This is a genomic window from Plantactinospora sp. CNZ320, from assembly GCF_002846275.1.
The window spans coordinates 5,468,015-5,583,357 of the sequence record NZ_PJMP01000001.1 but is presented as its reverse complement, the minus strand read 5'-3'; the positions used below and the strand labels follow the sequence as shown (position 1 = coordinate 5,583,357).

101 protein-coding genes and 2 pseudogenes (2 of these 103 running past the window's edge) are annotated in these 115,343 nt (G+C 71.8%); 42 read left to right on the top strand and 61 right to left on the bottom strand.

Annotation, left to right across the window (positions count from 1 at the left end):
• On the top strand, positions 1-328 hold the end of the coding sequence (locus tag CLT71_RS24900; protein ID WP_101369242.1) for a sn-glycerol-3-phosphate ABC transporter ATP-binding protein UgpC. The gene continues 764 nt to the left of window position 1, outside the view; 328 of the gene's 1,092 nt are visible here — the last part of the coding sequence; its start codon lies off the left edge, out of view; it ends in the stop codon at positions 326-328.
• A gap of 209 nt (positions 329-537) precedes the next feature.
• Entirely contained in the window at positions 538-1,884 is a 1,347-nt protein-coding gene (locus CLT71_RS24895; protein ID WP_101369241.1) for a family 16 glycosylhydrolase, read from the top strand.
• A 74-nt stretch (positions 1,885-1,958) separates the two neighbouring features.
• Here CLT71_RS24895 and CLT71_RS38195 read toward each other — a convergent pair whose 3' ends face one another.
• The 7 genes from CLT71_RS38195 to CLT71_RS24860 form a co-directional block, all read right to left on the bottom strand.
• Positions 1,959-3,536 (bottom strand): pectate lyase family protein, encoded by a 1,578-nt coding sequence (locus tag CLT71_RS38195; RefSeq protein WP_486483434.1) that lies wholly within the window; start codon positions 3,534-3,536, stop codon positions 1,959-1,961.
• 131 nt (positions 3,537-3,667) lie between these two features.
• On the bottom strand, positions 3,668-4,987 hold the full coding sequence (locus CLT71_RS24885) for a pectate lyase family protein (RefSeq protein WP_486483433.1): 1,320 nt from the start codon (positions 4,985-4,987) through the stop codon (positions 3,668-3,670).
• 349 nt (positions 4,988-5,336) lie between these two features.
• The gene (locus tag CLT71_RS24880; protein ID WP_101369239.1) at positions 5,337-6,569 is read right to left on the bottom strand and encodes a Gfo/Idh/MocA family protein; all 1,233 of its coding nucleotides are present in this window, start codon (positions 6,567-6,569) and stop codon (positions 5,337-5,339) included.
• Positions 6,566-8,071 carry a mannitol dehydrogenase family protein gene (locus tag CLT71_RS24875; protein WP_101369238.1) on the bottom strand — a complete coding sequence of 502 codons (1,506 nt, stop codon included), beginning with the start codon at positions 8,069-8,071 and terminating at the stop codon, positions 6,566-6,568. Before CLT71_RS24875 ends, CLT71_RS24880 begins: the two co-directional genes overlap by 4 nt.
• Positions 8,062-9,372: an enolase C-terminal domain-like protein gene (locus CLT71_RS24870; protein WP_101369237.1), complete on the bottom strand. Its 1,311-nt coding sequence runs from the start codon at positions 9,370-9,372 to the stop codon at positions 8,062-8,064. The genes CLT71_RS24875 and CLT71_RS24870 overlap by 10 nt, the downstream gene beginning before the upstream one ends.
• Positions 9,373-9,433: 61 nt before the next feature.
• Positions 9,434-10,870, bottom strand: a complete 1,437-nt coding sequence (gene uxaC / locus CLT71_RS24865) for a glucuronate isomerase (protein ID WP_101369236.1) — start codon at positions 10,868-10,870, stop codon at positions 9,434-9,436.
• A gap of 87 nt (positions 10,871-10,957) precedes the next feature.
• Positions 10,958-12,286 carry a Gfo/Idh/MocA family protein gene (locus tag CLT71_RS24860; protein WP_101369235.1) on the bottom strand — a complete coding sequence of 443 codons (1,329 nt, stop codon included), beginning with the start codon at positions 12,284-12,286 and terminating at the stop codon, positions 10,958-10,960.
• A gap of 241 nt (positions 12,287-12,527) precedes the next feature.
• Here CLT71_RS24860 and CLT71_RS24855 point away from each other — a divergent pair, with 241 nt between their 5' ends.
• Genes CLT71_RS24855 through CLT71_RS24835 form a run of 5 tightly spaced genes read left to right on the top strand, consistent with a single transcriptional unit; the run spans position 12,528 to position 17,699 of the window.
• Positions 12,528-13,691 (top strand): LacI family DNA-binding transcriptional regulator, encoded by a 1,164-nt coding sequence (locus CLT71_RS24855; RefSeq protein ID WP_101369234.1) that lies wholly within the window; start codon positions 12,528-12,530, stop codon positions 13,689-13,691.
• An 18-nt stretch (positions 13,692-13,709) separates the two neighbouring features.
• Positions 13,710-15,056, top strand: a complete 1,347-nt coding sequence (locus CLT71_RS24850; RefSeq protein ID WP_101369233.1) for an extracellular solute-binding protein — start codon at positions 13,710-13,712, stop codon at positions 15,054-15,056.
• 31 nt (positions 15,057-15,087) lie between these two features.
• Positions 15,088-16,074, top strand: coding sequence for a carbohydrate ABC transporter permease (locus tag CLT71_RS24845; protein WP_101369232.1), 987 nt, complete (start codon positions 15,088-15,090; stop codon positions 16,072-16,074).
• Complete coding sequence (locus CLT71_RS24840; RefSeq protein WP_101369231.1) at positions 16,074-16,976, top strand: carbohydrate ABC transporter permease; 903 nt, start codon at positions 16,074-16,076, stop codon at positions 16,974-16,976. The genes CLT71_RS24845 and CLT71_RS24840 overlap by 1 nt, the downstream gene beginning before the upstream one ends.
• Positions 16,977-17,033: 57 nt before the next feature.
• The gene (locus tag CLT71_RS24835) at positions 17,034-17,699 is read left to right on the top strand and encodes a hypothetical protein (RefSeq protein WP_486483432.1); all 666 of its coding nucleotides are present in this window, start codon (positions 17,034-17,036) and stop codon (positions 17,697-17,699) included.
• Between the two features lie 54 nt (positions 17,700-17,753).
• Here CLT71_RS24835 and CLT71_RS24830 read toward each other — a convergent pair whose 3' ends face one another.
• The 9 genes from CLT71_RS24830 to cysS form a co-directional block, all read right to left on the bottom strand.
• On the bottom strand, positions 17,754-18,977 hold the full coding sequence (locus tag CLT71_RS24830) for a cytochrome P450 family protein (RefSeq protein WP_101369230.1): 1,224 nt from the start codon (positions 18,975-18,977) through the stop codon (positions 17,754-17,756).
• A 53-nt stretch (positions 18,978-19,030) separates the two neighbouring features.
• Entirely contained in the window at positions 19,031-19,669 is a 639-nt protein-coding gene (locus CLT71_RS24825; RefSeq protein ID WP_101369229.1) for an ATP/GTP-binding protein, read from the bottom strand.
• Positions 19,650-20,021 carry a DUF742 domain-containing protein gene (locus CLT71_RS24820; protein ID WP_101369228.1) on the bottom strand — a complete coding sequence of 124 codons (372 nt, stop codon included), beginning with the start codon at positions 20,019-20,021 and terminating at the stop codon, positions 19,650-19,652. Before CLT71_RS24820 ends, CLT71_RS24825 begins: the two co-directional genes overlap by 20 nt.
• A gap of 22 nt (positions 20,022-20,043) precedes the next feature.
• Positions 20,044-20,475: a roadblock/LC7 domain-containing protein gene (locus tag CLT71_RS24815; RefSeq protein ID WP_101369227.1), complete on the bottom strand. Its 432-nt coding sequence runs from the start codon at positions 20,473-20,475 to the stop codon at positions 20,044-20,046.
• Positions 20,476-20,504: 29 nt separating this feature from the next.
• Positions 20,505-22,001: an ATP-binding protein gene (locus CLT71_RS37145; RefSeq protein WP_158242302.1), complete on the bottom strand. Its 1,497-nt coding sequence runs from the start codon at positions 21,999-22,001 to the stop codon at positions 20,505-20,507.
• Positions 22,002-22,188: 187 nt separating this feature from the next.
• Positions 22,189-23,280, bottom strand: a complete 1,092-nt coding sequence (locus CLT71_RS24805) for a pentapeptide repeat-containing protein (RefSeq protein ID WP_101369225.1) — start codon at positions 23,278-23,280, stop codon at positions 22,189-22,191.
• A gap of 61 nt (positions 23,281-23,341) precedes the next feature.
• Positions 23,342-26,152 (bottom strand): Hsp70 family protein, encoded by a 2,811-nt coding sequence (locus CLT71_RS24800; RefSeq protein ID WP_101369224.1) that lies wholly within the window; start codon positions 26,150-26,152, stop codon positions 23,342-23,344.
• A gap of 141 nt (positions 26,153-26,293) precedes the next feature.
• Positions 26,294-27,448: a 23S rRNA (guanosine(2251)-2'-O)-methyltransferase RlmB gene (gene rlmB, locus CLT71_RS24795; protein ID WP_101369223.1), complete on the bottom strand. Its 1,155-nt coding sequence runs from the start codon at positions 27,446-27,448 to the stop codon at positions 26,294-26,296.
• Complete coding sequence (gene cysS / locus CLT71_RS24790; RefSeq protein ID WP_101369222.1) at positions 27,448-28,869, bottom strand: cysteine--tRNA ligase; 1,422 nt, start codon at positions 28,867-28,869, stop codon at positions 27,448-27,450. Before cysS ends, rlmB begins: the two co-directional genes overlap by 1 nt.
• Positions 28,870-29,001: 132 nt before the next feature.
• On the opposite strand from cysS, the gene CLT71_RS24785 reads away from it, so the two are divergent.
• Positions 29,002-29,679, top strand: a complete 678-nt coding sequence (locus CLT71_RS24785; protein WP_101369221.1) for a helix-turn-helix domain-containing protein — start codon at positions 29,002-29,004, stop codon at positions 29,677-29,679.
• A gap of 65 nt (positions 29,680-29,744) precedes the next feature.
• On the opposite strand, the gene CLT71_RS24780 is transcribed toward CLT71_RS24785, so the two are convergent.
• Together CLT71_RS24780 and CLT71_RS24775 are read right to left on the bottom strand one after the other, a co-directional pair.
• Positions 29,745-31,145, bottom strand: a complete 1,401-nt coding sequence (locus CLT71_RS24780) for a class II fumarate hydratase (RefSeq protein ID WP_101371751.1) — start codon at positions 31,143-31,145, stop codon at positions 29,745-29,747.
• 127 nt (positions 31,146-31,272) lie between these two features.
• Positions 31,273-34,269 (bottom strand): BTAD domain-containing putative transcriptional regulator, encoded by a 2,997-nt coding sequence (locus CLT71_RS24775; RefSeq protein ID WP_101369220.1) that lies wholly within the window; start codon positions 34,267-34,269, stop codon positions 31,273-31,275.
• A gap of 247 nt (positions 34,270-34,516) precedes the next feature.
• Here CLT71_RS24775 and CLT71_RS24770 point away from each other — a divergent pair, with 247 nt between their 5' ends.
• Entirely contained in the window at positions 34,517-34,771 is a 255-nt protein-coding gene (locus CLT71_RS24770; protein ID WP_101369219.1) for a hypothetical protein, read from the top strand.
• 223 nt (positions 34,772-34,994) lie between these two features.
• On the opposite strand, the gene CLT71_RS24765 is transcribed toward CLT71_RS24770, so the two are convergent.
• The 5 genes from CLT71_RS24765 to CLT71_RS24745 all read right to left on the bottom strand — a co-directional run bounded on the left by CLT71_RS24765 (position 34,995) and on the right by CLT71_RS24745 (position 41,735).
• A complete protein-coding gene (locus CLT71_RS24765; protein ID WP_158242301.1) occupies positions 34,995-36,152 on the bottom strand; it encodes a right-handed parallel beta-helix repeat-containing protein in 1,158 nt (385 codons plus the stop codon).
• Between the two features lie 252 nt (positions 36,153-36,404).
• Entirely contained in the window at positions 36,405-36,968 is a 564-nt protein-coding gene (locus tag CLT71_RS24760; RefSeq protein WP_101369217.1) for a GNAT family N-acetyltransferase, read from the bottom strand.
• A 38-nt stretch (positions 36,969-37,006) separates the two neighbouring features.
• Positions 37,007-38,686, bottom strand: coding sequence for a fumarate hydratase (locus tag CLT71_RS24755; protein ID WP_101369216.1), 1,680 nt, complete (start codon positions 38,684-38,686; stop codon positions 37,007-37,009).
• Between the two features lie 160 nt (positions 38,687-38,846).
• The gene (locus CLT71_RS24750; RefSeq protein ID WP_101369215.1) at positions 38,847-40,277 is read right to left on the bottom strand and encodes an outer membrane protein assembly factor BamB family protein; all 1,431 of its coding nucleotides are present in this window, start codon (positions 40,275-40,277) and stop codon (positions 38,847-38,849) included.
• A gap of 207 nt (positions 40,278-40,484) precedes the next feature.
• Positions 40,485-41,735 carry an MFS transporter gene (locus CLT71_RS24745; RefSeq protein WP_143743595.1) on the bottom strand — a complete coding sequence of 417 codons (1,251 nt, stop codon included), beginning with the start codon at positions 41,733-41,735 and terminating at the stop codon, positions 40,485-40,487.
• A 206-nt stretch (positions 41,736-41,941) separates the two neighbouring features.
• Between CLT71_RS24745 and CLT71_RS24740 the strand changes: the two genes are divergently transcribed.
• A complete protein-coding gene (locus CLT71_RS24740) occupies positions 41,942-42,982 on the top strand; it encodes a helix-turn-helix domain-containing protein (RefSeq protein WP_101371749.1) in 1,041 nt (346 codons plus the stop codon).
• On the opposite strand, the gene CLT71_RS24735 is transcribed toward CLT71_RS24740, so the two are convergent.
• Complete coding sequence (locus tag CLT71_RS24735) at positions 42,886-43,428, bottom strand: Lrp/AsnC family transcriptional regulator (RefSeq protein ID WP_101369214.1); 543 nt, start codon at positions 43,426-43,428, stop codon at positions 42,886-42,888. The two genes, CLT71_RS24740 and CLT71_RS24735, sit on opposite strands and share 97 nt — an antisense overlap.
• Before the next feature lie 137 nt (positions 43,429-43,565).
• Here CLT71_RS24735 and hppD point away from each other — a divergent pair, with 137 nt between their 5' ends.
• The 6 genes from hppD to CLT71_RS24705 all read left to right on the top strand — a co-directional run bounded on the left by hppD (position 43,566) and on the right by CLT71_RS24705 (position 49,623).
• The gene (gene hppD / locus CLT71_RS24730; protein ID WP_101371748.1) at positions 43,566-44,786 is read left to right on the top strand and encodes a 4-hydroxyphenylpyruvate dioxygenase; all 1,221 of its coding nucleotides are present in this window, start codon (positions 43,566-43,568) and stop codon (positions 44,784-44,786) included.
• A gap of 11 nt (positions 44,787-44,797) precedes the next feature.
• Positions 44,798-45,580 (top strand): RDD family protein, encoded by a 783-nt coding sequence (locus tag CLT71_RS24725; RefSeq protein ID WP_486483431.1) that lies wholly within the window; start codon positions 44,798-44,800, stop codon positions 45,578-45,580.
• Between the two features lie 28 nt (positions 45,581-45,608).
• The gene (locus tag CLT71_RS24720; RefSeq protein ID WP_101369212.1) at positions 45,609-46,715 is read left to right on the top strand and encodes an RDD family protein; all 1,107 of its coding nucleotides are present in this window, start codon (positions 45,609-45,611) and stop codon (positions 46,713-46,715) included.
• Entirely contained in the window at positions 46,712-47,863 is a 1,152-nt protein-coding gene (hisC, locus tag CLT71_RS24715) for a histidinol-phosphate transaminase (protein WP_101369211.1), read from the top strand. Before CLT71_RS24720 ends, hisC begins: the two co-directional genes overlap by 4 nt.
• A gap of 130 nt (positions 47,864-47,993) precedes the next feature.
• The gene (locus CLT71_RS24710; protein WP_101369210.1) at positions 47,994-48,545 is read left to right on the top strand and encodes a hypothetical protein; all 552 of its coding nucleotides are present in this window, start codon (positions 47,994-47,996) and stop codon (positions 48,543-48,545) included.
• A 34-nt stretch (positions 48,546-48,579) separates the two neighbouring features.
• The gene (locus CLT71_RS24705; protein ID WP_101369209.1) at positions 48,580-49,623 is read left to right on the top strand and encodes a hypothetical protein; all 1,044 of its coding nucleotides are present in this window, start codon (positions 48,580-48,582) and stop codon (positions 49,621-49,623) included.
• Between the two features lie 18 nt (positions 49,624-49,641).
• On the opposite strand, the gene CLT71_RS24700 is transcribed toward CLT71_RS24705, so the two are convergent.
• A complete protein-coding gene (locus CLT71_RS24700) occupies positions 49,642-50,949 on the bottom strand; it encodes an outer membrane protein assembly factor BamB family protein (protein ID WP_101369208.1) in 1,308 nt (435 codons plus the stop codon).
• A gap of 565 nt (positions 50,950-51,514) precedes the next feature.
• Here CLT71_RS24700 and CLT71_RS24695 point away from each other — a divergent pair.
• Positions 51,515-52,012, top strand: a complete 498-nt coding sequence (locus CLT71_RS24695) for a hypothetical protein (protein ID WP_143743593.1) — start codon at positions 51,515-51,517, stop codon at positions 52,010-52,012.
• 187 nt (positions 52,013-52,199) lie between these two features.
• Here the strand turns inward: CLT71_RS24695 and CLT71_RS24690 are convergent, their stop codons facing one another.
• From CLT71_RS24690 to CLT71_RS24680, 3 genes are all read right to left on the bottom strand, one after another.
• Positions 52,200-52,397: a DUF397 domain-containing protein gene (locus CLT71_RS24690; protein WP_101369206.1), complete on the bottom strand. Its 198-nt coding sequence runs from the start codon at positions 52,395-52,397 to the stop codon at positions 52,200-52,202.
• 215 nt (positions 52,398-52,612) lie between these two features.
• Positions 52,613-53,830, bottom strand: a complete 1,218-nt coding sequence (gene fahA, locus CLT71_RS24685; protein WP_101369205.1) for a fumarylacetoacetase — start codon at positions 53,828-53,830, stop codon at positions 52,613-52,615.
• A 16-nt stretch (positions 53,831-53,846) separates the two neighbouring features.
• On the bottom strand, positions 53,847-54,758 hold the full coding sequence (locus CLT71_RS24680) for a hypothetical protein (protein WP_101369204.1): 912 nt from the start codon (positions 54,756-54,758) through the stop codon (positions 53,847-53,849).
• Positions 54,759-54,852: 94 nt separating this feature from the next.
• On the opposite strand from CLT71_RS24680, the gene CLT71_RS24675 reads away from it, so the two are divergent.
• On the top strand, positions 54,853-56,028 hold the full coding sequence (locus CLT71_RS24675) for a homogentisate 1,2-dioxygenase (protein WP_101369203.1): 1,176 nt from the start codon (positions 54,853-54,855) through the stop codon (positions 56,026-56,028).
• Between the two features lie 23 nt (positions 56,029-56,051).
• On the opposite strand, the gene CLT71_RS37140 is transcribed toward CLT71_RS24675, so the two are convergent.
• Complete coding sequence (locus tag CLT71_RS37140) at positions 56,052-57,098, bottom strand: hypothetical protein (RefSeq protein WP_158242300.1); 1,047 nt, start codon at positions 57,096-57,098, stop codon at positions 56,052-56,054.
• Between the two features lie 149 nt (positions 57,099-57,247).
• The gene (locus CLT71_RS24660; RefSeq protein ID WP_101369200.1) at positions 57,248-58,285 is read right to left on the bottom strand and encodes a tetratricopeptide repeat protein; all 1,038 of its coding nucleotides are present in this window, start codon (positions 58,283-58,285) and stop codon (positions 57,248-57,250) included.
• A gap of 381 nt (positions 58,286-58,666) precedes the next feature.
• Here CLT71_RS24660 and CLT71_RS24655 point away from each other — a divergent pair, with 381 nt between their 5' ends.
• The 4 genes from CLT71_RS24655 to CLT71_RS24640 all read left to right on the top strand — a co-directional run bounded on the left by CLT71_RS24655 (position 58,667) and on the right by CLT71_RS24640 (position 63,191).
• Positions 58,667-59,101 (top strand): MarR family winged helix-turn-helix transcriptional regulator, encoded by a 435-nt coding sequence (locus CLT71_RS24655; RefSeq protein WP_486483430.1) that lies wholly within the window; start codon positions 58,667-58,669, stop codon positions 59,099-59,101.
• Complete coding sequence (locus tag CLT71_RS24650; RefSeq protein WP_101369198.1) at positions 59,098-59,562, top strand: hypothetical protein; 465 nt, start codon at positions 59,098-59,100, stop codon at positions 59,560-59,562. The genes CLT71_RS24655 and CLT71_RS24650 overlap by 4 nt, the downstream gene beginning before the upstream one ends.
• Positions 59,563-59,722: 160 nt before the next feature.
• Positions 59,723-59,914: a hypothetical protein gene (locus CLT71_RS24645; RefSeq protein WP_101369197.1), complete on the top strand. Its 192-nt coding sequence runs from the start codon at positions 59,723-59,725 to the stop codon at positions 59,912-59,914.
• Positions 59,915-60,341: 427 nt separating this feature from the next.
• On the top strand, positions 60,342-63,191 hold the full coding sequence (locus CLT71_RS24640; RefSeq protein ID WP_486483429.1) for an ATP-binding protein: 2,850 nt from the start codon (positions 60,342-60,344) through the stop codon (positions 63,189-63,191).
• On the opposite strand, the gene ispF is transcribed toward CLT71_RS24640, so the two are convergent.
• Entirely contained in the window at positions 63,097-63,606 is a 510-nt protein-coding gene (ispF, locus tag CLT71_RS24635; RefSeq protein ID WP_486483428.1) for a 2-C-methyl-D-erythritol 2,4-cyclodiphosphate synthase, read from the bottom strand. The genes CLT71_RS24640 and ispF overlap by 95 nt on opposite strands.
• 142 nt (positions 63,607-63,748) lie before the next feature.
• On the opposite strand from ispF, the gene CLT71_RS24630 reads away from it, so the two are divergent.
• Positions 63,749-64,813 carry a DUF418 domain-containing protein gene (locus CLT71_RS24630; protein ID WP_101369194.1) on the top strand — a complete coding sequence of 355 codons (1,065 nt, stop codon included), beginning with the start codon at positions 63,749-63,751 and terminating at the stop codon, positions 64,811-64,813.
• Here CLT71_RS24630 and ispD read toward each other — a convergent pair.
• Together ispD and CLT71_RS24620 are read right to left on the bottom strand one after the other, a co-directional pair.
• Complete coding sequence (ispD, locus tag CLT71_RS24625; RefSeq protein ID WP_101369193.1) at positions 64,743-65,453, bottom strand: 2-C-methyl-D-erythritol 4-phosphate cytidylyltransferase; 711 nt, start codon at positions 65,451-65,453, stop codon at positions 64,743-64,745. The genes CLT71_RS24630 and ispD overlap by 71 nt on opposite strands.
• Before the next feature lie 67 nt (positions 65,454-65,520).
• The gene (locus CLT71_RS24620; protein WP_007073334.1) at positions 65,521-66,006 is read right to left on the bottom strand and encodes a CarD family transcriptional regulator; all 486 of its coding nucleotides are present in this window, start codon (positions 66,004-66,006) and stop codon (positions 65,521-65,523) included.
• Positions 66,007-66,337: 331 nt separating this feature from the next.
• Between CLT71_RS24620 and CLT71_RS24615 the strand changes: the two genes are divergently transcribed.
• On the top strand, positions 66,338-67,102 hold the full coding sequence (locus tag CLT71_RS24615; protein WP_101369192.1) for a hypothetical protein: 765 nt from the start codon (positions 66,338-66,340) through the stop codon (positions 67,100-67,102).
• Between the two features lie 34 nt (positions 67,103-67,136).
• Here the strand turns inward: CLT71_RS24615 and CLT71_RS24610 are convergent, their stop codons facing one another.
• From CLT71_RS24610 to CLT71_RS24595, 4 genes are all read right to left on the bottom strand, one after another.
• Positions 67,137-67,628, bottom strand: coding sequence for a hypothetical protein (locus CLT71_RS24610; protein WP_143743591.1), 492 nt, complete (start codon positions 67,626-67,628; stop codon positions 67,137-67,139).
• 35 nt (positions 67,629-67,663) lie between these two features.
• Positions 67,664-68,797: a type III polyketide synthase gene (locus tag CLT71_RS24605; RefSeq protein ID WP_101369190.1), complete on the bottom strand. Its 1,134-nt coding sequence runs from the start codon at positions 68,795-68,797 to the stop codon at positions 67,664-67,666.
• A 177-nt stretch (positions 68,798-68,974) separates the two neighbouring features.
• Complete coding sequence (locus tag CLT71_RS24600) at positions 68,975-70,144, bottom strand: acyl-CoA dehydrogenase family protein (RefSeq protein WP_101369189.1); 1,170 nt, start codon at positions 70,142-70,144, stop codon at positions 68,975-68,977.
• A 47-nt stretch (positions 70,145-70,191) separates the two neighbouring features.
• Positions 70,192-71,031, bottom strand: a complete 840-nt coding sequence (locus CLT71_RS24595; RefSeq protein WP_101369188.1) for a methyltransferase domain-containing protein — start codon at positions 71,029-71,031, stop codon at positions 70,192-70,194.
• Between CLT71_RS24595 and CLT71_RS24590 the strand changes: the two genes are divergently transcribed.
• The 4 genes from CLT71_RS24590 (at position 71,030) to disA (ending at position 75,722) form a co-directional block, all read left to right on the top strand.
• Positions 71,030-71,917: a UbiA family prenyltransferase gene (locus CLT71_RS24590; RefSeq protein ID WP_486483427.1), complete on the top strand. Its 888-nt coding sequence runs from the start codon at positions 71,030-71,032 to the stop codon at positions 71,915-71,917. The two genes, CLT71_RS24595 and CLT71_RS24590, sit on opposite strands and share 2 nt — an antisense overlap.
• Positions 71,918-72,097: 180 nt before the next feature.
• The gene (locus CLT71_RS37135; protein WP_158242298.1) at positions 72,098-72,787 is read left to right on the top strand and encodes a hypothetical protein; all 690 of its coding nucleotides are present in this window, start codon (positions 72,098-72,100) and stop codon (positions 72,785-72,787) included.
• A 73-nt stretch (positions 72,788-72,860) separates the two neighbouring features.
• The gene (gene radA, locus CLT71_RS24575) at positions 72,861-74,306 is read left to right on the top strand and encodes a DNA repair protein RadA (protein WP_101369185.1); all 1,446 of its coding nucleotides are present in this window, start codon (positions 72,861-72,863) and stop codon (positions 74,304-74,306) included.
• A gap of 234 nt (positions 74,307-74,540) precedes the next feature.
• Positions 74,541-75,722 carry a DNA integrity scanning diadenylate cyclase DisA gene (disA, locus tag CLT71_RS24570; protein WP_101369184.1) on the top strand — a complete coding sequence of 394 codons (1,182 nt, stop codon included), beginning with the start codon at positions 74,541-74,543 and terminating at the stop codon, positions 75,720-75,722.
• A 39-nt stretch (positions 75,723-75,761) separates the two neighbouring features.
• Here disA and CLT71_RS24565 read toward each other — a convergent pair whose 3' ends face one another.
• The 3 genes from CLT71_RS24565 to CLT71_RS24555 all read right to left on the bottom strand — a co-directional run bounded on the left by CLT71_RS24565 (position 75,762) and on the right by CLT71_RS24555 (position 77,689).
• Positions 75,762-76,517, bottom strand: a complete 756-nt coding sequence (locus tag CLT71_RS24565) for a hypothetical protein (RefSeq protein WP_101369183.1) — start codon at positions 76,515-76,517, stop codon at positions 75,762-75,764.
• 81 nt (positions 76,518-76,598) lie between these two features.
• Positions 76,599-77,156 carry a peptide deformylase gene (locus CLT71_RS24560; RefSeq protein ID WP_101371747.1) on the bottom strand — a complete coding sequence of 186 codons (558 nt, stop codon included), beginning with the start codon at positions 77,154-77,156 and terminating at the stop codon, positions 76,599-76,601.
• A 20-nt stretch (positions 77,157-77,176) separates the two neighbouring features.
• Positions 77,177-77,689 carry an ACT domain-containing protein gene (locus CLT71_RS24555; RefSeq protein WP_101371746.1) on the bottom strand — a complete coding sequence of 171 codons (513 nt, stop codon included), beginning with the start codon at positions 77,687-77,689 and terminating at the stop codon, positions 77,177-77,179.
• Between the two features lie 131 nt (positions 77,690-77,820).
• Between CLT71_RS24555 and CLT71_RS24550 the strand changes: the two genes are divergently transcribed.
• Positions 77,821-78,711, top strand: a complete 891-nt coding sequence (locus CLT71_RS24550; RefSeq protein ID WP_101369182.1) for an HhH-GPD family protein — start codon at positions 77,821-77,823, stop codon at positions 78,709-78,711.
• A gap of 69 nt (positions 78,712-78,780) precedes the next feature.
• Here the strand turns inward: CLT71_RS24550 and CLT71_RS24545 are convergent, their stop codons facing one another.
• The 3 genes from CLT71_RS24545 to lysS all read right to left on the bottom strand — a co-directional run bounded on the left by CLT71_RS24545 (position 78,781) and on the right by lysS (position 83,767).
• Entirely contained in the window at positions 78,781-81,312 is a 2,532-nt protein-coding gene (locus tag CLT71_RS24545; protein ID WP_101369181.1) for an ATP-dependent Clp protease ATP-binding subunit, read from the bottom strand.
• Positions 81,313-81,850: 538 nt separating this feature from the next.
• Positions 81,851-82,201, bottom strand: a complete 351-nt coding sequence (locus CLT71_RS24540) for a histone-like nucleoid-structuring protein Lsr2 (RefSeq protein ID WP_101369180.1) — start codon at positions 82,199-82,201, stop codon at positions 81,851-81,853.
• A 111-nt stretch (positions 82,202-82,312) separates the two neighbouring features.
• Positions 82,313-83,767 carry a lysine--tRNA ligase gene (gene lysS, locus CLT71_RS24535; protein WP_486483725.1) on the bottom strand — a complete coding sequence of 485 codons (1,455 nt, stop codon included), beginning with the start codon at positions 83,765-83,767 and terminating at the stop codon, positions 82,313-82,315.
• 144 nt (positions 83,768-83,911) lie between these two features.
• Here lysS and CLT71_RS24530 point away from each other — a divergent pair, with 144 nt between their 5' ends.
• The gene (locus CLT71_RS24530; RefSeq protein ID WP_101369178.1) at positions 83,912-84,658 is read left to right on the top strand and encodes a class I SAM-dependent methyltransferase; all 747 of its coding nucleotides are present in this window, start codon (positions 83,912-83,914) and stop codon (positions 84,656-84,658) included.
• Positions 84,659-84,696: 38 nt separating this feature from the next.
• On the opposite strand, the gene CLT71_RS24525 is transcribed toward CLT71_RS24530, so the two are convergent.
• From CLT71_RS24525 to CLT71_RS24495, 7 genes and pseudogenes are all read right to left on the bottom strand, one after another.
• Entirely contained in the window at positions 84,697-85,455 is a 759-nt protein-coding gene (locus tag CLT71_RS24525) for a type III pantothenate kinase (RefSeq protein ID WP_101369177.1), read from the bottom strand.
• Positions 85,456-85,495: 40 nt separating this feature from the next.
• Entirely contained in the window at positions 85,496-86,383 is an 888-nt protein-coding gene (nadC, locus tag CLT71_RS24520) for a carboxylating nicotinate-nucleotide diphosphorylase (RefSeq protein WP_101371745.1), read from the bottom strand.
• 14 nt (positions 86,384-86,397) lie between these two features.
• On the bottom strand, positions 86,398-88,098 hold the full coding sequence (locus tag CLT71_RS24515; protein ID WP_101369176.1) for an L-aspartate oxidase: 1,701 nt from the start codon (positions 88,096-88,098) through the stop codon (positions 86,398-86,400).
• A gap of 134 nt (positions 88,099-88,232) precedes the next feature.
• Positions 88,233-89,138 (bottom strand): septum formation family protein, encoded by a 906-nt coding sequence (locus CLT71_RS24510; RefSeq protein WP_101369175.1) that lies wholly within the window; start codon positions 89,136-89,138, stop codon positions 88,233-88,235.
• A 130-nt stretch (positions 89,139-89,268) separates the two neighbouring features.
• A complete protein-coding gene (gene panD, locus CLT71_RS24505; protein ID WP_101369174.1) occupies positions 89,269-89,694 on the bottom strand; it encodes an aspartate 1-decarboxylase in 426 nt (141 codons plus the stop codon).
• A gap of 157 nt (positions 89,695-89,851) precedes the next feature.
• Positions 89,852-90,691: pseudogene (panC, locus tag CLT71_RS24500) on the bottom strand (pantoate--beta-alanine ligase); the annotation flags it as partial.
• Positions 90,692-90,839: 148 nt separating this feature from the next.
• Positions 90,840-91,712: pseudogene (locus CLT71_RS24495) on the bottom strand (Rossmann-like and DUF2520 domain-containing protein); the annotation flags it as partial.
• A 261-nt stretch (positions 91,713-91,973) separates the two neighbouring features.
• Between CLT71_RS24495 and CLT71_RS24490 the strand changes: the two are divergent.
• Both CLT71_RS24490 and CLT71_RS24485 read left to right on the top strand, forming a co-directional pair.
• Complete coding sequence (locus CLT71_RS24490) at positions 91,974-93,047, top strand: SAM-dependent methyltransferase (RefSeq protein ID WP_101369173.1); 1,074 nt, start codon at positions 91,974-91,976, stop codon at positions 93,045-93,047.
• 82 nt (positions 93,048-93,129) lie between these two features.
• Entirely contained in the window at positions 93,130-94,293 is a 1,164-nt protein-coding gene (locus CLT71_RS24485) for an NADH-quinone oxidoreductase subunit D-related protein (RefSeq protein WP_101369172.1), read from the top strand.
• Between the two features lie 58 nt (positions 94,294-94,351).
• On the opposite strand, the gene CLT71_RS24480 is transcribed toward CLT71_RS24485, so the two are convergent.
• From CLT71_RS24480 to CLT71_RS24465, 4 genes are all read right to left on the bottom strand, one after another.
• Complete coding sequence (locus CLT71_RS24480) at positions 94,352-96,904, bottom strand: hypothetical protein (RefSeq protein WP_101369171.1); 2,553 nt, start codon at positions 96,902-96,904, stop codon at positions 94,352-94,354.
• Positions 96,905-97,114: 210 nt separating this feature from the next.
• On the bottom strand, positions 97,115-98,128 hold the full coding sequence (locus CLT71_RS24475; RefSeq protein ID WP_101369170.1) for a glycine betaine ABC transporter substrate-binding protein: 1,014 nt from the start codon (positions 98,126-98,128) through the stop codon (positions 97,115-97,117).
• Positions 98,129-98,400: 272 nt separating this feature from the next.
• Entirely contained in the window at positions 98,401-99,135 is a 735-nt protein-coding gene (locus CLT71_RS24470; protein ID WP_101369169.1) for an ABC transporter permease, read from the bottom strand.
• Between the two features lie 34 nt (positions 99,136-99,169).
• Positions 99,170-99,862, bottom strand: a complete 693-nt coding sequence (locus CLT71_RS24465; RefSeq protein ID WP_101369168.1) for an ABC transporter permease — start codon at positions 99,860-99,862, stop codon at positions 99,170-99,172.
• Positions 99,863-99,864: 2 nt separating this feature from the next.
• On the opposite strand from CLT71_RS24465, the gene CLT71_RS24460 reads away from it, so the two are divergent.
• A complete protein-coding gene (locus tag CLT71_RS24460; protein WP_101369167.1) occupies positions 99,865-100,896 on the top strand; it encodes an ABC transporter ATP-binding protein in 1,032 nt (343 codons plus the stop codon).
• A 221-nt stretch (positions 100,897-101,117) separates the two neighbouring features.
• On the opposite strand, the gene CLT71_RS24455 is transcribed toward CLT71_RS24460, so the two are convergent.
• The 7 genes from CLT71_RS24455 to folP all read right to left on the bottom strand — a co-directional run bounded on the left by CLT71_RS24455 (position 101,118) and on the right by folP (position 106,081).
• Positions 101,118-101,609 (bottom strand): hypothetical protein, encoded by a 492-nt coding sequence (locus tag CLT71_RS24455; RefSeq protein ID WP_101369166.1) that lies wholly within the window; start codon positions 101,607-101,609, stop codon positions 101,118-101,120.
• Positions 101,610-101,677: 68 nt separating this feature from the next.
• Complete coding sequence (locus CLT71_RS24450) at positions 101,678-101,986, bottom strand: hypothetical protein (protein WP_101369165.1); 309 nt, start codon at positions 101,984-101,986, stop codon at positions 101,678-101,680.
• A 133-nt stretch (positions 101,987-102,119) separates the two neighbouring features.
• Positions 102,120-103,454 (bottom strand): ABC transporter permease, encoded by a 1,335-nt coding sequence (locus CLT71_RS24445; protein WP_101369164.1) that lies wholly within the window; start codon positions 103,452-103,454, stop codon positions 102,120-102,122.
• A 184-nt stretch (positions 103,455-103,638) separates the two neighbouring features.
• Entirely contained in the window at positions 103,639-104,118 is a 480-nt protein-coding gene (locus tag CLT71_RS24440) for a DUF3180 domain-containing protein (protein ID WP_101369163.1), read from the bottom strand.
• 128 nt (positions 104,119-104,246) lie between these two features.
• Entirely contained in the window at positions 104,247-104,771 is a 525-nt protein-coding gene (folK, locus tag CLT71_RS24435; protein ID WP_101369162.1) for a 2-amino-4-hydroxy-6-hydroxymethyldihydropteridine diphosphokinase, read from the bottom strand.
• Position 104,772: 1 nt separating this feature from the next.
• Complete coding sequence (folB, locus tag CLT71_RS24430) at positions 104,773-105,189, bottom strand: dihydroneopterin aldolase (protein ID WP_101369161.1); 417 nt, start codon at positions 105,187-105,189, stop codon at positions 104,773-104,775.
• Positions 105,190-105,208: 19 nt separating this feature from the next.
• Positions 105,209-106,081 (bottom strand): dihydropteroate synthase, encoded by an 873-nt coding sequence (folP, locus tag CLT71_RS24425; RefSeq protein ID WP_101371742.1) that lies wholly within the window; start codon positions 106,079-106,081, stop codon positions 105,209-105,211.
• A 444-nt stretch (positions 106,082-106,525) separates the two neighbouring features.
• On the opposite strand from folP, the gene CLT71_RS24420 reads away from it, so the two are divergent.
• The 9 genes from CLT71_RS24420 to CLT71_RS24385 all read left to right on the top strand — a co-directional run.
• Complete coding sequence (locus CLT71_RS24420; RefSeq protein ID WP_101369160.1) at positions 106,526-106,837, top strand: hypothetical protein; 312 nt, start codon at positions 106,526-106,528, stop codon at positions 106,835-106,837.
• 15 nt (positions 106,838-106,852) lie between these two features.
• A complete protein-coding gene (locus CLT71_RS24415; RefSeq protein ID WP_101369159.1) occupies positions 106,853-107,215 on the top strand; it encodes a hypothetical protein in 363 nt (120 codons plus the stop codon).
• Positions 107,216-107,305: 90 nt separating this feature from the next.
• Complete coding sequence (locus CLT71_RS24410) at positions 107,306-110,788, top strand: ATP-binding protein (RefSeq protein WP_101369158.1); 3,483 nt, start codon at positions 107,306-107,308, stop codon at positions 110,786-110,788.
• 2 nt (positions 110,789-110,790) lie between these two features.
• Positions 110,791-112,818 carry an MFS transporter gene (locus CLT71_RS24405; RefSeq protein WP_486483426.1) on the top strand — a complete coding sequence of 676 codons (2,028 nt, stop codon included), beginning with the start codon at positions 110,791-110,793 and terminating at the stop codon, positions 112,816-112,818.
• Between the two features lie 4 nt (positions 112,819-112,822).
• Positions 112,823-113,368, top strand: coding sequence for a hypothetical protein (locus CLT71_RS24400; protein WP_101369157.1), 546 nt, complete (start codon positions 112,823-112,825; stop codon positions 113,366-113,368).
• Between the two features lie 25 nt (positions 113,369-113,393).
• Positions 113,394-114,530 (top strand): XRE family transcriptional regulator, encoded by a 1,137-nt coding sequence (locus tag CLT71_RS24395; RefSeq protein WP_101369156.1) that lies wholly within the window; start codon positions 113,394-113,396, stop codon positions 114,528-114,530.
• A gap of 102 nt (positions 114,531-114,632) precedes the next feature.
• Positions 114,633-114,797 (top strand): hypothetical protein, encoded by a 165-nt coding sequence (locus CLT71_RS37130; protein WP_158242297.1) that lies wholly within the window; start codon positions 114,633-114,635, stop codon positions 114,795-114,797.
• Positions 114,798-114,916: 119 nt separating this feature from the next.
• Positions 114,917-115,096, top strand: a complete 180-nt coding sequence (locus tag CLT71_RS24390) for a hypothetical protein (protein ID WP_101369155.1) — start codon at positions 114,917-114,919, stop codon at positions 115,094-115,096.
• A gap of 118 nt (positions 115,097-115,214) precedes the next feature.
• Positions 115,215-115,343: the 5' end (the start) of a hypothetical protein gene (locus CLT71_RS24385; RefSeq protein ID WP_101369154.1), read on the top strand. The gene runs 141 nt beyond the window's last position; the window shows 129 of its 270 coding nt (coding positions 1-129); its start codon is at positions 115,215-115,217; the stop codon falls past the right edge of the window.

Below are 115,343 nucleotides of genomic sequence, written 5' to 3'. Positions count from 1 at the left end.
CGCCGACCTGATCGTGCCGCTGACCCGCGAGCAGGTGGCCGCGGCCCAGGCCGAGGGCGGCAACGGCAAGGTGACCGTCGGCTTCCGCCCGGAGGACTGCGACCTGGTCTCGCCGAACGAGGGCGGCCTCGCCCTGGTCGTCGAGCTGGTCGAGGACCTGGGTTCGGACGCGAACGTCTACGGCCACGCCGCGATCGACGGCACCTCGGAGCGGTTCGTGGTGCGTACCGACCGCCGGAACATGCCGAACATGGGCGACACCGTGTACGTGAAGCCGCGTACCGGCCGGAACCACGCCTTCCACGCCGTGACCGGCACCCGGATCTGACCTCTCCCCGGTAGTTTCGCCTCGGGTCGGCCGCTCCTCGCGAGCGGCCGGCCCGAGTTTTTTGATCGACGTCTTTCGGCTGGTCGCCCGCCCTGCGGCGGGGCCAGCATCGGGGCAACGTGGTCTCGACGACCCACTTCATGATCGATCTGCTGCTAGCCTCCTGATCCGCCGGACATCGATGATCCTGGCGTCCACAAAGGAGTGCAATGCAGAAAAAACGGGGATGGGTGTCGATCTTCCTCGGAGTGACGACCGTAGCGATGGCGCCTGCCGTCGTCGGCCCGGCCGGCTCCGCTCAGGCGACGTCCACCGCACCTGTCGTGCAGGCCGCGCAGACGCTCACGGTCACGGCCAATGCCGACACCACGTACACGCCGATCACCGCGGACGGTGACAACGGCGTCAAGACCACCCTGGCCTCCTGTCCGCAGTCCTGCGAGGGCAACGCCAACGGGGAGCGGCAGCCGGTTCTCGGCTTCACCGTCAGCGGCCTGCCCAGCACGGCGACGAACATCCGCGCCAGGCTCGAGGTCTACACCTGGAACGCGGCCACCGCCTCGGTGACCGCCTATCCGGCAAGCGGTGGTGCGAGCGGTCCGGGCACCTGGGCCAACCGGCCCACCCTCGGCGCCGCGCTGGCCTCCACCTCCAGCCTGGTGGCCGGGTACAACGGCTTCGACGTCTCCCGGGCGGTGCCCGGGAACGGCACCTTCGCCTTCGCGCTGCGCCAGCAGTCGCCGAGCACCCGCACCTACTGGGCGTCCCGGGAGCACACCAACACCGCGATCCGCCCCCGGCTGGTGATCACGTACGACACCGGCGCCCCGCCGTGGACGCTCACCTGGTGGGACGAGTTCGACGGCACCTCGCTGGACACCACGAAGTGGAACGCCCGGAACAACAGCTGGGTCGACTACGACCTGGCCTGCATCACCAGCCGGCCGGAGAACGTCTCCGTCTCGGGTGGCCTGCTGACCATGCGGGTCCGGAAGGAGCAGTACACCTGCGGTGGTGGCGGCACCCGCCAGTACACCACCAGCTACCTGGCCACGGACGGCGGCAAGGCGTCGTTCACCTACGGCCGTTTCGAGGTACGGGCCAAGTCGCCGAACGGGCCGACCAACTCGAAGGGGCTCTGGCCGGCGTTCTGGATGCGGCCCGACGGCGGCGGTACCGGCGAGATCGACGTCGTCGAGCTGCCCGGCGGCTCGCAGTACTACAAGGCGGCCACCCAGGCGATTTTCTACGACTACACGCCGATCAAGCAGGACCACCGGCACACCTTCGCCACCGGGTACCCGGGCGACGGGTTCCACACCTACACCACCGAGTGGGAGCCGGGCGTGCTCCGCTGGTACATCGACGGGGTGCTGGTGTGGCAGCGGGACCGGACCACCACCACCTGGTTCGACGAGGTCTTCAACAAGCCGTACCACCTGCGGTTGAACTACCAGGTCGGCGGCTGGCTGGGCAACCCGGACGCGACGACGGTGCTGCCGGCCGACTTCCAGGTCGACTACGTACGGGTGTACCAGCGGCCCGCGACGTCCTGACCGGGTAAAACGTTCACGGGAGGGCGGGGCACCTCCGGTCGTCGTTGGATCGACCGGGGGTGCCCCGCCGTCTGTCACAGGCCGATGCGCCCCGTACCGGCACCGCCGGTCACGATCGACTTCACGCTGCTGGCGTTGTCGAGCTGGTACGAGTACGGGATCCCCGCCACACTCCCGCCACCGCTCTGCGGGCTGCCGGAGCCGACGAAGTAGTTGTTGCGCTGCACGATCGCGCCCGGGTCCGAGTCGGCGTACCCGACCAGGGTCGGCTCGTCGACGTTCTCGAAGTAGTTCCCCTCGACCAGTACCCCGGCGCCCATCGTGGAGGCGACACCGTACTCGTTGTTGTAGTAGTAGTTGTTGTAGACGTGCACCGGGTTGCCGAACCGTACCCGGGGGTGCCGGGTTCCGGAACCGTCGAACCAGTTGTGGTGGTAGCTGACCCGCAGGTGCCCGACATCCTGGCTGGCGTTGTCGTCGCTGTGCCCGAGCAGCATCGACTTGTCGTGCCCGTAGACCCGGTTCCAGGAGACGGTCACGAAGTCGGAGCCGCGCTTGATGTCGACGGCACCGTCGTACCCGTCGGTGAAGCTGTTGTGGTCCACCCAGACGTTGGTGGCCCCGCTCTCGACGTTTATCGCGTCGTCGTCCCAACCCCGGAAGTTCAGGTTGCGGATGATGACGTTGCGGTCGCCGTTGATGGTGAAGCCGCAGCCGGAGATGGTGGCGCTCGACCCGACCCCGAGGATGGTCTTGTTGGAGCGGACCCGGAGCATTCCGGAGCAGGAGATGGTGCCGGAGACCCGGATCACCGCCGCGCTGCTGGAGCCGACCGCGCTGCTCAGCGCCGAGGCGCTGGTCACCGTGGTGGTACCGGCGCTGCCGCCGCCGGAGGTGCCGCCGTTCTGGGTCGCCCAGCCGACCAGCCCGGTCTGCGGTGGCAGCGTCGGACCTGTCGTCGGCGGCGTCGTCGGCTGGCTGGTCGGTGGCCGGGTGGTGGAGGTCGGCGGGTTGGTCGGCTGCGAGCCGGCCGTGTCGACGCTGACGTCGTCGTAGACCGCGCTGGCGTAGACGGTCACCAGGGCGATCCGGCCGGCGGTCTGTGCCGAGTTGCTGCCCGAGCCGACCTGCGCGCCGTTGACGAAGCCCTGGATCGAGCTGCCGTTGACCACCAGCCGCAGGGTGTACCAGCTACCCGTGGAGACCGTCACCGACGCCGAGCCGATCACCGTGATCGAGCTGCCGTTGACCGCCTGCAACTCGGCCCGGTTGGCGTTGATCAGCGCCAGCCGGTACATCCGGGTCGCGCTGTTCGCCCGCGCGGCGATCGCGACCAGCCGGTTCGAGCCGTTGAACGACAGCGGCTTGACCCGGGCCTGGATCTGGTAGTTCGTCCAGCCGTTGTCCCCGGCGAAGCCCCGGGCCAGTTCGCTGCCCGCGTTGCCCTGCCGGTACGCCGGGGAACCGTCGGTGACCACCGCCCAGTCGCCGCCGGACTTCGACCAGCCGTCGGCGTTGCCGTCGTCGAAGTTGTCCGAGTAGATGGTGGCCGCCTGCGCCGGGTTGGTGATGACGCCGATGGTCAGCGCGACGGCCAGCAGGCCCGCGCCGGTCGCGGCGAGCAGGCCGCGACGAGTTCTTCGATTCCGCACCTTGAGCCTCCCTTGTGGGGTGGGGGTGGTGGGCCGCCGTCGGCGCGGCGACGGCGGCGGTGTGGGTACTGCGTTGTCGGCGGCGCCGCGCCGCCGCGTGCCGGACCCGGTGGGACGACCGGGCCGGGAGGTCACACCGGCAGCCGACCGGCTCCGGCCAGGGCCTGCACCACCAGCGGTACGAGTGCGGCGGGCAGCACCGGCCCGGCCCGCAGCGTCGGCGTCCATCCGGCGTCGCCGCCCAGGTCGGGGTCGTGCTCGGCGTTGTACGCGGCCAGCAGGCTCACCGGCCGGGCCGGCTTCCGCCCCTCGCGTACCCGGTTGCCCCGCTCGGTGAGCGCCGTGCCGCCCCAGTCGTAGAGCAGGTCGGCGGCGGTGATACCGGAGTCGAGGGTGAAGTGGTTGTGCTCGGCGTACACCGCCGACTGCACGCCGATCCCAATCGCGTAGCCGAATTCGTCCCCGCCGAGCCGGTAGGCGTTGTTGTAGATGTCGACCCGGCCGAACCGCACCCGGGGCAGCCGCTGCATGGTGCCGTCGAAGAGGTTGTGGTGCAGCGTCACGTCGAGCCGGCCGACGTCCGGGCCGACGGTGTTCGAGGAGCCGATCAGCATCACCTTGTCCCGGGACACGAACCGGTTGTAGGAGGCGGTCACCAGGCTGGCGGTGTGCGTGATGTCGAGCGATCCGTCGTGCACCATGTACGGCCGTCCGAAGTAGACAGGCAGCCCACTGTCCGGGTTGTCGCCGTCGGTGAAGGTGTTGTGGTCGACCCAGACGTTCTCGCTGCGCCGTACCGACATCAGGTCGAACTGCGAGTTCCAGTTCCCGGCGTCGCCGTCGGTGGGCGACCAGGCGGGAAAGCAGTCCCGGGCGTCGGCGAGGGTCAGGTTGCGCACGATCACGTTGTTTGCGGTGTCCACCATCAGGGTCAGCCCGGCGAGGGTCGCACCGGACAGTCCCACGATCGTGGTGTTCGGTCCGACGTTGATCTGGGTCTGCCGGGTCTGGTTCGCCACCGAGCGGACCCGGGCCTGCTCCAGCGGCCCGGACGGCGCCACCCGTCCCCAGGTCGCCGGGTCGTACGCCGCCAGGTACGCGTCGAGCGAGTACTCGGGGTCGGCCAGGTCGGCGCAGTCCAGCAGCCGCCCGTCGTCGGACTCGAAACCGTCGATGGTCCCCTTGATATAAATGATCTTCGGAGTGGCGTTGTTCCTGTTGGTGGCGTTGTCGCCGCCGAGGGCGTCCACCAGTTCGGTCCGGGTCCGGGCCACGTGCACCTGCTCAGGGGTGGCCGCCGAGCCACCGGTGGTGCCCGGTCCGGCCGCCGCCCAGCCGTCGCCGGCCGGCAACGCCTGCCGGCCGAGCAGACGGGCTCCCCAGGAGAGTCCGCCCCCGCCGTGCCCGCCGACCGTCGCGAGCGCCGCCGCCGCACCGAGCGTCGCGGGCACTGCCGCTGCACCGGCCGTGGCGGGCGCTGCCACCACAGCGCCGGAGACCACGAGAAGACCACCGGCCACGGCCGCGGTAAACCTGCTCGATCGCATCACACTCTCCGCGTCTGTCTACCGTTCGCCGGATCTCGTAATGCTTACGAAATCTCTTCTTATTGAACGGTAGGTAGCAACGCTCAAATGTGTCAATGCGTTCTGTTTGCAGATATGTTGCATTGATCAGACGCAATAACTATCAGCCCGGCCGCCCTTTGCCGAGTAGAGGATATTCGGTCCGATTTCTTATCGGACGATTGTCCCCGAGATTTGCAGTCCGTTGCCTCTTCTCACGCAGCCGCGCCGGCCGTCACGCATCGTCCGTCTCCCGCTGCACCGCCGCCCGGTACGGCTTCACCGCCCACGGCACAGCCAACTCCGACAGCAGCGCACCCTCCGCCGCCGCCCGGCGCAACGCCGCGTTGACTCCCCGGATCGTGAGTACCCGCTCCGGCCCCGCACCGGTCTCCACCACCTGATCGGCGCCGACCGACGCCGGCTCCGGAGCTGTCGAGATCGACTGCACCAGTGCGGTGAAGCCGGCGGTACGGGACAGCGGCGCGATCAGCGGCACGCCCGCCGGATCCGCCCGGTGCGCCAGCAGGTTCTCCAGCAGGTTCACCCGGCCCGGCACCTCGCGCGGCCCCGGATCACCGGGCAGCGTCAACCGGTCCGTGGTGTATTCCAGCACCGCCCGGCCGGCCGTGCCGTGCACGATCACCTCCCCGGCGATGAAGTCCTCACCGGCGAGCGTGACCGCCGCCAGCACCGGCAGGCCGCAACCGAGGGTCGCCCGCAGCGCGGCGGTGTCGTCCACCTCGATCGGCCGGGTCCGGTAGCGCTCCAGCTCGATCTGGGCCGGCCAGTCCGGCCCGACGCCGTCGACCGGGCCCGAGGGCGCGACCACACCGGCCGACACCGCCGCCCCGGCGACCGCCAGGCACTGCATCACCGCGTGGGCCAGCGGATTGACGAGTACGCCGTCCAGCGCCGGCCGCCCGTCCAGGCTGCGCCGGCCGGCCCACGGCGCACGGGCGTAGTAGCCGTCGGTGCGCTGCCAGGACGCCACTGTGGAGATCCCGGTGACCCGACCCAGCCGGCCGTCGGCCACCGCCGAGGTCAGCTCGCGCAGCGCCACCGAGCCGAGCGCCTGGAAACCGATCTGGGCCACCCGGCCGTGCTCGGCCAGCGCGGCGGCCAGCGTGCGATGCTCGGCAAGCGAGAGCACCGGCGGCTTCTCCAGCAGCAGGTCCGCGCCGGCCCGGATCGCGTCCAGCGCGATCGGCAGGTGGGTGTGCGGCGGGGTGCAGATCACCACCACCTCCGGCCGGGTCGCCGCGAGCATCTCGCGGTGGTCGGTGAAGACGCCGGTACCGGCCGGTACCGGCGCGTCCGGCGCAGCCTCCACCGGGCGTACGTCGACCAGGGCGACCAGCTCCAGCTTCCCCGCGTCGTGCAGCGGGGCGATGATCCGGCGGTGCCACACGCCGTGCCCGCTCGCCCCGACCAGTGCCACCCTCGGCGGCGCACCGACTCCGCTCATGCCACACCTGCCAACGTCTTCTCCACCCCGTGCCGATCCAACGCGGTCAGCCATTCGACCACGCGCTCGCGTACCTCGTCGTCGGCGGCGAGTTCCGCCGGAAAGACCTCGGTCAACCCGAAGAGCGCCTGCACCACCCCGGCCGGGGACTGCTTTCCGGCGGACAGGGCCGCCCGGATCTGGTCGGCGAGCGGGTCGTCCAGCGGCAACGACGTACCGTCGTCGGCCCGGCCCTGGACGAAGCGCATCCAGGCCGCCACCACCAGGGCCGCCCACCGGGGCCGGGCACCTGCCGCCCGGAGGTCCTCGATGGTGTGCAGCACCCGCTGCGGCAGCTTCTGCGAGCCGTCCATGGCGATCTGGATGGTGCGGTGCCGGAGCACCGGGTTGGCGAACCGCTCCAGCACCTCCTCGCCGTAGTCGACCACCGAGACGCCGTCCGGCGGGGTGAAACTCGCCGCCACGTCCTCGGCGATCAGCCGGCGCAGCACCCCGGCCAGGTGCGGGATCTCCAGCGCCTCGGCGATGGTCTCCCGGCCGGCCAGCGCGCCGAGGTAGGCGGTGGCCGAGTGCACCCCATTCAGCGCGCGCAGCTTGAGCCGCTCCCACGGGCCGGCGTCGTCGGTGATCACCACACCGGCCCGCTCCCAGGCCGGCCGCCCACCCGGGAACCGGTCCTCGATCACCCACTGCCGGTACGGCTCGGCGGCCAGCGCCGCCAGGTCGCTCACCCCGAGCGCCGCCTGCGCGTCGGCAAGCGTCTGCGGGGTGCTCGCCGGCACGATCCGGTCGACCATGGTGCCCGGGAAACTGACGTTGCCGTGCAGCCAGTCGGCGATCCGCTCGGACCGGCCGCCCGCACCCGCACTGACCACCTCGAGCGCCTGGCCGACCATGCTGTGCAGCCGCTCCCCGTTCGACGGCAGGTTGTCGCAGCTGACCAGGGCGATCGGCCCGGCCTCGGCGACGGCCCGGGCCAACAGCCCCCGGACCAGCAGGCCCGGCACCGTCTGCGGCGGCCGGTCGGTGGTCAGGTCGGCCAGCACCGCCTCGTCGGGCCGGAGCCGGCCGGTCGCCGGATCGAGCTGGTACGCCTTCTCGGTCACCGTCAAGGTCACCATCCGGATGGCCGGGTCGGCCAGCAGCGCGACGATCGCCGCCGGGTCACTGGCCGCATGCCTGACCTCGGCGAGCGCACCGATCACCCGGGTATCGTTGCCCGCCCGGGAGGTGCTGGTCACACTGAACAGGCAGTCCTGGGCGGCGAGCTTGGTCACCATGTCGGTGCTGCGCGGCGCCACCCCGACGATGCCCCAGTCACCACCGGCCGCCGCGAGCGCCTCCTCGGTGTAGACCGCCTGGTGTGCCCGGTGGAACGCGCCCAGCCCGAGGTGCACGATCCCGGCCGGTACCGCACCGGGCCGGACCAGCGGACGACTCGACTCCGGCAACCTGCGCAGCGCGCCGAGACCCAGCCGCGACGCGCCGACGGTCACCCCCATACCGGGCCGTCCGGGAAGGAGTACTCGGCGATCGAGGCCGGCTTCATCGTCGAGCTGTAACCGGGCTGCTCCGGCAGCAGGTAGCGGCCGCCTCTGGTGCGTACCGGGTCGACGAAGTGCTCGTGCAGGTGGTCGACGTACTCGACCATCCGGCCGTCGAGCGAGGCGCCGACCCGCAGGTAGTCGAAGATCGCCAGGTGCTGGACGTACTCGCAGAGGCCGACGCCGCCCGCGTGCGGGCAGATCGGCACCCCGAACTTCGCCGCCATCAGCATCACCGAGAGCACCTCGTTGACCCCGCCGATCCGGCAGGCGTCGATCTGGCAGACCCCGATCGCCTCGGCCTGCATGAGCTGCTTGAAGATGACCCGGTTCGCCGCCACCTCACCTGTGGCGACCCGGCAGCGCCCGCCGGAGAGCCCGGTCACCGCCTCGGCGATCCGGGCATGCCCGAGTACGTCGTCGGCGTGCGTCGGCTCCTCGATCCAGTACGGGTCGAACTCCACCAGCCGCGACATGTTCTCGATCGCCTCGTCGACGTCCCAGACCTGGTTGGCGTCCATCATCAGCAGCGCGTCCGGGCCGATCTCCTCCCGGATGATCCGCGCCCGGCGTACGTCGTCGTCGATCGGGCCGCCGACCTTCATCTTCATCGCCCGCCACCCCTGGGCGTACGCCTCCCGGGTCAGCGCCCGGACCTTGTCGTCCGGATAGCCGAGCCACCCGACCGAGGTGGTGTACGACGGAAAGCCGTCCCGTTCCAGCTCGGCGAGCCGGTCGGCCAGCCCGACCTGCCCCTTGTCCAAAATGGCGGCGGCCTCGGCCGGGTTGATCGCGTCGATGATGTGGTGGAAGTCGACGTTGCGGACGAGTTCCTCGCTCGGCATCTCGGCGAGCAGCCGCCACAGCGGCTTGCGCTCCAGCTTGGCCCGCAGGTCCCAGACCGCGTTGACCAGTGCACCGGTCGCCATGTGGATGACGCCCTTCTCCGGCCCGAGCCAGCGCAGCTGCACGTCGGCGCTGAGCGACCGCCAGAAAGCGACCGGCTCCGCGACGATCTCCGCGATTGTCCTGCCGACCACGTGGTGGGCCAGCGCCGTGATGGCGGCGCAGGTCAGCTCGTTGCCCCGGCCGTTGGTGAAGGTGAAACCCGCCCCGAAGGTCCCGTCCGGCGCGTCGGTGCGCAACTCGACGTAGCTGGCCGAGTAGTCACCCCGGTTGATCGCGTCCGAGCCGTCCCCGGCCGCCGCCGTCGGAAACCGCACGTCGTGCACGTCGACGCCGGTGATGGTAACCGTCACTGTATTCACCTTTCGTTCCCGACTGCGGGACTCACTCGCTGCGCTCGCTCATTCCTCGCGCTCACCGGTCCGAGCTCCCGAGCTTGAAGACCTTTTTGGGCAGGTGGTAGGCGAGGTCGACGATGGTCTCCGCCGCCTCGTCGAGCGGGAGCCGGTGCTCGGCCACGAGCCGGGCCAGGAAGCCGGCGTCGATCCGCCGGGCCACGTCGTGGCGTACCGGAATGGAGCAGAACGCCCGGGTGTCGTCGACGAAACCGGCGGTGTTGTAGAAGCCGGCGGTCTCGGTGACCGCCTCGCGGAACCGGCGCAGCACCTCCGGCGAGTCCAGGAACCACCAGGGCGCGCCGAGGTAGAGCGCCGCGTAGCCGCCGGCCAGCGGGGCCAGTTCCCTGGTGAAGGTGTACTCGTCGAGCGTGTAGACGACCAGCCGCAGCCGGGAATCGTTGCCGTACGCGTCGAGCAGCGGAGTGAGCGCGTGCAGGTACTCGGTCGCCTGCGGGATGTCGCCGCCGACGTCCCGGCCGTGCTTGGCGTAGAGCCAGCGGTTGTGGTTGCGTACCGAGCCGGGATGCAGCTGCATCACCAGACCGTCCTCGATGGACATCCGGGCGAACTCGACGAGCATGTGCGCCCGGAACGCCTCGGCGTCCTCGGCGGTCGCCTCGCCGCGCAACCCGCGCTCGTAGAGCGTGCCCGCCTCGGCCTCGGTCAGCCGCAGGGTCAGCGCGGTCGGATGGCCGTGGTCGGTGGAGGTCGCCCCGGCGGCGATGAACGCCTCCCGGCGGCTGCGCAGCGCGGCGAGGTAGCCGGGGTACCGGCCGGTGTCCTCCCCGGCGATCTCGCCGAGCCGGGCGACGTTGTCGGCCCAGCCGTCGAACTCCATGTCGACGACATTGTCCGGCCGGAAGGTGGTGATCACCCGCCCGCCGGGTCCACCCCAGCCGTCGGCGGCGAGCTTGGCGTGCCGGCCCAACTCGTCCAGCGGCGACTCGGTGGTGGCAAGTACCTCGATGTTGAAGCGTTCGAAGAGCGCCCGGGGCCGGAACTCCGGCTGGTTGAGCTGCGCGGCGATCGCGTCGTAGATCTCGTCGGCGGTCTCCGGCGAGAGCCGGGCGGTCACCCCGAAGACGTTCCGGAAGGTCTCCTCCAGCCAGAGCCGGCTCGGGGTACCCCGGAACAGGTGCCAGTGTGCCGCGAAGCGCCGCCAGATGGTCCGCCCGTCCGTCTCGACCGGCTCGCCGTCCACCGCCGGTACGCCCAGCTCGGCCGGGGTGACGCCCTGGCTGAGCAGCATCCGGGTCAGGTAGTGGTCCGGCACGATGATCAGCTGTGCCGGGTCGGGGAAGGCGACGTCGTCCGCGAGGATGCCCGGGTCCACGTGCCCGTGCGGCGAGATCAGCGGCCGGTCCCGGACCAGCGCGTACAGCTCGCGGGCGATCGCCCGCTGGCTGGGCTCGGACGGGAAGAGCAGGTCGGGCCGGTCGGACGGTGCGGACACGGGCAAACTCCTCGCGGGTCAGAACTGTAAGGAAGGGCCCCCGCATAGCGCTTTTTGTAGATAAAGGGGCCCTTCCTTACAGCCAGGTCAGGGGATGGTGAGTAGGTCGGCGACGCGGACCGGCTGCCCGGTTTCGAAGGATCGGTTCGCGGCCAGGCCGGTGAGCAGGGCGAGTGCGCCGTCCCGGGCGGTGGCGGCCCGGTTCATCGGGTCGGTGTGGCCGCCGAAGAGGACCGCGGTCATCCGGGCGTCCGCGCCGCCGTGTCCGGTACGGGTGTAGCCGGTGACCGGTACCTCCCGGGGCTGCTCCCAGAACGGCCGCAGCGTGATCTTCGCCCAGCCCTCCTCCACGGCGGCCTGCACACCGTGCAGCGCGGCACCCTTCAGTTCGCCGGCCGCCTGCGGGCTGACGAAGTCACTCTCCACCACCTCCAGTTCGAGCCGCCCCCGGCTGCCGTTGAACATCACCCGGTAGCCCTCCCAGGGTGCGTACGCGGTCAGGTGGTAGGTCATGGTGGCACCGCTGTCGTAGCGCGCCAGCACCGCCATATCGTCCTCGATGGTCACCCCGGGGGCGAAGACGTTCTGGTCGCGGTGGTAGCCGTCCTCGGCCTCCGCCTCCAGGTAGAGCGCCCGCAGCCTCGGGTGGTCGGCCATGTGCAGTGCGAACGGGTCGTCTGCGGCGTCGGGCGAGCCGTGCGCCCGGTCGTACGGGCGGGCGTAGCCGTGCCGCCTGCCGGCCTCGTCACCGTAGAAGAAGAGCCGTCCGGCGGCGTAGACCTGGACCGGGTTCGCGTCCAGCCACCAGTTGACCAGGTCGAAGTGGTGACTCGCCTTGTGCACCATCAGCCCGCCGGAGTTCGCCTTGTCCCGGTGCCAGCGCCGGAAGTAGTCGGCACCGTGGCGTACGTCGAGCAGCCACTCGAAGTGCACGGAGCCGATCTCGCCGATCGCACCCTCGGCGAGCACCTCCCGGACCTTCTCGTGCAACGGGTTGTAGCGATAGTTGAAGGCGACCGAAACGTTCCGGCCCGTTTCGGCGACGGCACGCAGGATCCGCTCGCACCGGGGCACGTCGGTGGTCATCGGCTTCTCGGTGATCACGTCACAGCCGGCCCGCAGCGCCGCGACGATGTACTCGTCGTGCGTGCGGTCCACACTTGTCACAAGTACGACGTCGACCCGTTCCTTCTCCAGCATGCTGGAGAACTCGCTGGCCAGGTACGTCGGCACCGGCTCGAAGTCGAGTTCCGCGAGCCAGCCGTTGTGTGCGTTCATCCGGGCCGGGTTGACGTCGGCGAAGGCGACGAGTTCGGCCGTGTTCGGGTGGTCCAGCACCAGGGCGCGGACGAACATCTCCGCGCGTGCGCCCGTGCCGACCAGGGCGAAGCGCTGCCTTCCCGGGGTTGCCGTCATCTCAGCTCGCCTCCGTTGGCTGCAAAGGTTTGCAGGAGAAGTAACCACGCACCCGGGCCGGTCGTCAACGTCAGGTAACAGAGCTGCGAACATTATCCGCATTTATAACTATGGGAGTGCTCCCATAGCTGCGCACCGCAACAAAGCCGTAACCGATGCCCGTTGACACTTGAGCAACCGTTTGCATTAATTGGCCAACCAAGTGACGGCAGACACACCGGCAGCCACAGAGAGGACTCGCGTGCCAGCCACCATTCGAGACGTCGCGCGGGCCTCCGGGGTGCACATCTCCACCGTCTCGCGGACGTTCTCGGCCCCCCACCTGGTCAACCCGGAGACCCGCAACCGGGTGCTGGCCTGCGCCGAACACCTCGGCTACCGGCCCAACCGGGCCGCCCGAGCCCTGATCACCGGCCGCACCCACAACATCGGCCTGATCATCGCCGACATCGCCAACCCGTTCTTCCCGCCACTGATCAAGGCGGCGGAGAGCCAGGCCCGGCAGCGCGACTACCACATCTTCATCGCCGACACCAACGAGGACCCGGCGGCCGAGGAGGACCTGGTGCACGCCCTGGCCAAGCAGGTCGACGGCGTGCTGCTGTGCAGCCCCCGGATGAGCAACAGCCTGATCGAGCAGCTCAGCCGCGAGGTGCCGCTGGTCGTGATCAACCGCCAGGTCACCGGGCTGCCGGCGGTGGTGATGGACGTCGGCCAGGGCGCCCGGCTCGCCGTCGAACACCTGACCGGGCTCGGGCACCGCGACCTCGCCCTGCTCGGCGGTCCACGCGGCTCGTGGACCAACCGCGAGATCCGCCGGGCCGCCGCCGCCGCCGCCCGGGCCGCGGACGCCTCGCTGACCGTGCTCGGCCCCAACCCGCCCACCGAGGGCGGCGGCATCGCCATGGCCGAACAGGTACGCCGCAGCGGCGCCACCGCCGTGCTCGCCTACAACGACCTGATGGCCATCGGCCTGATGGAAGGACTGGACTCACTCGGGCTACGGGTGCCCCAGGACATCAGCGTGGTCGGCATCGACGACATCGCGCTGAGCCGCCTCACCCGACCCAAATTGACGACGGTGGCCACGCCAACCGCGGCCGCCGGCCGGACGGCCGTCGACATGCTCCTGCAACACGACGGTTCCGCCTCCGCTCGCGCCGGTCGCGGCGGCGGACGGGCCAGCACCACCGACGACCGTCGCACCACCGCACAGGTAAGCCTGCAGACCGAACTGGTCATCCGCGACTCGACGGGTGTCGGTCCGGCGGCTTCGGCCGACCGGCCCGGAACGGCGGCAGCAGCCGACCGTCCGGGCGCGGCATCTCCCGCTCGCCCGGGCCCGCACGGCCATCCGGTCCCGGGCGACGTGACCGCGGCCACCCCCGAAAGTGTCGCCTCCTAACGCCAAGGAGTGAGCGAAATGCACCCCGCCACACCCCCGAGGGCAAACGTGCCTGTCGCGCGTAGCCGCCGTACCCTGCACCGTCGAGGCCTGCTCCGGATCACCGCCGCGATGGTCGCCCTTCCCCTCGTGCTCGGCGCCACCGCCGCCTGCGGCGAAGGCGAGGAGGCGAGCACCGACCCGAACGCCAAGGTCGAACTCTCGATCTTCTGGTGGGGCGGGGAGGCGCGCGCCAAGCTCACCGAGCAGGCGCTGGCGCTCTACACCGCCAAGCACCCCAACGTGACGTTCAAGAAGACCTGGCAGGCCAACCAGGGCTACTTCGACAAGCTCGCCACGTTGACCGCCGGCGGCGACGCCCCGGACATCTTCCAGATCGACGACAACTACCTGACCGAGTACGCCTCCCGGAACACCACTCTCGACCTGACGAAGTACAAGGACGAGGGGAAGCTCGACATCTCCAAGTTCCCGAAGAGCCTCTACGAGTACGGCGTCGTGGACGGCAAGTTCGCCGGGGTCGCATCCGGGGAGAACACCCAGGGTCTGGTCTACAACAAGTCGCTGCTGCAGAAGCACGGCCTGCCGGAGCCGACCACCGGGATGACCTGGGAGGCGTTCATTTCCTGGGCGGCGAACGCCAGCAAGGTCACCAAGATCCCCGGCACGATGGACCCGAGCGCCGACTACAAGGCGTTCTGGGTCTGGCTGCGCCAGCAGGGCAAGGACCTCTACAAGGGCAAGGAACTCGGCTTCACCGCCGACGACGTGACCAAGTGGTTCGAGTTGTGGAAGGGCGCCCGCGACCAGGGGGCCACCCCCACCCCGGACGTGATCCACGAGGGCAACGCCACCGACATCACCAAGCAACTGGTGGTGACCGGCAAGGCGGGTACCTCGTTCGTCTGGGCCAACCAGCTGCCGGAGCTGAAGAAGAACACAAAGGACGAGCTGGGCGTCATCGCGTACCCGGGTGACCCGAGCGCGCAGTGGGCCCGCGCCTCGATGTACTTCTCGGTCTTCGGCAAGACCAAGCACCCGGACATCGCGGTAGACGTGATCAACTTCCTGGCCAACGACCCGGAGGCCGGCAAGGTCCTCGGCACCGACCGTGGCCTGCCGTCCAACCTGGAAGTGCGCCAGCAGGTGAGCGACTCGGTGACCGACCCGGCGATGAAGCAGTCGATCCAGGTCGAGAACGAACTCGGCGCCAAGTTCGGCCCGTCCCCGCAGGTGCCGCTGAAGGGGCACAGCAAGGTCCGGTCCGAGCTGATCAAGTTCGCCGAGGAGGTCCAGTACGGGCGGCAGGCCCCGGCCCAGGCCGCCGCCGCCTACTACGAGGCCGCCAAGGCAGCGATCGCGTAGCGCTGTCACACGTTCGGAGAGGAGTTGGCTCGTGGCGTTGACCACGGCGCCCAACCCGACTCCGCCGGCCAGGGAAACCGTCCGGGCCTCCGCCAAGTCGCGGAGGCCCGGACGGAAGACCCGGCACGGCGAGGGTCTGGCCGGCTACGTCTTCCTGTCGCCCTGGCTGATCGGCCTGATGGCCGTCACGGCGATACCCATGCTGCTCTCGCTCTATCTCAGCTTCACCAACTACGACATCCTGACCGACCTGTCGGACGTCGAGTGGGTGGGGCTGGCGAACTACGAGCGGATGTTCACCGCCGACCCGTCGTACTGGCACGCGGTGCAGGTGACGCTCTCGTTCGGGCTGATCGCCGTACCGCTGAAGCTGGCCGCGGCGCTCGGGGTCGCGCTGCTGCTCAACCGCGCATGGCGCGGAGTCGGGCTGTTCCGGGGCCTGTTCTACCTGCCGTCGCTGCTCGGCGGCAGCGTGGCGCTGGCCATCGTCTGGGTCAGCATGTTCAACCGGGACGGCGCGTTCAACTCGTTCCTGAGCCTCTTCGGCATCCAGGGCAAGCCCTGGGTCAACGACCCGGACTGGTCCCTGGAGACCCTGATGGTGCTCGCCATCTGGCAGTTCGGTGCGCCGATGGTGATCTTCCTGGCCGGGCTCAAGCAGGTGCCGACCGAGCTGTACGAGGCGGCGGCGGTCGACGGCGCCAACAAGCTCCGGCAGTTCGTCAACATCACCCTGCCGATGCTCTCCCCGGTGATCTTCTTCAACCTGGTACTGGAGACGATCAACGGCTTCCAGGGCTTCACCGCGGCGTTCGTGCTCAGCAACGGCACCGGCGGGCCTGTCGACTCCACCCTGATGTACACGCTGAACCTCTACATCACCGGCTTCACCGAGCTGGAGATGGGCTACGCCTCCGCGATGGCCTGGGTCTTCCTGGTCGCGATCGCCCTGATCACGGTGGTCTTCTTCAGCACCGGCCGGTTCTGGGTGCACTACTCGGACGGAGACGGAAACTGATGGTCGCCCAGACTCCGACCCTGCCCCGGCCCGGCGCTCCGGCGACCGCCCGCCGTCGCCCGGGCGGCGCCGGCCGGCAGGCCCTCCGGCTGCTGATCCTGATCGCGATCCTCGCGGTGGTGCTCTATCCGCTGTTCTGGATGATCGGCACCTCGTTCAAGTCGCAGGAGGAGATCGTCAGCAACATCGGGCTGCTCCCCCGCGAGTTCACCCCGGGCAACTTCACCGACGGCTGGACCAACTTCGACGTCAACTTCGGCCGGTTCTTCCTCAACAGCGCGGTGGTCAGCCTGCTCACCGTGCTCGGCAACGCCATCTCCTGCCTGCTCGCCGCGTACGCCTTCGCGCGGTTGCGGTTCCGGCTGCGTGGGCTCTGGTTCGCCGTCATGATCGGGACGCTGCTGCTCCCCGGGCACGTACTGATCGTTCCGCAGTACATCCTGTTCCAGAAGACCGGGATGGTCGGTGCCGCCTGGCCGTACCTGCCGCTGGTGCTGCCGCAGTTCCTCGCCACCGAGGCGTTCTTCGTCTTCCTGATGGTGCAGTTCATGCGGGGCATTCCGCGCGAACTGGACGAGGCAGCCAAGATCGACGGCGCCACCTCGTACGGTATCTTCCGGCACGTGATCCTGCCGCTGAGCCGACCCGCGCTGGTCACCACGGCGATCTTCTCGTTCATCTGGACCTGGAACGACTTCTTCCGGCAGCTGGTCTACCTCTCCGACCTGGAGGACTACACCGTGCCGGTGGCGCTCACCCTCTTCATCGACTCGACCAGCCAGAGCGCGGTCGGCCCGATGTTCGCGATGTCGCTACTCTCGCTGCTGCCGGTCTTCCTCTTCTTCATCGCCTTCCAGCGGATGCTTGTCGAGGGCATCAACACCAGCGGGCTGAAAGGATGAACCGGAGGATCACACCGGGATGATCGCGGCGATGCGGGAGAGGTGCGGGTGACGAGGATGGCTGAGCCGCCACGGCGTACCCGGGAAACCGGGCCGGCCTGGCCGGAGGAGCCGCCGTCGGCGGCGCCGAGCCGGCCGGACTGGCGGGAGACCCTGCGTAACGCCAGCGACCTGGCGCTGCTCGGCATCGTCGTCACCCTCGCCTCGCTGCCGGTGGTCACCGCGGGAGCCGCGGTCGCCACCGGCAGTGCCGCGCTCCAGCACTGGATCGAGACCGGAAGCTGGCCGGGGGTACGCCAGGTGCTGCGCGACTTCCGCCGGGCGGTACTCCCCGGCGTCCTGCCCACGGTGCTCGCCGGGATCGTCGCCGCCGTACTCGCGGTGAACCTGCTCGCGCTGACCCGGGGTGTCGTGCCGGGCGGCGCGGCGCTGGTCGCGGTCACCGCGCTACTCGCGGCGGCTGCCGGCGGCTTCGCCGGACTGACAGTGGTACGCCTCGGCCAGCGGGGCGGCCGGGGCTGGCGGGACGCGCTCCGGGAGGCGTCCCGGACCGTACGGGACCGTCCGGCGACCCTGCTCGGCACCGCCGGCACCGTGGCCCTGGCGGCCCTGCTCTGCGTACTCGTGCTGCCGCCGCTGACCCCGCTGCTGGTCGGCTACACCCTCTTCGGGCTGCACGCCACCACTCGCCGACTCGACCGGAGAGCCGCCGCCACCGGTTGACCGGTGGCGGTGACGCGGACCGGCCGGGTTCGGGCCGCCGGGCCGGGTACGGGGTCAGGACCGCTGCTCGGTGGCGATCTCCTGGAGCGGCGCGAAGCGTACCGGCAGCGCCGCCGGGCCACGGGTCCACGCCGAATCCACCGGCGCCACCTCCTCGGCCGGAATCGCCAACCGGACCCCCGGCAGCCGGTGCAGGGCTGTCTCGACCGCGGTCCGGACGATCAGCCGGGCCGGAAGCCGGGCCGGGCAGGAGTGCGGACCGACGCCCCAGGCGACGTGTGCCCGGTTGCCGACCTCGCTGAACGCCCCGGCGCCGGTGTGGATCCGGGGATCGGCGTTGGCGGCGGCCAGCCCGAGGATCAGTGCGTCACCCCGCCGGATCGGCTGCCCGGCCAACTCGGTGTCCTTGAGCGCGTACCGGGCCGCGACGTTCGTGAAGGGCGGATCCCGCCACAGCACCTCGTCAAGCGCGTCGTCCACCCCGAGCCGGCCGCCCCGGAGGCGCCCGCCGAACCGCTCGTCGGTGAGCATCAGCCGTAACGTCTGGCTGATCCAGTTGATGGCGTTCTCGTTCGCCCCCACGATCAGCAGCAGGATCGTGTCGTAGATCTCCGCGTCACTGCGCAGGTTCGGATGCTCGGCGAGGTAACTCGTCAGGTCCTTCGTCGGTGCCGCCCGGCGTGCCGCGACCGCATCGGCGATCAGCCCCACGACCCGCTGCCGGGCGGCCGCGGCGTCGCCCTGCCAGGAGTACAGCTCCAGCAGCCCCTGGTAGAGGGCACGCCCCTGGGCGGCGTCCATCCCGAAGACGTCCGCCATGGCGAGCACCGGGATGATCGCGGCGTAGTCGGCGACCAGATCGGCCTCGCCCCGACCGGCGAAGTCGGCGATCACGTCGGCGCAGAGGGCCGCCACGGCACGCCGCAACTGCCGCTGGTCGATCCGGCCGAGCCCACCGTCGATCGGGGCACGCAGCCGCCGGTGCCGCTCACCGTCGGTGAAGAAGGCATTGTCGTACGGCGACATCATCGCCCGGACCTGCGAGTCCGGCGCCAGCCTGTTCTCCCGGTACACCGACCAGTTCGCCGGGTCGGCGGAGTACGCCTGCTCCTGCCGGGCGACCGTGAGGATCTCCTGGTATCCCAGGACCAGCCAGCCGTTGACCCCCGGTTCGAGTTCCACCGGTGCGACCGGCCCGTAATCCTCACGCAGCTTCCGGAACACGTGCTGCGGCTCCGGGCACTTCGTCGTGGAGATGAGCGGCGTCAGTCCGGTCATCTGGTCGAGGCTGGTGGGAGCCCCCGGCTCCCGCGAACGAAAGGTCGCGGCTGTCACGAGACCACCTTCTGGGGAGCCGGGATGTTCTGGGCCGGAGCCGGGCCGCCGGCGAGATCGACGGCGTACTCGACGAGCGTGGTGAGCGCCTTCAGCACCGAGGCCCGGTCGCGGGCGTCGCAGTCCACGATCGGCGTCTCCGGCAGCAGGTCCAACGCGGTACGCAGTTCCTCGGCACCGTGCGGGACCGTGTCCGGGAAGTGGTTGACCGCCACGACGAACGGCATCTGGGTGCCGATCTCCAACTGGTCGAAGACCTCGAAGCTCGCCTCCAGCCGACCGGGGCGGGTGTCGACAAGCACCAGCACTCCGGCCGCACCGGCGGCGAGCCCGTCCCACAGGTCCCAGAACCGCCGCTGTCCCGGCGTGCCGAACAGATAGAGCGCCAGGGTCGGGTTGAGCGTGATCCGCCCGAAGTCCATCGCCACCGTCGTGGTGCGCTTGCCGGCCAGGCCGGTGAGGTCGTCGACCCCCTCGCTGACCTGGGTCAGGGTCTCCTCGGTACGCAGCGGCGTGATCTCGCTGACCGAGCCGATCAGGGTGGTCTTGCCGACTCCGAAGCTCCCGACCACCAGGATCTTCACCGACTTGGTCACGCTGCCGGGCAGGTACCCGTCAGAGGGCACGGAGTCCATTGAGCACCTCTTGCAGTAGTTCCCGGGAGGGTTGGGCGGTATCCGGGCTGCCGGCCCGTGCGGTCAGGTGGCCGGAGTCGACCAGGTCGCTCGCCAGCACGCGTACGACGCTCACCGGCAACTCCAGCCGGGCGGCGACCTCGACGAGCGAGAGCAGCCCCCGGCACATCGCCAAAAGCGCGCGCTCCTGACGACCGGCCGAGAGCGGCAGCGACGGTGCCGAATCCGTCGCGATCAGCAGGGTGTCCACGCCGATCGTGTTCCGCGACGGGCGGGCCCGGCCCTTGGTCAGCACGTACGGCCGCAGCGCCGAGTCGCGGTATCCGCGGCTCCGGTCGTCAGGAGAGATCATCCAGGCTCCCCGATCCGGTCGGTCATGTTCCGGCCCCGCCAACCCCCGGTGCCGCTCCGTTGCCGTGCCGGGCCGTGGTGGCGAGATTGCGTTCACCGATCTTGTTGACCTGGGCCTGCATCTGGTGGGCGATGAGTGCCGGGTCGACGGCCGGTTCGGTCACCACCGCCAGGTGCGAGCCGTCACCGGCCCGCCGGACGAAGAGGTAACCGCCGTCGAACTCGATGAGCAGCGAACGGGTGGACCGCCCGCCGGAACCGAACTCCCGGCCCACACTGCGGCCCAGCGACTGCAATCCGGAGCAGGCGGCGGCGAGCCGGTCGGCGACATCCTGCTCGGTGTGCTCGGACCGGACCATCGCCAGACCGTCGGCGGAGAGCACCACGGCGTGCCTGACGTACGGCACCGAGACCACCTCGGCCAGCATCCAGCTCTGGTCTTGCTTCGCGCTCATCGTTCGTCATCCTCCGTGGTTGTCGGCGGTCAGCGGGAGCCCTCCGGACCGGGCTCGGCCTCGGTCCGGCCGCCGGAGAGAAAGGCGCCCATCCAGGAGCCGGCCTGCTCCGGTGTCGGTTCCGGAGCCGGAGCCGCCGGCTCCGCCGCCTCGGGGGCGGCCGACACCGCCTCACCGCGCCGGGACCGCCGACGCGGCAGCGTCACCCCGCCCGCCGGGTCGGCCGACTCCACCTCGACCGGCCTCGGCCCCGGCTCCGGCCGCACTGCCGGTTCCGGTGCCACCGCCGGCACCACCGCCGGCGCCGCGACGGCGACCGGCTTACGCATCACGACCGCCTCCGGCGGGTCCACCGTCTCCACGACCTTCGACGGGATCAACACCACGGCCCGCAGCCCACCGTACGGCGACTCGCTCAGATCCGCCCGGAACCCGTGCCGGCGTACGTAGTGGCCGACGACGGCGAGCCCGGTCTGCGGAATCTCGCCCAGCTCGCCGAGCCCGACCGCGCGCCGCCCGGAGACCGTCTCCCGGGCCTGCTCCAGCCGGTGGTCGTCCATCCCGATACCGCCGTCGTCGATCTCGATCACCGCACCGCGTTGCACCCGCCGCACCGTCACCGGCACGGTGGTGGCCGGCGGCGACGACTGGGTGGCGTTGGCCAGCAACTCCGCCACCAGGTGGATGACCGGCTCCACCACCTCGGCGGCGACCGCCACGTCCTGGTCGCCGGAGACCTCGACCCGCTGGTACGCCAGGATCCGGGCCGACGCCGCGCGCACCACGTCCACCATGGCCAGTGGCTCCTGCCACTGCTGCCCCGGCCACTCTCCACAGAGCACGGCAAGGCTCTGCGCGTGCCGGGCCTGCTGCGCGGCGGCGTGGTCGACCCGCATGCTGGACTCCACCACGTCCGGATCGTGCTGGTGCCGCTCCGCCATCAGCGAGACGTGCTCCTGGATGGAGTGTGCCGCCGTCTGTACCCGTCGGGAGAGCGCCACCACCGCGAGCCGCAACGACTCCTCGCGCTCGTCCGACCGCTTCAGCGCGCTGGTCGCCTCGGCGAGGATGCCGTCGACCAGGCCGGCCGTCCGGTCGCCCAGCAGCGGGTCACGCGGGGTGGACGGCACCGGCGATCCGGCCAGCACCGCCGGAAGCCGGACCCGGAGCAGGTGTTCGAGGGCGCTGTCCACCGCCGCGGACCGGGCCTCGGCCCGGTCCCGCCACTGCGTCTCGCGCTCCACCAACTGCTGCTGGTGGCTGCGCACCTGCCGCTCGAACTCCCGCTCACGCGCGTCGAGCGCGGCCCAGGCGGCCCGCTGCCGGCGCCGGAGCACCGCCAACAGCACCAGCGCCAGCCCGGCGGCGACCGCCGCCAGCGCGGTGGCCGCCCACCGCTGCCGGTCGGTGTCGAGCACGGCGGCGCCCACCGCCGCCGCTCCGGCCAGGAGGGTGAGGAAAAAGGTGGCCGACCACATCGGACGGCCGCCGGGCGAGGGACGGCCCGACGATTCAAGAGGTGTCATGTTCACCTTCGAGCGGAAGATTCGGGCGGGACGGAGCCCCAAACCGCAGTTCAGGCATGTGGTGGATGAGGATCGTACCCGATCAGATCGGGAGGATCGCCCCCCTGAATGGACAGATGTGATTACCCACGATCGCCGACCGTACCCGCCGAACGCCGCGCCGGAGCGCGCCCGTCGGCCACGGAGGTCAGTCCGCGCAGCTCGGAGCCGGGACCCCGGGGGTGGTGGTAATCGTGGCGGGCAGCAGGGTCCGGTCGCTCAACGAAGCACAGCTGATCTGCTCGGCGGTGACCTCGGTGGCGACCATCGTGGCGCCGTGCATCAGCGCACGGTTGAGGTTCGCCCCGGTCAGCCGGGCGTCGGTCAGGTCGACGTCGACCAGGTTCGCACCCACCAGCCTGGCCCGGACCAGTTCCGCCCCGGCGGCGGTCACGGAACCGAGGTACGCGTCGGTGAGGTTCGCCCCGGTCAGATCCGCGGCGGTCAGGTTCGTGGCGTCGAGCCGGGCGCCGCGCAGGTCCGCACCGACAAGTACCGCACCGGTCAGCCCCGTCCCGTCCAGCGCCGCACCGGCCAGCACCGCGCCGGCCAGCGTCGCCCGGTCGAGCATCGCCATGTTGATCCGCGCCTCGGTCAGATCCGCGCCGTCCAGCCGGGCCTCCCGCAGGCTGGCCCGATCGAGTACGGCACCGCGCAGATCGGCGTCGCCGAGGTCGACCCGGTCGAGTTGCGCGCCGGTCAGGTCGGCACCATCGAGCCGGGCACCGGTCAGCAGTGCCCCGGTCAGCCGCGCCCGCACCAGCGACACCCCGGTCAGCACCGCCCCGGTCAGGTCCACCCGGTCACCGGGGCGGTCCCAGCGGGCGTCCCGGCGGCCGAGTACGGTCAGCGCCGCCTGCACGTCCTCCCCGGGCCGCCGCCCCGCACCCGCCGGCTGCCCCGTACCCGCCGGCTGGCTGGCGGAACCGTCCGCTCCTGCGGCCGCGTCCGCCTGCGACTGTCGACGCACGAAGGTGGCGAGCACCGAGGTGACGGTGGGCTGCTCGACCGGCGCCTGGCGGAGCAGAGCCTCCAGCGCGTACACGCCGCTGGCCCGTACCACCTCGGACGGGGCGGCGAGCAGCTCGACCGCGGCGGTGAACCGCAGGACCGTGTCGGACCCCTGGTCACGCCCGGCCGTACGCAGCGCCGCACCGGCCAGCAGCGTCGCCACCGCACTGAGCACCAGCGCGGGTACCCCGAGAAGCAGCACCGTCCGCCGGGAGGGTTGGATATTCATGAACGTAGTTTGCCTGTCGACGACCACCCGGGCCACCCGTCGAATGCGGACGGGTGGCTGGCTATCCGGCGGTGAAGCGGGCGACGACGAAGTCTGAACCGGCACCGCAGACGATGACCGAGGTGTTCCAGGAACAGGAGGCGGCGACCACCTGCTTGAGCTGGCCGAGTTCGGTCAGTTTGCCGGATTCGGCCACCACCCCGGCAACGCTGATGTCCCGTTCGTACGACGCCGGTGCCTCGGCGAAGACCAGCAGGTTGCCGCCGTCGACCCGGACGGCGAACCCGTCCCGGCTCAGCTTCTCGTCCCCCTCGGCGGAGAAGAGTTTCGCCGCCGGATCGCTGGAACCGATCCGGACCAGGGCACGCTCACCGACCGGCAGCAGGCCCTGCGCCTGCGGCACCTTCTTCCGCCAGGCGGCCTGCTGGCTGCCATCCTGGTCGGTCCGGACCGCCACCAGCTCCGTACTGTCGGCGCTCGACCGGGCGCTCTCCAGCAGGCAGACCTGCCGTTCACCGCAGGGCTCCAGGGCGGTCGGCCGTCGACTCTTGTCCACCGCGTTGTAGATGGTCGTCGGCGCACCCAGGGACGCCAGGTCGTACCGGACCAGCCCGTAGCCGTCGGTCGACGAGGCGACGAAGAGCTGCCCGTCGAACGCCAGTACCTTGTCGTCGGTGTCGGCGGCGTCGGCCCGGGACTTCAGCACCTTGCCGTTCGTCACGTCGATGACCCGGATCGAGTTGTCCGCGCCGATCTGCACGAGGCGCGGCTCGTCACCGGGATTCGTCACCATCGGCTGCGCCGTCGTGTCGTCGGCGACGCCGAACTGCCGGGCGGTACGCATCGGATAGACGGCGGAGTCGCTGTCGTACTCGCCCTTCGGGTTCGGCAGGGTCCACTCCCGACCACTGCGCGCGTTGATCCCGATCATCCTGTCGGTGGTCTCGTCGAGCACCACCACGTACTCGTCGAAGAGATGGAACCTGTCGTCCCGGTCGACCTGCCGGCTCCACAGCTTCGCGCCGTTCGCCGGGTCGAGGGCCATCATGGTCCCCGGGGTGGTGATGGTGTCCGCCTTGACCAGCAGTACGTCCGGCAGCGCCTTGATCCAGTCCCACCGCTCGGCACCGACGTCCGTGGTCATCCAGCGCTGCACCTTCGCCGACTCGGCGGTCAGCACCGCGATGTCCAGCCGCCGGTCGGTCCGCTGGTAGGCGGCGTACGCCCGTTCCCCGGCGGTGGTGGTGAAGAACGCGGACGGGTCCTTCTCGCGGGTGGCGATCCGGTCGACCTCCTGGAACGAGGCGAATTCCAGACCGGGGTGGGGATCGCGGGTCAGGTAGAGCAGCGTCGCGGTGACCACACCGACCAGCGCGACAAGCGCCGCGGCACCGATCCAGACCGCCCGACGGCGTACCAGGCCAGCCAGCCCTGCCGGTCCGGTGCCGCCGGCCGGACTCGCCGGCCCGCCCGGGTGCCCCGGCCCACCGGCCCCGAACGGCGCCGGACTGCCCGGCCCGCCTGCCCCAAACGGCGCCGGACTGCCCGGCCCGACCGGCTGCCCCGGCCCGCCCGGCTGCCCGGGCCCGCCCGGCTGCCCGGGGACGAATGGCTGTCCTGCCCCGACCACGGCCTGGTGGGGCGGGGCGGAGACCGCCGTCAGGGCGATCCCGGTCTGGTAACCACCAACTCGCCCCGGCACCCCGGCGCTGCCCGCAACCGCCGGTGCCGGCATGGCCGGGAGTTCGGCGAGCGCACCCTCGGCGACCGGCAGCTCCGGCTGTTCGAGCACGGTCGGCGCGATGCCGAGCTCGGCGTGCAGCATCCGGGCCACCAGGGGTACCCGGGAGGAGCCGCCGACCAGGAACAGCCCGGCGAGTTGGTCGGTGCCGAGCCGGCAGGCGGCGATCACCGACGCGGCCTCGAAGACACCCCTGCGCAGCAACGGGGTGACCACGCTCTCCAACTCGTCCCGGGTCAGGTGCAGCGCCTGCTCCACGCCGGGGACCGGAACCGGCGCGGTCGCGGCCCGGGACAGCATCTCCTTTGCCCCGCGTACGTCGTCCCAGAACTGCCGGCGGGCCCGCCACTGGCTGGCCGTGGCCGGCCGGCACAACTGCTCCCAGATCGGTCCGTACGCGGCCCGGATCGTCCCGCCCAGGTGCTCGACCAGCGCCGCGTCGAGGTCGAGCCCGCCGAGGTCGGCGACGCCGCCCGAGCCGATCACGGCGAACCGGGCCCGGCCGCTCGGGTCGGTGCCCTCGTTGCGGACAACCGCGATGTCCAGGGTGCCGCCGCCGAAGTCGAAGACCGCCAGCGCGGACCGGACCGGCACCGGCCGGCGCAGCACGTCGGCGAAGTAGCGGGCGGCGGCGACCGGCTCGGGCACCAGCAGCGTGCCGCCGGACGGCCCGGCACCCGCCTCGACGCCGGCCGGTACCGGTGGCCAGCCGGCCCGCGCGACGGCGGCGGCCAGGGTGTCCCGGCGGCGGGCTCCCCAGGTGGCCGGATAGCTGAGTACGGCGGGCGGCAGGAACCCGACCGCCTCCACCGCCGCGCCGGCCACCGCACGGAGTACGCCGACCAGCAGGTCTACCGTGGCGATCTCACGGTCACCGAGGAGTACGGCCGGCTCGTCGATCCGCCGCTTCGGGTTCGGTTCGTAACGGGCCGGGTCGGCCTGGGCCAGTCGCTGGGCGTCCCGCCCGACGTGTGGCCGTCCGGCGTCGTCGACGAACACCCCGGACGGCAGGATCGGCAGCCCGTCGAAGAGCAGCGGTCTGGTCCGACCGTCGGGCCAGCGCAGCACCGCCACGGTGTGCGAGGTCCCGAGATCGACGCCGAGCCCGTAGCCTCCGTCCTGACCAGCCATGCCGACTCCTCCACCGGGCGAGAGGTAAGCCCGGCCCTGCATGTTACGGCCCGGCCCCCACCACCCGAACCCGCCGTGATCGTCGCGCTCGCTCCGCAGAGCAGCTCCGGCTACGGAGAAGGGTCGGGCAGTGGAGAAGGGTCAGGCGGCGAGGCGACGCCGGGAGACCTCGGCGAGGGCCACCGCAGCGGCGACACTCGCATTGAGCGACTCGATCTCGGAGACCATCGGGATGCTGATCCGCAGGTCACAGGTGGCGCCGACCAGCCGGGACAGGCCGCGCCCCTCCGAGCCGACGACCACCACCAGCGGGCCGACCGCCGCCTCCAGGTCGTAGAGATCGGTTTCGCCGTCGGCGTCCAACCCGACTACCAGGAACCCCTCCTGCTGGGCGAGTTTGAGCGCCCGGGTCAGGTTGGTGACCTGGCTGACCGGTACCCGGGCCGCCGCGCCGGCACTGGTCCGCCAGGCGGTCGCGGTGATCCCGGCGGCCCGCCGCTCGGGTACGAAGACACCCTGCGCGCCGAACGCGGCCGCCGAACGGATCACCGCGCCGAGGTTGCGCGGATCGGTGATGCCGTCGAGCGCGACCAGCAGCGGGGAGGGCTGTTCGAGTGCCGTCGCCAGCAGGTCCTCGTAGGGTTCGTAGGCGAACGGCGGCACCTGCACGCCGATCCCCTGGTGCAGCACCCCGCCGGTCATCCGGTCCAGCTCGGCCCGGCTGACCTCCAGGATCGCGATGCCCCGGTCGGCGGCGGTCCGGACCGCCTCGTTGACCCGGTCGTCGATGTCGATGCCCTGCGCGACGTAGAGCGCGGTGGCCGGCACCTGTGTCCGGAGCGCCTCCACCACCGGGTTGCGGCCGACCAGCAGCTCGGCCGCCTCCCGGCCGGGAGCGGAGCGGCGGCCCGGGGCGACCCGGGGCCCGGAACGCGGGGCCGGCTTGCCACCGGTACGCCCGGCGCTGGCCGCGCCCCGACCGGCAGTCGCCGACTTGCGGCCGCCCTTCTTCGTACCGGCACCGCCGGCACCCCAGGTGGTGTCCTTGCTGCCCGGTAGGCCCACCTTCGGCGCCCGCCCCTCCTCGGCGGCGGCCCGACGCTCCTTCGCCTGCTTCCAGGCGGTGCGCTGCGGCAACTGCTCGGTGCCGGAGTATGCCTTGTGCCAGGGCCGCTCGTCGGCCGGCAGGGTCTTGCCCCGGCCCTTGAGCGAATCCCGGTTCTTGCCTCCGGAGCCCGTGGTGGCGCCCTTCTTGGCGCTGACCCGACGCCCTCTGCGTGGCGAGTTTCCGGGCATCAGTCCTGTTCTCCGATCGTCCAACGCGGCCCGTGCGGGGTGTCTTCGACCACCACGCCCGCGTGCTTGAGCTGGTCCCGTACCGAATCGGCGGCGGCCCAGTCCCTGCGGCCGCGGGCCTGTGCCCGCTGCTCCAGGGCGAGCGCCACAAGCGCGTCGACCACGGACCGCAGTTGCCCATCCTGCCCCGCGCCGCCCCAGGCCGGATCGAGGGGGTCGACACCGAGCACGTCGAGCATCGCACGGACCACGGCGAGCGCCTGCCGGGTACCGGCGTCGTCGCCGCCGGAGAGCGCGATCTGGCCGTCCCGGACCGTGTCGTGCAACACCGCGACCGCAGCCGAGGTGTTGAGGTCGTCGTCGAGGGCCGCGCCGAAGGCGGCCGGCAGCTCGCCGAGACTGCCCGCACCGACCCGTTCGGCCGCCCGCCGCACGAAGCCCTCCACCCGGCGGTACGCCACCGCGGACTCGCGCAGCGACTCGTCCGAGTAGTCGATCCGGGACCGGTAGTGCGGGGCGACCAGGTAGTAGCGCAGCTCCACCGGGCGGACCCCGATCGAGGCGACGTGGTCGAGGTCGACGACGTTCCCCAGCGACTTGCTCATCTTGGCCTCGCCGAGGTTGAGCAGGCCGTGGTGCACCCAGTACCTGACGAAGGGCAGGCCGGCGGCGCGGGACTGGGCCTGCTCGTTCTCGTGGTGCGGAAAGGTCAGGTCGAGCCCGCCGCCGTGGATGTCGAACTCGGCGCCGAGATAGCGCCAGCACATCGCCGAGCACTCGATGTGCCAGCCGGGCCGGCCCGGTCCCCACGGCGACGGCCAGGACGCGTCCGCCGGTTCCTCCGGCTTGGCACCCTTCCAGAGCGCGAAGTCGTTGGCGTCCCGCTTGCCCCGTTCGACGACCTCGTCGGCGATCTGCGTGTAAGTGGCGTCGGGGCGCTGACCGGACAGGTCGCCGTATTCGGAGTACGACCGGACGTCGAAGTAGACGTCGCCGGAACCGTCGTCGGCGACGTACGCGTGCCCGTCGGCGAGCAGCTTCTTGATCAGCTCGTGCATCTCCGGGATGTGCCCGGTCGCCCTCGGCTCGTACGTCGGCGGGAGCACGTTGAGGCTGCGGTACGCGGCGCCGAGCAGCACCTCGTTGGCGTACGCGATCGACCAGAACGGGCGGCCCTGCTCGACCGCCTTGGTCAGGATCTTGTCGTCGACGTCGGTGATGTTGCGGACGAAGGTCACCTGGAAGCCGCTGCGCATCAGCCAGCGCCGCAGCACGTCGTAGTTGACCCCGCCCCGGAGGTGGCCGATGTGCGGCGGAGACTGGACGGTGAGGCCACACAGGTAGACCCCCACCTTGCCGGCGTGCTTCGGGACGAAGTCCCGCACCGATCGGGTGGCGGTGTCGTGGAGGCGTAGCGTCACCGTTCAAGCGTACCGACCGATGCCTGTCCGGCTCACCCGCGACCACCGCCCCGGCCCGGCCCCAGCCCGGCTCCGGTCGTGCCCGGCGCCGTGCCGGCCGACACCGGCCGTACGCTGCCTGATGTGGCAAGGGTGGCGGGCGGTGGAGCGGCCGGCCCAGCGGAGGAGCGCGCTGGCCGGGCCGGCGAGACCGCGCAGACCCTGGACCGGGGCCTGCGACTGCTGCACCTGGTCGCCGACGCCCCCGGTGGACTAACCGTGACCGAGGCGGCCACCCGGCTGGGTGTCGGCCGGGCGGTGGTCTATCGGCTGCTCGGCGCGCTCACCGAGCACGGGATGGTCCGCCGTGACGCCGGTGGCCGGCTGCGACTCGGCGCGGGGCTGCTGCACCTGGCCCGGCGGGCGCAGCCGCTACTCGCCGACGGCGCACTGCCGGCGCTGCGCCGGCTGGCCGAGCAGACCGGGGCGACCGCGCACCTGACGGTGGTCGACGGTGCCGAGGGGGTGGCGCTGGCCGTGGTCGAGCCGAGCTGGACGGCGTTCCACGTCGGGTACCGGACCGGGACCCGACATCCGCTGGGCCGGGGCGCCGCCGGCCGGGCGATCCTGGCAGGCCGGCAGGGCCGGGCCGAACCGGTCGCGACCAGCGGCGAACTCCAGTCCGGCGCCTACGGGGTGGCCGCACCCGTGCTCGGGGTGCCCGGCTTGGAGGCCAGCGTCGGGGTGGTCGCCCTGGCCCCGCTCGACGTCACGAAGACCGGCTCGCAGGTCCGGGCCGCCGCCCTCGAGATCGCCGCCGCGCTCGCCTGATTCGTTGGTCGAGGCCGCCCACGACGCTGCCCCCGCGCCCAGCCGAGCCGACTCCGGAGGATCGGTCAGGGGTGGGTCATCCGGAGTACGTCGAGTGCCTCGTCGAGCTGCTCGGCGGTGAGCTTGCCGGCCTCGACGTGTCCCCGGGCGAGCACCACCTCGCGGATCGACAGCTCCTTGGCCAGCGCCTCCTTGGCGATCGAGGCCGCCTCGTCGTAGCCGAGGTACCGGTTGAGCGGGGTGACTATGGACGGCGACCCCTCGGCGTACGCCAGGGCCACGTCCACGTTCGCGACCAGGCCGACCACGCAGCGGTCGGCGAAGAGGCGGCTGACGTTGGCGAGCAGCCGGATCGATTCGAGTACGTTGCGGGCCAGCACCGGCAGCATCACGTTCAGCTCGAAGTCGCCCTGTGACCCGGCGAAGGCGACTGTGGCGTCGTTGCCGATCACCTGGGCGCAGACCTGCCGGACCGCCTCGCAGACGACCGGGTTGACCTTGCCCGGCATGATCGACGAGCCGGGTTGCAGGTCGGGGATCTGCAACTCGCGCAGCCCGGCCCGGGGGCCGGAGCCCATCCAGCGGATGTCGTTAGCGATCTTGTAGAGCCCGACCGCGACGGTGCGGAGCTGACCGGAGACCTCGACCAGCCCGTCCCGGGCGCCCTGCGCCTCGAAGTGGTTACGTGCCTCGGTCAGCGGCAGCCCGGTCATCTCGCGCAGCTTCTCGATCACCTTCGGGGCGAAGCCGGCCGGGGTGTTGATCCCGGTGCCGACGGCGGTACCCCCGAGCGGCAGTTCGGCGAGCCGGGGCAGGCAGCCCTCCAGCCGCTCGATGCCGTACTGGATCTGGGTGGCGTACCCGGAGAACTCCTGCCCGAGCGTCACCGGCGTGGCGTCCATCAGGTGGGTCCGCCCCGCCTTCACCACCTCGGCGAACTCGTCCACCTTGGACTCCAGCCCGAACTGGAGGTGTCGCAGCGCCGGCAGCAGGTCGTGCACCACGGCGTGGGTGGCGGCCAGGTGGATGGAGGACGGGAAGACGTCGTTGCTGGACTGGGCGGCGTTCACGTCGTCGTTCGGGTGCACCTCGCGGCCCAGCTCGCGGGCGGCCAGGGTGGCGATCACCTCGTTCGCGTTCATGTTCGACGAGGTGCCGGAGCCGGTCTGGAAGACGTCGATCGGGAACTCGGCGTCGTAGCCGCCGTCCGCGACGTGCGCGGCGGCGGTGACGATCGCTCCGGCGACGGCCTCGTCGATCACACCCAGCTCGGCGTTGACCATCGCGGCGGCACCCTTGATCTGAGCAAGCGCCCGGATGTGTGCTGATTCGAGCCCCCGTCCGGAGATCGGGAAGTTCTGCACCGCGCGCTGCGTCTGGGCCCGCCACAGTGCGTCGACGGGCACCTCCACCTCGCCCATCGTGTCGCGTTCGATCCGGTAGCCGGCCGCCTCTGGTGTGGTCACGCGTTCCATCCTGCCTCGCCCCGGGCCGGCTCGCAGATGATCGCCGTCACCAAGCCGGCCCCGGAGCCGGGTCGGAAACGGGCCGAGACCGGAAACGGGCCGAGGTCGGAAACCGGCGCCGGGCGGCTCAGTCCAGCTCGCCCAGCCGCCGCCGTACGTCGTGCTGGTCCGGAGAGTCGATCTGGACCAGCAGGGCCAGTGCACGGGTCCAGTACGACCGGGCTGCCGCCGGGTCGCTGCACCGCAGGCAGCAGGCGAGCCCGTCCAGCGCCCGCGCCTGCTCGTACGGCAGTTGGATCTTCGTTGCGCCGAGCAGCGCCTGCCGGTGCAGTTCCAGGGCGGCGTCGGTGTCCCCGAGATCGAGCATGGCCCGGCCGAGCAGGTTGCGGGCCGCGCACTCGCCGGCCCGGTCCCCGGAGTCGCGCATCGCGGCCAGCGCCTCCCGGTGCCGCTGCACCGCCACCTCCGGCCGGCCGCACTGCCGCTCGATGCTGCCGATCTCGTTGAGCAGGTCCGCGACGGCGAACGGGTTCCCCCGGGCCTGCTGGATGCGCAGCGCCACGGACATCCGCCGCAGCGCCCGGTCGCACTGGCCCAGCCGGGCGTAGACCCCGCCGATCGAGCCGAGGGTGTCCGCCACCATGGCGATCTTGCCGACCTGGCGGGCCATGAAGAGCCGGTTCCGCAGTACCCGCAGCGCGTCGGAGTAGCGGCCGACGGTGAGGTAGACGCTGGCCAGGTTCGTCAACGCGTTCGGCATCGATTGCCAGCCCGGTGTCTGCCGGGCCAGCTCCAGCCCGAGTTCGAGGTGGTGCACCGCCTCCCGGGTCCGGCCCAACATCATCAACGGCAGCCCGAGGTTGACCGTCGCCACCGAACGCCCGGCGACGTCGCCCAACCGCTCCCAGATCGCGATGACCACCCGCAGCGACTCGACCGAGCGCTGGTACTCGCCGCGCCGGAAGTACGCCGAGGTGAGGTAGTTGTGCATGATGGCGATCCCGGCGTCGTCGCCGAGCGCCTCCGCCGCCCGCAGCCCGTCGGTGTGTGTCTGGATCAACTCGTCGAGGTGGCCGCCGAGATAGAGCTGCCGCCAGTTGGCCCGGGCGAGCTGCCAGGCGTACCGGTGCAGCCCCTCCTGCACCGCGAGCTGCACCAGCGCCACCAGGTTGCGCCGCTCCGCCTCCAGCCAGTCCCGCCCGTCCCGGGCGGCGGCGGCGACCAGGTCGGGACGGGCAGGTTGACCGGGTACGGCCATCCGCAGGTTTCCGGTCGGTTCGAGCACCTGGCTCACCGAGGCGGCGGTGTGCAGGTAGTAGTCGAGCAGCCCCTGCAACGCCTGCCGCCGCTCCGACTCGCCGCCGACCACTGTCACCAGCTCGGCGGCGTACTCCCTTACCAGGTCGTGCAGGCGGAACCGCCCGGCGTCGACCTCGTCCACCAGGTGCGCGTCGACCAGTTCGTCGAGGTGTTCCCGGGCCACCCCGAGCGGCAGCTCGGTGAGCGCGGCACAGGCGTACTGGTCGAGCTGCACCCCGGGATGTGCCCCGAGCAGCCGGAACGTCCGCTGTACCGGCTCCGGCAACTGGGCGTACGACAGCGCGAAGGCGTCGGCCAGGGTCCGGTGCTCGACGGCGAACTCGGCGAGTACCGGGCGGTCCGGGTCGCCGAGCCGCTGGGCGAGGTCCGCCACCCTCCACCGTGCCCGGTGGGCCAGTCGGGCACCGGCCAGCCGGATGGCCAACGGCAGGTACCCGCAGCGCCGAACCACCTCCTCGGCCGCCGCCGGCTCGGCCCGGACCCGTTCCGGACCGACGATCCGGGCCAGCAGGTCGACCGCCTCGACCGGTTCCAGCACGGTCAGCGACTGCGCGCGTACCCCGTCCAGCCCGACCAGCCGACGCCGGCTCGTCACCACGGTCAGGCAGCCGGGTGCGGCCGGCAGCAGCGGCCCGACCTGGGCGGTACTGGCCGCGTTGTCCAGCACCAGCAGGGCGCGCCGGCTGGCCAGCTCGGTACGCCACAGCGCCAGCCGATCGTCGAGGTCGGCCGGGATCCGCTCCCCGGGTACCCCGAGTTGCCGCAGCAGCGTGCCGACGGCGGTACTCGTCGGCAGCGGGCTGTGCAGGCTGTGCCCGTGCAGGTCGACGAAGAGGTGCGCGTCCGGGTACGCGGCACCGAGCGCCGTCGCCAGGTGTACGGCCAGCGCCGTCTTGCCGCTGCCCGGCATGCCGTCGATGACGTAGACGGCGGAGTAGTTCGGACCGGCGTCCTCGATCTCCTTTCGCAGCCGGGTGACGGTCTCGTGCCGGCCGGTGAAGTCCTCGATGGCCCGGGGCAGGGCGCGTACCGGTGACCGGGGCGGGGGCTCGTCCTCGGCCGGCCCGACCTCGCCCGCGAGTACCCGTCGGTGAATTTCCCGCAACGCCGACCCGGGCTCGATGCCCAGCTCACCGGCGAGGATCTCCCGGCCGGTCCGGAAGACCGCGAGCGCCTCGGCCCGGCGGCCGCTGTCGGCGAGCGCCAGCATCAGTTGGCCGCGCAGCCGTTCCCGCAGCGGATGGCGTTCCACCAGGTCGGTAAGTTCGGCGACCAGGTCACCGCTGCGACCGCCGACCCGCAGCTCGACCTCGAAGCTGTCCTCCATCGCCAGCATGCGCTGCTCGTCGAGGGAGGCGGCGCCCCGGCGGACCGCCGCGCCGGTGATCCCGGCGAGCGCCGGACCGCGCCAGAGCGCGAGCGCGGACCGGTAGCCCTCCCGCGCCTGTGCCCAGTGCTGCTCGGCGGCGGCGCTGCGGGCCGCGGCGACCAGCCGCTCGAAGAGGTGCGCGTCGAGGTCGTCCGGCCCGAGCACGATGCGGTAGCCGGCCGGGCCGGTGACGATGGTCTCACCGGGTACTCCGGCGGCGACGAACAACCGGCGCAGCCGGGATACGCAGGTCTGCAACTGTCCCCGCGCGGTGACCGGCGGGTCCGCGTCCCAGACCGCATCGACGAGTTCGTCGACGGGTACCACCTGTGGGGCATGCAGAAGTAGCACCGCCAGGACCACCCTGTCCCGGCCGGCGGTCACCGTCGACTCACCGCCGCTCACCTGAAGCGGCCCAAGGATCCCGAACCGCATACGCCAGCTCCTGACCGAGGTCGCGTCCGGCAGCAGGGTAACCCGACAATCACGCCCAGCAGAATCGACTTGATAGCGGCCTGGCAGCGGATCGAGAGTGGCACCGCCCACACTGTCGGGTGGGACGCACGACAACAGGTGAGACACATCGACGGGGGCGGTGCGCCCGCCGGCCCGTGGGGGCGACGGACGCACCGTGTCGGAGCAGCGGTTTCGCCGCCATCCACACCTGAGGAGACGCCAGGACATGGACGCCTCTGCAAGAGCCGAGCGGTCCCGGCCGGTGCCGGCCGCCGGAGACGTGTTGCAATTCGCCGAGTCCGACTACTTGTACGGAACCGGCCCGCTCGTCCTCCGGGTAACCCGGGTCGGTGCGGATCTCGGCCGGTATCCGCGGCTCGAGTGGCTGTCCCTGCGCGGCGTGGAGCTGCGCGGGGACGGCAGCGCCGGTCCCGAACGGCAGGTGCTGGTCCGCACCAGCGCACTGTCCCGGGCCGGCTGATCCGCCGACCAACACTTCCGTACGCCTTCGGGACCCAACGGGAGATTTCAAGTTTTCTCGACGAAACTTGCAATTGAGCCGAGAGAATTCAAGCCAACGCAACATCACGCCGGAGCCTTCGCAGCGACTCCGACAAGCGAGTCCGGCAGCCGTGGGATCGTCCCACGGCTGCCGGGTGGCGTTCGCGGTGGCTGTACGCCGGGGCCTGTTCGGCCCTGCCTTCCTAGCCGATGACGGTGACCGACGAGTTGGGGCCGACCGTGCCGAAGATCTTGCCCTTGAACGGCGCCGGCTTGTCCGGATCGGTCACCAGCCGGACCGACACGTGGTCCACGCCGCCGTTGAGGTAGAGCGCCCAGAACATTCCGTTCGCGCCGATCCAGCTTCCGCCACCGCCGGGGCGCTGGTAGGAGCAGCCCTCGACGTTCACCGCAGAGGTGCCGATGTAGAAGCCGGCCGAGTACCGGTCGGTTCCGGCGGTACCGATGCCGGTGGAGTCCGCGGTGCAGCCGGACACCGAAGAGCCCTTGCCGGTCACCTCGAAACCGCAGCCGTAGGTGTCCTGCGCCTCGCAGCCGACGACTGTGGCCCGGGAGCCTCCGATCCGGAAGGCGGGGCCGGGCGTCGACCCGGTGCCGGTGCCGTACGCCTTGGAGCCCCACATCTTGATGTTGCCGGCGCCGAGCAGGTACCCACCGCTGGCGCCGCCCTGCGCGGAGCAACCGCTGACGAAGCCGTCCGAGGACTGGAAGTTGTACGCCCAGCCGCCGGCGTGCTCCACCCGACAGTCGGTGATCTTGAACTCCCGCATCCCGCCCGCGTAGGCACCGCCCAGGTAGATGCCATCCGACGTGGTACCGGTGACGAACACCCGCCCGAGCCACGGAGCCGCATCCGGCCCGTTCCTGGCGGGCTTGGCGCTGATCTGGAGGTTGACGCCGTTCGCCGCCAGCTTCGCCCCGTCCAGCCCGATGTCGAACAGGCACATCCGGGAGCCGTCGAAGGTGCCCGCCGGGGTCTTCACCATCGCACCCGTGAACCCGCTGCCGGCCCGCAGTATCGTGCCGAGCGGGCCGGCGCCGACAAGCGTCTGCCGGTCGCCGAGGATGACCGGCGCCTTGATGGTGTAGAGGCCGGCGGCGACGTACACCGCACCCTCACCGACGGCCGTGAGGGCCCTGTTGATCGCGTCCTGCGCACCGAGGGTGTTGTTGACCTCGTAGGTGGCGCCGGAACCGGCCGGCCCCACCCACGGCACGCCACTGGTCTCCGCCGCCAGCGCCGGGGCCGCACCCACGAAGGGCGCCACCACAGCCGCACCGGCGGCCGTGGCGACGGTACCGCGCAGCAACGCCCGGCGACTCCGAGTCTTTTCTCCCACAAGTCCTCCCCGTGATCTCATGACGCCCGGCCGCTCGGCCGCCACACGCTGGGGCCGCGCCGGCGTCGGTGATCGTCCATATTGGATGATCACCGTTTGGGTGTCCAGAGATCCAGGGAAATCTAAGCTGCGCTTCAGAATCGACAGTGGTGGATCAGACGCGAGGGACAGCGGCGGATCAGGCGCGAGCGCCGATCTGGAGGACGTTCCTGGGGCGGGTCACCTCGGCGAAGGGAGTCGTCAGGAGTTCCACTAGCCTCGTGGGGCACGTGGGCTCCACTCGCGGGCCAGGATGGCGAAGACGAGCTGGTCGGCCCACTCTCCCCTGAACAGATAGTTCTCGACGTGGTGCGCCTCCTGACGCATGCCGAGCCGGGCCATCAGGCGGGCAGACGCAGTATTGCGGCCGTGACACCGGGCGTAGATCCGGTGCAATCCGAACTCGGTGAACCCCCAGTCCAACAGCGCCGTGGCGGCTTCCGTGGCCAACCCGCGACCTCCGTGGCCGGGATGGAAGACGTACCCGAGTTCAGCCGTGCGGTCGGTCTGGCTGCGCCAGACCAACTCCACCGTCCCGATGACCTCGGCGTCGGTGGCTACGGCCAACGTCAAGCAGTCTCCCTCAGCGCGTAGCGCGTCCTCGCCCGCCATGGCGATCACCGACGATCGCGACTCCTCGCGAGTACGCGGCTCGCTGAGCGTCCAGCGGAAGACGTCCGGTCGGCGCTGCCATGAATACACATCATCGAGATCATCCAGCGTGACCGGGCGCAAGGTGAGCCGCGCAGTACGAATCGGGTACGTCGGTCGGAACATCCAGCGATATTAGAAAGCCTGCGTGGCGGGCTGGCCCGTCAGGGGCGGGCACCGATGCGAAGGACACTCTTAGGACTCATCACATCGGCGAAGAAGTCGTTGCCCTTGTCGTCGACGACGACGAAGGCGGGAAAGTCCACCACCTCGATCTTCCAGACCGCCTCCATGCCGAGTTCCGGATATTCCAGTACCTCGACGTGCTTGATGCAGTCCTGCGCCAGTCGGGCGGCCGGGCCGCCGATGGAACCGAGATAGAACCCGCCGTGCTGCTCACAGGAGCGGGTCACCTGATCGGACCGGTTGCCCTTGGCCAGCATCACGTGCGAGCCGCCGGCCGCCTGGAACTTCTGCACGTACGCGTCCATCCGGCCGGCGGTGGTCGGGCCGAACGAGCCGGAGGCGTACCCCTCGGGGGTCTTCGCCGGCCCGGCGTAGTAGACGGCGTGGTCGCGCAGGTACTGCGGCATCGGCTCGCCCGCGTCCAGCCGCTCGGCGATCTTGGCGTGCGCGATGTCCCGGGCCACCACCAGCGGGCCGGTCAGGGAGAGCCGGGTCTTCACCGGATATTTCGACAGCTCGGCCCGGATCTCGTCCATCGGCCGGTTCAGGTCGATCCGGACCACCTCGGCGCCCTGCTCCAGCTGGGCGTCGGTGACGTCCGGCAGGAACCGGGCCGGGTCGGTCTCCAGCCGCTCCAGCCACACCCCGGACGGGGTGATCTTGCCCATCGCCTGCCGGTCGGCGGAGCAGGAGACCGCGATCGCGACCGGGCAGGAGGCGCCGTGCCGGGGCAGCCGGACCACGCGTACGTCGTGGCAGAAGTAGCGCCCGCCGAACTGCGCCCCGATGCCGAACTGCCGGGTCAGCTCCAGCACCTCGGCCTCCAACTCCAGGTCGCGGAAGCCGTGCGCCAGCATCGAGCCGGAGGTGGGCAGGTTGTCGAGGTACTTCGCCGAGGCGAGTTTCGCGGTCTTCAGGGCGTACTCGGCGGAGGTGCCGCCGACGACCACGGCCAGGTGGTACGGCGGGCAGGCCGAGGTGCCGATCAGCCGCAGCTTCTCCTCCAGGAACTGCATCATCCGCTTCGGATTGAGCAGCGCCTTGGTCTCCTGGTAGAGGTAGGACTTGTTCGCCGAGCCGCCACCCTTGGCCATGAAGAGAAACTTGTACGCGTCGGGGTGCCCGTCCGGGTCCTCGGCGTAGATCTCCACCTGGGCCGGCAGGTTGCTCCCGGTGTTCTTCTCTTCCCACATGGTGAGCGGAGCGAGTTGCGAGTACCGCAGGTTGAGCCGGGTGTACGCCTGGTAGACCCCCCGGGAGAGCGCCTCGTCGTCGGACCCGTCCGTCAACACGTGCCGGCCCCGCTTGCCCAGCACGATCGCGGTGCCGGTGTCCTGGCACATCGGCAGTACGCCCCCGGCGGCGATGTTGGCGTTGCGCAGCAGGTCCAGCGCGACGAAGCGGTCGTTCGGCGAGGCGGCCGGGTCGTCGATGATGGCCCGCAACTGGGCCAGGTGCGCCGGCCGCAGGTAGTGCGCGATGTCGTGCATGGCCTCGGCGGTAAGCGCGGTGAGCGCGGCGGGCTCCACGGTCAGGAAACGGCGGCCGCCCGGCCCATGGACGACGTCCACGCCCTCGTCGGTGACCAGCCGATATTCGGTCTGGTCGGCACCCAGAGGCAACAGGGGAGAGTACGAGAACGGCGCGCCACTGCTCATAGCCGGCAAGCCTAGGCCAGTCCACCGGGGCCGGCCCACCCGCCGGGTCGGCCTGCGACTCCGCTCTCATCCGGATGCCGGTCGGGGAACGGCGGTGCTGCGCCGCGCGACCGTGCACGAGGCGCGCTCATCCGTCCCTGCCGTTCCCCGGCGGCGGGGGTCACCCGTCCTTGCCGTTCTCCGGTGGGCACTCCGGCTGCTTGGGGCCGCCGCACTCGGTGCCGGGTCCGGGCTCCTGGCCGCCCGGCCCGGCCGTCGGTGCCGGGCCGCCGGTCGAGACCCCGGCGAAGGTGAGGTACCCGATGTCCCGGCCGTCGCCGATCACCATCCCGGCCGGTCCCACCGCCAGCACCTCGGCCGACGAGCGGACGTTTACCAATTCGCGTCCGCTGCGGGGGTCGAGCGCGATGATCCGGTTCGGCCGGCGGTCGATCAGCAGCGCGACGTTCCGGGCGAGTGCGGCGCCACCCTCGGAGTTGACCGGCCGGGTCCACCGGGCCCGGGTGATGGCGAGTTCGCTGCCGATCACCGAGCGCTCGTCGGCGGAGCGGGAGAGCGCGTACCTGTCGTCGACGGCGAGCAGCTTCTCGCCTTTGGGACCGGTCCAGAGCACCCGGCCGTCGTACGCGTCGACAACCGTCTCCCGGGCGTCCGGTCCGACGCCGACGAAGACGTTCTCCCCGCCCTGCGGATCCTCCCGCTGCGCGCAGCCGGCGCCGTCGGCGGTACGCAGGTTGAGCCCGTCCCGGCGCCACACCTCCTGCCCGGTCGCCGGGTCCCGGGCCACCACCGTGAAGTAGCAGGTGCCGTCGGCGGCGCGGGCCTCGATCCGCAGCATCCGGCCGCCGACCACCACGATCCGGTCCTGCTGGCCCGGCTCCACGTCCTGCATCACCCGGCCGGTGGCGGTGTCCACGATGTGCACCCGACCGTCGACGGAGAGCCCGATCAGCGGCGGCATCTCCACCGGGCCACCGGCCCCCTCGTGTACCTGCCGGGTGGTCAGCCGCCGGGTGCCGAGAGTGTCCGGGTTGCCGGCCAGCGGCCCGGTCTCCACGCCGGGCAGGAAGGTCGTCCAGATCGGATTGCTGCCCCGCGGGTCCCAGGCGGTCAGGGTGCAGTCCCGGGGCTCCCGGCAGCGCACGTCCACCACCGCGTTGCGGTACGTCCAGACACCGACCGCGGAGCCGTCCTTGCGGCGTACCGCTCCGGTTTCGGGGTCGAGCAGCTCGTAGCCCCTGGTCAGCAGCTTGCCGACGGCGACGACCGGATCGCGGTCGCCGCCCGCGACGGCGGCCCAGTCGGCCTTGCGCTCCCACAGTCGCAGCCCGGTGGTCAGACTGCGGGATTCGACCCGGGTGCGGTAGCGGATCACCACCGTGTTGCCGGCGATGGTGACGCTCTGCGGCGTACCGCCGATCCGCTGTTGCCAGACGACGTCCGGCTCGGAGATCGGCTCGTCGCGGTTGACCCAGTCCCAGACCCCGGGGAAGGGATTCCAGACGTTCGTCGCGGCGAGCACGATCACCGCGATCAGGGCGATGGCCAGGGCGGTCATCACGCCCGCGCTCCGGGCGCTCCCCTTGGCCATCCGGTTACCGTAAACGAGACCGTCCGGCAAGTGCGGCTAGGGCGTTATGTCCGTGTCGTAAATCCAGCCACGCGCCCCCCGCGAGAGGTGACCGGCTGACCTCGCGGCGGATGACCGCGCGGGGTCGCGACCGATGAGTGCGCGCCTCCGCGACAGGTGACCGGCTGGCCTCGCGACAAATGACCGCGCTGGCCTCGGGGCGGGTGGTCAGGGCTCGGGGCGCAGCCAGCGCCAGAGCAGCAGGGTCGCGGCCATCGAGGCGGCCCCGGCGAGTGCCATCACCCGACCCGGCGCGAGCCACTCGGCGAGCAGCCCGGCCAGCCCGGCGGTCAACCCCTGCGTGGTCATCAGTCCGGTGCTCATAAGCCCGAACGCCTGCCCCCGGCGCTGCTCCGGCACTGCCGCCAGGAACCGCCGGGCCAGCCCGAGCTGGAAGGCGAAGCCGAAGGTGGCCAGCCCGAACAGCGCGACGGCGACGGCCAGCCCCGGCCCGGCGGCGAAGCCCAGCATCGGCGCGCCGAGCAGCAGCGCCAGCCACGGGGCGAGCCGCTCACGCCGGGCCGGCGCGACCCACCGCCCCACCACCAGATCGCCGACCAGCATCCCGAACGCCGACGCCGCGAAGAGCACCCCGGCGCTGGCCCCCGGGCCGAGATCGTCGGCGTACGGCACGATCACGCCCTCGGCGCCGACCAGCAGCGAGCCGGGCAGCCAGTGCACCAGCAGCAGTCCCCGGATCCGCCGGTCGCCCAGCAGCAGCCGGTTGACCTGCCAGGTCTGCCGGACCACACCGTGACTCGCCGCCCGGCGCGGTCGCTCGGCGACGCCGTACCGGACCAGGAGGGCGGAGAGCGCGCAGGTGAGGACGGTCAGCCAGAGCGCGCCGTACGGGCCGACCAGGCCGAGCAGCAGGCCGCCGAGGGCGAACCCGAGCACCTGGGTGCCACCCGCTGCCACGGTGAAGAGCGAGCGCCCGAGCACGTAGCCGTCGCCGGTCAGCAACTCCGGCAGCAGCGCGTTGCGGGCGGCGGTGCTCACCGGGGCCAGCAGCCCGACCGCGAAGACCAGCCCGAGCATGCCGGCCGGCGGCAACACTCCGGACGCGAGTACCGCGACGGCGCCGAGCCGCAGCAGGTCGTAGCCGACCATCAGGGCCCGGGGCCGCCACCGGTCGGCGAGGGCGAGCAGCAGTACGCCGCCGATCGCGTGCGGCAGGAAGCCGACCACGTACGCCAGCGCGGCGAGCAGCGCCGACCCGGTCCGGTCGTAGACGAGTACGGCGAGGGCGAGCATCTTCACCGTCTCGCCGATCATGAAGACGCCGAAGCTCGCGTAGAGCGCCCGGAACTCGGGCACCGCCAGCACACTGCCGAACGTCGCGGGTCCACCCGCCCGGTCCTCGGTCGTCTCCTTCGCGGTGTTCGCCCGGCCCTCGGCCGGCCCCGTCGCGGTGCTCATCGGGCCAGCGTGCGCGGCACCGCCGAACGGCACTAGAGTTTCGGGCAAGAGCGAAAGATGCCGACCCCCGCCGGCCGGGTCGATCGTGACGACGGCCCGCCGGGTCGAGCACAGCGACTGGTCGCCGGGTCGAGCACGGCGACGGCTCGCCGGGTCGACAGTGGGGTCGCCCGTGTGGCGTGTGGCGGAAGGAGTCCTCCCTGACCATCCGGATCGAGGTGACCTCGGCCGACATCGCGGCCAGCCGGTTCGCGATCTCCCCGCTCGGCGAGGCGATGTCGGCGTTGCGGCTCTGCGCCGGCCAGTACCGGTCGGCGGCGCTCGACCCCTGGCTGGCCCGGTCCCGGGACCGCTACCTGCGGCTGCGCCGGGACTGCCCGGCCGTCGGCGCGCTGCTGACCCTGCTGCGCCGGGACGGCTACAACGCCGACTTCGTGCAGCCACCGCCGCCGGCGGTCGGGCTGAGCTTCGCCGACGAGCTTGCCGTCATCCGGGCCACCCCGTTGGCGCAGGCCCGCGAGGAGTTGGCCCGCAACCTGGCCGGGCACCGGACCCCGCCGGAGTACGCGCGACGGATCTTCGAGGCGCCGGACGTGGTGGACCGGATCGCCGACGGGATCGAGGCGGCCTGGGAGACCCTGGTGGCGCCGGACTGGCCACGGTTGCGGGCGGTACTGGAACGGGACCTGCTGCGCCGGGCCGGGCAACTCGCCACCTACGGCTGGGCCGCCGCGCTCGCCGACCTCGATCCACGGCTGCGTTGGATCTCGGACGGGGCGAACGGGGTGATCGAGGTCGACTGCGCCGCCCGGGGCAGCCGGGACCTGGCCGGCCGGGGTCTGCTCTTCGTACCCAGCGCCTTCGGTCCACTGATCAGTTACACCGAGCCGCCCTGGCCGTACGCGATCATCTATCCCGCCCGGGGCATCGCCGACCTGCTCGGCCCGCCCCCGCCCGGCCGTACCCCGGAGGCGGTGGACCGGCTGGTCGGCGCCTCCCGGGCGGCGGTGCTGCGGGCGCTGGCCGTCCCCGCCACCACGAGTCAGCTCGTCGCCCAGCTCGGCAGCGGGCTGGGCAGCGTCGGCGGGCACCTGGCGGTGCTCCGGGACGCCGGGCTGGTCAGCCGGACCCGGCTCGGCCGGTCGGTCCGCTACGAGCGCACCGCGCTCGGTGACGCGCTCGCCGCCGAGGCCCCGCCCTCCGGTCCGGTCTCCACAGCCGAGCGGAGCAGCGGCAGCACCCGGTAGGGGATCTTCTCCGCCAGCGCGATGATGCTGGAGGCCCGCTCGATCTGCTCGTGCGAGACGATCTGGTCGAGTACCCGTTGCAGGTCGGTGTTGGAGCGGGCGACGATCCGGCAGAGCACGTCACCGGAGCCGGTGATGGTGTGCGCCTCCAGCACCTCGGGGATGCCGCGCAGGTGTTCGGTCACCGGGTCGTGGCCGGGCCGCTGGTTGATCTCCAGCGTGACGAAGGAGGTCACCGCGAAGCCGAGCGCCGCCGGGTCGAGCTGCGGCCCGAGACCCGCGATCACGCCCCGGGCCAGCAGCTTGTCCAGCCGGGCCTGCACGGTGCCCCGGGCCACCCGGAGCCGGCGGGAGCACTCCAGGACGCCGATCCGGGGTTCGGCAGCCAGCAGGTCGATCAGCCTGACGTCGAGCGGATCGAGCTGAACAGTTTGCACTGTAGTCACGGCTACCGACCATACTAAATGCACAACCTGCCCAGCGTTTTGCCGATCGGTTGCCCAGCCGGCGTCGGAGCGGGATGCTCCCGGGAAAGACGGGCCGGACCGCCGGCCGGTCGCGGCACCCGCAGGGAGGCAGGACGATGACCAGCGCACTCCACAAGCCGTCCACCGCCGGATCGGCTCTGGACCTCGACGTCGACGTCGACCGGCTCGTCGGGGCCGTCGCGCACGACGACGCGGCCGACCCGTTCCCGGTGCAGGGCATCGACCACATCCGGTTCATGGTCGGCAACGCGAAGCAGACCGCGCACTACTACTCGACCGCGTTCGGGATGACCCGGGTGGCGTACCGGGGGCCGGAGCAGGGCTACCGGGAGCACGCCGAGTACGTACTGACCAGCGGCTCGGCCCGGTTCGTCTTCACCGGCGCGGTACGCCCGGACGCCCCGGACGCCGACCACGTGGCCCGGCACGGCGACGGCGTACTCGACATCGCGTTGGCGGTGCCGGACGTGGACGCGGCGTACGCGCACGCCATCGCGCAGGGCGCGACCGGCCTGGCCGCCCCGTACGACGTGACCGACGAACACGGAACGGTCCGGGTCGCCACCATCGCCACGTACGGCGACACCCGGCACTCGCTCGTCGACCGGTCCCGTTACCGCGGCCCGTTCCTGCCCGGCTTCGTCGCGCAGGGGCCGATCGTGGACCGCCAGCCGATGATCGACGCCGGTGTGCAGCCGAAGCGGTTCTTCCAGGCCGTCGACCACGTCGTCGGCAACGTGGAGCTGGGCCGGATGGACGAGTGGGTGGAGTTCTACCGCCGGGTCATGGGCTTCACCAACATGGCCGAGTTCATCGGCGACGACATCGCCACCGACTACTCCGCGCTGATGTCGAAGGTGGTGGCGAACGGCACCCGCAAGGTCAAGTTCCCGCTGAACGAGCCGGCGGTGGCCCGTCGCAAGTCGCAGATCGACGAGTACCTGGAGTTCTACGGCGGGCCGGGTGCCCAGCACATCGCGCTGGCCACCAACGACATCCTGGCCAGCGTGGACGCGATGCGGGCGGCCGGCGTCGAGTTCCTGGACACCCCGGACTCGTACTACGACGATCCGGAGCTGCGCTCCCGGATCGGCCAGGTCCGCGCCCCGATCGAGGAGCTGAAGGCCCGGAAGATCCTTGTCGACCGGGACGAGGACGGCTACCTGTTGCAGATCTTCACCAAGCCGGTCCAGGACCGGCCGACGGTCTTCTTCGAGTTGATCGAGCGGCACGGGTCGCTCGGTTTCGGCAAGGGCAACTTCAAGGCGCTCTTCGAGGCCATCGAGCGGGAACAAGAGGCGCGCGGAAACCTGTAACACTGTCCGGCGTGACCCAGCAACCGCCAGCCATGCCACCCTCGTCCGGACCGCCGACCGGCGGTTTCGTCCCACCGCACCCCCGGCAGCCCGGCTACGGGCCGCGGCCGGGCGGGCCGGGGCCACCCCCGCAGGGGTACGCTCCGCCGCCCGGCTACGGCCCACCCGGGTACGCTCCGCCGCCCGGGTACGGCCCGCCCGGGTACCCGCCGGGTCGGCCCGGCTACGGTCCGGTGCCCGGTCACGGTCCGGTGCCCGGTTACCCGGCACCGCCGCCGGTCAGCCCCTCCGGCCAGCCGCTCGCCACGTTCGGTGACCGGCTGCTGGCGTACCTGATCGATGGGGCGATCCTCGCCGGGACGGTGATGGTGATCGCGATCCCGGCCTTCCTCATCTTCTTCGCCACCGTGGGTCCGGACCTCTTCGCCGTCCCCGACCCGGACACCGGCACGATCGAGATGAACCCGTTCGACTTCCTGCTGCCGCTGTTGCTGCTGGAGGCCGGCCTGTTCGTGGTCGCCTTCGCGTTCCAGTACGTCTACCACGTCGAGATGCCGAAGCGGACCGGGCAGACCTTCGGTAAGCGGGTGATGAAAATCAAGATCATTCCGCTGGATCCAACCGGTGCGATCGGCCGGAAGCCGCTGGCCCGACGGTGGATTGTCCAGGCGGGCAGCGGGCTGCTTCCCGGGCTCGGTTACGTCGACGGGCTCTGGCAGCTTTGGGACAAGCCGTACCAGCAGTGCCTCCACGACAAGTTCGCCAAGACCGTGGTGGTTAAGGTTCCAGCGTGAACGTCAGGACGCAACCAAGGTCGTTCCGGTGACGGTGCAGCCGGGCTGGTACGCCGACCCCGCCGAGCCGACCACCCAGCGATACTGGGACGGCGAGGGCTGGGTGGGCGCCCCGCTGCCCGTCGACGCCACCCCACCGCCCGGTCCGCCGCCGGCCGAGGAGCCGCCCGAGCCGGCCCCCGCGCCGTCGAGCGGTGCCGGCGCACCGGGTTCTCCCGCCGCGCCCGGCTCACCGGCGACGCCTCCGGCCGGCTCACCGGCGACGCCTCCGGCCGGCTCGCCCGGCGGACCGGCCGCGCCGTGGGGAGGACCGCCCTGGTCCGGGCCACCGGTCAGCGGTCCGCCGCAGGGCGGGACACCGCCGGTCAGCGGCGCACCGCCGAGCGGGCCGCCCGCCTCCGGGCCACCGGTCCCGCCGGGCTGGCCGGGTGCGGGTCCGGCGGGACAGCCGTACGGGCCGCCGCCCGGAATGCCGCCGTACGGGCAGCCGCCGCCAGGCTGGCCGCACCCGTACTGGGCGGCGCCACCGCCTCGGCCGCACGGGTTGGAGTTGGCGCCGCTCGGTGCCCGGGTGCTCGCCCGGCTGATCGACATCAGCCTGGTGCTGCTGCTCAACGTGGTGGTGAACGGCTGGTTCGTCTGGCGTTTCGTGCAGGAGGTCGAGCCGGTCAGCCGGGAGATCTGGCGGCGTGCGCTGGCCGGCGAGTCGACCACCGAGGGGCTGCCCCAGGTGAGCGCACAGGCCGACGGACTACAGGTGGTCGTCCTGCTGGTCGCCGTCGCGCTCTGGTTCGCCTACGAGGTGCCGTCGGTGGCCAACACCGGGCAGACCGTCGGCAAGCGGGTGATGGGGATCAAGGTCGTACCGCTGGCCGAGACCGAACAGTTGGGCTTCGGCCGCTCGTTCCGGCGGTGGAACATGCTCGGCCTGCCGGTCTTCCTCTGGAGCTGCTGCGGCATCGGCTTCCTGATCCAGCTCGTCGACTGCGCGTTCCCGTTCTTCGACCGGCCGCTGCGGCAGGCCCTGCACGACAAGCGGGGCCAGACCGTGGTGGTGCGGACGGCCGCTCCGGCCCGTCCCCCGGCCGAGCACACCGGCCCCTCGCACGATCACACCGGAGGTTCCGCGTCATGACCGGTCCGACCAGTTCCACCCCCGGCCCCGACCGGCGGCCGGCGGCTCCCCGGCTGACCCGCGCCGATCTCGACGCGCTGCCGAACTACGTACCGGGGCGCAGCCCGGCGGACCTGGCCCGGGAGCTGGGACTGCCGGAAGCGATCAAACTGGCCAGCAACGAGGTGCCGTACGGGCCACTGCCCGGGGTGGTCGAGGCGGTCGCCGAGGCGGTCGCCGAGACCCACCGGTACCCGGACATGGGCGTACTGGCACTGCGGGCCGCGCTCGCGGAGCGGCACGGCGTGGACCCGGACCGGATCGCCACCGGCTGCGGGTCGGTGGCGCTGGCCGAGCACCTGGTCCGGGCGACCTGCCTGCCCGGGGACGAGGTGGTCTACTCGTGGCGCTCCTTCGAGGCGTACCCGATCATCGTGGCGACCAGCGGCGCGACGAGCGTGCGGGTGCCCAACGACGCCGGCCACGGGCACGACCTGGCCGCGATGGCGGCGGCGGTGACCGACCGGACCCGGCTGATCCTGGTCTGCAACCCGAACAACCCGACCGGGACCAGCCTGCGCCGCGCGGAGCTGGACCGGTTCCTCGCCTCGGTCCCGGAAGACGTGCTGGTGGTGCTCGACGAGGCGTACCGGGAGTTCGTCACCGACCCCGAGGTGCCCGACGGCCTGGCGGCGTACGGCGACCGGCCGAACGTGGTGGTGCTGCGCACCTTCTCCAAGGCGTGGGGGCTGGCCGGGCTGCGGGTCGGCTTCCTGGTCGGGCATCCGGAGGTGGCGGCGGCGGTACGCAAGGTGGTGACCCCGTTCTCCACCAGCCTGGCCGCCCAGGCGGGGGCGCTCGCCGCACTCGCCCAGTCCGACGAGGTGCGTCGGCGCTGCGCGCTGGTGGTGGCCGAGCGGGAGCGGGTGACCGAGGCGCTGCGCAAGCGGCTGCCGGGCGGGCCGGCCGGGGCGACGGTGCCGGAGAGCCAGGCGAATTTCGTGTGGTTGCCGCTCGGCGACCGGTCGGTGCCATTCGCGCAGGCGTGCGAGGCGCGCGGAATAATCGTCCGCCCCTTCGCAGGTGAGGGTGTACGCGTGACAATTGGTAATCCTGCCGAGAACGACGCCTTTTTAGCGGTTGCCGACCAGTTGACCAACCAGCGGTAACGCGAAACCAGCGGTAATTAACCGTTTTTAGCGCACAAATAGGACGAAGCACTTTATCTTCTCGAATGGGTGGCGAATCCGTTCCGCCGCCCGACTCATCGACCAATTCGAGAAACATGAGGTACCGTCCGTGCGACTTGCCAGACTGTTCGTGATCGCGGTGTCCGCCACGGCCGCGGTGGGAATCGCCGCCCCCGCCGTGGCGGCACCGTCCGACACCACCACCGTCACCTTCGACGTCACCGCCGGCACCCTCGACATCGACGCGCCCACCTCGGCCGACCTCGGTGCCGGGGCACCGGGCACCGCCATCGAAGGCTCCCTCGGCCCCGTCACCGTCACCGACTCCCGCGCCTCGGACGACGCCTCCTGGGAGGCGAGCGTGACGTCGACGGTCTTCAGCACCGGAACCGGTACGCCGAGCCAGACGATCCTCGCCTCGGAGGTCGAGTACTGGTCCGGTGGGCTGATCACCTCGACCGGCAACGGCACCTTCACCCCGGGGCAGCCCACCATCGGCGACGAGGTGCCGCTGGACACCGTCACCCCGGTGGTCGTCTTCTCCCACGTCGGCGGCACCGGCAACAACTCCGCCACCTGGAACCCGGGGATCACGATCAACGTGCCGCTGGACGCCGAGGCCGGCACCTACACCGGGACGGTGACGCATTCGGTGGCGTAGTCGCCGCAGGGCGGCGGCGTTCCGCACCGGACCGGTGACCCGACCGGCACGCTGGATACCGCTGCTCCTCGCCTGCCTCGTCGGCCTGGGCCTGCCACCCGCCCAGGCCGGCGCGGCGGCGCGGGAGCCGGACGCGGAGAGCATCGGCATCCAACTGCTGGAGGCGCCGGTGGACCGTCGCGGCGACCCGCGGGCGCTGCGGTACATCGTGGACCACCTGCCACCGGGCACCGTGATCCGGCGGCAGTTGCTGGTGGTGAACAAGACCACCCGCACCCAGCGGGTCGACCTCTACGCCGCGGCGGCCACCCTGGAGGAGGGGCGGTTCCGGTTCGGCGAGGGCCGCACCCAGAACGAGCTGAGTTCCTGGATCTCGCTGGACCGGGACCGGGTGGAACTTCCGCCCGGCGGGCAGGCCCGGGTCCGGGCCACCCTAGACGTACCGCCGCCGGCTTCGAAGGGTGAGCGGTACGCCGTCATCTGGGCCTCGACGAAGTCCCCGCCGAAGAAGTCGGCGAACGTCAACCAGGTCCACCGGGTCGGCGTACGCGTCTATCTCGACATCGGGATCGGTGGCGAGCCGCCGTCCAGCTTCACGATCGGCGAGGTGGTGCCGGCCCGGGACGCCCAGGGCGTACCGTCGGTCAGCATCCGGGTGGAGAACACCGGCGGGCGGGCGCTCGACCTCGGCGGAACCGTGTCCCTCTCCGAGGGTCCCGCCGGGATGCGCGCCGGCCCGTTCGACGTGATCGAGGGTACGACGCTCGCACCCGGTACGTCGGGCACGGTCGGCGTACGGTTCCCCAGGGAACTGCCCAACGGCCCCTGGAAGATCGACATCGAACTGCAGAGCGGTACCGTCCGACAGACCGGAACCGGCCGGATCAGCTTCCCCGACCCGGGTGAGGTCGGCGAGCCGAGCACCCTCTTCGGGCCGCTGAGCACCCGGTGGGGCATTCTCGGAGCCTCCCTGGCCGTCGGCCTGCTGGTGGCCGGCGGACTCTTCCTCGTGGCCCGGCGGACACACCGCCGCCGAAAGGCCGGCACGGAGGATCCCGTCGCGAGCCGGCCGTCGTGAACCGGCTCGGGGCGCGGGTCAGGTGCCGGCCAGGATGACCGGTTGGGCGGCCAGGTAGTACCGGTCGTCCCCGGCGGCCGGGTCCACCGGCTCGGCCAGCCGCTCCACGGCGAGAAAGCCGCTGGCGGCGTAGGCGAACCCGGGCGCCCAGGTGGTCGAGTCCCGCCCGTAGGTGAACGGGAAACGGGACCTTTCCGCCCCGGTCGCCGGGTCGAGGGTGACCAGGTCACCTCCGGCGGTACGCAGGTGCACCCGACCCGGTTGGGCGGCGACCAGCCGGGCCTGCCCGGCCTCGGACCAGCGCCACAGTTCGGCGCCGCCCCGCACCGATCGGGCCGACAGCCCGGTCCCGGCCGGAGCCACCGCGACCTCGTCGACGAGTACGGCCTCGGGAGCGTCCAGGGTGGGTGCCGGTACCGGGCGGGCACCGTCGACCAGCCAGCCCCGGGTCACCCCGCCGCTCACCGTACGCAGCGCCCGGCAGCCGGACCGGTCGGTCACGCAGCCGACCGGGCTCAGTTGCACCGGCTGCCCGGAGTCGTCCGGCCGCCACCGACCGGCGAGGTTGCCGGTGGCCACGTCGTGGAACTCGACCTCACCCGACCCGGCACAGGTGTCGACGACGGCGAAGAACCCGTCGGCGGTGGTCAGCCCCTGTCCCGCCCCGGCGGCGGCCTCGTCGTCCGGGCCACCGTCGGAGCAGGTCGGGTCGGCGGTGAGGCGCCACAGCTCCCGGCCGGTGTCGATGTCGAACCCGCGCCGGTCGGCGGTACCGCCGACAACCAGCACGGGCCGGCCGGTCGAGGTACGGGCGGTGTGCAGGCCGGTCGGGGCGTAGACGGTGGCGGCTCCGGTGCGCCGGCCGAGATAGTCGTGCCCGGGGCTCGGTCCGGTGGCCCGCCAGCGGACAGTGCCGGTACCGGCGTCCAGCGCCACCAGTTCGCCGTCCGACCAGCGGGTCAGCACCGTACCGCCGTCGGCGACCAGGCCCGCCACCTGTGCGGGCCAGCGCCGGTACGACCAGTACGGCGTACGCCGGGTGGGCGCGTCGACCGGCCGGTCGGCCCGGATCTGTCGGGTGGTGGCGTACACCCGGAGCCGGTCGTCGACGATCAGCGGTGCCGCGTTCAGGGTGCCGACCACGCCGGGTCGGGCGGTCACCGGAGCGGGATAGTCGCCCCGGGCCGGGGTGGTCACCTCGGCCGGCGCCAGCACCCGGTAGACGATCACGGCGGATGCGGCCACGAGCAGCACCGCCACCGCGATGGCGACCACCGTTCGCGGCACCGTTCGCGGCCAGTTCCGCGCGCCGTTCGGCGTTGCCATGCCCGGACACCTCCGCCGAAACCCTACCGACCACCGCTCGACCCGCGCCTGGCAGGTGCGGGACCCCGCAGGCGGCGGGATCCGGCCGAGGTGCCGGCAGGTTTACCAGACCGTGATCGAGAAGATAATCACGCACCACCACCACCGTCGGTCGGTCGGCTGCCGGCCGGCCGGACCAGTTCCCGGCAGTCAGTGTCGAGTTGCCCCGTCCAGGCGCCCGCGACCACCACGCCCCGCCGTACGCCCTGCTCGGCAGCGGGCGAATCGGGGGATCCATCCGCGGACGGGCGGCCCTGCGGGGTGGGCCGGCGAGATGGCCGAGAGCGGCCAACCAATTGCCGGATGTCGATTTCTCAATCGCACTCCGTCCCCGAAAATGTCCGCGCGACAGTCGCGAGCCACCTATGTCGTCGATGTACGCGGACCAGTGATCCGGACGCCGTGTACCTTGATCAAGGCCGGCCACTTGGTAGGACATGTGCAGGCATAGGGCGATTGCCCGGATCTGAGAAACGGGGGCTGTTTCGTGCGATTGAAACGTTGGCTGACTTTGACTGCGACATCGATGCTCAGCGCCGCAGTAGGCGTCGTGGTGGCGGGACCGGCTCAGGCGGCGGCGACCTGTAACGACAACCTGGTCATCGTCTCGGCCGCCAACCAGAAGGCGGTCAGCGTCGAGCTGGGTGCCGACCTTGCCGGAACCTTCAACCACGGCGTCCTGCGCGCCCGGGCCACCACAATCGGCCCGTGGGAGAGGTTCACGCTCTGCATGTATCCCTCGTACTTCACCCTCAAGTCCAACGCGAACGGTCTCTACGTGAAGGCCGAGATCAACTCCACCGTCTGGAACGGTGTACTCCGGGCAAAGTCGTCGAAGGTTTCCGGGTGGGAGAAGTTCACCAAGTCGAACATCGGAAACGGCTGGGACTACTTCCTCATCTCGCAGGCGAACAGCAAGTACGTCGCCACCGAGGTGAGCTGGACCGGCAGCCAGCAGGGCATGCTCCGGGCCAGGTCGTCCGGCAAGGGCTCGTGGGAGACCTACCTGCCCGGCTGGGGCTGATCGACCCTTCCCGTCCCCGCCGCAGGTCGAGCGGCCTACGGGATCAACGGACGGCGACCGGCTCGCGGCAGGGTTCGCGAGCCGGTCACCGCCGCCATCAGTGCACCTTCTCAACCTTTCCCAGCGGTCGAAGCGACCGCGGGTGGAATCCGAAACGCGGCCCGTCCGGGCGCGGTGCGGTCACGGGTCAGCCGCTGAACGCACCCGACCTGGACGCCGCCACGAACGCCGCCCAGCTGGCCGGCTCGAACGACAGCACCGGGTCCGGGTCCTTGGAGTCGCGCACGCCCACCACTCCGGGCAGGTTGTCGGCCACCTCGATGCAGAGTCCCTGGTCGTTGGAACGGCTGCTCTTGCGCCAGCGAGCAACTTCCGCATTGAACATGTTTGTACCCTTTCAAGGTGTATCACCATTGATGACGGGTTTGTAACCGTCCGGGTAATTCAACGCGGGTGAAGCAATCCTGTTACTCGTCCTGACCAATTGATCGCACACTTCGTCCGACCGGCCGGATGGGAGCCCTCTGAACGCCGCCTGGAAGCCCTCTGTGCGTACGCTGGGCTGCCAATTGACGCGGCCCGCTACGACCGGGACGCGCCCTACCGCCGGGGCGCGGTGGCCACCGCCGGGGCGATCGTTCCGACGACCTCACCGAGGCCGACCGTGGTGCCGTCCGGCCCCGGCGCGGTGGCGCCGATGCGCACCGTGTCGCCGTCGGACAGGAAGGTCCGGGTCGAGCCGTCGGCGAGCTTCACCGGCTCGGCCCCGCCCCAGGTCAGTTCGAGGAAGGAGCCGACCTGCTCCCGAAGCGGCCCGGAGACCGTCCCGGAGGCGTAGAGATCACCGGTACGCAGTGCCGCCCCGTTCACCGTCAGGTGCGCGAGCTGCTGGGCCGGCGTCCAGTACATCCCGGCGAAGGGCGGCTCGCTGACCCGGGTGCCGTTCCAGTCCACCGTCAGCCGCAGGTCCAGCCCCAGGTGCGGTACGTCCCGCAGATAGTCGAGCACCGCCGGCTCCTGCTCCGGCGCCGGTACCCAGGCGTCGGCGAGCGCCTCCAGCGGCACCACCCAGGGCGAGACCGAGGTGCAGAACGACTTGCCGAGGAACGGCCCGAGTGGCTGGTACTCCCAGGCCTGGATGTCCCGGGCCGACCAGTCGTTGACCAGCACCACCCCGAAGACGTGCGCGGCGAAGTCGTCCACCCCGACCTGCTCGCCCAGCGGCGAACCCACCCCGACAACGAAACCGACCTCGGCCTCGATGTCCAGCCGGGTCGACGGCCCGTACACCGGCCCGTCGGGGGTGCCGCGCTGCCCGGTCGGGCGGACCACCGGGGTACCGGAGACCACCACCGTGCCGGCCCGGCCGTGGTAGCCGACCGGCAGGTGCCGCCAGTTCGGCAGCAGCGGCTGCCCGTCCGGCCGGAAGATCTTCCCGACGTTGCTGGCGTGGTGCTCGGAGGAGTAGAAGTCGACGTAGTCGGCGACCTCGAACGGCAGCACCATCTCGACCCGGTCGAGCGGGACCAGCAGCGGGGTCACCGCCGCGCGGTGCTCCTCCTCGGTCAGCAGCTCCACGATCCGGGTCCGGACGGTGCTCCACTGTGCCCGGCCGAGCGCCAGGAACGCGTTCAGGGTCGGCTGCCGCAGCGCGCCGCCGGCAAGTACCAGCCCGGCCGCCTCCGCACCGTCGAGGTCCAGGACGAGATCCCCGACCCGTACGCCGATCCGGGGCGCCCGCCCCGCCGACCGGAAGACCCCGTACGGCAGGTTGTGCACCCCGTACGCCGATCCCGCCGCCTCCGCCACCCAGGTCACGCGTCTCCCCCAACTGTCACGGCTCGTAGCCTCCGTTCACAAGTCCCAGCCGGACCAGGTCGATGAGCGGCTCCATCACGCTGCACGAGCCGAAGCCGATCCAGAGTGGACGGTGCTCGTCGCGTCGGGATCGGGCCGCCTCGACCAGCGGCAGCGGGTCGGTCCCGGCCAGCGTCTCGGCCACCACGGCCACCTCGGCGCCGGAACAGGCCACGGTGGTGGCGGCGAGGACGTTGACGAAGCCGTGGTGGGTGAAACCGGTCTCCGGGTCGATGTGCCGGATCGCGTGGTGCAGCCCGGCGGTGAGCTTGAACGGCAGTTCCCGGTCCCGGCAGGCGGCGATCACCGCGGCCAGCTCGACCGGGGTGGGGAAGAGTTCGGCGGCCAGCCCGCCGGTGCGGAACTTCGCCGCGATCCGCCTGCCGGCCGCCCGCTCGTCGGCCAGCCGGTCGAGCGCGCCGAGCAGCCCCCAGGTGAGCGGGATCTCGGCGTAGACGTCCGCGTCGTCGAGGTGGGCGGGGAGGCCGGCGAGCGCGGCGAGGCCGGGCAGCGGGTCCTCGCCCCGCTTCGCCACCGCCATCTCGACCTGCCGGATCCGGATCCGCGGGTCGGTGCGCTCGGGCAGCGAATACAGCTCTGCCACCGGTACGTCGCCGATCACGCCGACGTCGAGCCGCCTGTCCTCGCCCTGCCACCCGTCCTCGCCCTGCCACTCGTCCTCGCCCTGCCGCTCGTCCTCGTCGAGCAGGGCGGGCAGGTCGGGCAGCGCGGAGGCGGGCAGCAGCAGCGGGCCGACCAGTGGGGCGTACCAGGCATTGCGGTACCGGCGATGTGCGGCGACCGCGTCGGGCAGGCTCGCACTGCCGGGCGGGAAGACGGCGGCGTCGTCGACCAGCCCGGCGAAGAGCCGGGGCACCTGCGTTGACACGAACAGAGAACTTACGGGACGCTACGACTAGCGGACAACACCGTCCGATTATCGGACGCCGTCGGCCGGTGACTGGGACAAAAGGGAGGCGATCATGCCGTACTACCGCAGCGTCGGTGAGGTTCCCCGGAAGCGCCACACCCAGTTCCGGCAGCCCGACGGCAGCCTCTACGCCGAGGAGCTGGTGGGTCAGGAGGGCTTCTCCTCCGACTCGTCACTGCTCTACCACCGCTATCTGCCGACCGCGATCGTCGCCGCCGAGGAGTTCACCCCGCCGGCCTGGCAGCGGGTGCCGAACCTGCCACTCAAGCCCCGCCACCTGCGCACCCACAAGCTCGACGGCGGCGCCGGCACCGACGCGATCCTCGGCCGGGCGCACCTGCTGGCCAACGACGACGTCCGGATCTCCTACGTCGTCGCCGACCGCCCCTCCCCGCTCTACCGCAACGCGATCGGCGACGAGTGCCTCTACGTCGAGTCCGGTGCCGCCCGGATCGAGTCCAGCTTCGGTGTGCTCGGGGTGACCGCCGGGGACTACGTGATCATCCCGACCTCGGTGGTGTACCGGGTCGTCCCGGTCGCCCCGGAACCGTTGCGGATGCTCGCCATCGAGGCGTCCGGGCACATCGGCCCGCCCAAGCGCTACCTCTCGGTACGCGGCCAGTTCCTCGAACACTCCCCCTACTGCGAGCGGGACGTACGCGGCCCGGAGGCGCCACTGCTGGTCGAGGAGACCGACGTCGAGGTCTACGTGCAGCACCGCCGGGGCTGGACCCGGCACGTCTACGCCAACCACCCGTTCGACGTGGTCGGCTGGGACGGCCACCTCTACCCGTGGGCGTTCTCGATCCACGACTTCGAGCCGATCACCGGCCGGCTCCACCAGCCACCGCCGGTGCACCAGACCTTCCAGGGGCCGAACTTCGTGATCTGCTCCTTCGTACCCCGCAAGGTCGACTACCACCCGCTGGCCGTTCCGGTGCCGTACAACCACCACAACGTCGACTCCGACGAGATGATCTTCTACACCGGCGGCAACTACGAGGCGCGGCGCGGCTCCGGGATCGAGCAGGGGTCGATCTCGCTGCACCCGGCCGGCTTCACCCACGGCCCGCAGCCCGGCGCCCCCGAGCGGGCGATCGGGGCGGAGAGCTTCGACGAGCTGGCTGTCATGGTCGACACGTTCCGCCCACTCGACCTCTGCGACCCGGGACTGTCCTGTGAGGACAGCGGATACGCCTGGACCTGGTCCGGCCGGACCACCGGCTGAGCCCTACCGCGCCGGCAGCCTCGTCACCGGCGTGCCTCGACGAGGGACTTCAACCTTCGCTCGAAGGCCCGCTCGTCGATGCCCCGGGCCAGCTTCCGGTTGTAGTCCATCCGGAACGGACAACTGTCCTCGGCGCCCCGCCGACCCGGAACGGTGAACTCGCTGACCAGTTTGCCGCTGCGGGCCTCCCGCACCGTGACGTGGTAGACGCTCTCGAACAGGTCGAAGGTGAACGGCAGACCGCCGCTCGGTGACGCCGGTTCACTCGTGTAGTTGCAGGTCACGTCCTGCCGCGAGTCCCGGGTCGCGGTCACCCGTACGCAGACGAGGAGCTGTACCTCGTCGAGGTTCCGCTGGGAGGTGCCCGGCGCGTACCGGGGCTCCCAGGCGTCGGGCAGCAGGATCTCGGCGTACTCCATCTCCCGCTCGTCGGCGTATCTGACCAGCGCCATCAGGTGCGGAGCCCGGCCGGCGAAGGGCCGGGAGGTGAGGTTGTAGACGTAGAGCTTCGGTGACCTGCACGGCTGGTCGGAATCCTCGCTGCGGGTCTGTGTCGGACCGGACGGCGCCGGCAGGGGCGGGAGCTGCCCGGAGGGCGGCGGACCGCCGGACCGGTTCGGCGGCCAGGTGCACGGCCCGGTCAGCTCGACGGTGAACGTCCCGCTGTCCCGAGCCATCTCCATGAGCAACTCGGTGCCGTCGTCGTGCTCGCCGGTGATCTCCTGGACGTCGGCGGGCGTCTCGACCCGCCACCGCTTGGTACGTTCACCGAAACCCTCGCGGATCATCCACGTGTCGACGTCGTCGAGGTACTTCCCGGCCTTCTCGCCCGCGGTGACCGTCAGCGCGGCTCGCGGCCGGACGCCCCAGCTCGGGCCGCCGCCGGGCAGGTCGGCGCAGCCCACGCTCTGCGAGTGGCTCGGCGCGGTGGCCCGCGCCTCGGCCTCCAGCGCCCCGGTCACCGCCCGGGACAGGTGCTCGGTGAGCCGCTGCTCGAACTCCTGGGTGGTCACCTTGGGTGCCGGCGGCTCCGGGCCGCTCTCGTCGGTGCAACCCGTGAACACCAACACCCCGCAGAGCGTCACACCGAGCCGACGAGTCCACTGTCGAGCCATCGCACCCCCCGAACGTACCGTCGGCACGGCAGGCCGTGCGGAAGCGGGATGTTCTGTCCCGGACTCTACCTGTTCATCCCGGCCGTTCGATGCGGCTGCTGCCGTCAGTCGCGGCCGGGTGACCAGCCGAAGAGCACCGCCAACTGGGTCGCGGCGGTGGCGACGAGCGCCAGCACCAGCGGCCACGGAGTGCCGAGGATCGCGTAGAGCAGGATCAGGCAGGGGCCGGCGACGACTGCGTAGACGGCGAGCGCCAGCATCCGGTCGGCGCGGATCAGGTCGGGCAGCCGCCCCCGGCCGAGGTTCGGCACCCTCCTGGCGAAGCGCCAGACCAGGATGCCGCCGGTCACCGCCGCCAGTGCGGCCCAGATCCGGGACGACACCGGGTTCGCCGCCGCCAGGCAGGCCACCAGCACCGACACCATGATCGTGTAGCCGGCGCCGTACATCACGAGTTGCCGCAGGCCGCCGCCGATCGCGCGGGCGCCGTCCTGGCTGGTGGGCTGCAACGCCGCCGCGTCGGCGAGGTGTTCCAGCGCCTCCGAGTAGCGCCGCTGCTCCAGCCGGATCACCCCGATGTTGTGCTGGGCCGCTGCCAGCTCCGGGTCGAGCCGCAACGCCTCCCGGTACGCCCGCTCGGCCAGCTCGAACATCTCCATCCGGGCCGCCACCAGACCCAGCACCAGGTGCGCCTGCGGCTCCTCCGGCGCCAGCTCGACACCCCGCCACGCGGCGTTCAGCGCATGCTGGCCGTTGCGCGCCTCACCCAGGATCGCCGCCGCGCTGCGCTGGGCGTACGCGTCGTCGGGGCCGAGCGCGAGGATCTCGTCGGCCGTCGCCGCCGCCTCCTTGAACCGGCGCAGATCGGCGAGGGCGTGTCCCCGGATCACCAGTGGATGGATCAACTCCGGCGCGGCGGCCACGGCCGAGTCGGCGGCGGTGAGCGCCTCCTCCGGCTTGTCCCCCGCGAGCTTGACCATCGCCAGCATCACCAGCGCCTGCACGTTCGACGGGTCGAGCGCGATCGCGAACCCGACTTCGGCGGCAGCCTCGTCGTACCGGCCGAGTTCGGCGAGCAGTTCGGCGCGCTGGACGTACCCTTCGGCGGAGGAGGACTGGTCGGAATCGGCATCGCTCGGCACGGGCCGAGCCTATCCGGCGCTGTCCTGGCGGATCCGATCACCCGACCGCCGAACACCCGCTCACCGGGCAGTTGGCGGACCGCGCCGGCCAGTTGCCCGACGACCCGCCGAATGCCCACTCCCCATGCCGGCAGATGCGCGGTACCGTAGACGGGACCAAGCCTGGCGCTCCCCCCGTGGTGTCAGGCTTGGTCCCAAAATCCTCCCCAAAGGTGTGCCCCAGCGCCGACGCCGTTGCGCAGGGAGTGGCATGTCCTGCGGTGTGCGCCGGGTCTTCAGCCACCCGCCCGGAGTCCTCATCGGACAACTGTTGGCGCTGCTCGTCGTTGCCGCCCTCGGCGGCTCGTCAACCGATACTACGATCTCGTATAATCTGATCTCGTGTCTAACTTCTCCGCACCCTCGGAAGAGTCTGCGTTGCTCGCTCTGCAGCGCGCGACCCATGCCACCTTGCAGATCCTTGCCGCGAGACTGGTCGACCTCGACCTGACGGCCTCCGAGATCAATGCGCTGGCCATCCTCTCGGACGGTCGCGGGCGCACGATCTCTGAACTGGGAGCCGCCGCCGGCACCCGACCGACCACGCTGACCAGCGTGCTGGACCGACTGGAGCGGCGTGGCCACATCACGCGCGGCACCCGCCCGGGCGACCGCCGGGTCGTGCTCATCGAGCTGACCGCCTCGGGCCGACTGGCCGCCGGCACCATCCGGCAGACCCTGGTCGAGCTGGAAGAGCGCGCCCTCGCCGATCTGCCCGCAGACTCGATCGCCGGCTTCCACACCGTCCTGCGCGCCTTGACGGAGGCGCCCGCATGACCCCGACCGACTCCGGGTCTTCCGAACCCGCCCTGCTCTTCGACGAGCTGATGGCCGAGGTGACCGCTGCCACCGAACGCTTCGACCATCGCGCCCACCTGCACCTGACCTGGCTGGCAGTCCGCCGGGTCGGCATGCCGGCCGCCATCGGCCTGGTCAGCGACGGCATCCAGCGCACCGCCCGCTATGCCGGAGCGCCGCAGAAATACCACGCCACCGTCAGCCGGGCCTGGGTGGAGCTGGTGGCCCACCACACGGCCGACCACGCCACCGGGGACTTCGCCGCCTTCATCAACCGACAGCCCGCGCTACTCGACAAGCGCCTGCTCGCCCGCTTCTACACCTCAGCCACCCTGGCCAGCCCGCAAGCCCGCAGCGGCTGGGTCGCACCCGACCTGGCTCCCTTTCCCTGGCAGGGCGTCGACCAGGAAGAGTCCGAAGCCCGGCTCGCCTCCCCGTGATCGAGCCTCCACGGATGCCCGGCTGAAGGAACTGCCGTCCAGGCCCGGACACGGCTACGCCCCCGGCGCCCGTACTGCCACACGGACGCCGGGGCGATCGTCTACCCGACTACCGGTACGGAGCGACGCTCCGGACGAAAAGGCGCACCAGGCCGCCGGCTTGAAAGCCCGCCTCAACCTGCTACGCGCCTACCGGGAGGACCGCATCGGCTTACTGATCTACCTCGCGGGCCAACTGCAACACGCCCTACAGGACCTACCCGGCGCCGATCCCCGCGAGTTGGCCGCCCGGATCGTCTACTGGCTTCCCCGGCAACCGCCGCCGAGCCCGCCACACCAGGGTTCGCGCTGAATTGTGCTGAGCCGCCGCTGGTGATCACGCGACGGAGAGATCGACGGATATGCGACTGCGCCACCGACCACCGTGGATACCCTGGGGCGTTGGGGGCCGGATCCGTCGATCCGGCTGATCGGGGGTCCTGATGTTAGAGGTTTCGCTACTGGGACCGTTGGAGATCATTTCCGATGGTGTGTCGCTGGCACTCGGCCCGCCAAAGCAGCAGATGGTGTTGGCGATGCTGGCGTCGCGGCCGGCTCGGTTGGTCGGCAGGGACGAGTTGGTCGACGAGTTGTGGCCGGAGCGGCCCCCCGCGTCCGCAGTCGCGAACACCCGCAGCTATGCGGGAAACCTCCGCCGGATGTTCGAGCGGGTGCAGGGCGGTCGCGGTCTTCTCGTCCGACGTGGATCCGGATACGAGCTTCGACTACCGTCGGAGGCGGTGGACCTGATCGGATTCTTGGCAGAGTGCCAGCGACTGACCGTGGCGCTCGCCGCCGGAGACACCGCCACGGCCCGGGAGTTGCTCGACCGGGCCGAGGGACGGTGGCGGGGGCCGGTCCTGACCGGCCTGCCCCTCGGGCCGGTCCTGTCGGCTCGGGCCGACGCAGTTTCCGAGAGGCGGCTCGACCTGGTCGAGCAGCGGGCCGAGTTGTGCGTCGCGACCGGAGAGTCCGGGCTGGCCGTGACATGCCTGCGGGAGCATCTGCTGGCCCATCCGATGCGGGAGCGTGGACACGCGCTACTGATGCGCGCCCTCTACCAGGAGGGGGACGTACCCGGGGCGCTGGCCGCCTACGGTGCGGCCCGCTCGGTCCTGGTCGAGCAGCTCGGCATCGAGCCCGGTACGGAGCTGCGTCAACTCCATCAGGCGATCCTGAACCGAGATCCCGCCCTGGGACGTCCCTCGCCAGTCGACTCGCTCCGGGTCTCCGCCCGGTCGACATCCGCGACCACGACCTCGGTTCCCCCAGACGAGGTCGACCCGGCCGCGATACAGGTCAACTGGCTGCCCCGGCAACCCGTCGACTTCACCGGCCGGGCCGACGTCGTACACGGGCTGGTCGCCGCCGTGCGGATGGCACCCCCCGGCGCCACCGTACTGCGGGTGATCGACGGGATGGCGGGCATCGGCAAGACGGCACTGGCGGTACAGGTGGCCGCCCAGCTCGCCGACGAATACCCCGACGCACAACTCTTCGTCGACCTTCAGGGACACGGCGCGGGCGATCAGCTCGACCCGGCGACCGCGCTGGTGACCTTGCTCCGGCAGCTCCGTGTACCCGACGGCCGGATCCCGCCAGACCCGGACGGCCGGATCGCGCTGTGGCGCTCGGAACTCGCCGCCCGGCGAACGGTGCTCGTGCTCGACAACGCCGGCAGCAGCGCCCAGTTGGCCCCGCTGCTCCCGACGGCACCCGGCACGCTCGTCCTGGTGACCAGCCGTAGGCGGCTGCTCGCCAACGGCAATGCCCCACCGATGTCGCTACCGGTCCTCGCCCCGGACGAGGCGGTCGAACTGCTGGCCAGGGTCGCCGGACGGGACCGGATCGACGCCGAGCCGGAGGCCGCGGCCGTGGTGGTACGCCGGTGCGGTTACCTCCCGCTGGCCATCCGGCTCGTCGGCGCGCGCCTCGCCCACCGGCCCGGTTGGCGGGTCACCGACCTCGCCCAACGGCTGGACCGGGCCACCCCGTTGCTCAGCGAACTCTCGGCGGAGGACCACACCGTCGCCGGCGCCTTCAGCCTCTCCTACGAGCCGCTCCAGGAACCGGTACGCCGGATGTTCCGGCTACTGGGCCTGCACCCCGGAGAGCACTTCGGCGTCGACACCGCGGCCGCCCTCGCGGACGTGCCACTGGCGGACGCGGAAACCGCCGTGGCGGATCTGGTCAACCACCACCTGCTGGAAGAACCCGTCGCCGGTCGATTCCGGTTCCACGACCTGGTCCGCGACTACGCCCGAGGACTCGCGGCGTCCACCGCCGAGCCGGCGGAGTGCTCGGCGGCGATCGACCGGCTAATCGACTACTTCATGCACGCCTGCCTCGCCTCCACCGCAGCGATGGAGCGGGCGGTATCCCTGGTGCAGGCCCTCGGTCTCAAGCAGCCGCTCCGGCCGGACCTGCTCGCCGCGGTCCGGCCCACCCTGGAATGGCTGGAGGTGGAGCGGGGCAGCCTGCGTGCCCTCGTCCGCCTCGCGGCGGAAGGTGACCATCCACACCAGGCATGGCGACTGGCGCGGGCGGCGTGGCGGTTCTACTACGTCCGTCAATACCACGACGACATCCTCGACACCCACCGCTCCGGGCTGATGGCAGCCCGCCGGCTGGACGACGAGGCGGCGATCGGCACGATGTACAACTACCGGGCATACTCCCACCTGCGCAGCGGTGACTGCACCCAGGCGGTACGGGACCTGGAAGCGGCGATCGAGGTGCGGGAGCGAATCGGGGACCGGTTCGGCGCGAACATGAGCCGGTCGAATCTCGGAATCGTCTACTGGCACATGGGGCGGCTGACCGACTCGGTCAGCCTTAACCAACGCACAATGCGCGACCGTCAATCGGTGGACCAGGAGGTGTTGACCTCCCTGTCCAACATCGGACTACCACTGATGTTCCTCGGCCGGTACGAGGAAGCCCTCCGGCTGCACCAGCAACACCTGTTCATGGCCAACCTGGCCGGCAGCCCGTTCAACGTCGCGCTCGCCCTCGCCAACATCGGTGCGGTCAGGTCGCGCCTCGGTCAACACCACTTTGCGATCCGCCGCCTGCGGGCCTCGTTGCGGCTCTGGGACCGGACGGGAAATCGATCCGGCGTCTCGTACGCGCTCAACGAACTCGGAGCGGCGTTCCGTGGATTACGGCGGCTGGACGACGCCCGCGAGCACCACGAGCTGGCGCTGGTCGCCGCGGAACGGCACGGCGAGCGGTACAGCGAGGCGGCCGCTCTCAACGGCATCGGCCTGACCCTGGCCGCCCAGGGAGACTCCGCGCAGGCCCTGGAGTTCTACCGCGACGCGTTGACGCTGGCGACCCGGATCAGCCACCCGTACGAGCAGGGACGGGCACTGGCCGGCATCGCCCGCCAGTTGGAACCGTACGACCCGGCCGAGGCACAGCGGTACCGGGAGCGGGCGCTGGCGATCCTCCGCCGGATGGGCGTACCCGCACACCTGGAGATCGGGCAGCAGCTCAGCTCTCCGCCTGTCCCGCGCCAGGCCGGGACTCGGACCGCCGGTGGACCAGCGCGACGGCGACACCTGCCAGCCCCTCGCCCCGGCCGGTGAGCCCGAGCCCGTCGGTGGTGGTACCGGAGACGGTTACCGGGGCACCGACCGCCGCCGTCAACGCCCGCTGCGCCTCGTCGCGGCGGGGACCGATCTTCGGGCGTACCCCGATCACCTGGATCGAGACGTTGCCGATCTCGAAGCCGGCGGCCCGGACCCGGCGGGCGGTCTCGGCCAGCAGCGTCACCCCGGCGGCGCCGGCCCATTCCGGCTCGGCGACCCCGAAGTTGCTGCCCAGGTCGCCGAGTCCGGCGGCGGAGAGCAGCGCGTCGCAGGCGGCGTGCGCGGCGACGTCACCGTCGGAGTGCCCGGCCAGCCCGTCCACGCCCGGCCAGTGCAGACCGGCCACCCAGCAGGCCCGGCCCGGCTCGAACCCGTGCACGTCGGTACCGACACCGACCAGGGGAAGGATCACCTGCGAAGCGTAGGCGTCCGCGTCCCTCCCCCGCTCGCGGGTGGGGATCTCCGCGTCAACCGGCCGAAAGTACGGTCGCCGGCAGCGGGAACCGTACTTTCGACCGGCGCCGCGGCGACAGCGGGTGGCCAGAGTCTGGGGCATGTCACCAACCACCCCGGCCACCGGCCGGCTGCCCGACCGGCACACACCGGCCGCGAACCTCGGCCGGCCACGTCTGCCGGCGCTCGACATCGTCCGTGGGTTCGCGCTCTGCGGCATCCTGCTCGCGAACGTCCAACCGATCGCCGCCGCCGGCGCCCCCGTAGTCGCCGAGACGGCCGAACCGGGCCGATCCGATCTGGGTATGGACCTGATCGGTCTTTTCGTCAACGAACGATTCTTCGTGATCTTCTCGCTGCTGTTCGGCATCGGCTTCGCGCTGCTGTTCGATTCTGCCGCCGAGCGGGTGGCCCGGCCACGTGTCGTTATGCTGCGACGTCTTCTCGCCCTGTTCGGCATTGGCCTGGCTCACTTCGTCCTGCTGTGGCCGGGTGACATTCTCACGGCGTACGCCGTGGTCGGTCTGTTCGTGCTGTTGCCCGCGACCTGGCTGCCCCGGTGGGCGGTGGCCGGTCTCGCCGGTCTTCTCCTGGTGGCACCGTTGGCCCTCGGCGGCATGCATCTCGTGCTGGTCCCCGGCCTCTTCCTGCTGGGCGCGGCGCTGACCCGCTACGGCCTGGTCCGGCGGATGGGGTCGTCCAGCCTGGTCCCGGCCGGCCTCACCGTGCTTTTCGGCGCGGCGGCGGTGCCACTGCTGATCGCACAGGACGGGATCGGGGACCCGCTGCACACCACGGCCGGACTGCTGCTCGCCGGCGCCTACGTCTGCGCCCTGTTGGTGCTGCTCAGGACAGCACTGAACCCGGTGCTGAGGATGGTCTTCGAGCCCCTCGGGCGGATGGCGTTGACGAACTACGTCACCGCCTCGCTGCTCGTCCGGATCGCCACGGCAGGCATCGACGGGCCCGCGCACCGCTGGTCCTCGACGACGGTGCTCCTCGTCGCGGCCGGCGTACTCGCCATGCAGTGGCTGTGGTCGACCCTCTGGTTGCGGCGGTTTCGTCAGGGGCCGCTGGAATGGGTCTGGCGCTGGGTCACCTGGGCCCGTCGGCCGCCAGCGAGGCGAGCAGGTGCTCGGCCAGCGCCAGGTCGAACGGGCGGGTGATCTTCATGGCGTACTCGGAGCCGGGCACGCAGGTCACCCGTACCCCCTGCTTCTCGACCAGGCCCGCGTCGTCGGTCAGCGGATCGACGGCGGCGGCGTGCGCCGTGGCGAGCACGGCCCTGCGGAAGCCCTGCGGTGTCTGTACGGCACGCAGCGCGGACCGGTCGACGGTGCCCTGCACCACTCCGGCGGCCGAGACCTCCTTGATCGTGTCGACCACGGGCAGCACCGGAATGACCGCGTCCTCGCCGTCGCGGACCGCCCCGGCCACCGACTCGACCAGGGCGGCCGGGGTCAGTGCCCGGGCCGCGTCGTGCACCAGGATGATCCCGGGTCCGGCCGGCACCGCCGCCAGCGCGGCGGCGACCGACTCCTGCCGGGTGGCGCCGCCGGTCACCACGGTCAGCTCGGCCACCGGGGCGAGCAGTTTCCGGACGGCGTCCTCGTCGCCGGGTGGCGCCGCCACCACGATTGTGTGCACCGAGGGCGCGGCGGCGATCCGCCGCACGGCGTGCACCAGCAGGGGTTCGCCACCGATCCGGCGGAGTGCCTTGGGGCCGCCCGGCCCGAGCCGGACGCCGGCACCCGCAGCCGGAACGAGGACCGCGACGTCACCGCGCGGATTGAGCTGCGCGGTCACGTCGCGGTCCTCGGACTTTCTTCGGGGTACGTAGCCAGCACTTCGGCAGAAAGTGCCAGCCTGAGGGCTATGCCTCGGTGAGCACCTTGTCGAGAAGAGTTTCCGCTTCGTCCTTGGTGCTCTTTTCGGCGAGCGCCACCTCACCGACGAGGATGTCGCGGGCCTTGGCGAGCATTCGCTTCTCACCCGCCGACAGGCCCCGCTCCCGCTCCCGGCGCCAGAGGTCGCGGACAACCTCGGCCACCTTGAGGGGATTACCGGAGGCCAGCTTCTCCAGATTTGCCTTGTAACGCCGCGACCAGTTGGTCGGCTCCTCGGTGTGCGGGGCACGCAGGACATCGAAGACCTTGCCCAGGCCCTCTTCGCCGACCACTTCGCGCACGCCCACGATCTCGGCATTCTCGGCGGGCACCCGGACCGTCAGATCACCCTGAGCGACCCTGAGGACGAGGTACTGCTTGGGCTCGCCCTTGATGACCCGAGTCTCGATCGCCTCGATGAGTGCGGCCCCGTGGTGGGGGTAAACAACGGTCTCGCCGACACTGAAAACCATAGGTTCGAAACCCCTTTCGCTGTGTCTAGGGTAACACGCTCAGGCACCGATGTCCCACCGCAGTCCTGACCGTTAGCGCAGCTCAGAGGCCCTGTGAGAGGTCTTTCTTCGGCTTGACAAGACAGTGATCCGTATATTTAGACACGCTCCGTGACACGCGGATCACCGGCCGACAAGGCGGATCGGAAAAATCGGATGTAGGGCGTTGCGGTCCTCCCAGCATATCTCTTCCGGACCCGACACCGCCGCCCACTGGCGATACGCCTGCCGGTGGGGGAGGCTGGAGCGGAGCCAGATTCACACCTCAGGTGAGCAGCCAGGGGGGTGCGCGATGAGCACGTCGGCGGACGGCGACGGACGGCCGGACAACGGCCCGTTCGACGGGGTGCCCGACCTGCCCGCCGACTGGGGCCGGATCGTCATCCCCGACGATCCCGCCGAACTCGCCGCCGAAGCCGCCGAACTCCGCCGCGAACTGCGGCTACGGGCCCGCCGCGACGGCTGGCGCAGGCGACTCGGCCTCCGCACCACCACCGCCGGCCCCGCCCCGCTGCGGCTCTCCGTGCTGATCCTCACCGTTGCCCTGCTGGCGGCCCTGACCAGCCTCTTCGCCATCACCTGGCCCAACCCGAACCGGCCGGTCGCCACCGCGCGGAGCACCCCCGGCAGCCCGAGCAGCCCGACGACCCCGGGTGCCCGGTCCGTACCCGCACTCGACCTGCTGGGCGAGGACGGCCAGCTCGTACCGCTGCGCGGACTTCTTCCCGCCGTGGTCGTACTGATCGACGACTGCACCTGCGACGAGCACCTGGACGCCGCCCTTCGGGCCGTACCGCCCGGAGTCGCGGTGCTGGCGGTCAGCACCCGCCGGACCGTACCCGGTGCCCGGACCATGCCGCCGCCCGGTGGCAGGCCACCCCGCTTCCTGACGGACCCCACCTCCGAGCTGCGGGCCGCGCTGCACCTGCCGCCGGCGAACGGCAGGCCCGCAGCCGTCCTCGCCAGCCGGTCCGGTCAGGTCCTCCGGACCGTGCCGGAACTCAGCTCCCCGGGCGACTACCAGGCCGACCTGCCGCGCCTGCTGACCGTCGGCTGAGCCGGTCAGTCCATCCGGCCCCGGGAGCAGGGCCTCAGGGCAGGGCCACCACCTGGAGGGCGATCTCCACGTGCCGGTGGTTGAGCCGCCGCGCGCCAATCGACATCTCGTCTCCCGAGGCGACGATCTGCACACTGCCGAACGGTCCCGGGCAACTCACCGACCTCGACCAGCTCCGCCTGGCCCCCTGGAGCACCCGGACGTGCAGCTCTCCGGGGCTGAGGCAGACGTACTGGAGCAGGTAACGGCCGCCCGGTCGGGTGTCGACCGACCAGGTGACGAAACGGCGCTGGTTCAGCGTCGCCGTCTCCCGCCAGACCGTGTCCGGAAAACGCGGCAGGCTCTGCCCGACCACGCTTCCGCTCCGCTCGCCGGCCAGATCCGCCCCGCCGACCCCGGGTGCCACCTGCGCCGCTCCGGCCCCGGACTGGCCCGGCCGCGGCGGCTTCGGAGCCGACCGGACCGACCACCAGCCACCGATCCCGACCAGCAGCACCGCCACCATCGTCAATGCCATCCTGCGCACCGGTCGCCTCCTCCCGCCGGTCCGGCGGAACTGTCCTAGGAGTCGCCACCCCGGTCGGTCCCGTGCACCGGCCGGGTGCCGTCCACCCGCGCCGCTCCGGGCTGCCGTTCCAGCAGTGCCGCGTAGAGGGTCAGCCCAGGTCCGAACGCGAGCATCACCACCGTACGGGGTGCGGAGGCTGCTCGCCGAAGTCGTTCCAGGATGAGCAGAGAAGTCGGCGACGAACAGTTGCCGTACTCGTCGAGTACCGCCCGGGACGCGGCCATCGCCTCCGGTGGCAGACCGAGTTCCGCCTCCACCACGTTCAGGATGCGCGGGCCGCCCGGGTGCACCGCCCAGCCGTCCACGTCGCCGATCCGCCGACCGTGCCGATCCAGCAGGTCGGTGACCAGGTCACGGACGTGTGCCGCCAGCACCTGCGGCACCTTCGGCGACAGTCCCATCCGGAAACCGGTGTCGGTCAACTCCCACGTCATGTGATCGGCCGTCGACGTGTCCGTGACGGCGGTGACCTCGCGGACGGCGTACCCGGGACGGCTGCCCGGGGCGACCACCACCGCGACGGCGGCGTCGGAGAAGAGCGCGTGCGAGATGATCTGCTGGGTGTCCATCCGGGCCGTCGACGGCTGGATGTGCAGGCTGGTCAGCTCGGCGCAGAGCAGCAGCGCCGGGCGGCCCCGGGCGGTGACGAAGTCGTTCGCGGCGGCCAGCCCCGGCAGTGCCGCGTAACAGCCCATGTGCCCGACGAACATCCGCTGGGTGTCCGGGGCCATCCCCATGTCCCGGGCCAGCAGGATGTCCAACCCTGGCGTGGCGTACCCCGTGCAGGAGCAGACGACGAAGAGCCCGATCTGCCCGGCCGAGAGCCCGGCGTCGGTGAGCGCCCGGCCGACCGCCTCCTTGCCCAGCGGCAGCGCCTCGATCTGATACCGGCGCATCCGGCGCTCGGTCGGCCAGTCCGAGACGTCCTCAAGCAGCGGGTTCACCGCCGCCTGCCGGTGCCGTACCCCGGAGTTGGCGAAGATCCGCTCGGCGAGCGCCCGGGTCGCCCCGGAGAAGTGCCCCGCGAAGAAACCCGCCCAGAGCTCCTGCTGACTGGCCGTGGGCGGCAGCGCCACGCCCACGCCGGCGATCACCCCGCGACTTTCCTGCCCGCTTCCGCTACCCATGCCGTCCTCCGATCGCGACACCGCGCACCCCTGCGCCTCCACGCGCCCACCGAGCCCAACCGCCGAGCGTGACCTCGGGACTCGCGCCGACCCGACGTGTCCGATCGCGACCCGGCCCGACCGGTGGCGGTCGGGCGGCCGGCTGACCCACCATCAGGTACCCAGTCACCGCGCTTCTCACCACCGTGGAGTCGCGGCGTCCCGGTCCGGGTCGCCGCCGAGCGCCGCGATGCCGAGCCAGTCCGCGCAGACGTCCGAGGTCGCCGGGTGCAGCGACCCGCACCTGGCATCCCGGTAGAGGCGTTCCAGCGGATGCCCGCGCCGGGTCGCGGAGGTGCCGGCCGCCTCCACCATCGAGGCCGCCACCTCGGCCGCGGTCGTCCCGGCCAGCAGCTTGGCCCGCCACACCCAGCGGTTCGTCTCGGCGTCCCCCGGGGCCTCGTCCACCCGGCGGGCCGCCTCGGTCACCGCGAGCTGAGCGGCGGCGGTGGCGGCGTCGGCCCGGCCCACCCGGGCGCGTACCGCCGGCAGGCCGTCCAGCCCCCGTACGGTCAGGTGCTCGACCGCGGCGTCGATCGCCGCCCGGGCCACCCCGACGTAGACGGCCGCGTAACTGGCCACCAACCAGTGCGGCATCAGCTGGGCGACCACCAGGGCCAGCCCCTCCACCCCGCCGAGCAGCCGGTCGGCCGGCACCGTCACGTCCAGGTGCAGGTCGTGCGAGGCGGTGGCCCGCATCCCGAGCGAGTCCCAGGTCGGCTCGACGTGCAGGCCCTCCGGCCCGGCCGGCACCAGGAACTGCGAGACCACCGACTGGTCGGTGACGCTGCGGGCGGCCACCAGATAGGCGTCGGCGTGCCCCGCACCGGAGCAGAAGGTCTTGGCCCCCTTGATGTGGTAGCCCCCGTCCACCGGCTCGTACGTGGTGGTCAGCTTCGACAGCCGGGAACCGGCGCCGCGCTCGCTCATCGCCACCGCGTACCAGGCACCGGCCGCCGCCTCGGCGAGCAGCCGGTCCCGCGCCGCCAGCGCCTCGGACGGTACGCCGAGCGCCTCGGCCAGTTCCTCGGTGAGCGCACCGAGCGCACCGGTGACCGAGGCGTGCATGTTGAAGACCAGCGCCGTGGCGCCGTTGCCCCGGGCCAGCTCGGTGGCGACCGCCGCGTACCCGGCGAAGCTGGCCCCCAGGCCGCCCAGTTTGGGTGGGACCATCAGTCCGAGCAGCCCGGCCGACCGCAGGTCGGCGAAGTCCTCGACCGGAAACGTGCCGTCCCGGTCGTGTTCGGCCGCCCGGGCGGCGAATCTCGGTGCCACCCGGCGTGCCGCTGCGAGCGCGTCCACCGTCATCCGTGTCCTTTCCCGCACCGGCCGGTCGGCCGGCGCTGCCGCCCGCCCTACCCCTGCCTGGTCCCCCACCCCTGGTAGAGAACCGCCGCCGACCAGGTCGGCACGATCCGTGGTGCGCCCGGAGCCCCGCCCAGCCCAGCCCTGGCCGTAGCCTCAGCCTGCCCAGTCCCAGTCCCGCCCGGGGCCGGGGCCGGGCGCCGGATCGCCCGGCGCAGCAGCCAGCGGGCCGTTCCCCAGGTCGCCGGCCGGATGCCCCGGATCTCCAGGGAGATCCCGTGCCGGGCACACTCGCTCACCAGCTCCCGCGCGTCGACGAAGAGCCGCGGGTCGTGGATCCCCCGGGGTACCCCGGGGAAGAGTTCGGCCACCCGTACCGCCAGCAGCCGACTCAGCGCGGTGGCGTTGAGAGTGTCCAGCACCAGCGTGCCGCCGGGCCGGAGCAACCGGGCCGCCTCGGCCACCACCCGCCGCCAGTCGGGTACGTGCTCCAGCACCTCACCGGCGGCCACCACGTCCGCGCAGCCGTCGGCCAAAGGCACCGCCCCGGCGTCCCCGTTCACCGGGGTCACCCCGTGCGCGGCTGCCTGGGCGAGCGCCGAGCGGACCAGGTCCACCCCGACGTGCCGGTAGCCCCGGCCAGCCACCCTGGGGGCGAGCAGCCCGGCGCCGCAGCCGAGGTCGACCAGGAGCGCACCGGGACGGCTGGCCGGCGGTACCAGGGCGGCCCGTGCCTCGGCCAGCCAGTGCAGCATCGCGAAGGCGCCGTCCGGCTGCCACCACTGGTCGGCGAGGTCGTCGTACTGCCGGGGGTCGTTGCGGGGCAGCCGCCCGGCCCGGCCGCCGGGCGCGGTGGCGCCGCCGTCCGGCCTGGTCCGCGCTGTCCGCATGCGGTCGAGCCTGGCACGACCGAGCGGTAACAACCAGACTTCCCATATGTCGCATGTGGTGTTAGGGCTGGTCCGGGCGAGCCACCCCGAGCCGGCGGTCGCGGTGACCGCCGTCTCTGCCCTGCTCGCCTGGGGCGTCGGCCACTCACCCGCCGGCATCGCCGCGGTGGCGCTCACCGTGCTGGCCAGCCAGCTCGCGATCGGCTGGCTCAACGACCGGCTCGACGCCGACCGGGACGCCGCGGTCGGCCGCCAGGACAAGCCGGTGGCCAGCGGCATGATCAGTCGACGGCTGGTCGGCACGGCCGGGGTACTCGCCGCCGTGCTCACCCCGCTGCCGGCGCTCACCCTCAACCTCGCCGCCGCCGGGGCGGTCACCCTCGCCCTGGTCTCGGCACTGCTCTACAACTGGCCACTGAAGTCCACCCCGCTCTCGGTGCTGCCGTACGCGGTCTCGTTCGGGACGCTGCCGGCGGTGGTCGTACTCGGGCTGCCCGGCGCACCGGCACCGCCGGTCTGGATCGTCGCGGCCGGTGCGCTGCTCGGCGCCGGGGCGCACTTCGCGAACGTGCTGCCGGACCTGGCCGACGACGCCCGGACCGGGGTGCGCGGCCTGCCGCACCGGCTCGGCCCGGCCGGCTCCCGGCTGGCCGCCGCCGGGCTGCTGCTCGCGGCCACCGCGACGCTTGTGGCCGGGCCGCCCGGCCCGCCGTCCTGGGCCGGACTGGCGGCGGTCGCGGTCGCCGCCGTGGTCCCGGCGGTCGGCTGGTACGCCAGCCGGGCCGCCGCCGCCCGGGGCGACCGTCCGGTGGCCGTCTTCCGGGCCGTCATGCTCGTCGCGCTCATCGATGTGGTGCTGCTGGTGAGCAGCGGGCGGGTGGTCTGACCCGCCCCGGTCACCGGCCGGTACCGCCCGCCCCGGCCGGGGCGGGATACCGGGTCGGCGTACGAGAGCCGATCACCGCCCACTACCCTGGAGCCCGTTGGGCCCGGGTACGGCCACCGTCCCCGTTCGCCCCGACCCGCCGATCGCGACGGCGACCGGGATCGCACGAAGGAGGACCAGGTGACGCGCTCGATCAGGGGAGCTCGGCGAGCCGCTGCGGTGCTGGCCGGTACGGCGACCGCCGCCACCCTGCTGCTCTCCGGCTGCGGCGCGGGCCAGATCGCCGAGACCGCCGCCAAGATCCCCACCAGCGTCGGCACCAACGCCCAGTCGGCGGACAACCTCTTCAAGGTCCGCAACCTGTCGATCGACTACCTGAACCCCCAGGGCTACCCGGCCGGCGCCGACGCGCCGATGAACGTCGCCCTCTTCAACGACTCCGACAAGGCCGTCACGGTGCGGGTCAGCACCACTGGTGCCCGTGCGGTGGTACTCGCCGGCGGCTCGGCCGGCACCGGCTCGCCGGAGGCGACCGCGACCCCGGGCGGCCCGTCGCCAGAGGCGACCGCGACTCCGGGCGGCACGCCGACGGCGACCCCGACCGAGGGGGCCACCCCGGCGCCGACGGCGTCCCCGACGCAGCCGGGCGAGGTCCAGCTGCCGGCCGCCGGGTTCGTGATCCTGAACAAGACCGCCGGCAACTGGCTCCAGCTCTCCGGGCTGACCGAGCCGCTGACGCCGGGCGGCAACATCGAGATGGTCTTCGACTTCGGCGGTACCCAGGTGTCGGTGTGGGCGCCGGTCGCGGTACCGGCGAGCCCGGCCCCGGTCGGCAGCCCGGTCGTCGGCGAGGGCACTGAACACGAGTAGTCGGCGCCCGGTACGGGCTCGGCTGGCGGCGGGGTCCCGACGTTCCGTCGTACGGATTGGTTAGCGTGCTCGGGTGACCACCAGTCGAGCCACGTCCCGCCCCGCCACCGGGCGCGGTCGCGCCGCGAGCCGCGACCCCCGGCCCGCCTACGAGTGCGACGCCTGCGGTCACCAGCCACCCAAGTGGGTCGGCCGGTGTCCGGAGTGCGGCGAGTGGGGCGCGGTCGTCGAGTCGACCCTCACCGGCCCCACCGTCTCCGGCCGGGTGGTGAGTTCCCGGGCGCCTGCCGAGCCGGCCCGGCCGATCGCCACCATCAGCGCCGCGCCGGCCCGGGCACGTCCGACCGGCGTGCCGGAGCTGGACCGGGTGCTCGGCGGCGGCCTGGTCCCCGGTGCGGTGGTGCTGCTCGCCGGCGAGCCCGGGGTCGGCAAGTCGACGCTGCTGCTCGACGTGGCCCAGCAGTGGGCGGCCGGTGCCGGCAGCCCGTCCCTGGTGGTCAGCGGCGAGGAGTCGGTGAGCCAGGTGCGGCTGCGCGCCGAGCGGATGGGCACCCTGCACGACCAGCTCTACCTGGCCGCCGAGAACGACCTCTCCGCCGTCCTCGGCCACCTCGACGCGGTCAAGCCGGGCCTGCTGGTGCTCGACTCGGTGCAGACCGTCTCCACCCCCGGCACCGAGGGGGTGCCGGGCGGGGTCACCCAGGTCCGGGCGGTCACCGCCGCCCTGGTCGCGGTCGCCAAGGAGCGGGGCATCGCGACGGTACTCGTCGGGCACGTCACCAAGGACGGCCAGGTCGCCGGCCCCCGGGTGCTGGAGCACCTGGTCGACGTGGTGCTGCACTTCGAGGGCGACAAGCACTCGTCGCTGCGGATGGTGCGCGGCGTGAAGAACCGCTTCGGCACCGCCGACGAGGTCGGCTGCTTCGAGATGCACGAGGGTGGGATCAGCAGCCTCGCCGACCCGTCCGGGCTGTTCCTGACCCGCTCCGCCGACCCGGTCCCCGGCACCTGCGTGACGGTGGCGATGGAGGGCCGGCGGGCGCTGGTCACCGAGGTGCAGGCGCTGATCGGCGCCACGGTGGCCGGGTCGCCCCGGCGGACCGTCTCCGGGCTGGACAGCGCCCGGCTGGCGATGGTGCTGGCGGTGCTGCAACGCCGCACGGAGCGGCTGACCCTGCACGACCGGGAGGTCTTCGCCGCCACCGTCGGCGGGATCCGGGTGGTCGAGCCGGCCGCCGACCTCGCCGTCGCCCTGGCGGTCGCCTCCGGTGGGCTCAACCTGGCCATCGCGCCGAATCTGGTGGCGATCGGTGAGGTGGGGCTGACCGGTGAGGTGCGGCGGGTCGCGGCCGTGCCCCGGCGGCTGGCCGAGGCGGCCCGGCTCGGCTTCAAGTACGCCCTGGTGCCGGCCGGCTGCGGGCCGAGCGCCAGCGGGGTGACCCCGGAGAACATGCGGGTGATGGAAGTCACCGACGTACGATCGGCGCTGCAGTCGGTGGCGCGGGTGTCGGCTGAGTAACCATACGGTCACGTCGTGATGCCGTTGGCCGGGGCGTGGCATGCTTACGGCCGTCGCCACCTGCGCACCGGACCGGACCGTTACGCCGGCAAGGCTTGCCAAGCAGCTACAAACTGGACACTACGCCGGGCCCCAGACGGTACCGACGGCGCACCGATGGGAGGAAGCAGGCACAGTGGCACGTCACAGTAACCGCGACAGCACCGAATGCAGGGCGGTCCGTAGAATGTCCGAGTGCCGATCGACCGCGACGCGAACCGTACCGCCAGTGCGGCCTCTCCTGTCCGCACCAGCGCCGGCACCTCGACCCGCCCCCTCGGGGTCGGCATGACCATGAACGGGACGGGGCCGACCGGCGACCCGTTGCGGGCCAACCTGGCGCTGATGGCGCCGGGCACGGCGTTGCGGGACGGGCTGGAGCGGATCCTGCGCGGCCGCACCGGTGCCCTGATCGTGCTCGGCTACGACCGGGTCGTCGAGACGCTCTGCACCGGCGGCTTCCCACTCGACGTCGAGTTCTCCGCGACCCGGGTCCGCGAACTGTGCAAGATGGACGGCGCCGTCGTGCTCTCCAGCGACGGCACCCGGATCGTCCGGGCCGCCGTGCACCTGATGCCCGACCCGTCGATCCCGACCGAGGAGTCCGGCACCCGGCACCGCACCGCCGAGCGGGTCGCCCGGCAGACCGGCTTCCCGGTGATCTCGGTCAGCCAATCGATGCGGATCATCAGCCTCTACGTCAACGGCCAGCGGCACGTGCTCGACGACTCGGCCGCGATCCTCTCCCGGGCCAACCAGGCACTGGCCACCCTGGAGCGTTACAAGCTCCGCCTCGACGAGGTCTCCGGCACCCTCTCCGCGCTGGAGATCGAGGATCTGGTCACCGTACGGGACGCGGTCGCCGTGGTGCAGCGGCTGGAGATGGTACGCCGGATCGCCGACGAGATCGCCGGTTACGTGGTCGAACTGGGCACCGACGGACGACTGCTCGCCCTCCAGCTCGACGAGCTGATGGCCGGGGTGGACGCCGACCGGACCCTGGTGATCCGCGACTACCTGCCGACCGGGCGCAAGGCCCGTACCCTCGACGAGGCCCTCGTCGAGCTGGACCTGCTCACCGCCACCGAGCTGATCGACCTGGTGGCGGTCGCCAAGGCGATCGGCTACCCGGGTGCCTCGGATGCGCTGGACGCGGCGGTCAGCCCGCGCGGGTTCCGGCTGCTCGCCAAGGTGCCCCGGCTGCCCGGGCTGGTGGTCGACCGGCTCGTCGGGCACTTCGGCAGCCTGCAACGGCTGCTCGGGGCCACCGTCGAGGACCTGCAGGCGGTCGACGGGGTCGGTGACGCCCGCGCCCGGGGCGTACGGGAAGGGCTCTCCCGGCTCGCCGAGGCGTCCATTCTGGAGCGTTACGTCTGACAGCACGGTGCCGCCACGTCTGACGGGGCGGCACGGCGGTCAGCCGGTGATGGTTATCCGGACCGGGTCGCTGTGCTTGTTGCCAAGCCGGCCGAAGAGTTCGTAGCTGCCGGCGGCCGGATAGGGTCCCGCGGCGAGCTGGTTGGCGCACTTGGAACTCTCCCGCCCGTTCCAGGAGATCGTGTACGCGTTCTCGTGGTTGGGCGGGAACGGCCGGATGTCGTTGGAGCGCACCTTGCTGCACGAGTCCGACGACCAGACCTTGCGGGCGCCGGACTTGATGTACAGCTCCTGGAGGTCGGCGCCGACGTCCCGGTTGCAGGTACGGTCGGAGACGTTTTTGATCTTGAGCCGTAGCTCGATCGGCTCGCCCCGCTGTGCCGAGGTCTGCGACGGCACCGGCGTCACCGAGATCTCCTGGTCGGCGCACTCGTTGGGGACCGGCGGCGGTGCCGGCGGCACCTGGCCGCCCGCCGGCTCGACGGAGGTCTCCTCCTCGTCCGCCGGAGGGGCCTCGGTCGGCTCGCCGCCCGAGCCACCCGGCTCCGAGCCACTCGGCTCCGGGGCACCCGACTCGGGAGCACCGGACTCCGGTGGGCCGGACGCCGACGGGTCGATGTGCGGGGTGAGCGTCGGAGACGGCCCGGGGCCGGCGGTCTTGTCCTTACCGGAGTCGCCCGCCGTGTTGACGCAGGAATAGAGGATCACGACCAGGAAGAGCAGCAGGGCGCCGAGCACGACGGCTCGACGCCGCCAATACACGGCGGGCGGAAGAGGGCCAACCGTCAGACGCATAATGGTTTCACCGTATCGGCCCGGGTGGCCCTGATCCCCGCGACGCGCCGGAGGCCCGGCACGCCGTATCGGCGCCGCCTCTCACAGATAGACCTTCCGCTGGTAGACGGCGTGCGCGCCGGCCACCCGGTCCAGAAAAAGCCGGCCCGCGCAGTGGTCGATCTCGTGCTGCAACGCCCGCGCCTCGAAGCCGTCGGTGACCAGCCGGACCGCCGCTCCGGTGCCGGGCAGCACGCCCCGCACCACCACCCGGCTGGCCCGCTTCACGTCGCCGGTGAGGTCGGGAACCGACATGCAGCCCTCCCGCCCCGGCCGCCAGCGGCTCGCCTCGACGACCTCCGCGTTGCAGAGCACGAAGGTGCCGTGCGTGGTGACGGTCTTCGGATGCCCGGTCACGTCCACCGCGAAGACCCGGGCGCCGACCCCGATCTGCGGTGCGGCCAGCCCGACACAGCCGGGCGAGACCCGCATGGTGGCCACCAGATCGGCGGCGAGGCGGACCACCTCGTCGTCGCAGGGGTCGACCGTGGCACCCTCCCGGCTCAACACCCCGGCCGGGGCGGTCACCACCGGGCGTACCGCGCCCGGGTCGCCGAGCAGCTCGGGTGTCCAGTCACCCAGACCGCACTCCTCGACCATCCCGGAACCGTCCTTCGCCGTCACAGCAGGTCCGAATCGGCTCGGCGCAGGGCGACCTCCACGTCCAGCCCGGTGGCCACCTCGGCCAGCCGGGCGGCGACATCCTCGGCCGCCTCCGGCCGCAGCTCCACCTCGGCGAGGAGGACGTAGAGCGGGCCGGTCAGCCGGGTGGTCAGGTCGGTGACGTTACCGCCGGCCTCGGCGAGCACCCGGGTCAGCGCGGCCACGATGCCGAGCCGGTCGGCGCCGTGCACCGCCATCAGGTACGGCTCGCCGAACGGCGTACTCGACGCCTCGGCGCCGACCTGGCGGACCGTCGCCACCAGTGGACCGTCCGCGACGACCGGAGCCAGCGCCGCCTCCGCCTCGGCACCGGACGGGCCGACGCAGATCAACGTCATCGCGAAGTGCCCGCGCAACCGGGTCATGGTCGAGTCGGTCAGATTGGCCCCGACCTGGGCGAGCGCCTCCGTCACGTCGGCCACGATGCCGGGCCGGTCCGGACCGATGACGGTGATCGCGAGCTCGTTCATCCAGGCAGTCTGCCCGATGCGGTCGGCTCCGCGCGGCCCGACCCGGCGCCCGGCCCACGCTCCGGGACGGCCGGCCACCCCGGTGCCGCCGACCGCCTCCGGGTGGCACACGTGACAGGATCGACGGCGCCATGTCGACATCAGAACTCGCCGCCGACGCCATCCGGTGGTACGACGAGAACGCCCGCGACCTGCCGTGGCGGGAGCCCGGCATCGGGGCGTGGCCGATCCTGGTCAGCGAGGTAATGCTGCAACAGACCCCGGTGGTACGGGTACTCCCCGCCTGGCGGGCCTGGCTCGCCCGGTGGCCCCGTCCGGCGGATCTGGCCGCCGACACCCCGGCCGAGGCGATCCGGATGTGGGGGCGGCTCGGCTACCCCCGCCGGGCGCTTCGGCTGCACGAATGCGCGGTGGCCGTACTGGCCCGGCACGGCGGGGAGGTGCCGACCGGGCTGGACGAGTTGCTGGCCCTGCCCGGCATCGGTGACTACACGGCTCGGGCGGTGGCGACGTTCGCGTACGGGCAGCGGCATCCGGTGGTGGACACGAACGTACGGAGGCTGGTGGCCCGGGCCGTAGCCGGGGAACCGGACGCGGGGCCGGCGACCCGTCCCGCCGACCTGGTCGCCACCGAGGCGCTGCTGCCGGCGGTACCGGAGCGGGCCGCCCGGGCCAGCGCCGCGTTCATGGAGCTGGGTGCGCTGATCTGCACCGCCCGGTCGCCCCGGTGCGTCGACTGTCCACTGGCCGCCCGCTGCGCCTGGCGGGCCTCGGGGCGGGTCGCGCCGGCCGGCCCCACCCGCCGCCCCCAGCGGTACGCCGGCACCGACCGGCAGGTCCGGGGAAAGCTGCTGGCCGTACTCCGGGAGGCGACCGGGCCGGTGCCCCGGGCCCGGCTGGATCTGGTCTGGGCCGACGACCTGCAACGGTCCCGGGCACTCGCCGGGCTGATCGAGGACGGCCTGGTCGAGATGCTCGACGACACCTGTGTGCTGGCCGGTGAGGGCGGCAGCGAGCCCTGAAGACGGGTCCGGCCCGGTGGCGACTGCCACCGGGCCGGACCGTTACTCGCTGTCTGAGCTGCCGCTCGCCTACTCGTCCGCGCCGGCCGTGGCTGTGTTGCCGAGGTCGGCCGGCACCGCGTCGGGCACCGGGACCGGCTTGTCCGCGCCACGGAAGACCAGCTTGGACTTGTCGATGTTGTCCGGGTCGCCCTCGCAGTCGACGACCACGATCTGGCCCGGGGTCAGCTCGTTGAACAGGATCCGCTCCGACAGGTTGTCCTCGATGTCGCGCTGGATCGTCCGCCGCAGCGGCCGGGCGCCCAGCACCGGGTCGAAGCCCTTCTTCGCCAGGTACTTCTTGGCGTTGTCGGTCAGCTCGAGGCCCATGTCCTTGTTGCGGAGCTGGGTCTCGATCCGCTGGATCATGATGTCCACGATCGAGAGGATCTCGGTCTGGTTGAGCTGGTGGAACACGATCGTGTCGTCGATCCGGTTGAGGAACTCCGGCCGGAAGTGCTGCTTCAGCTCGTCGTTGACCTTCTGCTTCATCCGCTCGTAGTTCGAGTCGGAGTCCTCGGAGGCCTGGAAGCCCATCGAGACCGCCTTGGCCACGTCCCTGGTGCCCAGGTTGGTGGTCAGGATGATGACCGTGTTCTTGAAGTCCACGATCCGGCCCTGGCCGTCGGTAAGCCGCCCGTCCTCCAGGATCTGGAGCAGGGTGTTGAAGACGTCCGGGTGGGCCTTCTCGATCTCGTCGAAGAGGACCACCGAGAACGGCCGCCGCCGCACCTTCTCGGTCAGCTGGCCACCCTCGTCGTAGCCGACGTACCCGGGAGGGGCACCGACCAGCCGCGACACGGTGTAACGGTCGTGGAACTCGGACATGTCGAGCTGGATCAGCGCGTCCTCGCTGCCGAAGAGGAACTCGGCGAGCGCCTTGGAGAGCTCGGTCTTACCCACACCGGACGGGCCGGCGAAGATGAACGAGCCGGACGGCCGCTTCGGGTCCTTCAGGCCGGCCCGGGTACGCCGGATCGCCTTCGAGACCGCGCGGACCGCGTCCTCCTGGCCGACGACCCGCTTGTGCAGCTCGTCCTCCATACGCAGCAGCCGGGAGGTCTCCTCCTCGGTCAGCTTGTAGACCGGGATGCCGGTCCAGTTCGCCAGGACCTCGGCGATCTGCTCGTCGTCGACCTCACTGACGACGTCGAGGTCGCCCGCCTTCCACTCCTTCTCCCGCTGCGCCTTCTGGCCCAGCAGCTGCTTCTCCTTGTCCCGTAGCTGCGCGGCCCGCTCGAAGTCCTGCGCGTCGATCGCGGACTCCTTGTCGCGGCGCACCTGGGCGATCCGCTCGTCGAAGTCGCGCAGGTCCGGCGGCGCGGTCATCCGGCGGATCCGCATCCGGGCACCGGCCTCGTCGATCAGGTCGATCGCCTTGTCCGGCAGGAAGCGGTCGGAGATGTACCGGTCGGCGAGCGTCGCCGCCGCGACCAGCGCGGCGTCGGTGATGCTCACCCGGTGGTGCGCCTCGTAGCGGTCCCGCAGGCCCTTGAGGATCTCGATGGTGTGCGTCAGCGACGGCTCGCCCACCTGGATCGGCTGGAACCGCCGCTCCAGGGCGGCGTCCTTCTCCAGGTGCTTGCGGTATTCGTCGAGGGTGGTCGCGCCGATGGTCTGCAGCTCGCCACGGGCCAGCATCGGCTTGAGGATGCTCGCCGCGTCGATCGCGCCCTCGGCGGCACCCGCACCCACCAGGGTGTGGATCTCGTCGATGAACAGGATGATGTCGCCGCGGGTGCGGATCTCCTTGAGCACCTTCTTGAGGCGCTCCTCGAAGTCACCGCGGTAGCGCGAACCGGCGACCAGGGCACCCAGGTCAAGCGTGTAGAGCTGCTTGTCCTTGAGCGTCTCCGGCACCTCGCCCTTGATGATCCGCTGGGACAGCCCCTCCACCACGGCGGTCTTACCGACACCGGGCTCGCCGATCAGGACCGGGTTGTTCTTGGTACGGCGGGAGAGCACCTGCATCACCCGCTCGATCTCCTTCTCCCGCCCGATGACCGGGTCGAGCTTGCCCTCCCGGGCAGCCTGGGTCAGGTTGCGGCCGAACTGGTCCAGCACCAGGCTGGTCGACGGCGCGGCCTCACCCGGCGCGGTACCGGCGGCTGCCGGCTCCTTGCCCTGGTAGCCGGAGAGGAGCTGGATGACCTGCTGGCGGACCCGGTTGAGGTCGGCGCCGAGCTTCACCAGCACCTGGGCGGCGACACCCTCGCCCTCGCGGATCAGGCCGAGCAGGATGTGCTCCGTACCGATGTAGTTGTGGCCGAGCTGCAACGCCTCGCGCAGCGACAGCTCCAGCACCTTCTTGGCCCGCGGCGTGAACGGGATGTGCCCGCTCGGCGCCTGCTGACCCTGGCCGATGATCTCCTCGACCTGCTGGCGGACGCCCTCCAGCGAGATCCCCAGGCTCTCCAGGGCCTTCGCCGCGACGCCTTCACCCTCGTGGATGAGACCTAACAGGATGTGTTCCGTACCGATGTAGTTGTGGTTGAGCATCCGGGCCTCTTCTTGAGCCAGGACGACAACCCGCCGCGCTCGGTCGGTGAACCGCTCGAACATGCCCTCGTGCTCCTCACGTGCCGTGCGCACTCGATCTTGATGGCCAAGCATCGTGGCGGGGCCACCACCCGGACGCCCGAGGCGGACATCCGTGCTTCCTTACTCTATCGCCGCGAGCCGACTCTCCTGAGGTCGTGTGTTCCCGGAATGAGCCACGTACCCGACGTTTTTCCCAACCGCCCACGCTCAGCGATGCTTCCCGGACCGTCCGCTGTACGCGCAGAGCGAAATTTCCAGCCCCCGCCCGGGCGACGCGGCCCCGCGTCATCCACAGGCTGTGGACAACTTCGTCCACTGGATGTGGACAACGCCTGGGCCGTCAGGATGTTCCCTGGTCGGCTTGATCGTTCCCCGACGGCGCGGCCGACCGCGCGGAACCCGCCGGAGGGTGGCGTCCCGGAGCCCGGGGAGCGACCGGGGTCACCGACCGGTCGACAGAAACGGACACTCGCGTCAATCTTCTCATACGACCTAAAAATGAACGGGGTGGGTGGACGAAGCCGTCCACCCACCCCGCACGCGGGTCGGAAACCGACGCCTAGCGGCCCGCTTTGGCGTGGTACTCGTCCACGATCTCCTGCGGGATACGCCCACGGTCGGAGATGTCCTTGCCTTCCTTCTTGGCCCAGGCCCGGATCGCCTTGTTCTGCTCGCGGTCGGCGGTGGCGCCACCCCGCCCCCGCGCGGCACGACCACCGACCACCACGCCGCCCCGGCCCACCTTCGAGCCGGCCGCGACGTACGGGGCGAATAGGTCCCGCAATTTGCCGGCGTTCTTGTTCGACAGGTCGATCTCGTACTGCACGCCGTCGAGCGAGAACTTGACCGTCTCGTCCGCGTCTCCGCCGTCCAGGTCATCGACCAGCTTGTGAATGATCTGCTTGGCCACGTGTCGCTATCCTTTCGAGCAGGTTCGCCGCAAACAAGAGCACAATAGCCCGTTAGATGCTTGCTCCGTCAATAGGATGGCGAAACTACGGGAGGAGCCGCGTGGCGGCAACTACTCCGGGCGGACCATCGGGAAGAGGATGGTTTCCCGAATTCCGAGGCCCGTGAGGGCCATCAGCAGCCGGTCGATTCCCATTCCCATGCCCCCCAGCGGCGGCATTCCGTACTCCATGGCCCGCAGGAAGTCCTCGTCGAGCCGCATCGCCTCGTCGTCGCCCGAGGCGGAGCGCTGTGCCTGGGCCACCAACCGCTCTCGCTGCACCACCGGGTCGACCAGCTCCGTGTAGCCGGTGGCCAGCTCGAAACCGAGCACGTAGAGGTCCCATTTCGCGGTGAGCCCCGGCACCTCGGGATGCGCCCGCACCAGTGGGCTGGTCTCTTCCGGGTAGTCCCGCACGAAGGTGGGTTGGCGCAGGGTGGGTACGACCAGTTCCTCGAAAAGCTCCTCGGCCAGCTTGCCCGGCCCCCACTTGGAGTCGACCGCGAGACCGACCTTTTCCGCGTACCCGAGCAGGTCTGCCATGCCGGTGCGTACCGTCACCTCCTCGCCGAGCGCCTCGGAAAGGGTGCCGTAGAGCGTCACCGAACGCCACTGCCCGCCGAGATCGAACTCGGTGCCGTCGGCATGGGTCACCACATGCGACCCGGTCGCGGCAAGCGCCGCCGCCTGCACCAGGTCCCGGGTGAGGGTCGCCATAGTGTCATAGTCACCGTACGCTTCGTACGCCTCCAGCATGGCGAACTCGGGCGAGTGCGAGGAGTCGACCCCCTCATTACGGAAGTTACGGTTGATCTCGAAGACCCGGTCGATGCCGCCGACCGCCGCCCGCTTGAGAAAAAGCTCGGGGGCGATTCGCAGATACAGATCCGTGTCTAACGCATTGCTGTGCGTCACGAATGGCCTGGCCGTGGCCCCGCCGGGCAGCGGTTGCAGCATGGGGGTTTCCACTTCGATGAAACTCCGGGCATGCAGCGAATCGCGCAGACTACGCAGCGTCGCCGCCCTCGTGCGTACCATCTCGCGAGCGCGGGGACGCACGATCAGATCGACATAACGCTGCCGGACCCGGGCCTCCTCGCTAAGCGGCTTGTGCGCCACCGGCAGCGGGCGCAGCGCCTTCGCGGTCACCGCCCACGAATCGGCAAGCACGGAAAGCTCCCCGCGCCGGCTGGTAATCACCTCACCGGTCACCCCGACGTGGTCGCCGAGGTCCACCAGTCGCTTCCACGCGTCGAGCCGCTCCTGACCCACCCGGTCGAGCGAGAACATTGCCTGGAGTTCGGTGCCGTCGCCGTCGCGCAGTGTGGCGAAACAGAGCTTGCCGGTGTTACGAATGAAGATCACCCGGCCGGTGACGGCGGCGACGTCCCCGCTCGCTGTATCGGTCGGGAGATCGGCGTAACGGGCCCGGATCTCGGCGAGAGTCGCGGTACGCGGATATCCCACCGGGTACGGCGCAACGCCCTCGGCGAGCATGCGGTCCCGCTTCTCCCGGCGGACCCGCATCTGCTCGGGAAGGTCGTCCACGGGATCGGCGGGGTTCGGGATCTGCTGGCTCACGGCATGCTTCCTCGGGAATTCGTGTCGGCGGAGTTCGGCCCAAAGCGTACTCAAGTGCGTTGGCGCCAGGGCACTGGATAACCTCCAGGCATGGTTGATCAATCCCACGCCCTCTCTTTCGGCGCCGCGGCGGACAGCTACGACCGGTACCGGCCGAGCTATCCGGAGCCGGCGGTCGGTTGGGCGGTCGGCCGTCCCGCCCCGGCCGAGGTTCTCGACCTCGGCGCCGGCACCGGCATCCTCAGCCGGGTACTGCTGCGGCTGGGCTACCGGGTGACGCCTGTCGAGCCGGACCCCGGAATGCGGGCCAGGCTCGACACCGCCACCCCGGGGACGGTCGCCCGGGCCGGCTCGGCCGAGCGGGTGCCGATGCCGGACGGCTCGGTGGACGCGATCGTCGCCGGGCAGGCGTACCACTGGTTCGACCGTCCGGTGGCACACGCCGAGGGGGCCCGACTGCTCCGCCCCGGCGGGACGTACGCGGCGATCTTCAACCACCGGGACGAGTCGGTGCCCTGGGTCGCCGAGCTGACCGCGATCACCGTCGACCTGCTCGGCGGACGCGGTGCCCTGGACGAAGAACGCGGCATCGACGGCTTCGGCCCGGACTTCGGGCCGGTCGAGCGGAACGAGTTCCGGCACGGCATGACGGTCACCCCGGAGACCCTGGTCGGGATGATCGGCACCCGGTCGCACTACCTGACCGCCAGCCAGCAGCAGCAGCGGGAGGTGGAGGCCGCCATCCTGGAGCTGACCGCCAGCCACCCGGACCTGGCCGGACGGGAGAGCTTCGAGCTGCCGTACCGGACGGTGGTCTTCCGGGCCAGCCGACGCTGAGCCCGCCGGGCCCCGCCGGGGCTGAGCGGGCGGGCCGGTCAGCGGTTGCGGTCGTAGACCATCCGCAGCCCGATCAGCGTGATCATCGGCTCGTGGTGGGTGATCGTCCGGCACTCGCCGATCACCAGCGACGCCAGCCCGCCGGTGGCGATCACCGCCCGCACCTCACCCAGCTCACCGACCATCCGCTCGACGATCCGGTCCACCTGCCCGGCGAAGCCGAAGTACATCCCGGCCTGGAGGCACTCGACGGTGTTCTTGCCGATCACCGAGCGGGGCACCGCCGGCTCGACCTTGCGCAACTGGGCTGCCCGGGCGGCCAGCGCGTCGAAGGAGATCTCGATTCCGGGCGCGAACGCCCCGCCGAGGAACTCCCCCCGGCCACTGATCACGTCGAAGTTCGTGGTGGTGCCGAAGTCGACCACTATCGACGGCCCGCCGTAGAGGGTGTACGCCGCGAGCGTGTTCACCACCCGGTCGGCGCCGACCTCCTTCGGGTTGTCGATCGCCAGCTGCACCCCGGTCTTCACCCCCGGCTCGACGATCAGGCTGGGCAGGTCGGCGTAGTAGCGGGCCAGCATCGTACGCAGCGAGCGCAGCGCCGCCGGCACCGTCGAGCAGGCGGCCACCCCGGTGACCTCGACCGCGTCACCGGCCAACAGGCCGCGCAGCTTCAGGCCCAGCTCGTCGGCGGTGGACCGGGCATCGGTCTTGATCCGCCAGGAGTGCACCAGCTTCTCGCCCTCGAAGGTCGCCAGCACGGTGTTGGTGTTGCCGATGTCGATACAGAGCAGCATGTCGTCAGTCCCGAACCCCGAGTCGTGGCGCGTCCCGCCGCTACGCGGCGCGCGAGCGGAGGTCCAGTGCGATGTCCAAGATAGGTGAGGAGTGGGTCAGCGCCCCAACCGACAGGTAGTCGACGCCGGTCGCCGCGTACTCGGCGGCGGTGGCCAGGGTCAGCCCGCCGGTCGCCTCCAGCTCGGCCCGGTCGCCGACCGCCGACACCACCTCGGCCAGCAGTGCCGGGGACATGTTGTCGCAGAGCAGAAAGTCGGCACCCGCCTCCACCGCCTCCAGCGCCTCGGCCACCGTGGTCACCTCGACCTGGATCGGCACCGCCGGGAACGCCTCCCGGACCCGCCGGTACGCCGGACCGATGCCGCCGGCCGCCAGCTTGTGGTTGTCCTTGATCATCGCCACGTCGTACAGCCCGAGTCGCTTGTTGGCGCCGCCGCCGGCGCGTACCGCGTACTTCTCCAGCGCGCGGAGCCCGGGAGTGGTCTTCCGGGTGTCCAGCACTGTCGCCTTGCTGCCGCCCACCGCCGCCACCCAGGCCCGGGTGTGTGTCGCCACCCCGGACATCCGGCAGAGCAGGTTCAGCGCGGTCCGCTCGGCGGTGAGCAGTCCCCGGGTCGGCCCGGTCACCGTGGCCAGCACGTCCCCCTCGGCGACCTCGGCACCGTCGGTGGCCACCGGCAGCACCCGTACGCCCGCCCCGCCGGCCAGTTCGAAGACGGTCGCCGCCACGGCCAGCCCGGCCAGCACCCCGTCCGCCCGGGCCACCACGTCGGCGGTGTCGACCTGGTCGTCCAGAACGGTCGCCACACTTGTCACGTCCAGCCGCTCCGGCCCCAGGTCCTCGTCCAGCGCCGCCCGGGCGATCCGGGCCACCTCCGCCGGGTCGAGTCCGGCGGCCCGTAGTGCCCGCGCGGTCGGTTCCGTAATCGTGGTCGGTTCCGTCAGCACAGTGCCTCCCAGCTCCGTCGCAGGTGGCCCATCGGACCGATCGACCCGATGAGGTGCCCGCGCCAATCGTCGCGTGATTCCGAGTAATCCTCGCGCCAATGGCAACCCCGGGTCTCCTGCCGGGCGTACGCCGCGCCGACCAGTGCCGCGGCCACCGTCAGCAGGTTGGTCGCCTCCCAGCTCGCGGTGCACGGCGCGCCCCGGGTCGCGCCGAGGGTGACCAGCTCGGCGGCGGTCGCCCGGAGCGAGTCGGCGGAACGGAGCACCCCGGCACCCCGGGTCATCGCCCGGGCCAGGTTCTCCCGTACCGCCGGGTCGACCGTCGCGCCGCCACCGCCACGCCACGCCCCGACCGGCGCCGGCTCGGCCTGGGCCGGCAGGTCCCGGGCGATGTCCTGCGCGATCCGGCGGGCGAAGACCAGCCCTTCCAACAGCGAGTTGCTGGCCAACCGGTTGGCGCCGTGCACGCCGGTGCAGGCCACCTCGCCGCAGGCGTACAGGCCCGGGACGGAGGTACGGCCGTGCAGGTCGGTGCGTACCCCGCCGGAGGCGTAGTGCGCGGCCGGTGCGACCGGGATCGGCTGCTCGGCCGGATCGATCCCGGCCGCGAGGCAGGACGCGACGATGGTCGGGAACCGCCGGGCCAGGAACTCCGCCCCGAGGTGCCGGGCGTCCAGGAAGACGTGGTCGGCGCCGGTGGCCAGGAGTACCCGGTGGATGCCCTTGGCCACCACGTCCCGGGGTGCGAGTTCGGCAAGCTCGTGCTGGCCGACCATGAAGCGCTTGCCGTCCGCGTCGACCAGATATGCGCCCTCGCCGCGCAGCGCCTCGGAGACCAGCGGCTGCTGGGCGGCCCGGGCCGGGACGCCGTCCCCGCCGGGAGCGACCGGCGCCATCAGCGCGGTCGGATGGAACTGGACGAACTCCAGGTCGGTCACGGCGGCACTGGCCCGCATCGCCAGGGCGACGCCGTCGCCGGTGGAGACCGCCGGATTGGTGGTGGCGGCGAAGATCTGCCCCATCCCGCCGGTGGCCAGCACCACCGCCCGGGCCAGGATCGCACCGACCCCGTCCTCGCTACCCTCGCCGAGCACGTGCAGGGTGACCCCGCAGGCCCGCCCGGGGCCGGCCGAACTGTCGCCCGGTGCCCGGAGCAGGTCGAGGACGAGAGCGTGCTCGACCAGCCGGATCCAGGGGTCGCGGCCGACCGCCGCGTGCAGCGCCCGCTGCACCTCGGCCCCGGTCGCGTCGCCACCGGCGTGCACGATCCGGTCGGCCCGGTGCCCGCCCTCCCGGGTCAGCATCAGCGAGCCGTCCGGGTTGCGGTCGAACTCGGCCCCGACCCGGATCAGCTCCCTCAGCCGGGTCGGCCCCTCCTCCACCAGCACCCGGACCGCCGCCGGGTCGCAGAGCCCGACCCCGGCCAGCTCGGTGTCCGAGGCGTGCGCGGCCGGGGTGTCCAGCGGATCGAGTACGGCTGCGATGCCGCCCTGCGCCCAGCGGGTGGAGCCGTCGTCGATGTTGACCTTCGTCACCACTGTCACGTGCAGTCCCGCCTCGCGCAGGTGCAGTGCGGCGGTGAGCCCGGCGATGCCGGACCCGATCACGACCACGTCTGTCGTCTCCACCCAGCCGGGTGCCGGCGCGGCCAGCAGCCGGGGTACCACCGGCAGGTCGACGATCGGAAACTGCATCACTCCAGTCAACCGGGTACGGGTGGGTCGGGGCGCCCCGGGGGCGGGAGAAGTGGCCTACGACGCTCTTCGAAGCGGACGGCGGGCGGCTCTGCGAAGCGGACGGCGGGCGGTGCGTACCGGATCGATCGGGATCATCCGGTACGGATCGGCAACCCCGCCGCGCCGGCGCCCTTGAGCGAGCGGGTGAACTTCCCGTCGGAGACCCACAGATAGCACCGGACCCCACGGTTGCCCGACGTCCACTCGTCCCGCCCGCCGGGCAGCGTCACCACGCCGGTACGGAACCGGATCGTGCTCTGCGACACCCCGGCGAACCGGGCGGCGACGGTGTAGCAGCCGTCGTAGAAGGGCTGCCAGTCCCGGTCCGCGGTCGGATATCTCAGCGTCGCCGGTGCCCGCCACACCCCGGCGAACTCGGTGTTGTGCCGGGCCGAGCACTCCACCGGAGGCATCCGGTCGATGGTCCGGGTCCGGGTCAGGGTGGTGGCGTAGCAGCCCAGCCGCAGCGGCCCGGCCTCGCGCAGCGCGCCCTTCAGGCTCGCCGTCCGGCTCACCGTGTCGCCGTTCTCCTCGACGTTGGACACTTCGGTCAGGTCACAGCGGAACCACCGGGCCCCGGCCGCCCACCCCCTCGGCGAGGGCACCGCCACGCCGAGCCAGAGCCGGCCGGTACGCCAGTCCGCGCCGAGGAATCCGCGCGCCTGGCTGTCGCATTCGGCGTACGCGCCGGTGAACCCGGCCGAGCCCGGTGCCGGCGGCTTCTCCGCCTCGCCCGCCGCCCCGGCGAAGGTGCCGACGTGCACGGTCTCCAGCCGGTGGTTCTCGGTGCAGTCCACCGGGGAGTACGACGACAGGTAGACCGCCTCGGCGAAGTCCGCCGCGTGACAGGTCTCGGCCGCCGGGGTGAAGACCACCGGCTCGCCGACCGGAGCCCAGTCGTTGGTGAGGTCGCCGTCGGTGCCGTCCGGAGGCGCACAGCCGGCGACGCCGAGCAGCACCGCCCCGGCCAGCGCCAGGGCGCTCGTCCAACGGCGCATCGCGTCCTCCCCAGGGCGACCAACGGTCCGGATGGCTGCACCCTACGTTAACCGCCGGGGTCACCCGGAGGGGAAGATCATCTTTGCGCGCGTCGCAACGGAGCTCTGCGCGCGTCGCAACGCTCCCGGATCAGGCGGTGGCGACCAGGTCACCCCGCACCGGGTCGCCGACCATTCCCGGTACGGCGTCCGCCGGGTCGGCGCCCAGTTCGATGATCCGGTTCGCCGCGTCGACGTGCACGATCCGGGGCTGGTACGTCCGCGCCTCCGCGTCGTCCATCTGACCGTACGAGATCAGGATCACCAGGTCACCGGGGTGTACGAGGTGCGCGGCGGCACCGTTGATGCCGATCACGCCACTGCCGCGCTCACCGGGGATCACGTACGTCTCCAGCCGCGCCCCGTTCGTCACGTCCACGATCGCCACCTGCTCGCCGGGGAGCAAATCGGCGGCGTCCAGCAGGTCGGCGTCGACGGTCACCGAACCGACGTAGTGCAGGTCCGCCTGGGTCACCGTGGCCCGGTGGATCTTCGACTTGAGCATCGTGCGGAACATCGGGTACGTCCTCCGTGGTCCAGGGGTGTCTCGGGCGGTCGTCGTCGGGCGGTCGGCCTCAGCCACGGCCTCAGCCACGGCCTCAGCCACCCGAAGCGGCATCGGAAGCCGGAGCGGGATCGGGATCGGGAGCGGGCACCGGATCGGAAGCGGGAGCCGGAGCCAGTTCGATCGGCATGTTGTCGATCAGCCGGGTGGAGCCGACCCAGGCAGCCACCAGCACCCGGGCCGGTCCGGTGACCGGTGCCGGGCCCAGGTCCGGGGCGGTCAGCACCAGATAGTCCAGCCTCGCGCCGGTCGTACCCTCGCCGAAAGCGCGGTAGGCGGCGGCGAGCGCACCGTCGGCACCCCGCCCGGCCCCGGCGGCGTCGCTGCCGGCCCGCAGCGCTGCCGAGAGCCGCAGCGCGGAGTTCCGTTCCGCCGCCGACAGGTAGCGGTTGCGGCTGGACAGCGCCAGCCCGTCCGGCTCGCGCACGGTCGGCACGCCGACGATCTCGACGTCCAGCTCCAGGTCCCGGACCATCCGGCGGACCAGGGTGAGCTGCTGGTAGTCCTTCTCCCCGAAGAACGCGACGTCCGGCCGAAGCAGGTTGAGCAGCTTCGCCACCACGGTCAGCACCCCGGTGAAGAAGCCGGGGCGGCTGGCGCCCTCCAACTCCTCGCCGAGGCTGCCCGGGTCGACCCTGACCATCGGCTCGCCGTCCGGATACAGCTCCTCCCGGGACGGGGCGAAGACGTACCGGACCCCGGCCGCCCGGCAGACCGCCAGGTCGGCGTCGAAGGTCCGGGGGTACCTGTCGAAGTCCTCGTTCGGACCGAACTGGAGCGGGTTCACGAAGATCGTCGCCAGTACCGTGTCAGCCCGTTCCCGGGCCGCCCGCAGCAGCGCCTCGTGCCCGGAGTGCAGCGCACCCATGGTCATCACCACCGCCAGCTTTCCGGGCAGCGGCGCCAGGGTGGCCGCCAGCTCCGCCCGGGTACGCAACACCGTGGTCATCTCGACTCCCCACTTGCCCTCACGTGCCGCTCTGCCCGCCACCCGGTCGTCGTCACGCGGCGGCGACCTTGCGATCCCGGTCGGCCGGAGCCGTCCGATCCCCATCGGCCAGAACCTGACGATCCCGGTCGGCCAGAACCTGGCGATCCCGGTCGGCGAGGACTCCGAGCAGGAGCTCGGCGTCGGCCGGGCGGAGTCGTCCGGCAGCGATCGCCCGGTCGGCGGTACGGCGGGCCAGCGCCAGATAGCCGGGTACCGACTCCGGGGCGGTGACGGCCAGCCGGTCCAGGTGCCGGGCGATCGTACCGGCGTCGCCCCGGGACACCGGCCCGGTCAGCGCCGCGTCGCCGAGCCGCAGCGAGTTGTCCAGGGCGGCCCGCAGCAGCGGCCCGAGCACCTTCGCCGGCTGGGCCACCCCGGCGGCGCGAAGCAGCTCCGCCGCCTCGTTGACCAGCGTGACGAGATGGTTGGCGCCGTGCGCGAGCGCGGCGTGGTAGAGCGGGCGGTCCGGTTCGGCGATCCACTCGGGTACCCCGCCGAGGTCGGCGACGAGCCGGACGGCGAACGGCCGCAGCGGCTCCGGGACGGTCACCCCGTAGGAGATGCCGGGCAGCCGGTGCAGGTCCTCGGCGGTACCCGTGAAGGTCATCGCCGGGTGCAGCGCCAGCGGATGCGCCCCGACCGCCACGGCCGGGGCGAGCACGTCGAGCCCGTGCGCGCCTGAGGTGTGCGCCACCACCTGTCCGGGGTGGAGCGCGCCGGTCGCGGCCAGCCCGGCGACGACCGGGGCCAGCGAGTCATCGGGTACGGCGATCAGCAGCAGGTCGGTGGCGGCCCGGGCCACCTCGTCGGCGGGGCGTACGGCGGTCTCGGGCAGCAGCCGGGCGATCCGGTCCCGGGCGGCGGTCGAGACCCCGGCGGCGGCAACCACCTGGTGCCCGGCCCGGCCCAGCGCGGCGCCGAGCACCGCACCGACCCGGCCGGCGCCGATCACGCCGACGGTGAGCTGGCGGGGGATCATGGGATGCGGCTGGCCCTGACCGGCCGGCTCACGGCCCGGGGCGGCGGCCGATGGCCGGGCCGACCCGCCGGAGGTGGCGGTCTGCGGGCGCGCGGAAGCGCTCATAGCGTGATCCAGTCCTCGATAAGTGGTACCGGTCGATCGCAAGTATGCGCCGTCCGGCCAGGTCGGAACCAAGAGGTTGTGAAAACCTTCACCGCCGGTCGCGGGGCGTTTGGCGGGGTTGGGACCCGGGTGACCGGCGCCGCATAACCTGGGCCGATGCCGATCGGATGGCGAGCCGCGATGACCACCGCGCTCTACGGTGACCGGGGATTCTTCGTCGGTGGTGCCGGGCCGGCCGCGCACTTCCGGACCAGCGCACACGCCGTACCTGTGCTCGGCGACGCGCTGCTGCGGCTGCTCGACCGGCTCGACGCCGCGCTGGGCCGACCCGAGTCGTTGCAGGTGGTCGACATCGGTGCCGGCCGGGGTGAACTCCTCGGCACACTGGCCCGGCTCGCCCCGCCGGAACTCGCCAGCCGGCTCCGGCTGACCGCGGTCGAACTCGCTCCCCGCCCCGATTCGCTGACGGAGGCGATCGACTGGCGAGCGGACCTGCCGGAGCGGATCGTCGGACTGCTGCTCGGCACCGAGTGGCTCGACAACGTACCGCTGGACGTGGCGGAGGCCGGCCCGGCCGGCTGGCGGCGGGTACTCGTCGATCCGGCCACCGGCGCCGAGTCGCCCGGCGACCCGCTCGACCCGGCCGAGACGGAGTGGCTGGCCCGCTGGTGGCCGAGCCGCTGGCAGACGACCCCGGGCCGGGACGGGTCCGCCCCGCGCCCGCCGGAGCGGGTGGAGATCGGGTTGCCCCGGGACACCGCCTGGGCCGAGGCGGTCGGCAGCCTGCACCGGGGGCTGGCCCTCGCCGTGGACTACGGACACCTACGGGACAGCCGTCCGTCGCAGGGCACGCTCACCGGGTTCCGGGCCGGCCGGCAGGTGGACCCGGTACCGGACGGGAGTTGCGACCTGACCGCGCACGTCGCGATCGACTCGGTGGCGGCGGCCGGTACGGCGCGGGCCGGCCTGCCGTACACCCTTGTCGAACAGCACCGTGCGCTGCGGGCGCTCGGGGCCGACGGGCGCCGACCCGCACTGACGCTGGCCTCGACCGACCCCGCCGGCTACGTCCGGGCGCTCGCCCGGGCCTCCACGGCCGCCGAACTGACCGACCCGGCCGGGCTCGGCGGTCACTGGTGGCTGCTGCAACCGGTCGGCGTCGACCCCGGACCTGACGGATGGCTCGGCGCCGGGACGGCTGGATGGCTCGGCGCCGGGACGGCTGGATGACTCGGTGTTGATCCGGCCAGATGCTCGGTGCTGGCGCTGACGTCGAGTTGGCCGGCGATGCCGCCGGGCGGATCGTGGCACGATGACGGGCATGACTGCCGACACCGGGGCGCTGCGGGAGCTGACCGTCGGCACCGGGGCGGGGCTGGAAACCGCCGACATGGTGCTGAACATCGGGCCGCAGCATCCGTCGACCCACGGGGTGCTCAGGCTCAAGCTGGTGCTCGACGGCGAGCGGGTGATCTCCTCCGAGCCGATCGTCGGCTACATGCACCGGGGCGCGGAGAAACTCTTCGAGGTACGCGACTACCGGCAGATCATCGTGCTCGCCAACCGGCACGACTGGCTGTCGGCCTTCTCCAACGAGCTGGGTGTGGTGCTCGCGGTCGAACGGATGATGGGGATCGAGGTGCCGGAGCGGGCCGTCTGGCTGCGTACCGCCCTCGCCGAGCTGAACCGGGTGCTCAACCACCTGATGTTCCTCGGCTCCTACCCGTTGGAGATCGGCGCCATCACCCCGATGTTCTACGCCTTCCGGGAACGCGAGACCCTCCAGACCGTCATGGAGGAGGTCTCCGGCGGCCGGATCCACTACATGTTCAACCGGGTCGGCGGGCTCAAGGAGGAGGTGCCGGCCGGCTGGACCCGGCGGGCCCGGGCCGCGATCGGCGAGGTACGCCGCCGCCTGCCGGACCTGGACAACCTGATCCGGCGCAACGACATCTTCCTGGCCCGTACCGTCGGGGTCGGGGTGCTCTCCGCCGCCGACGCGGCCGCGTACGGCGCCTCCGGCCCGGTCGCCCGAGCCTCGGGGCTCGGCCTCGACCTGCGCCGCGACGAGCCCTACCTGGCGTACGGGTCGCTGGAGGTGCCGGTGGTCACCCGGAGCGCCGGGGACTGTCACTCCCGCTTCGAGGTACTGCTCGATCAGGTGTACGTCTCACTCGACCTCGCGGAACGCTGCCTCGACCAGGTCGACCGGATCGGTGGTCCGGTGAACGTGCGGCTGCCGAAGGTGGTGAAGGCGCCGGAGGGGCACACCTACGCCTGGACCGAGAACCCGCTCGGGATCAACGGCTACTACCTGGTGTCCCGGGGCGACAAGACCCCGTGGCGGATGAAGCTGCGCACCGCCTCGTACGCCAACGTGCAGGCCCTGGCCACGCTGCTCCCCGGCTGCCTGGTGCCGGATCTGATCGCGATCCTCGGCTCGATGTTCTTCGTCGTCGGCGACATCGACAAGTGACGCCCTCCGGCGCACTCAACCGGTGGCGCGGCTGCACCGTCGACAGGTGGCGGGGCGGTCAGCGCCAGTCCTCGTCGGCGGGATAGCCGTGCTCCGACCGTCGGGTGCCGCCGGCCCGGGGCGCCTCGTCCAGCGGCGGGTAGCCGTACTCCTCGTCGTCGCGGTGCCGCCGCCCCCGCCGGGCCGGCTCCGGCTCGGGCTGCTGTCCCGGCGGCCCCCAGGCTGACGCCGGGTCCACGCCTCCGGGCGGCAGCGCCGGAGCACCGCCGGACCGCTCCCAGCCCCGGCCCTCGCCGAGGTCACCACCGCCGTCGCGCTGGGCAGGATCGTCTGCGGACCAGCCGCTCGAACCACCGGTACGGCCCGGAGCGCGCTGACCGGCCGAACCGCGCTGACCGCCGGAGCGCCGGTCGTCGACTCCGGGCTCCGACCACTGGCGACCCGCCCGCCGGTCCTCGTCCGGCCCCGGCTCCGGCCCGCGCATCTCCGCCCAGCGGTCCTCGACCCGCAGCTCCGTACCCGACTCGTCGGCCCGCATCGACGCCCGCCGCTCGCCCATCCGGACCTCGCGCCCCCGGTCGTCGCTGCGTACCGAGGTCCAGCGGTCTCCGGCCCGCAGATCGGCCCAGTACGAGTCGTCAGCCGGGTCTCCGATGCCCGGGTCCGGTTCCGGATCGGCCGTACGCCCGCGCCAGCCGCCATCGCCGAACCGGCGGCCGTCCCGCCCCTCGTCGGCGGGTTCGGCGGCCTGCCGTCCCCGCGCCCCCCGCCACTCGTCCGGGTCCCCGTCGCGTCCGTCGCGCTCAGGTCCATCGCCGTAGTCGGCGTCGTACCCGGCACCGCCCCGACGCCCGTCGCCACCTCGCCCCGGGCCACCGGCCCGCTCCTCAGCACCGCCGTAGGGGCCGCCGCCATGGTTCCCGCCGCCATAGCTCCCGCCGGCCCGGGCTCCGCCGTAGGTGCCACCCGCCTGGGCGCCGCCGTAGGTGCCACCCGCCTGGGCGCCGCCGTAGGTGCCACCCGCTTGGGCGCCGCCGTAGCCGCCGCCCCGACCGGCGGCACCGTAACCGTCGCTGCCGCCGTAGCCGCCGCTGGCATAGCCGCCCGACTGGCCACCGCCGCCGTAGCCGCCACTCTGGCCGGCAGCACCGTAACCGCCACTGCCGTAGCCGCCCGACTGGGCGCCGCCGTAGACGCCGCCACCGTAGGTTCCGCCGCCGTATCCGCCGTCGTCCTCGTGCCCGCCGACGATCGTCTGCCTGGTGGTCACCTGCACGGTCTCGGTGTGCCGGACCACGCCCCGGCCGAGCGGAGGGCCGGAAACACCGCCGTGGCCGCCCGGCATCCCCTCCGGGCCGCCCCGATGCGGCCGAGCGCCCTGCGCCCACGAGTGGCCGTGGCCGTACTGCCCGGGCTCGGCCGCCGGGTCGTCGTCCCGGCCGTACCGCCCCCGGCCCGGGCCGGTCCGGTCGCCGTCGGGATAGCCGCGCTCCTGGTAGCCACCGCCTCGGTAGCCGGTACCGCCCTGGAAGCCGCTCGGCCCGCCGTGGAACTCCCCGGTGTCGCCCTGCTCCACCGAGTGGGCCGGACCTGCGGAGTGAGCGGGACCGGCGGAGTGAGCGGGATTGGCGGAGTGAGCGGGATTGGCGGAGTGAGCGGGATTGGCGGAGTGAGCGGGATTGGCGGAGTGAGCGGGATTGGCGGAGTGAGCGGGATTGGCGGAGTGAGCGGGATTGGCGGAGTGGGCCGGACCGGCCGCATGCGACGGGCCCGCAGCGTGCGACGGGCGGCCCGCGCCGTGGGCCGGACCTGCGGAGTAGGGCGGTCCTGCGGCGTGCGACGGAGCCGCGCCGCCTCCCGCACGGCGGGGCCCGTCGGGGCGGGCACCGGCACGGTCCCGGCCAGGGCCGCCCGGCGCCCAGGCCGCCGAGGCAGGCTCCTCCGGTGCCCAGCCCGCCGAGTCAGGCTCGTCCGGTACTCGACCGGGCCGACCCGGTTCGGTGCCGGCCCAGGCGTTCTGGCCCGGCTCGGCCGACGCTCGCCCGGCGGGCACGCTGGCGGTACCGGGCACACCCACGCTGGCGGTCCTGGGCACACCCACGCTGGCAGTCCCGGCCGCACCCACACTGGCGGTACCGGCCGCACCACCGACCACCGCCGCAGCGGCGGCAGCCGGGCCGATCGCGGCGGACGGTGCGCCCGGTGCGGCGGTACCCGGCACGGCGGCAGCAGCCCGGACAGCATCGATCTGGCCCCGCAGCGCCTCGACGTTGCCCTGTACGACCTCCAGCTTCTCGCCGAACGCCTTGTGAGTGGCGCGGGCGGCGGTGGCGATGTCGTTGCGCAGTTCGCCCCGCAGGTCGTCGAGTTCCTCGATGAGGGTCTCCTCCAGATCCAGCCGGACACCCTCCGAGTCGCCACGCAAAGTGATCGACAGTCCGATGAGTACGACCGCCAGCACGGCGAGCACAGCCGCGATCCGCAGCGGCCCGTTACCCTGCCCGACCAGCAGTAACAGGGCGGCCAGCGGAGCCAGCCCCACCCCGACCCAGAACAGTACGGTCAGCAGCGGCCGACGGCGGGTTTCCTCGGTGGCCTCGCGTGCTGGCATGGCAGTCGAGCCTACCCACAGTTGCCGGGGACGGAAATGCCGGCGCCAACGCGCGAGGCCGGCCGACGGCAGGGTGTGCTGCCGTCGACCGGCCTCGGTCGGTTCCGCCGCTCGCGCCCGGGAACCGACTCAGCTCCCCGGGCGCCCGTGGTCAACTCGTAGCGAGCTGGGCGCCTGTGGTCAGCTCGTAGCCGAGCCGGGCATCGGCGGTCAGCTCGTGGCGAGCGCGCCGTCGGAGGAGAAGACCAGCCCGACACTGATCGTGCCGCTGGTCAGCGCCGACTTGGTCTGCGGGCCACCGGCGTCGAGCGAATCGAACCGGCCGGCGTTGAAGTTGTAGACCTGCACGAGTCCGGCCTGGCACTTCGGCCGCTGCGGGCACTCCGGCGGGCCGCCGAGTACGGTCGCCGAGCCGGAGCACTTCGCCGCCAGCTCGCTGAGGGTGCGCACGCCGTACTTGTCGGCGAACTCCTTGGTGACCGCGAACGCGTTCTGGTCCTGGGCCGCCGACGGCTTGCCGAAGGTGATGCCGACCTTCTCGCCAACCGCCTTGAGCCCGCTCACCGTCTGGTTGAGATCCGGTGAGGAGATCGGCGGCGGGGTGGCGCCGCCCTTCGCGTTCACCTTGTTGTTCAGGAAGTCCGCCATGGTCGCGGCGTACTCCGGTACGACCTGGATGTCGCCCTTCTCCAGTGCCGGCTCGTAGAGTTCGCGGTTGCCGATCTGCTGGACCTTGACCTGGTAGCCGGCGGCGGTGAGGGCGATCCGGTACAGCTCGCCGAGGGTCTGGCTCTCGCTGAAGTTGGCGGCGCCGACGGTGATCGAGCCGGTGCCCCCGGTCGGGATGCCGGCAGTGAGGTTGTTGGCCGAGGCGAACTCCTCGGCGGCGACCTTCGGGGTCTTGCGGTCGACGTCGACCGCCTTGTTCAACCCGATCAGCTTGCTGGTGTCGAGGCTGTCGGAGACCTTGTCCAGGGCCGCGATCAGCTGCGGCTGGGCCACCTTGCTGTTGATGGCCGGAATGATGTTGTCGGTGTTCTGGAGCTTCTTGTCGTCGTCGAGCACGACCAGGCTCGACCCGGCCACCGGTGCGCAACCCGCACCCTGCGCCCCGGTTGCCGGGGCCTGGGTGCCGGACGAACCGGCTCCACCGCAGCCGGCGAGAAAACCGGCCGCGACGACGGCACCGGCGGCGCCGACTGCCAGACGTGTGCGTGTACGCATGAAACGCCCGCCTCCTGTGTCCCGGCGCGGCCCGGATGGGCCGGCCGCGTGTCCGACGGGCGACAGGACAGACGGCCGCCCGTGAGTACTCACGAAACATCCTCCCGTCCGGTACGACAATCCGATGCCGGCTTCGTCATCGGATCGTCACGCAAACGGGCACGATGCGCGCAGGAGTGGCTACTCTTCGCGAGAATCACCCATGCCGGGGCCGACATTTTCGGGCTGATCGGGCATCGCCCCACGTGATCAGACCCACACCAACCAACGGGTCAGGAGCCGGTGATCGCCGCCGCCGCCCGCTGGTCGGCCCGCCGGATGGTCCGGCGCCGGTTCCGGCGCAGCGGTCGTGGGGTCACCACCCGTTCCAGCAGTGCGAAGACCAGTTCGACAAGCAGCGCGAGCAGGGCGACGAGCAGCCCGCCGGCCAGGATCTGACCGCCGCCTACCGAGATGCCCAGCCCGAACCCGGCGCTGATGATCTGCCCCAGCCCGCCACCGTTGACGAACGAGGCGAGCGCTGCGGTCGCCACCACCTGCACGGCGGCGGTACGGAACCCGGCCGCGAGATAGGGCACCGCGAGCGGCAACTCCACCCCGCGCAGCAACTGCCCGCCGGACAGCCCCATCCCGCGCGCGGCGTCGCGCACCTCGGGATCGACCTGCCGGATACCGGTGTAGGCGTTCGCCAGCAGCGGCGGCACCGCGAAGACGGCCAACGCGATGATCACCGGCGGCTTGCCGAAGCCGAGCGCGGTCAGCGGCAGGATGGTGAGCAGCGCGATGGTCGGGATGGCCAGCGTGACGTTGGAGACCAGCACCACGGCTCCGCCGCCCCGGCCCGTGTGCCCGAGCCAGAGCCCGAGCGGCCAGGCGACCAGGCACCCGAGCGCCACGGCGGCTGCCGAGATGCCGAGATGCTCGACCAGCCGGTCGAGGACGCCGCCGGGATTGGTCCAGTTCAGCGGGTCATTGAGCCAGACCACCGCCTGCTCGATCGGATTCATTTCTCACCTCCGGCTCGCGACTGCGGGATCGCGCTCACCCGGTGGCTCCGCGACGTCGGGCCCACGGCGTCAGCAGCCGGCCGAGGCCGGCGAGGACCAGATCCAGGATCAGGGCCAGGAGTACGCAGAGCAGGGTCCCGGTCATGATCTCGGCCCGGAAGAAGTTGTTCCGGAATCCGCCCAGGATGAGCTGCCCGAGCCCGCCGTGCCCGACAAGTACTCCGACGGTGACCAGCGCGACCGTGGAGACGGTAGCCAGGCGCAGGCCGGTGAAGATGCCCGGCAGTGCCAGCGGCAGGTCGATCCGGAGCAGCCGGGCGAACCGGCCGTACCCCATGCCCTGGGCCGCGTCCCGGACCTCGTCCGGCACCTGGTTGAGCCCGGCGAGCGCGTTCCGGACGATCAGCAGCAGGGCGTAGAGGACCAGTCCGAGCAGCACCGTACTGGTCCCGGTGCCGAGGTACGGCGCGACGAAGGCGAAGAGCGCCAGCGACGGGATCGTGTACAGCACGCCGGAGAGTGCGAGAATCGGCCCGGTGAGCGGCCGGAACCAGTACGCCAGCACGGCGAGCGGGATCGCGACCAGTGCGGCGATCAGCACGGCCTGGGCGGTGAGGGTGGCGTGCTCCCGGAGGGCGGCCAGAATGGTCTCCGAATTGCCCTGCACATAGTCCCAGGAGAACCACGGATTACCCGGGTCCGCCCGGTCGATCACCCGGAAGGACATACGTGGACGTTACCCCGGAGGCCCGTTCCACCGGGCCCGCCGGCACCACGGGTGCCGCCGCGATAACCCTCGACCAGGTACGCAAGCAGTATCCCGACGGCACGGTGGCGGTCGACGAACTGAGCCTGGAGGTCAAGGCCGGCGAGTTGGTGGTGCTGATCGGGCCGTCCGGCTGCGGCAAGTCCACCGTGCTCCGCATGATCAACCGGCTGATCGAGCCGACCTCCGGGCGGATCCTGCTCGGCGACGAGGATGTCACCCGGGCCGACCCGGTCCAGCTCAGGCGTCGGATCGGGTACGTGATCCAGAACGTCGGGCTCTTCCCGCACCAGACCATCGCCACGAACGTCGGCACCGTACCCCGGCTTTTGGGCTGGCCCCGGGCCCGGATCGCCGCCCGTACCGATGAGTTGCTGGAGTTGGTCGGGCTCGATCCGACCACCTTCGGGCCGCGCTACCCGCACGAACTCTCCGGCGGGCAGCGGCAGCGGGTCGGGGTGGCCCGGGCGCTTGCCGCCGACCCGGTGGTGCTGCTGATGGACGAGCCGTTCTCGGCCGTCGACCCGATCGCGCGAGCCCGGCTCCAGGAGGAGTTCCTGCGGCTCCAGGCGGAGGTACGCAAGACGATCGTGCTGGTCACCCACGATCTCGACGAGGCGGTCCGACTGGGCGACCGGATCGTGGTGCTCTCCCAGGGCGGCAGGCTGGAACAGTACGCGAATCCGGCGTCCCTGCTCGGCGAGCCCGCCTCGGCCTTCGTCCGGGAGTTCGTCGGGACCGACCGGGCGATCCGGCGGCTCGCGGTCACCCCGGTCACCCGGGACCTGCTGCGTCCGCTGCCGTCCGACGCCACCGCCACCGCCGGGCTGCCGACCGTACCGCTCGGGTCGTCGCTCTACGACGCGCTGGCGTTGCTGCTGCGGACGAACTCGGACGACGCCCGGGTCACCGGCGAGGGCGGCGAGCCGATCGGGACGGTGAGCCGGCACCAGATCCTCAGCATCGACTACCCGGCGGACCCGGTCGGCGACTGACCACGGCACGGCCCGACTCGGCACCGCCGACGAGAGCGCCACGGCCGGCACGGCGCCCGGACGGCGTACTGCCCGGACGGCAGGGCGCACGGACAGCACGGTGGTGCCCGGAGTGCCGGTCGCGGGAGGGAGGGCGATCGGGCACTCCGGGCGCCGTCGAACGGGCGGCACGCGCGGGCCGAGGTCGACGACCCGCGCGGGCTCGGCCCGGCCGGCGGGGCTCAGCGTCGGCCCCGCCAGCCGCCCAGGGTGGCCAGGCCGATGATCCAGCCGACGAAGAAGCCGTACGCGGCACCCCGGCCGGCGGCCTGGAACGCGCCGAGCAGCGACGGGTTGCTGCCGATCAGCGTGGCGAAGAGCGCGGCGAAGGCACCGGCGAAGATGTACGCCGACCAACCGGCCAGGAACTGGCTGAGGGTGCCCCGGGCCCTGGCCAGTTGCGAGCCGGGCAGCATGTAGAGGAAGACCCAGGTGAGTACCACCACCAGGATCGCCTTTAGGTCGGCGGCGATGACGTTCTGGATCGTGTCGTCCGAGTCGAACCGCCACGCCGGCCAGGCGAGCAGCCGGAGGAACCAGCCACCCGCCGTGTTCTCGTCAGTGTTGTCCTGAGCCCAGTCGGCATACCAGGGGCTGCCGAAGACCAGGACCAGTACGAGTGCGGCGAGCGTACCCGCACCCGTAGCCGACTTGTATCTGTTGGTGAGAGCCATGCACAGCTAATTCCCAGGCGAATCTGATCGCGAAACTTCTGTGGCTCTCGGTGCTGCCCTGGCGGGTGTCAGTGCTTCTGTAGATAGTCGATGAACGCGGCCCGGAGCAGCGGAGCGGTCTCCTCGTAGCCGTGGCCGGTGAACTCCCGCCAGAGCGCGACCGCCTCGTCCACGGTCGGGCCGGCCGAGTTGGGCGAGCCGTCCAGCGCCGCCGCCTCGTCCGCGTTCGGCAGGTGCCGGATCACCGACCAGAAGAAGCCGATGTCCCGCCGTTCCCGGGCCAGCGCGAAGGCCCGCTCGCGCAACTCCTCCGTGGACAGCGCGTCCAACTCGGCGAAGGTCGGCCTGGTACGGGACTCGGAACCGGATTCCGTCATGACGCCGAGCCTATCGGCCCGAACCGCCGCAAGCCGCACCGACCGTCCCGCCCGCCGAGCCCTGCCCCGCCGCTTCTGCCCGGGTCAGCTCAGCCCCGCCCGGGTCAGCCCTGCCGGGCAGGAGCGGGCGGGGTCAGCGGTCCGGGCCGTCCCAGCGGTCGCCGCCCCAGCGGTCGGTCGGCTGGGCGGGCAGCGAGGAGGTCCACGGCTCCGGTGGCTGGTTCTGGGCGGTGTCCCAACTCGTCGTCGTCGCCGGCTCCTCCACCCAGTCCCGTTCGACGTACGACCGGGGGCGGCCGTTCGCCTCGACCAGCCGGGTCACCAGCAGGCCGACGGCGACCAGTACGGCGGCGAGGGCGGTCGGCGCGATGTCCAGGTTGCGCTCGTCGGCGTACCTGATGAAAAGGGCGAGTGCGACGGTCGCGAGCAGCCCGCCGGCGATCCCACCCCGCCGGCCGAAGGCGCTGGCGCCACCGAGCAGCGCGGCGCCGAAGGCCAGCCCCGTCCACTCGATCCCGGTGGTCGGTGGCACCGGCCCGGTGCCACCGGCCGCGAGCAGCATCCCGGCGCCGACCGCGAAGACCGTCGAGACCACCAGGCCGAGCGTGACGATGGCCGCGGCGGGACCGCCCCGGCGCAGCGCCGGGTCGCCCACCGGACGGAACCGGCCGACCGCCCGGCGTACCGTCTTGACGGTGCCGAGGAGGCCGGCCAGCACGGCGACGGCGGCGAAGCCGGCGAAGAGGTAGAGCGCGTGCTGGTTCGGGTCGTACTCGCCCTGCACGTCGACCGGGGCGCCGCGCTGCTCGATGAACACCACCACCGCGAGCCCGACGGCGAGGCTGGCCGCCCAGCCGGGCACGTGGAAGCCCACCACCAGTACGGCGATCACCAGGCCGACCGCCACCGCGGCGACCAGCGCCGGCAGCATCGCCGACACGACGCCCCGGTCGGAGTTCTCCGCGAAGTGCAGCGCGGCGGCGACGGCGACCGGCCCCAGCGCGAGGTTCGGCGCGGCGGTACGCAGGGTCAGCCCGGCGCCGAGGGCGAGCAGCCCGATCGCGGTGCCGAAGACCAGCAGGCTCTCCCGCTGCGCGCCACGGAGCAGGTCGGGATAGTCCCGGTTGCAGAGGAAGAGCAGCACCGCCACCACGACCAGCAGCACCAGCTCCCAGAGCAGGTGCACCACGATCCGGTCCCGGCCGGGCTCGCCGTGTGCGGGATCGTCGAAGACGTTCTCCAGCGCGGCCGGCGGGACGTTGCGCCGCCGGGTCGACTCGGCCGGCTCCGGATCGGTCGCCAAGGCGGGTTCGCCACCCATGAACCGCCCGGTGACCTGGCTGGACGACGTACGGGGATCGACGTCGTACCCGAGGTCCCCACCGTACCGGGGATCCTCCCGGGCACCGGTACCCACCGGATCCATCCCGGAGTCCCGTCGCCGATAGATCGAATCGTCGTACGCCATCGCGCGCGCCTCCTGATTTCGTCCCGCCGAACAGGCCCCGATCCGGGGTGGCGTCCGGGGGCGGAGCGGTCGGACGTGGGCAAGATCCAGCGAAGTGGGCGGATCTGGCCCGGTCGGAGGCACCGTACCCGCGTGGATGCCCGGCCGTCACCCCCGGTGCGCGTCGATTCGTCGGGCGGCCTGTTCAGCGCTCGTCGCGCCGCCCCAGCTCGTCACTCTCCGAATTTTGATCATCACGATCAGGCACCCGACAGGAGCGTTCCAACCACAGCGCCGCACCCACCAGGGCGAGCGACGCGCCCAGTCCCGCACTCGCCGCCGGTACGTCGTTCGCGGCTGCCCGGGTCCGCTCGATGAGCAGCCAGACGTCCAACCCGGCGTAGAAACCGGCGAAGATCGCCCCGACCAGCGCCGACGCCTTGGCCAGTACGACGAAACGGGCCACCGCCAGCGGGTCGACCGGATCCCGGCCGGGTCTGCGCTCGATCCGGGCCTTGGTGTTCGCCGCGGCGTACCCCTCCAGGGCGGCGAGCCCGAGCAGGGTGACGATGGGCAGCCAGGGCAGCGGCGGAATGTGGCTGTAGAAGCTGCTGACCAGCAACCAGGCCAGCGCCGCCGAGGCGAGTCCGGCCACCACCAGGGTGGCGGGTCTGGTCGGACCCATCCGCCCGCGCTCGGGGGCCGGGCCGCGCGTCGGGGGTCTGCGCTCGGTCACAACTCTTCCTCACTCCGCTCGTCGGCACCACGTCCCGGCGGGCGGCGGACCCGTCCGGTCCGGGCCCCCGGTCGCCGTCAATCCGACTCTATCCGCAGATCCGGACGAGGGCGCATGTCCAGCACGTCGGTGGCGACCGGCTCGGTCGACATCAGGTCGGTGAGCCAGCCGTGTCCGGGCAGCCGCCCGTAGGGCTCGACGTCGATCCACGGCCGGAGTACGAACGCCCGCAGGTGGGCGCGGGGGTGCGGCAGGATCAACTCCGGATCGGCGCTGTGCACCGGCTCGCCGTCGGCCGACCAGACCGCGATCACGTCCACGTCGAGGGTGCGCGGTCCGAACCGGCGCTCCGGGTCGCGTACCCGACCGGCCGCCGCCTCGGCGGCCCTGGCCCGGTCGAGCCAGTCGCGCGGCCCGGCAGCCTCGTCGGCGACCAGCAGCACGGCGTTCAGGTACGCCGGCTGGTCCGGCTCGCCCCACGGCGGCGTCTCGTAGACCCCGGAGGCCACCAGGAGTACGTCCCGCAGCCCGTCGACCGCCGTGCGCAGGTGCCCGAGCCGGTCACCGAGGTTGCTGCCGATCGAGAGCACGGCCCGGGTCATCTCACCTCCGCCGGGTCACGGTGACCGCCACGTCGGCGAAGTCGTGCGGGATCGGCGCCTGCGGCTTGTGCACGGTGACCGAGGCGACAAGTACCCGTGGATCCGCCAGACAGGCGGCGGCGAGCCGCTCGGCGAGCGTCTCGATCAGGTTGACCGGCTCTCCGGTCACGATCGCGACCAGCCGGCCGGCGAGTTCGCCGTAGTGCACGGTGTCGGCCACGTCGTCGGAGCGGGCCGCCATGGTCAGGTCGAGTTCCAGCGTGACGTCGACGACGAAGTCCTGCCCCTGGGCCCGTTCGAAGTCGTAGACGCCGTGCCGGCCGCGCGCCCGCAGCCCGGTCAGCACGATCCGGTCGGTGCCCGGCCCGGTCGGTCCGGCGGCCGGCCGGCCCGAGGCGTCCGCTGTCGGTCCGGTCATCCGGCCACCTCCCCGGTCATCATCCGGCCGCCTCTCCGGTCATCCGGCCACCTTCGGTCGTCAGCCGGGGACGGCCGCTGGCGGCCCAGACGGCGAGCGCGTCCACGGTCTCCCGTACGTCGTGCACCCGTACCCCCCAGGCGCCGGCCGCGACCGCGAGCACGCTTGTGGCGACGGTGGCGGCGGTACGCCCGTCGGTCGGCCGTGGCATGCCGTCCGGGCCGGCCAGCAGCGCACCGAGGTACGACTTGCGGCTGGCCCCGAAGAGCAGTGGGTAGCCGAGCGTCAGCAGCTCGGGCAGCCGGGCGGTGAGCTGCCAGTTGTCGGCCGGCCGCTTGGCGAAGCCGAGGCCGGGGTCGAGCACGATCCGGTCGGCGGCGACACCGGCGGCGAGGGCGTCGGAGACCCGTTGCGCCAGCTCGGCGCGGACGTCGGTGACCACGTCTGTGTAGTGGGCGAGTTCCTGCATCCGCTTGGCGTGCGCCCGCCAGTGCATCAGGATCCACGGGCAGCCCGCCTCGGCGACCACCTTGGCCATGTCCGGGTCGGCGAGTCCGCCGGAGACGTCGTTGACCACCGTCGCCCCGGCCTCCAGTGCGGCGGCGGCGACACCGGCCCGGTAGGTGTCCACGCTCATCGGCACTCCCCGGGCGGCGAGTTCCCGGATGACCGGCAGTATCCGGGCGGCCTCGGTCTCCGCGTCGACCCGGTCGGCGCCGGGGCGGGTGGACTCGCCGCCGACGTCGACGAGCTGGGCGCCCTCGGAGTGCATCTGGACCCCGTGCCGTACGGCGGCGTCGAGGTCGGCGTACCGCCCGCCGTCGGAGAAGGAGTCGGGGGTGACGTTGAGTACGCCGATCACCACCGGCCGGGGCGAGCGGAGCGGGTCCACCCCGGCCCGCCCTCCGCCGTCGGTGGCGGCGGCTCCCTGGACTGGCTCGGTCACGACTCGACGCTACCCACCTGCCCGGCTCCGGCCCCGGTCGCCCCCGGTCCCGCCGGTGGTACTGCCGCCTCCGGCACGAACCGCCCCGCCCCGGGGACCGGTGTGGTCTCCCCAGCGGCCCGGCCTCGGCGAGGCACGTGAAAACCGGCCGGGAGGAGCGATCGGTCGCACTCCGCGCCGCTTGTTCCAAACAGGCACGCGCCGTACGCTCGCATCAGCCAGATGCCAGAACTTAAGAGATGGGCCGAATCAGGACAAAGATGCCCACAAACCATCACTCTTCGCGGTGATTGCGAGACGCAGGGTCGATCAACACCCCACGACCGACCCGGTTGACCGGGCTTGACAGCAGTGCGGAGGCGAGGCGTCGCCGCACCGGGGAGGATTCCGATGTTCGCCATGGAGCTGGTGGAGACGGCATGGCCGGCTGCCACGGACGCGCTCCACACCCTCGCGCTCGTGACGGCGGCCGAGCCCGAGGGCAATATCGACACCGACGGGATCGTCGGCTTCTTCGCCACCAACATCGCGCCCATCCTGCTCGCCGTACTCGGCGTGATCTTCATCGGTCGGGCCAGCAAGGGCGAGGTCTCGAAGGTGCTGACCAGCTCGGCGATCGCGCTGCTCGGCCTGGCCTTCATCGCCGGGGCGGCGACGCTGTTCTTCGTCGGCGAGAACCTGATCAACCTGATCTTCGAATAGACCGCGGAGCACGAGATGCGGCTGCGCACCGACGACGACATCTATCGGGCCCGCCTGGTCTACCTGGGGCCGCCCGGCTACACACTGCCCATCCACCTGCCTTACACGCAGTACGGGCTGTTCATGTTGCTGGTGCCGCTCTTCATGTTCATTCATTGGCTCTTCACGTTCAAGGTCGAGCTGATCCCCGCCTGGGAGATCGCGCTCGCGATCGTCACCACCTCATTCGTCTTCCGGTACGTCGACCCCGACCGTCCCGCCCGGATGGTCATCCGGACGGCACTTACCGACTGGCGGCGCACCCGCGAACCGGCGACAGAGCAGCGCGACCCCCGCCTGGTCGCGACCCGTATCCGGATCCGGGAGCAGTTGACATGACCGACCGCAGCGAGGTGACGGCGTGACCGAGCGAACCAGATTCCTCTGCCACAACACGGTGGAAGCCACCGGGCCGGGCGAGGCGGCGGCATGACCCGCCCCTCCCGGCCGGGCTCGTCACACCCGGCAGGTCACCCGGCCGACAGTGCTGGTAACGGTACGCAGTCTTCTGGCTACAACCCGTCCGAGCTGGTCGAGGAGAGCGAGTACGACGCCGCGCTGCTCAGCAACACCGGGCACGGCGCGGTCGCGGTCTTCCAGGCGCCGCAGCCACCGGCCCGGAACCGTCAGGCCCGACCCGTCGCCCCGGCACCGGCCCGGCCACCGGCCCCGGTCGAGCACCCGGACATCGACTCCCCCTTTCTCGACCTCTTCGGTGCCGGCCCGGTCCAACCCTCGCCGCCGGCCCCGACCGCCGCGCCGGCACCCCGCCCCGCGCCCCGCGCGCCCGCACCGCAGCCGCGAGGGCGCTGGGGCGAGGAACAGGACGCGGCCGTCGGCCTGCCGGCCTGGGAGCCGGACGAACTCCCGGCCGGCGGTACCGGCCAGCGGGAGATCGCAGCCGGGCAGCCCACCGCCCGGTACGCTCCGCCGGCCGTCCAGCCCGCACCACAGGTACCCGAGCAGACCGTCACCGACCCCGGAGCCGCCGCCCGCCCGGTCGGACCGGCCAGTCTCGAAGCCGGCCCCGCCGCCGATCCCGGATGGCCGGCCGACGCACCGGCTCCCCTGGCCGTACCGGGCAGCGCCGCCCTGCCCGGCGCGGCGGAGCACGGGTACTCCGGGCGGCCGAGCCCGGCACCGCAGCAGCGCGGTGGCGACCACTCCGGTGCGCTGCCGATCGTCCGCGAGCCCGTCGAGCAGCCGGCCCGCCGACCCGCCGAGCCGGACCGCCGAGCCGGCCGGCGAACGGAGCGGGACACCGCACAGGTCGCCCCGAAGCAGCGGCGGAGCACGCCGAAGCCGACCCGTCCGCAGCCGCTGATCAAACCGCAGAAGGTACGCGCACCCAAGCTCCGCTTCGGCGACCGGGATCCCGCCGTCGAGCTGGCCATCACCGAGATCGCCGGTCACCTGACCTTCACCCCGAACACCGTCACCGCCTGGTACTGGCTGCCGGAGGTGCGCTGGGCGTTCCGGCCGGACGCCGAACGGGAGGCGCTGCTGGCGGCCATCTCCGAGCAGTACGCCGGCCTGGCCGGCTTCCGGCTGCACCTGCGCCGCACCACCCGGCCGTTCCCGGCCGACGAGTGGGCCCGGACGATCGACCAGCACACCCCGCACCCGCTCGCCACCGTCTCCGGCGCACCGAGCTGGTCGGACCACCTGGTCGCCGCCCAGCGACACCTGCTCTCGGTCAACCACGCCGAGGGGCAGACCTATCTCGGCGTCACCTTCGCCCGCCGGTCGCTCGGCAACTCGCTGGCCGAGCGGATCCTCCGGGCCTTCGGCCGGGGAACCGCCGACGGGGAGCGCCGCAAGCTGGGCCGGACGGTCGAGCAGTTCGACGAGGTGCTCGGCGCGTTCGGGATGCGCGGCCGGCAGGTCAGCTCCGACGAGCTGGAGTGGTTGATGTACCGCTCCGTGGCGCTCTGCATGGCCCCGCCCGGCCAGCTCTCGCCGGTCACCAACGACAGGTGGGAACGCGGTGACCTGCTCGCCCTGACCGAGCAGGTGGAGCGCTACCGCACCCCGTACGGGTCGACGGTGAAACTGGTCAACCGGATGACCGGGGAGGAGCGGCACGTCGCCGTACTCGCGGTGGGCCGGATGGAGCCGCTGGAGATCCCGGAGCGGCACGAGCCGTGGCTGCACTTCCACGAGCGGCTGCCCTGGCCGATGGAGCTCTCCACCCGGGTCGACATCCTCGGCCCCGGCGACTCGTTCCGCAATCTGGAGCACCGGCTGCGGATGATCCGCTCCCAGCAGCTCGACTATGCCGAGCACGGCATCGACGCCCCGCCGGAGCTGGAGCGGCTGGCCAAGCGGGCGCTGGTGATCGGTGACGAGATGACCACCGGGCTGCCGGTGGAGTCGGCCCGGGCGCACGGCTGGCACCGGATCGCGGTCGGCGGGCGGACCAGGGAGGAGTGCCTGGAGCGGGCCCGACGGCTGATCCAGCTCTACTCGCGGGAGCTGCGGATCTCGCTCCAGCACCCGAAGAACCAGGACTGGCTGGCCCGGGAGTTCATTCCCGGCGAACCGATCGCCAACACCGGCTACCTGCGCCGGATGCCGGTGAACCTGCTCGCCGCCGCGCTGCCGCAGGCCGCCTCCACGGTCGGTGACCGGCGCGGCGACCTGATCGGGCGTACCGCCGGCACCTGCCGACGCCCCGTCTTCCTCGACCTGCACTTCCCGATGGAGGTACGCGAGCGCTCCGGTCTCGCCGTCTTCGTCGCCGAGCCGGGCGGCGGCAAGTCGACCCTGCTCGGCGCGCTCGGCTATCTGGCCGCCCGGCGCGGGGTGCAGGTGACCCTGCTCGACCCGTCCGGCCCGCTGGCCCGGCTCTGCGCGATGCCGGAGCTGCGACCGTATTCACGCGTGCTGAACCTGACCGGCTCCGAGCACGGCACCCTGGCGCCGTACGCGCTGATCCCGACCCCGCTGCGCACCGAGTTCCCGGCCGGCTCCGCCGGTGACCGGGAGTTCCAGATCGCGGTCTCCAACGCCCGGGCCGAGCGCCGGATGCTGGTGCAGGACATCTGCATGATGCTGGTGCCGCCGCAGGTGGCCCGGGAGGCGTCCACGGCGACGCTGTTCCGGCACGCGGTCCGGCAGGTACCGGCCGAGGAGACCTCCACACTGGACGACGTGGTGGCCTGCCTGGCCGGGCTGGAGGACGAGGGCCGGGAGCTGGCCAACCTGCTGCTGGACACCGCCGAGATGCCGTTGGCGCTGCTCTTCTTCGGCCGCCCGCCGGAGGGGCTGCTCGGCGCCGACGCCACGCTGACCGTGATCACCATGGCCGGGCTGCGGCTGCCGGACCTGAAGATCGAGCGGGAGTACTGGTCGGCCGAGGAGGCGCTGGCGCTGCCGATGCTGCACACCGCGCACCGGCTGGCGGTACGCCGCTGCTACGGCGGCGCGATGTCGTCGCGGAAGCTGGTCGGCCTGGACGAGGCGCACTTCATGGAGGGCTGGCGCTCGGGCCGGTCGTTCCTGGTCCGGCTGGCCCGGGACTCCCGGAAGTGGAACCTCGCCGCGCTGGTCTCCTCGCAGAACCCGAAGGACATCCTCGGCCTCGACGTGCAGAACCTGGTGTCCACGGTCTTCGTCGGCCGGATCGCCGAGGACGTCGACATCGCCTCCGAGGCGCTGCGGCTGCTCCGGGTGCCGGTGAACGACGGCTACGAGGCGACGCTGGCCTCGCTGTCGAATGTGGACGCCGGCTCGGCGGACCGGCTCGGCTTCCGGGAGTTCGTGATGCGTGACGTCGACGGCCGGGTCCAGAAGGTACGCGTCGACGTCTCGTACGTGCCCGGCCTGCTCGACCACCTGGACACCACCCCGGTCACGGCGAAGGCCGCCCCGGCCAACCTGCCCTCCCCCATCGCGGACCTGGAGGCTTGACCATGAGGCTTCTTCGACCCCCATCCGCGGTCGGCTCCGACCGCCGGCACCGCGCTGCCCGGGTCGGGGAAGGTTCGCCGAGGATCGCCGCCCGGATCGCCGCCCTGCTGCTCGCGATCGGGGTGCTGGCGACCGCCACCCTGATCTGGCCGGTGCTCGGCAACGCCACCCCGGCCTCCGCCGCCGTTCCGGTGCCCATCAAGGCAAAGGTCGCGCTCTGCACCACCGCCGAGTGGGAGGCGAACTTCCGGGACTGCGTCGACCGGCTCGCCAACGTCGGCCAGAACATCCGGGACTGTGTCAAGGCGCCCACCCCGAGCGCACCCGACCAGGGGCTCGGCGGCTGGTTCGGCACCCGTCCGGAGGCGAGCAGCAAGCCGGGCGTGAAGGGCATGTACACCGAGTACGGCAACGCCGGCTACAGCTACGAGACGTACGACGACTCCGGCGGCTGCGCCTCGGACGTGATCGACCCGGGCAGCAAGGTGTTCAACAAGATCGCGGACGGCGAGATCCGGATAGCCGCCGCGATCATCGGCGCCTCGAACGCGCTGCGCGAGCGGGCCTGGGACCCGAGCAGCATGTGGGACTGGGCCGACCCGCTGGTCGAGCAGGCCACCAAGGCGGTCTACGAGCGGGTCTTCAGCGTCTTCGGCATCATCACCCTCTGCGTCGTCGGCGTCTACCTGCTCTGGCGTTCCCGGCAGTCCGACATGAGCAACGCGATGACCACCGCCGGCTGGGCGGTGCTGGTGATGGTGGCGGTGACCGCGATCGCCGCCTGGCCGGTCCGGTCCGCCAACGTCGCCGACGGCACCCTGGTCACCACCCTGAACGTGGTGCACGAGGCGGTCGGCCCCCGGGACAAGAGCATCCCGGCCGACCGCTGCGGCTCGCTCAACCCGGCCGGCTGCAAGGACAACCGGCCACCGGCGCTGCGGGCCAGCGACACCGCGACCGAGACCATGCTCTACCGCAACTGGCTACGCGGCGCGCTCGGCTCCTCGGACAGCGAGACGGCCCGCAAGTACGGCCGGGCGCTCTACGACGCCAAGGCGTTCACCTGGGAGGAGACCGCCCGGATCGCCGCCAACCCCGGCACCCGGCAGACCACCGTCTCGGCCAAGCAGGAACAGTGGATGAAGGTCGCCCAGCAGATCCAGCAGGAGGACCCGGAGGCGTACGAGTACCTGCGCGGCGCCCGCGACTCGGACCGGATCGGCGCCGGGCTGATCGCCATCCTGGCCGCGATCCTCTTCGCGATGTTCGACCTGACCGCGTCCGTGCTGGTGCTGCTCGGCTTCCTGCTCTTCCGGTGGGCGGTGATCGCCGCCCCGGTGCTCGGCACGGTCGGGCTGCTCCGTCCGGCCAGCGCCGGGCTGCGCCGGCTGGGCAACGCCGTCGTCGCCGCCGTGTTCAACATCGCCATCTTCGGCACCGGCGCGGCGATCTATCTCTTCGCCGTCGACCTGGTGATGAGCACGCCCACCATCCCCGGCTGGCTCCAGGTGGTGCTGGTCTGGCTCTGCGGCGTGGTGGGCTGGCTGCTGCTGCGGCCGTACCGCCGGATCACCCAGCTCGGCGGCAAGGACAGCAGCGAGGTGATCGCCTCGGCCGGCTCCTGGCACCGCCGGTTCTTCCGGGACGTCCGGGCCGCCTCCCGGCTGGAGAACGACCCCGACCACCACACAGACATCCGGGTCAAGAACCGCAGCGTGGTGATCCAGCAGACCAACGTACGCCCGGAGACCCGGCACGAGGATCCGGCCCAGACCGGTGCCGGCAGCCGCTCGGAGAGCAGCCCCGATCGGGGTACCGAAGCACCCGACTCGTCCCCGGCAGCGGCACCCGGCGGCGGCAGTGGCTCGCGCCCGGACCGGGCCCGGCCGTCGCGCCGCCGGCCGGCGGAGTGGACCGAGCCCGACGTACCCGTGGAAAACCCCTCCTACGTGATCTACCGCCCCGACTCCGCGCCCGCGCCCGACCCGTCGCCCGCCCGGGCGCCCCGGATCCGCTCCGAGGCGAGGTGACGGGATGCGCCGCGCCATCGAGTTCCTCTTCACCCGGCTCCTCCGGTCCCGGCTCGGGCTCGCGGTCGTCATCGCCGTGCTGGTGATCGGGATCGTCGGCGCGGCCCGGCTGATCGCCGGCCCCGGTGACGACCGGCCCGGACTCGTCGGCGGAACACCCGGCCCGATCAGCATCACCGACCCGGAGGCCGGCGACGACGGGCTGACCGTGACCGAGGAGCCGTCGCCCCGGACCAGTCCCGGCGCGCCCGAGCCGGCCCAGGTGGCCCGGTCGTTCGCCACCGCCTGGCTCGACCACCGGGACACCACCGCCGACGAGTGGCACGCGGGGCTGCGGCCGCTCGCCACCGAGAACCTCGCCGAGCAGTTGACCGGGGTCGACCCCGCCACCGTACCGGCCGACCGGATCACCGGGGACCTGCTGGCCGTACCGCAGAACGACAGTCTCGTCGAGGTGGTCGTACCGGTGGACTCCGGCGAGCTGCGGCTCGGCCTGGTGGCGACGCAGGGGCGTTGGCGGGTGGACACGGTGGACTGGCAACAGCGCTGAGCGGGCGCGGGGAGGTGGGTGCGGGATGACCGACCGGGGTTCGACCCGACGGCCGGTACGCCGGGTCGCGCTGGCGGTGGTGCTGACCGGCGTACTCGCGCTGCTCTGCTGCGTCGGCGGCACCGGCGCGTTCCTGGTGACCATGTTCGCCTCCGAGGAGGAGAACCTGGCGGCGGCCACCTTCGGCTGCGGCGACAGCGAACCGCTCAAGATCGAGGGCGAGTTGCCGCTGGTCGGGCCGTACAAGGCGAGCCAGATGCGGAACGCGGCGATCATCATCAAGGTGGGTCGGGAGATGGGGCTGCCGCCCCGGGCCTGGGTGATCGCGGTCGCCACCGCCATGCAGGAGTCCGGCCTGACCAACCTGGGGCACCTCGGCGACCGCAACGACCACGACTCGCTCGGGCTCTTCCAGCAGCGGCCCAAAACCGGCTGGGGTACCCCGCAGCAGATCCTCAATCCGGAGTACGCCGCCCGGAAGTTCTACGAGAAGTTGAAGACCATCCGGAACTGGCAGAAGCGGTCGCTCACCCGGGCCGCCCAGGCGGTGCAGATCAGCGCCTTCCCCGACGCGTACGCCAAGCACGAACCGCTGGCGACCGAGATCGTGAACGCGTTGACCGGTGGGGCCGCCCGGGCCGCCGGTACCGACCTGGGGCTCGACTGCGCGGACGGGGCCGAGATCGCCGCCTCCGGCTGGACCGCGCCGATCCCCGGTGGGGTCGGCTCCGGATTCCGTACCGCCGCCCGGCCGGCGCACAACGGCGTCGACATCGGCGCACCGAAGTACACCACCGAGATCCGGGCGGCGGCGGCCGGCCGGGTGCTGGTCGCGCGTTGCGACCCGGACCGGCGCGGCCGGTTGAGCTGCGACGTGGACGGCTTTCCGGGCAAGGGCGGCTGCGGCTGGTTCGTCGACATCCTGCACGCGGGCAACGTGATCACGCGGTACTGCCACATGGTCAGCAAGCCGATGGTTTCCAAGAACGACATGGTGGAGGCCGGGCAGGTGATCGGGCGGGTCGGTTCGAGCGGCAACTCCTCGGGGCCGCACCTGCACTTCGAGGTGCACCTGCGCGGCGACCGGAGCAAGCACGGCGCCATCGACCCGGTGCCGTTCATGCGGGACCGCGGCGCTCCGCTCACCGGAAATGAGCGGTGATGCATCAGATGCAACATGCGCCGCGACGACTGCAACCGTCCTGGATTGCGGTGGCGCCTGGGGGCCGGCCGAGGCGTCAGGTGTTGTTCGAATCCAGAACCCGTGACCCAAGTCGGTAACGTGGAGAACGGTGTGCCGCTGGAGGACGTGCCGGACGCGATAGGTCACGCCGAGCGCGTATTACCGCCCCTCTGGCTGCGCCCGGCACACCTCAACCGCGACCCCGCAAACGTGCTGGGCGCCAGACGGACCGCCGCGTCCCGCTGAGCGCGAGCCTTGGACTCCAGCGCCGCACGGTACGCCCAAGAATCGCCGGCCGCACGACATGGCTAGGCACGACTACACTCTGCGCCGCGGAGAGCCTTCAGTGGACAGGACGGCACAGCATGAACTACACCAGTGCAGACGACGTCAAGATGGCGTTGGGCATCAACAACTGGCGCGAACTCCGCAAGGACCACTACCTGCAACTGGTGGCCATGATGCCCGACCTGGACAAGGAGGTCCGGCTAGCGCTTCTCGAGAAGCTTCCCGAGGGTCAGCGAAGACACGATCAAGGAGCTTGAAGACCTGGTTCTCACCAAGCGCCGGAGCTACCGAACCGCAAGCGACTTTTACCGTGACTTCGAGGATGGCAAGTGGCTACGAAATCTGGCGCTCCCTGCCAAAGTTCAGTCCTCGGCGGTGCGGAAGGTACTCAAGACCAAGTGGCTAGACGAGGCTGACTTCACCCGGAGCTACGACCACAGCAACATCATGCTGATGCGGCTTGAGCTCGTGGTCGACGAGCTCACCGAAGCTGACCTCGACCGC

Bases quoted from the DNA above. Each gene is read 5' to 3' on its own strand.
- CLT71_RS24895 (WP_101369241.1), top strand. From the start codon at position 538: ATGCAGAAAAAACGGGGATGGGTGTCGATCTTCCTCGGAGTGACGACC.
- CLT71_RS24880 (WP_101369239.1), bottom strand. From the start codon at position 6,569: ATGAGCGGAGTCGGTGCGCCGCCGAGGGTGGCACTGGTCGGGGCGAGC.
- CLT71_RS24875 (WP_101369238.1), bottom strand. From the start codon at position 8,071: ATGGGGGTGACCGTCGGCGCGTCGCGGCTGGGTCTCGGCGCGCTGCGC.
- CLT71_RS24860 (WP_101369235.1), bottom strand. From the start codon at position 12,286: ATGACGGCAACCCCGGGAAGGCAGCGCTTCGCCCTGGTCGGCACGGGC.
- CLT71_RS24850 (WP_101369233.1), top strand. From the start codon at position 13,710: ATGCACCCCGCCACACCCCCGAGGGCAAACGTGCCTGTCGCGCGTAGC.
- CLT71_RS24840 (WP_101369231.1), top strand. From the start codon at position 16,074: ATGGTCGCCCAGACTCCGACCCTGCCCCGGCCCGGCGCTCCGGCGACC.
- CLT71_RS24835 (WP_486483432.1), top strand. From the start codon at position 17,034: ATGGCTGAGCCGCCACGGCGTACCCGGGAAACCGGGCCGGCCTGGCCG.
- CLT71_RS24830 (WP_101369230.1), bottom strand. From the start codon at position 18,977: ATGACCGGACTGACGCCGCTCATCTCCACGACGAAGTGCCCGGAGCCG.
- CLT71_RS24825 (WP_101369229.1), bottom strand. From the start codon at position 19,669: ATGGACTCCGTGCCCTCTGACGGGTACCTGCCCGGCAGCGTGACCAAG.
- CLT71_RS24820 (WP_101369228.1), bottom strand. From the start codon at position 20,021: ATGATCTCTCCTGACGACCGGAGCCGCGGATACCGCGACTCGGCGCTG.
- CLT71_RS24815 (WP_101369227.1), bottom strand. From the start codon at position 20,475: ATGAGCGCGAAGCAAGACCAGAGCTGGATGCTGGCCGAGGTGGTCTCG.
- CLT71_RS37145 (WP_158242302.1), bottom strand. From the start codon at position 22,001: ATGACACCTCTTGAATCGTCGGGCCGTCCCTCGCCCGGCGGCCGTCCG.
- CLT71_RS24805 (WP_101369225.1), bottom strand. From the start codon at position 23,280: ATGAATATCCAACCCTCCCGGCGGACGGTGCTGCTTCTCGGGGTACCC.
- CLT71_RS24800 (WP_101369224.1), bottom strand. From the start codon at position 26,152: ATGGCTGGTCAGGACGGAGGCTACGGGCTCGGCGTCGATCTCGGGACC.
- rlmB (WP_101369223.1), bottom strand. From the start codon at position 27,448: ATGCCCGGAAACTCGCCACGCAGAGGGCGTCGGGTCAGCGCCAAGAAG.
- CLT71_RS24775 (WP_101369220.1), bottom strand. From the start codon at position 34,269: ATGCGGTTCGGGATCCTTGGGCCGCTTCAGGTGAGCGGCGGTGAGTCG.
- CLT71_RS24770 (WP_101369219.1), top strand. From the start codon at position 34,517: ATGGACGCCTCTGCAAGAGCCGAGCGGTCCCGGCCGGTGCCGGCCGCC.
- CLT71_RS24760 (WP_101369217.1), bottom strand. From the start codon at position 36,968: ATGTTCCGACCGACGTACCCGATTCGTACTGCGCGGCTCACCTTGCGC.
- CLT71_RS24755 (WP_101369216.1), bottom strand. From the start codon at position 38,686: ATGAGCAGTGGCGCGCCGTTCTCGTACTCTCCCCTGTTGCCTCTGGGT.
- CLT71_RS24750 (WP_101369215.1), bottom strand. From the start codon at position 40,277: ATGGCCAAGGGGAGCGCCCGGAGCGCGGGCGTGATGACCGCCCTGGCC.
- CLT71_RS24745 (WP_143743595.1), bottom strand. From the start codon at position 41,735: ATGAGCACCGCGACGGGGCCGGCCGAGGGCCGGGCGAACACCGCGAAG.
- hppD (WP_101371748.1), top strand. From the start codon at position 43,566: ATGACCAGCGCACTCCACAAGCCGTCCACCGCCGGATCGGCTCTGGAC.
- hisC (WP_101369211.1), top strand. From the start codon at position 46,712: ATGACCGGTCCGACCAGTTCCACCCCCGGCCCCGACCGGCGGCCGGCG.
- CLT71_RS24700 (WP_101369208.1), bottom strand. From the start codon at position 50,949: ATGGCAACGCCGAACGGCGCGCGGAACTGGCCGCGAACGGTGCCGCGA.
- CLT71_RS24695 (WP_143743593.1), top strand. From the start codon at position 51,515: ATGCTCAGCGCCGCAGTAGGCGTCGTGGTGGCGGGACCGGCTCAGGCG.
- CLT71_RS24690 (WP_101369206.1), bottom strand. From the start codon at position 52,397: ATGTTCAATGCGGAAGTTGCTCGCTGGCGCAAGAGCAGCCGTTCCAAC.
- CLT71_RS24675 (WP_101369203.1), top strand. From the start codon at position 54,853: ATGCCGTACTACCGCAGCGTCGGTGAGGTTCCCCGGAAGCGCCACACC.
- CLT71_RS24650 (WP_101369198.1), top strand. From the start codon at position 59,098: ATGACCCCGACCGACTCCGGGTCTTCCGAACCCGCCCTGCTCTTCGAC.
- CLT71_RS24630 (WP_101369194.1), top strand. From the start codon at position 63,749: ATGTCACCAACCACCCCGGCCACCGGCCGGCTGCCCGACCGGCACACA.
- CLT71_RS24620 (WP_007073334.1), bottom strand. From the start codon at position 66,006: ATGGTTTTCAGTGTCGGCGAGACCGTTGTTTACCCCCACCACGGGGCC.
- CLT71_RS24615 (WP_101369192.1), top strand. From the start codon at position 66,338: ATGAGCACGTCGGCGGACGGCGACGGACGGCCGGACAACGGCCCGTTC.
- CLT71_RS24605 (WP_101369190.1), bottom strand. From the start codon at position 68,797: ATGGGTAGCGGAAGCGGGCAGGAAAGTCGCGGGGTGATCGCCGGCGTG.
- CLT71_RS24600 (WP_101369189.1), bottom strand. From the start codon at position 70,144: ATGACGGTGGACGCGCTCGCAGCGGCACGCCGGGTGGCACCGAGATTC.
- CLT71_RS24590 (WP_486483427.1), top strand. From the start codon at position 71,030: ATGCGGTCGAGCCTGGCACGACCGAGCGGTAACAACCAGACTTCCCAT.
- CLT71_RS24595 (WP_101369188.1), bottom strand. From the start codon at position 71,031: ATGCGGACAGCGCGGACCAGGCCGGACGGCGGCGCCACCGCGCCCGGC.
- CLT71_RS24565 (WP_101369183.1), bottom strand. From the start codon at position 76,517: ATGCGTCTGACGGTTGGCCCTCTTCCGCCCGCCGTGTATTGGCGGCGT.
- CLT71_RS24560 (WP_101371747.1), bottom strand. From the start codon at position 77,156: ATGGTCGAGGAGTGCGGTCTGGGTGACTGGACACCCGAGCTGCTCGGC.
- CLT71_RS24555 (WP_101371746.1), bottom strand. From the start codon at position 77,689: ATGAACGAGCTCGCGATCACCGTCATCGGTCCGGACCGGCCCGGCATC.
- CLT71_RS24550 (WP_101369182.1), top strand. From the start codon at position 77,821: ATGTCGACATCAGAACTCGCCGCCGACGCCATCCGGTGGTACGACGAG.
- CLT71_RS24545 (WP_101369181.1), bottom strand. From the start codon at position 81,312: ATGTTCGAGCGGTTCACCGACCGAGCGCGGCGGGTTGTCGTCCTGGCT.
- lysS (WP_486483725.1), bottom strand. From the start codon at position 83,767: ATGCGGGTCCGCCGGGAGAAGCGGGACCGCATGCTCGCCGAGGGCGTT.
- CLT71_RS24530 (WP_101369178.1), top strand. From the start codon at position 83,912: ATGGTTGATCAATCCCACGCCCTCTCTTTCGGCGCCGCGGCGGACAGC.
- CLT71_RS24525 (WP_101369177.1), bottom strand. From the start codon at position 85,455: ATGCTGCTCTGTATCGACATCGGCAACACCAACACCGTGCTGGCGACC.
- CLT71_RS24515 (WP_101369176.1), bottom strand. From the start codon at position 88,098: ATGCAGTTTCCGATCGTCGACCTGCCGGTGGTACCCCGGCTGCTGGCC.
- CLT71_RS24510 (WP_101369175.1), bottom strand. From the start codon at position 89,138: ATGCGCCGTTGGACGAGCGCCCTGGCGCTGGCCGGGGCGGTGCTGCTC.
- panD (WP_101369174.1), bottom strand. From the start codon at position 89,694: ATGTTCCGCACGATGCTCAAGTCGAAGATCCACCGGGCCACGGTGACC.
- CLT71_RS24490 (WP_101369173.1), top strand. From the start codon at position 91,974: ATGCCGATCGGATGGCGAGCCGCGATGACCACCGCGCTCTACGGTGAC.
- CLT71_RS24485 (WP_101369172.1), top strand. From the start codon at position 93,130: ATGACGGGCATGACTGCCGACACCGGGGCGCTGCGGGAGCTGACCGTC.
- CLT71_RS24480 (WP_101369171.1), bottom strand. From the start codon at position 96,904: ATGCCAGCACGCGAGGCCACCGAGGAAACCCGCCGTCGGCCGCTGCTG.
- CLT71_RS24475 (WP_101369170.1), bottom strand. From the start codon at position 98,128: ATGCGTACACGCACACGTCTGGCAGTCGGCGCCGCCGGTGCCGTCGTC.
- CLT71_RS24470 (WP_101369169.1), bottom strand. From the start codon at position 99,135: ATGAATCCGATCGAGCAGGCGGTGGTCTGGCTCAATGACCCGCTGAAC.
- CLT71_RS24465 (WP_101369168.1), bottom strand. From the start codon at position 99,862: ATGTCCTTCCGGGTGATCGACCGGGCGGACCCGGGTAATCCGTGGTTC.
- CLT71_RS24455 (WP_101369166.1), bottom strand. From the start codon at position 101,609: ATGGCTCTCACCAACAGATACAAGTCGGCTACGGGTGCGGGTACGCTC.
- CLT71_RS24450 (WP_101369165.1), bottom strand. From the start codon at position 101,986: ATGACGGAATCCGGTTCCGAGTCCCGTACCAGGCCGACCTTCGCCGAG.
- CLT71_RS24445 (WP_101369164.1), bottom strand. From the start codon at position 103,454: ATGGCGTACGACGATTCGATCTATCGGCGACGGGACTCCGGGATGGAT.
- CLT71_RS24440 (WP_101369163.1), bottom strand. From the start codon at position 104,118: ATGGGTCCGACCAGACCCGCCACCCTGGTGGTGGCCGGACTCGCCTCG.
- folK (WP_101369162.1), bottom strand. From the start codon at position 104,771: ATGACCCGGGCCGTGCTCTCGATCGGCAGCAACCTCGGTGACCGGCTC.
- folB (WP_101369161.1), bottom strand. From the start codon at position 105,189: ATGACCGGACCGACAGCGGACGCCTCGGGCCGGCCGGCCGCCGGACCG.
- CLT71_RS24420 (WP_101369160.1), top strand. From the start codon at position 106,526: ATGTTCGCCATGGAGCTGGTGGAGACGGCATGGCCGGCTGCCACGGAC.
- CLT71_RS24415 (WP_101369159.1), top strand. From the start codon at position 106,853: ATGCGGCTGCGCACCGACGACGACATCTATCGGGCCCGCCTGGTCTAC.
- CLT71_RS24410 (WP_101369158.1), top strand. From the start codon at position 107,306: ATGACCCGCCCCTCCCGGCCGGGCTCGTCACACCCGGCAGGTCACCCG.
- CLT71_RS24405 (WP_486483426.1), top strand. From the start codon at position 110,791: ATGAGGCTTCTTCGACCCCCATCCGCGGTCGGCTCCGACCGCCGGCAC.
- CLT71_RS24400 (WP_101369157.1), top strand. From the start codon at position 112,823: ATGCGCCGCGCCATCGAGTTCCTCTTCACCCGGCTCCTCCGGTCCCGG.
- CLT71_RS24395 (WP_101369156.1), top strand. From the start codon at position 113,394: ATGACCGACCGGGGTTCGACCCGACGGCCGGTACGCCGGGTCGCGCTG.
- CLT71_RS24390 (WP_101369155.1), top strand. From the start codon at position 114,917: ATGAACTACACCAGTGCAGACGACGTCAAGATGGCGTTGGGCATCAAC.